The sequence below is a fragment of the Caballeronia novacaledonica genome, from assembly GCF_900258035.1.
GTDB classification, from domain to species: domain Bacteria; phylum Pseudomonadota; class Gammaproteobacteria; order Burkholderiales; family Burkholderiaceae; genus Caballeronia; species Caballeronia novacaledonica.
The window spans coordinates 170,185-285,527 of the sequence record NZ_OGTP01000004.1; the positions used below are offsets into that span (position 1 = coordinate 170,185).

The 115,343-nt window shown below is 63.6% G+C and carries 93 protein-coding genes, 4 pseudogenes and 1 other annotated feature (2 of these 98 only partly in view); of the genes and pseudogenes, 64 read left to right on the forward strand and 33 right to left on the reverse strand.

The window, feature by feature from the left end:
- The 7 genes from NOV72_RS08820 to NOV72_RS08850 form a co-directional block, all read left to right on the forward strand.
- A protein-coding gene (locus NOV72_RS08820; protein WP_106854206.1) for a polysaccharide deacetylase family protein crosses the window boundary here: on the forward strand, positions 1–816 show its 3' portion. 102 nt of this gene lie to the left of the window's left edge; only the last 816 of its 918 coding nucleotides appear in the window; its start codon lies beyond the left edge, outside the window; the stop codon is at positions 814–816.
- On the forward strand, positions 813–1,517 hold the full coding sequence (locus NOV72_RS08825) for a GntR family transcriptional regulator (RefSeq protein ID WP_106854207.1): 705 nt from the start codon (positions 813–815) through the stop codon (positions 1,515–1,517). Before NOV72_RS08820 ends, NOV72_RS08825 begins: the two co-directional genes overlap by 4 nt.
- Before the next feature lies 1 nt (position 1,518).
- Positions 1,519–2,106 (forward strand): flavin reductase family protein, encoded by a 588-nt coding sequence (locus tag NOV72_RS08830; protein ID WP_106854208.1) that lies wholly within the window; start codon positions 1,519–1,521, stop codon positions 2,104–2,106.
- 385 nt (positions 2,107–2,491) lie between these two features.
- Positions 2,492–2,749 carry a DUF1398 domain-containing protein gene (locus NOV72_RS32545; RefSeq protein WP_216858865.1) on the forward strand — a complete coding sequence of 86 codons (258 nt, stop codon included), beginning with the start codon at positions 2,492–2,494 and terminating at the stop codon, positions 2,747–2,749.
- Between the two features lie 20 nt (positions 2,750–2,769).
- A complete protein-coding gene (locus tag NOV72_RS08840) occupies positions 2,770–3,786 on the forward strand; it encodes a GlxA family transcriptional regulator (RefSeq protein WP_106854209.1) in 1,017 nt (338 codons plus the stop codon).
- 142 nt (positions 3,787–3,928) lie between these two features.
- Complete coding sequence (locus NOV72_RS08845; protein WP_106854210.1) at positions 3,929–5,140, forward strand: M24 family metallopeptidase; 1,212 nt, start codon at positions 3,929–3,931, stop codon at positions 5,138–5,140.
- Between the two features lie 80 nt (positions 5,141–5,220).
- A complete protein-coding gene (locus NOV72_RS08850; RefSeq protein ID WP_106854211.1) occupies positions 5,221–6,564 on the forward strand; it encodes an MFS transporter in 1,344 nt (447 codons plus the stop codon).
- A gap of 847 nt (positions 6,565–7,411) precedes the next feature.
- Here the strand turns inward: NOV72_RS08850 and NOV72_RS08860 are convergent.
- From NOV72_RS08860 to NOV72_RS08870, 3 genes are all read right to left on the reverse strand, one after another.
- Positions 7,412–9,502, reverse strand: a complete 2,091-nt coding sequence (locus NOV72_RS08860; RefSeq protein ID WP_106854213.1) for an alpha/beta hydrolase domain-containing protein — start codon at positions 9,500–9,502, stop codon at positions 7,412–7,414.
- A gap of 232 nt (positions 9,503–9,734) precedes the next feature.
- The gene (locus NOV72_RS08865) at positions 9,735–11,012 is read right to left on the reverse strand and encodes an MFS transporter (RefSeq protein WP_106854365.1); all 1,278 of its coding nucleotides are present in this window, start codon (positions 11,010–11,012) and stop codon (positions 9,735–9,737) included.
- A gap of 35 nt (positions 11,013–11,047) precedes the next feature.
- Entirely contained in the window at positions 11,048–12,472 is a 1,425-nt protein-coding gene (locus NOV72_RS08870) for a M20 family metallopeptidase (RefSeq protein WP_106854214.1), read from the reverse strand.
- Positions 12,473–12,562: 90 nt separating this feature from the next.
- Here NOV72_RS08870 and NOV72_RS08875 point away from each other — a divergent pair, with 90 nt between their 5' ends.
- Entirely contained in the window at positions 12,563–13,558 is a 996-nt protein-coding gene (locus tag NOV72_RS08875) for a LysR family transcriptional regulator (protein WP_181290929.1), read from the forward strand.
- Between the two features lie 436 nt (positions 13,559–13,994).
- On the opposite strand, the gene NOV72_RS08880 is transcribed toward NOV72_RS08875, so the two are convergent.
- Together NOV72_RS08880 and NOV72_RS08885 are read right to left on the reverse strand one after the other, a co-directional pair.
- Positions 13,995–15,506 (reverse strand): DUF1254 domain-containing protein, encoded by a 1,512-nt coding sequence (locus tag NOV72_RS08880; protein WP_106854215.1) that lies wholly within the window; start codon positions 15,504–15,506, stop codon positions 13,995–13,997.
- A gap of 47 nt (positions 15,507–15,553) precedes the next feature.
- A complete protein-coding gene (locus NOV72_RS08885; RefSeq protein ID WP_106854216.1) occupies positions 15,554–17,047 on the reverse strand; it encodes a DUF1254 domain-containing protein in 1,494 nt (497 codons plus the stop codon).
- Between the two features lie 453 nt (positions 17,048–17,500).
- Between NOV72_RS08885 and NOV72_RS08890 the strand changes: the two genes are divergently transcribed.
- The 3 genes from NOV72_RS08890 to NOV72_RS08900 all read left to right on the forward strand — a co-directional run bounded on the left by NOV72_RS08890 (position 17,501) and on the right by NOV72_RS08900 (position 21,339).
- Entirely contained in the window at positions 17,501–18,127 is a 627-nt protein-coding gene (locus NOV72_RS08890; protein ID WP_106854217.1) for a tyrosine-type recombinase/integrase, read from the forward strand.
- Positions 18,128–18,404: 277 nt separating this feature from the next.
- Positions 18,405–19,562 (forward strand): IS30 family transposase, encoded by a 1,158-nt coding sequence (locus NOV72_RS08895; protein WP_106854218.1) that lies wholly within the window; start codon positions 18,405–18,407, stop codon positions 19,560–19,562.
- 832 nt (positions 19,563–20,394) lie between these two features.
- Positions 20,395–21,339, forward strand: coding sequence for a hypothetical protein (locus NOV72_RS08900; RefSeq protein WP_146149965.1), 945 nt, complete (start codon positions 20,395–20,397; stop codon positions 21,337–21,339).
- A gap of 642 nt (positions 21,340–21,981) precedes the next feature.
- On the opposite strand, the gene NOV72_RS08910 is transcribed toward NOV72_RS08900, so the two are convergent.
- From NOV72_RS08910 to NOV72_RS08920, 3 genes are all read right to left on the reverse strand, one after another.
- Positions 21,982–22,758: a TetR/AcrR family transcriptional regulator gene (locus NOV72_RS08910; RefSeq protein WP_106854221.1), complete on the reverse strand. Its 777-nt coding sequence runs from the start codon at positions 22,756–22,758 to the stop codon at positions 21,982–21,984.
- A gap of 131 nt (positions 22,759–22,889) precedes the next feature.
- Complete coding sequence (locus NOV72_RS08915) at positions 22,890–23,801, reverse strand: SMP-30/gluconolactonase/LRE family protein (RefSeq protein ID WP_106854222.1); 912 nt, start codon at positions 23,799–23,801, stop codon at positions 22,890–22,892.
- A 52-nt stretch (positions 23,802–23,853) separates the two neighbouring features.
- A complete protein-coding gene (locus NOV72_RS08920) occupies positions 23,854–24,618 on the reverse strand; it encodes an enoyl-CoA hydratase/isomerase family protein (protein ID WP_106854223.1) in 765 nt (254 codons plus the stop codon).
- 361 nt (positions 24,619–24,979) lie between these two features.
- Here NOV72_RS08920 and NOV72_RS08925 point away from each other — a divergent pair, with 361 nt between their 5' ends.
- The 6 genes from NOV72_RS08925 to NOV72_RS08950 all read left to right on the forward strand — a co-directional run bounded on the left by NOV72_RS08925 (position 24,980) and on the right by NOV72_RS08950 (position 31,378).
- The gene (locus NOV72_RS08925; RefSeq protein ID WP_106854224.1) at positions 24,980–26,317 is read left to right on the forward strand and encodes an MFS transporter; all 1,338 of its coding nucleotides are present in this window, start codon (positions 24,980–24,982) and stop codon (positions 26,315–26,317) included.
- Positions 26,314–28,746, forward strand: coding sequence for a xanthine dehydrogenase family protein molybdopterin-binding subunit (locus tag NOV72_RS08930; RefSeq protein ID WP_106854225.1), 2,433 nt, complete (start codon positions 26,314–26,316; stop codon positions 28,744–28,746). Before NOV72_RS08925 ends, NOV72_RS08930 begins: the two co-directional genes overlap by 4 nt.
- The gene (locus tag NOV72_RS08935; protein WP_106854367.1) at positions 28,743–29,603 is read left to right on the forward strand and encodes an FAD binding domain-containing protein; all 861 of its coding nucleotides are present in this window, start codon (positions 28,743–28,745) and stop codon (positions 29,601–29,603) included. Before NOV72_RS08930 ends, NOV72_RS08935 begins: the two co-directional genes overlap by 4 nt.
- On the forward strand, positions 29,600–30,064 hold the full coding sequence (locus tag NOV72_RS08940) for a (2Fe-2S)-binding protein (RefSeq protein ID WP_106854226.1): 465 nt from the start codon (positions 29,600–29,602) through the stop codon (positions 30,062–30,064). Before NOV72_RS08935 ends, NOV72_RS08940 begins: the two co-directional genes overlap by 4 nt.
- A gap of 24 nt (positions 30,065–30,088) precedes the next feature.
- On the forward strand, positions 30,089–30,403 hold the full coding sequence (locus NOV72_RS08945) for an EthD family reductase (protein WP_106854227.1): 315 nt from the start codon (positions 30,089–30,091) through the stop codon (positions 30,401–30,403).
- A gap of 117 nt (positions 30,404–30,520) precedes the next feature.
- A complete protein-coding gene (locus NOV72_RS08950) occupies positions 30,521–31,378 on the forward strand; it encodes an NAD(P)-dependent oxidoreductase (RefSeq protein WP_106854228.1) in 858 nt (285 codons plus the stop codon).
- A gap of 502 nt (positions 31,379–31,880) precedes the next feature.
- Here NOV72_RS08950 and NOV72_RS08955 read toward each other — a convergent pair.
- The 7 genes from NOV72_RS08955 to NOV72_RS32210 all read right to left on the reverse strand — a co-directional run bounded on the left by NOV72_RS08955 (position 31,881) and on the right by NOV72_RS32210 (position 36,013).
- Positions 31,881–32,684 carry a lysozyme inhibitor LprI family protein gene (locus NOV72_RS08955; RefSeq protein WP_146149966.1) on the reverse strand — a complete coding sequence of 268 codons (804 nt, stop codon included), beginning with the start codon at positions 32,682–32,684 and terminating at the stop codon, positions 31,881–31,883.
- Between the two features lie 149 nt (positions 32,685–32,833).
- A complete protein-coding gene (locus NOV72_RS08960) occupies positions 32,834–33,358 on the reverse strand; it encodes a hypothetical protein (RefSeq protein ID WP_146149967.1) in 525 nt (174 codons plus the stop codon).
- 6 nt (positions 33,359–33,364) lie between these two features.
- Positions 33,365–33,664 carry a hypothetical protein gene (locus NOV72_RS08965; RefSeq protein ID WP_106854231.1) on the reverse strand — a complete coding sequence of 100 codons (300 nt, stop codon included), beginning with the start codon at positions 33,662–33,664 and terminating at the stop codon, positions 33,365–33,367.
- Complete coding sequence (locus NOV72_RS08970) at positions 33,621–34,184, reverse strand: hypothetical protein (RefSeq protein ID WP_106854232.1); 564 nt, start codon at positions 34,182–34,184, stop codon at positions 33,621–33,623. The genes NOV72_RS08965 and NOV72_RS08970 overlap by 44 nt, the downstream gene beginning before the upstream one ends.
- 161 nt (positions 34,185–34,345) lie before the next feature.
- Positions 34,346–34,903, reverse strand: a complete 558-nt coding sequence (locus tag NOV72_RS32660) for an AAA family ATPase (RefSeq protein WP_342753373.1) — start codon at positions 34,901–34,903, stop codon at positions 34,346–34,348.
- The gene (locus NOV72_RS08975) at positions 34,809–35,756 is read right to left on the reverse strand and encodes a P-loop NTPase family protein (RefSeq protein ID WP_245932953.1); all 948 of its coding nucleotides are present in this window, start codon (positions 35,754–35,756) and stop codon (positions 34,809–34,811) included. The genes NOV72_RS32660 and NOV72_RS08975 overlap by 95 nt, the downstream gene beginning before the upstream one ends.
- A 2-nt stretch (positions 35,757–35,758) precedes the next feature.
- Entirely contained in the window at positions 35,759–36,013 is a 255-nt protein-coding gene (locus NOV72_RS32210; RefSeq protein WP_106854233.1) for a hypothetical protein, read from the reverse strand.
- Between the two features lie 98 nt (positions 36,014–36,111).
- On the opposite strand from NOV72_RS32210, the pseudogene NOV72_RS32665 reads away from it, so the two are divergent.
- The 7 genes and pseudogenes from NOV72_RS32665 to NOV72_RS09015 all read left to right on the forward strand — a co-directional run bounded on the left by NOV72_RS32665 (position 36,112) and on the right by NOV72_RS09015 (position 46,458).
- Positions 36,112–36,850, forward strand: a pseudogene (locus tag NOV72_RS32665) (DUF1016 N-terminal domain-containing protein).
- A 680-nt stretch (positions 36,851–37,530) separates the two neighbouring features.
- Positions 37,531–38,478, forward strand: coding sequence for a hypothetical protein (locus NOV72_RS08990; protein WP_106854234.1), 948 nt, complete (start codon positions 37,531–37,533; stop codon positions 38,476–38,478).
- 279 nt (positions 38,479–38,757) lie between these two features.
- A complete protein-coding gene (locus NOV72_RS08995; protein WP_106854235.1) occupies positions 38,758–39,750 on the forward strand; it encodes a pentapeptide repeat-containing protein in 993 nt (330 codons plus the stop codon).
- A 53-nt stretch (positions 39,751–39,803) separates the two neighbouring features.
- Positions 39,804–40,472 carry a DUF3540 domain-containing protein gene (locus NOV72_RS09000; RefSeq protein ID WP_106854236.1) on the forward strand — a complete coding sequence of 223 codons (669 nt, stop codon included), beginning with the start codon at positions 39,804–39,806 and terminating at the stop codon, positions 40,470–40,472.
- 8 nt (positions 40,473–40,480) lie between these two features.
- Positions 40,481–40,876 carry a DUF4150 domain-containing protein gene (locus NOV72_RS09005; protein ID WP_106854237.1) on the forward strand — a complete coding sequence of 132 codons (396 nt, stop codon included), beginning with the start codon at positions 40,481–40,483 and terminating at the stop codon, positions 40,874–40,876.
- A 50-nt stretch (positions 40,877–40,926) separates the two neighbouring features.
- Positions 40,927–43,779 carry a type VI secretion system tip protein TssI/VgrG gene (tssI, locus tag NOV72_RS32670; protein ID WP_245932968.1) on the forward strand — a complete coding sequence of 951 codons (2,853 nt, stop codon included), beginning with the start codon at positions 40,927–40,929 and terminating at the stop codon, positions 43,777–43,779.
- Positions 43,780–43,782: 3 nt separating this feature from the next.
- Positions 43,783–46,458 carry a DUF2169 family type VI secretion system accessory protein gene (locus tag NOV72_RS09015; protein ID WP_106854238.1) on the forward strand — a complete coding sequence of 892 codons (2,676 nt, stop codon included), beginning with the start codon at positions 43,783–43,785 and terminating at the stop codon, positions 46,456–46,458.
- 123 nt (positions 46,459–46,581) lie between these two features.
- On the opposite strand, the gene NOV72_RS09020 is transcribed toward NOV72_RS09015, so the two are convergent.
- Positions 46,582–48,039 (reverse strand): beta-1,3-glucanase family protein, encoded by a 1,458-nt coding sequence (locus NOV72_RS09020; protein ID WP_106854239.1) that lies wholly within the window; start codon positions 48,037–48,039, stop codon positions 46,582–46,584.
- Positions 48,040–48,309: 270 nt separating this feature from the next.
- On the opposite strand from NOV72_RS09020, the gene NOV72_RS09025 reads away from it, so the two are divergent.
- The 3 genes from NOV72_RS09025 to NOV72_RS09035 are packed head-to-tail and all read left to right on the forward strand — an operon-like array spanning position 48,310 to position 51,104.
- Complete coding sequence (locus NOV72_RS09025) at positions 48,310–50,313, forward strand: SpoIIE family protein phosphatase (protein WP_106854240.1); 2,004 nt, start codon at positions 48,310–48,312, stop codon at positions 50,311–50,313.
- Positions 50,310–50,738 carry an ATP-binding protein gene (locus NOV72_RS09030; RefSeq protein ID WP_106854241.1) on the forward strand — a complete coding sequence of 143 codons (429 nt, stop codon included), beginning with the start codon at positions 50,310–50,312 and terminating at the stop codon, positions 50,736–50,738. The genes NOV72_RS09025 and NOV72_RS09030 overlap by 4 nt, the downstream gene beginning before the upstream one ends.
- A 30-nt stretch (positions 50,739–50,768) precedes the next feature.
- On the forward strand, positions 50,769–51,104 hold the full coding sequence (locus tag NOV72_RS09035) for an STAS domain-containing protein (protein WP_106854242.1): 336 nt from the start codon (positions 50,769–50,771) through the stop codon (positions 51,102–51,104).
- 87 nt (positions 51,105–51,191) lie between these two features.
- Here the strand turns inward: NOV72_RS09035 and NOV72_RS09040 are convergent, their stop codons facing one another.
- The 3 genes from NOV72_RS09040 to NOV72_RS09050 all read right to left on the reverse strand — a co-directional run bounded on the left by NOV72_RS09040 (position 51,192) and on the right by NOV72_RS09050 (position 52,853).
- Complete coding sequence (locus NOV72_RS09040) at positions 51,192–51,680, reverse strand: Hcp family type VI secretion system effector (RefSeq protein WP_106854243.1); 489 nt, start codon at positions 51,678–51,680, stop codon at positions 51,192–51,194.
- Positions 51,681–51,900: 220 nt separating this feature from the next.
- Positions 51,901–52,389, reverse strand: a complete 489-nt coding sequence (locus NOV72_RS09045) for an Hcp family type VI secretion system effector (RefSeq protein ID WP_106854368.1) — start codon at positions 52,387–52,389, stop codon at positions 51,901–51,903.
- 116 nt (positions 52,390–52,505) lie between these two features.
- Positions 52,506–52,853 carry an STAS domain-containing protein gene (locus NOV72_RS09050; RefSeq protein WP_181290931.1) on the reverse strand — a complete coding sequence of 116 codons (348 nt, stop codon included), beginning with the start codon at positions 52,851–52,853 and terminating at the stop codon, positions 52,506–52,508.
- A 498-nt stretch (positions 52,854–53,351) separates the two neighbouring features.
- Between NOV72_RS09050 and tssB the strand changes: the two genes are divergently transcribed.
- From tssB to NOV72_RS09135, 17 genes are all read left to right on the forward strand, one after another.
- Positions 53,352–53,846, forward strand: a complete 495-nt coding sequence (gene tssB, locus NOV72_RS09055) for a type VI secretion system contractile sheath small subunit (RefSeq protein ID WP_106854244.1) — start codon at positions 53,352–53,354, stop codon at positions 53,844–53,846.
- 1 nt (position 53,847) lies between these two features.
- Positions 53,848–55,335: a type VI secretion system contractile sheath large subunit gene (tssC, locus tag NOV72_RS09060; protein ID WP_106854245.1), complete on the forward strand. Its 1,488-nt coding sequence runs from the start codon at positions 53,848–53,850 to the stop codon at positions 55,333–55,335.
- Positions 55,336–55,572: 237 nt separating this feature from the next.
- Complete coding sequence (locus NOV72_RS09065) at positions 55,573–56,061, forward strand: Hcp family type VI secretion system effector (protein ID WP_014192977.1); 489 nt, start codon at positions 55,573–55,575, stop codon at positions 56,059–56,061.
- Between the two features lie 20 nt (positions 56,062–56,081).
- Positions 56,082–56,498: a type VI secretion system baseplate subunit TssE gene (tssE, locus tag NOV72_RS09070; RefSeq protein WP_106854246.1), complete on the forward strand. Its 417-nt coding sequence runs from the start codon at positions 56,082–56,084 to the stop codon at positions 56,496–56,498.
- Between the two features lie 26 nt (positions 56,499–56,524).
- Complete coding sequence (gene tssF, locus NOV72_RS09075) at positions 56,525–58,246, forward strand: type VI secretion system baseplate subunit TssF (RefSeq protein ID WP_106854247.1); 1,722 nt, start codon at positions 56,525–56,527, stop codon at positions 58,244–58,246.
- Positions 58,210–59,193: a type VI secretion system baseplate subunit TssG gene (gene tssG / locus NOV72_RS09080; RefSeq protein WP_106854248.1), complete on the forward strand. Its 984-nt coding sequence runs from the start codon at positions 58,210–58,212 to the stop codon at positions 59,191–59,193. The genes tssF and tssG overlap by 37 nt, the downstream gene beginning before the upstream one ends.
- 42 nt (positions 59,194–59,235) lie before the next feature.
- A complete protein-coding gene (gene tssH, locus NOV72_RS09085) occupies positions 59,236–61,875 on the forward strand; it encodes a type VI secretion system ATPase TssH (protein WP_106854249.1) in 2,640 nt (879 codons plus the stop codon).
- A gap of 124 nt (positions 61,876–61,999) precedes the next feature.
- Positions 62,000–62,992, forward strand: coding sequence for a pentapeptide repeat-containing protein (locus NOV72_RS09090; RefSeq protein WP_245932954.1), 993 nt, complete (start codon positions 62,000–62,002; stop codon positions 62,990–62,992).
- A gap of 52 nt (positions 62,993–63,044) precedes the next feature.
- Positions 63,045–63,719 carry a DUF3540 domain-containing protein gene (locus NOV72_RS09095; RefSeq protein ID WP_106854250.1) on the forward strand — a complete coding sequence of 225 codons (675 nt, stop codon included), beginning with the start codon at positions 63,045–63,047 and terminating at the stop codon, positions 63,717–63,719.
- Positions 63,720–63,763: 44 nt separating this feature from the next.
- Entirely contained in the window at positions 63,764–64,159 is a 396-nt protein-coding gene (locus tag NOV72_RS09100) for a DUF4150 domain-containing protein (RefSeq protein ID WP_106854251.1), read from the forward strand.
- Positions 64,160–64,190: 31 nt separating this feature from the next.
- Positions 64,191–66,968, forward strand: a complete 2,778-nt coding sequence (locus NOV72_RS09105) for a type VI secretion system Vgr family protein (protein ID WP_106854252.1) — start codon at positions 64,191–64,193, stop codon at positions 66,966–66,968.
- Positions 66,969–66,980: 12 nt separating this feature from the next.
- Positions 66,981–69,665: a DUF2169 family type VI secretion system accessory protein gene (locus tag NOV72_RS09110; RefSeq protein ID WP_106854253.1), complete on the forward strand. Its 2,685-nt coding sequence runs from the start codon at positions 66,981–66,983 to the stop codon at positions 69,663–69,665.
- 28 nt (positions 69,666–69,693) lie between these two features.
- Complete coding sequence (locus tag NOV72_RS09115; RefSeq protein WP_106854254.1) at positions 69,694–70,476, forward strand: hypothetical protein; 783 nt, start codon at positions 69,694–69,696, stop codon at positions 70,474–70,476.
- A 179-nt stretch (positions 70,477–70,655) separates the two neighbouring features.
- Positions 70,656–71,429 (forward strand): type VI secretion system lipoprotein TssJ, encoded by a 774-nt coding sequence (gene tssJ, locus NOV72_RS09120; protein ID WP_106854255.1) that lies wholly within the window; start codon positions 70,656–70,658, stop codon positions 71,427–71,429.
- 18 nt (positions 71,430–71,447) lie between these two features.
- Positions 71,448–72,836 (forward strand): type VI secretion system baseplate subunit TssK, encoded by a 1,389-nt coding sequence (tssK, locus tag NOV72_RS09125; protein WP_106854256.1) that lies wholly within the window; start codon positions 71,448–71,450, stop codon positions 72,834–72,836.
- A 1-nt stretch (position 72,837) separates the two neighbouring features.
- Positions 72,838–73,527: a DotU family type IV/VI secretion system protein gene (locus NOV72_RS09130; RefSeq protein WP_106854257.1), complete on the forward strand. Its 690-nt coding sequence runs from the start codon at positions 72,838–72,840 to the stop codon at positions 73,525–73,527.
- Positions 73,524–77,420 carry a type VI secretion protein IcmF/TssM N-terminal domain-containing protein gene (locus NOV72_RS09135; protein ID WP_106854258.1) on the forward strand — a complete coding sequence of 1,299 codons (3,897 nt, stop codon included), beginning with the start codon at positions 73,524–73,526 and terminating at the stop codon, positions 77,418–77,420. Before NOV72_RS09130 ends, NOV72_RS09135 begins: the two co-directional genes overlap by 4 nt.
- A 90-nt stretch (positions 77,421–77,510) precedes the next feature.
- Here the strand turns inward: NOV72_RS09135 and tssA are convergent, their stop codons facing one another.
- The 3 genes from tssA to NOV72_RS09150 are packed head-to-tail and all read right to left on the reverse strand — an operon-like array spanning position 77,511 to position 82,005.
- Entirely contained in the window at positions 77,511–79,142 is a 1,632-nt protein-coding gene (gene tssA, locus NOV72_RS09140) for a type VI secretion system protein TssA (protein WP_106854259.1), read from the reverse strand.
- Between the two features lie 41 nt (positions 79,143–79,183).
- Entirely contained in the window at positions 79,184–79,918 is a 735-nt protein-coding gene (locus tag NOV72_RS09145; RefSeq protein WP_106854260.1) for a response regulator transcription factor, read from the reverse strand.
- A complete protein-coding gene (locus NOV72_RS09150; RefSeq protein WP_106854261.1) occupies positions 79,915–82,005 on the reverse strand; it encodes an ATP-binding protein in 2,091 nt (696 codons plus the stop codon). The genes NOV72_RS09145 and NOV72_RS09150 overlap by 4 nt, the downstream gene beginning before the upstream one ends.
- 235 nt (positions 82,006–82,240) lie before the next feature.
- Between NOV72_RS09150 and NOV72_RS32215 the strand changes: the two genes are divergently transcribed.
- Positions 82,241–82,681: a methyl-accepting chemotaxis protein gene (locus NOV72_RS32215; RefSeq protein ID WP_181290933.1), complete on the forward strand. Its 441-nt coding sequence runs from the start codon at positions 82,241–82,243 to the stop codon at positions 82,679–82,681.
- A gap of 258 nt (positions 82,682–82,939) precedes the next feature.
- Positions 82,940–83,173 (forward strand): annotated as a pseudogene (locus tag NOV72_RS31855) (hypothetical protein); the annotation flags it as partial.
- Here the strand turns inward: NOV72_RS31855 and NOV72_RS09165 are convergent.
- Positions 83,141–84,380: pseudogene (locus NOV72_RS09165) on the reverse strand (IS3 family transposase). The pseudogenes NOV72_RS31855 and NOV72_RS09165 sit on opposite strands and share 33 nt — an antisense overlap.
- Positions 83,963–84,079 (reverse strand) — a sequence feature (AL1L pseudoknot). (Overlaps the previous pseudogene by 117 nt.)
- Positions 84,381–84,425: 45 nt before the next feature.
- A pseudogene (locus NOV72_RS09170) lies at positions 84,426–85,772 on the reverse strand (DUF4158 domain-containing protein); the annotation flags it as partial.
- A 284-nt stretch (positions 85,773–86,056) separates the two neighbouring features.
- Between NOV72_RS09170 and NOV72_RS09175 the strand changes: the two are divergent.
- From NOV72_RS09175 to NOV72_RS31860, 4 genes are all read left to right on the forward strand, one after another.
- Positions 86,057–86,761, forward strand: coding sequence for a glutathione S-transferase family protein (locus NOV72_RS09175; protein WP_106854263.1), 705 nt, complete (start codon positions 86,057–86,059; stop codon positions 86,759–86,761).
- 68 nt (positions 86,762–86,829) lie between these two features.
- Positions 86,830–87,255 carry a hypothetical protein gene (locus NOV72_RS09180; RefSeq protein ID WP_245932955.1) on the forward strand — a complete coding sequence of 142 codons (426 nt, stop codon included), beginning with the start codon at positions 86,830–86,832 and terminating at the stop codon, positions 87,253–87,255.
- Positions 87,256–87,976: 721 nt separating this feature from the next.
- The gene (locus NOV72_RS09190; protein WP_106854264.1) at positions 87,977–88,372 is read left to right on the forward strand and encodes a hypothetical protein; all 396 of its coding nucleotides are present in this window, start codon (positions 87,977–87,979) and stop codon (positions 88,370–88,372) included.
- A gap of 55 nt (positions 88,373–88,427) precedes the next feature.
- Positions 88,428–88,970 (forward strand): hypothetical protein, encoded by a 543-nt coding sequence (locus tag NOV72_RS31860; RefSeq protein WP_146149968.1) that lies wholly within the window; start codon positions 88,428–88,430, stop codon positions 88,968–88,970.
- Positions 88,971–89,080: 110 nt separating this feature from the next.
- On the opposite strand, the gene NOV72_RS09195 is transcribed toward NOV72_RS31860, so the two are convergent.
- Positions 89,081–89,347, reverse strand: a complete 267-nt coding sequence (locus NOV72_RS09195) for a hypothetical protein (RefSeq protein WP_181290935.1) — start codon at positions 89,345–89,347, stop codon at positions 89,081–89,083.
- 1,047 nt (positions 89,348–90,394) lie between these two features.
- Between NOV72_RS09195 and NOV72_RS09200 the strand changes: the two genes are divergently transcribed.
- Both NOV72_RS09200 and NOV72_RS09205 read left to right on the forward strand, forming a co-directional pair.
- Positions 90,395–91,144 (forward strand): electron transfer flavoprotein subunit beta/FixA family protein, encoded by a 750-nt coding sequence (locus tag NOV72_RS09200; RefSeq protein WP_342753377.1) that lies wholly within the window; start codon positions 90,395–90,397, stop codon positions 91,142–91,144.
- A 16-nt stretch (positions 91,145–91,160) separates the two neighbouring features.
- Positions 91,161–92,093 (forward strand): electron transfer flavoprotein subunit alpha/FixB family protein, encoded by a 933-nt coding sequence (locus NOV72_RS09205; RefSeq protein ID WP_106854267.1) that lies wholly within the window; start codon positions 91,161–91,163, stop codon positions 92,091–92,093.
- A gap of 304 nt (positions 92,094–92,397) precedes the next feature.
- Here the strand turns inward: NOV72_RS09205 and NOV72_RS09210 are convergent, their stop codons facing one another.
- Positions 92,398–92,838, reverse strand: a complete 441-nt coding sequence (locus tag NOV72_RS09210; protein ID WP_106854268.1) for a PaaI family thioesterase — start codon at positions 92,836–92,838, stop codon at positions 92,398–92,400.
- 600 nt (positions 92,839–93,438) lie between these two features.
- Here NOV72_RS09210 and NOV72_RS09220 point away from each other — a divergent pair.
- Together NOV72_RS09220 and NOV72_RS09225 are read left to right on the forward strand one after the other, a co-directional pair.
- Positions 93,439–94,053 (forward strand): DUF2889 domain-containing protein, encoded by a 615-nt coding sequence (locus NOV72_RS09220; protein WP_106854270.1) that lies wholly within the window; start codon positions 93,439–93,441, stop codon positions 94,051–94,053.
- Positions 94,054–94,198: 145 nt separating this feature from the next.
- Complete coding sequence (locus tag NOV72_RS09225) at positions 94,199–95,416, forward strand: CaiB/BaiF CoA transferase family protein (protein WP_106854371.1); 1,218 nt, start codon at positions 94,199–94,201, stop codon at positions 95,414–95,416.
- 40 nt (positions 95,417–95,456) lie between these two features.
- Here NOV72_RS09225 and NOV72_RS09230 read toward each other — a convergent pair whose 3' ends face one another.
- From NOV72_RS09230 to NOV72_RS09250, 5 genes are all read right to left on the reverse strand, one after another.
- Positions 95,457–97,022, reverse strand: coding sequence for an acyl-CoA synthetase (locus NOV72_RS09230; RefSeq protein ID WP_106854271.1), 1,566 nt, complete (start codon positions 97,020–97,022; stop codon positions 95,457–95,459).
- A 66-nt stretch (positions 97,023–97,088) separates the two neighbouring features.
- Positions 97,089–98,240, reverse strand: a complete 1,152-nt coding sequence (locus tag NOV72_RS09235; protein WP_106854272.1) for a thiolase C-terminal domain-containing protein — start codon at positions 98,238–98,240, stop codon at positions 97,089–97,091.
- Complete coding sequence (locus tag NOV72_RS09240) at positions 98,237–98,671, reverse strand: Zn-ribbon domain-containing OB-fold protein (protein ID WP_106854273.1); 435 nt, start codon at positions 98,669–98,671, stop codon at positions 98,237–98,239. Before NOV72_RS09240 ends, NOV72_RS09235 begins: the two co-directional genes overlap by 4 nt.
- A 69-nt stretch (positions 98,672–98,740) precedes the next feature.
- Positions 98,741–99,697 (reverse strand): SDR family oxidoreductase, encoded by a 957-nt coding sequence (locus NOV72_RS09245; RefSeq protein WP_106854274.1) that lies wholly within the window; start codon positions 99,695–99,697, stop codon positions 98,741–98,743.
- A gap of 66 nt (positions 99,698–99,763) precedes the next feature.
- Positions 99,764–100,885 (reverse strand): CaiB/BaiF CoA transferase family protein, encoded by a 1,122-nt coding sequence (locus NOV72_RS09250; RefSeq protein ID WP_106854275.1) that lies wholly within the window; start codon positions 100,883–100,885, stop codon positions 99,764–99,766.
- 728 nt (positions 100,886–101,613) lie between these two features.
- On the opposite strand from NOV72_RS09250, the gene NOV72_RS09255 reads away from it, so the two are divergent.
- Positions 101,614–102,807 carry a lipid-transfer protein gene (locus NOV72_RS09255; RefSeq protein WP_106854276.1) on the forward strand — a complete coding sequence of 398 codons (1,194 nt, stop codon included), beginning with the start codon at positions 101,614–101,616 and terminating at the stop codon, positions 102,805–102,807.
- Between the two features lie 148 nt (positions 102,808–102,955).
- Here the strand turns inward: NOV72_RS09255 and NOV72_RS09260 are convergent, their stop codons facing one another.
- The gene (locus NOV72_RS09260) at positions 102,956–104,629 is read right to left on the reverse strand and encodes a GMC family oxidoreductase (protein ID WP_106854277.1); all 1,674 of its coding nucleotides are present in this window, start codon (positions 104,627–104,629) and stop codon (positions 102,956–102,958) included.
- 134 nt (positions 104,630–104,763) lie between these two features.
- Positions 104,764–106,170, reverse strand: coding sequence for a coniferyl aldehyde dehydrogenase (locus NOV72_RS09265; protein WP_106854278.1), 1,407 nt, complete (start codon positions 106,168–106,170; stop codon positions 104,764–104,766).
- Positions 106,171–106,464: 294 nt separating this feature from the next.
- On the opposite strand from NOV72_RS09265, the gene NOV72_RS09270 reads away from it, so the two are divergent.
- From NOV72_RS09270 to NOV72_RS09310, 9 genes are all read left to right on the forward strand, one after another.
- Positions 106,465–107,604: an acyl-CoA dehydrogenase family protein gene (locus tag NOV72_RS09270; protein WP_106854279.1), complete on the forward strand. Its 1,140-nt coding sequence runs from the start codon at positions 106,465–106,467 to the stop codon at positions 107,602–107,604.
- Positions 107,605–107,631: 27 nt separating this feature from the next.
- Entirely contained in the window at positions 107,632–108,819 is a 1,188-nt protein-coding gene (locus NOV72_RS09275) for a lipid-transfer protein (protein ID WP_106854280.1), read from the forward strand.
- Positions 108,820–108,879: 60 nt separating this feature from the next.
- Entirely contained in the window at positions 108,880–109,710 is an 831-nt protein-coding gene (locus tag NOV72_RS09280; protein ID WP_106854281.1) for an SDR family NAD(P)-dependent oxidoreductase, read from the forward strand.
- 98 nt (positions 109,711–109,808) lie between these two features.
- Positions 109,809–111,377 (forward strand): long-chain-fatty-acid--CoA ligase, encoded by a 1,569-nt coding sequence (locus NOV72_RS09285; RefSeq protein ID WP_106854282.1) that lies wholly within the window; start codon positions 109,809–109,811, stop codon positions 111,375–111,377.
- A 99-nt stretch (positions 111,378–111,476) separates the two neighbouring features.
- Positions 111,477–112,409, forward strand: a complete 933-nt coding sequence (locus tag NOV72_RS09290; RefSeq protein ID WP_106854283.1) for a TauD/TfdA dioxygenase family protein — start codon at positions 111,477–111,479, stop codon at positions 112,407–112,409.
- Positions 112,410–112,507: 98 nt separating this feature from the next.
- Positions 112,508–112,984, forward strand: a complete 477-nt coding sequence (locus tag NOV72_RS09295) for an FAS1-like dehydratase domain-containing protein (protein WP_106854284.1) — start codon at positions 112,508–112,510, stop codon at positions 112,982–112,984.
- Positions 112,981–113,787: a crotonase/enoyl-CoA hydratase family protein gene (locus NOV72_RS09300; RefSeq protein ID WP_106854285.1), complete on the forward strand. Its 807-nt coding sequence runs from the start codon at positions 112,981–112,983 to the stop codon at positions 113,785–113,787. The genes NOV72_RS09295 and NOV72_RS09300 overlap by 4 nt, the downstream gene beginning before the upstream one ends.
- Before the next feature lie 25 nt (positions 113,788–113,812).
- Positions 113,813–114,976 carry an acyl-CoA dehydrogenase family protein gene (locus NOV72_RS09305; RefSeq protein ID WP_106854286.1) on the forward strand — a complete coding sequence of 388 codons (1,164 nt, stop codon included), beginning with the start codon at positions 113,813–113,815 and terminating at the stop codon, positions 114,974–114,976.
- Positions 114,977–114,987: 11 nt separating this feature from the next.
- Positions 114,988–115,343: the 5' portion of an acyl-CoA dehydrogenase family protein gene (locus tag NOV72_RS09310; protein WP_106854287.1), read on the forward strand. The gene runs 670 nt beyond the window's last position; 356 of the gene's 1,026 nt are visible here — the first part of the coding sequence; the start codon lies at positions 114,988–114,990; the stop codon falls past the right edge of the window.

Below are 115,343 nucleotides of genomic sequence, written 5' to 3' on the forward strand. Positions count from 1 at the left end.
TACCTCGGCTTCAACCTCGAACACTTCGCGTTCGGCGAGGGGCTGGGCGCGGCGCTCGGGCCGTTGTCGCCGCAGCCCGATGTGCTCAATTACAGCTGGCGCGAGTACGGCAACCGTGTGGGCGCGTGGCGCTGCATCGAACTGTTTGATGCGCTCGATTTGCCCGCGGGCACGCTCATCAATACGTCGCTCTATGATCACTGTCCCGCGCTCGTCGAAGCATGCGCCGCCCGTGGCGACGAACTCATCGCGCACGGTCACACGAACGCGCAGCGCCAGAGCGATCTCGACGAAGACGGCGAACGCGCGCTGCTCGCGCACTGCCGCGCACGCATGCTCGAATGTTCCGGCGCAATGCCCTCGGGATGGCTGTCGCCGTGGATCTCCGAATCGCATCGCACGCCGGACCTGCTCGCCGAGACGGGTTTCCGTTACACGCTCAACTGGTGTCACGACGACCGGCCCGTGCGCATGAACACGCGCGGCGGCCCGCTCTGGTCGATTCCGTATCCGCAGGAGTTGAACGACCTGCCGATGATCATGGCGCGTCACATGGACATGCGCGACTTCGCGGACATCATCATCGACCAGTTCGACGAGATGCTCGAACAGACGCTGCGCGCGCGCACGCCGCAGGCGCTCGTGATGGGCATCGCGCTGCATCCGTATATCGTCGGGCAGCCGTACCGGTTGCGGCATTTGCGGCGTGCGCTTGCGCATATCGCAGCGGCGCGCGAGGAGATCTGGCTCGCTACGCCCGGAGCGATAGCGCGTCATGTCGAAGAAGCCGTGCCCGTGCCGGCGCAGGCCGCATGACGAGCGGGAAGGAGAGCGCGGACGCGCGCGTCTATCGATCGATCTTCGAGGGTGTGCTGAATCGCAGGCTCGCGCCCGGCACGAAACTGCCCGAGCCCGAGCTATGCGCGCTTTTCGGCGTAGGACGTGCGGTGGTGCGGCGCGCACTGGAAAAGCTCGCGTACGACGGCATCGTCGTGCTGCGTCCGAACAAGGGCGCGGTGATCGCGCAGCCGACCCGCGAGGAGACGCGCGCGATCTTCGAGGCGCGGCGTTCGGTCGAGCGTGCGCTCGTCGAACTCGCGGCGGAGCGCGCGAGTGCCGCCGATATCGTCGCGTTGCGCGGACAACTCGACGAGGAACACAAGGCGATGCATCGCTTCGATCAGCCATCGTGGGCACGGCTTGCGAGCGCGTTCCATCTGCGTATTGCGGCGCTTGCGGGCAATGCGATCCTCGAACACTATCTCGGCGAACTGATCTCTCGCTGCTCGTTGATCGTCGGCGCTTACGAGCCGGTCGGCAACGCACCGTGCGAGCACGACGAGCACACTGCCATTCTCGATTGCCTCGAAGCGCGCGATGTTGCGGGCGCGATCGCCCACATGATGGCGCATCTGCGCAGCCTGGAGGCGCGCATCGAGACATCGCGCATGCCGCGCGCAAACGGGCTTGCGCATCTCCTCGGCCTCGATCCCGCGCAAAAAACCGCAGAGAAGTGACATGGAAATCGATTTTGAAGCGATTACCGAGTACCAGCGTTACAAGCTCATGGCGAGTCTGATCGTGCCGCGGCCCATCGCCCTCGTCACCACGCTCGGCGCGGACGGCACCGTGAACGCCGCGCCGTTCTCGATGTTCAATATGCTGGGCGAAGAGCCGCCCATCGTCATGATCAGCATCAACCGCCTGGCGGACGGCACGCTCAAGGACACCGCGGTAAATGTCCCGCGCGAGAAGGAGTTCGTCGTGCATCTCTCCGATGAAGCCATCGCGCAGCAGATGCATCGCTGCGGCGAACGCTTCGCCGCGGATGTCTCCGAGCTCGAACAGGTGGGTTTGAGCGCGCTTGCCTCGACGCGTGTCAAGCCGCCACGCATCGCCGAGGCGCCTGTCGCGTTCGAGTGCGCGTTGTGGGAGACGCTCGAAACGGCGAGCCGCCACATCTTCATCGGCCGCGTGCTGATGCTGCATGCGCGTGACGAACTCATCGATATCGATGCGTGGCGCGTCCGCCTGGAGCATTACTTTCCGGTAGGCCGCTTCGGCGCGAGCGACTACGTGACGACGCGTGACCGCTTCCAGTTGTGATGGCGCATGGCCATGCGCGGCTGACCAGACCTTTCACCATTAGATGCGATGCTTTTCATCGGTTTAACGATGAGGTTGGTCGTTGTCGATATCGAGGTAATGGCTCGCCGTGACGATCATCCTTTTCTGTACTCGACGAAGTCGAGCGGCACGCACTTCGCTCGCTGGTGCAAAAGCTCGCCGATCTTCATCAGATTCGACACATCCCGATCGAATAGCCCTTTGAGATACGGAGAGGCAATGAGCCAGGCAATCGAGAATTTTGCCACTGCCCGACAATGCAGGGCAGACTGAAGTCCGGCGCGTTTCCGTACTCGCCGAAGTACTTCGGCAAGCCGGCGTGACCAGCAATGTCTGTTATCTTCCCTTATGCCCGAGTCTGTACGTGACGACGCTCGGCGCCGTGATTCAGCAAGTCGCGCCACTACCGCAGGGCGCGCTCGACGTGCCGGCGTTCGATCGCAAGGCATTGGTCGAAGCGCTGCGGACGGATCAGGCTGGCCGAAGCACTTACTCCGAATTTCTGAGAAGCGCATGGCATGCCGGAGTGGTCCGTTACGACATCGATCTTATTCGATCCGTGATCTATTCCGGCTGCAACGTTGAGGAATACATTGAATACTATCCTGAAGTGATGGTTTGACGCGAACTGCCCGATCTTTTATGCCATCCGCAACCCATCCATCTGAAAAGACAAAACATCGGCATTCCGGCCTGCACGACTTGCGTGTATTGCGAATTGGCTTTCTGCTTCTGGAGAATTTTTCGCTGATCGCGCTTGGCACGGCTGTTGATCCGCTGCGGATTGCCAATATGCTCGTCGAACGCGTGGTCTACGAGTACACGCTGATCGGCGCGAATGGCGATGTCGTGCGCTCGAGCGATGGCATTCGCGTCATTCCTGATGTCTCGATGCCCGAGGCGAGCGGCTTCGACGCGGTATTCGTTGTCGGACCGAATCCGATTCCGCGCAGGGGCATCGGCGCCATCATGGACTGGCTACGCTTGCAGGCGCGTCGCGGCAGCGCTCTCGGCGGCCTCGACACCGGTAGCTATTTTCTCGCGCGCGCCGGCCTGCTCAATGGCTATCGCTGCACGATTCACTGGGAGGACCAGGACACGCTGCTGGAGCAGTTTCCGAAGCTCACTGTATCAAACCGGCTATATGAAGTCGATCGCGACCGCTACACGTGCAGTGGCGGCGTCGCGCCGCTCGACCTGATGGTGCATCTGCTCGCGCTCTCACCGGGCAGTCCCGCGCTCGCGGCGCGCGTGCTCGAATTGCTCGTCGCCGAGCGGCGCGGTCATGAAGAGCGACAGGTGACTTCGCTCAGGCAATACATCGGCGATGCGCACGCGAAACTCGACGAAGCATTGCAGGTCATGGAAAGCAATATCGAAGAGACGCTCACCATTGCGGAAATCGCGGCCTTCGTGAAAGTTTCTCAGCGTCAACTCGAGCGATGGTTTCAGGAGCGCCTCGACAAGACACCGGCGCAGGCTTACCTCGAAATACGTCTGCTGCGCGCGCGTCAATTGTTCTATAGAACCGGGCTCACGCTCGAGGACGTATGTGCGCGCACCGGCTTCACATCCCTCACTCACTTTTCCACTCGCTACAAGGCCCAGTTCAATATCTCGCCGATCGCCGATCGTCGGCGGTATCAAAAGACACTTTGAAAACGGCCTAAATAGGCGTCGTTCGTGGTTTACCCTCGACGTCGAAAATAGGAATTTTGGCGTCGAATTAAGAAATATTCTAAATTATCAAGCTCCTACCATTCACTCACACCGATGGACTTTCCACCCAGGAGCTGAGTGCATGAAAATGGAGAACCTCATCCGCATCGAGAACGGCGATAAAGCGAAGCACACGTTCTCCGAGGCCGAATATGCGAATCGCCACGGGAGGCTGCGTGAACTGATGGCCCGTGAAAACATTGATGTCGTCCTCTTCACGTCGTATCACAACATCAACTACTACGCGGACTTTCTGTATTGCTCGTTCGGCCGAAAATACGGGCTTGTCGTGACGCCGAACAAAGTCGTGTCAATCTCCGCGAACATCGATGGCGGCCAGCCGTGGCGGCGTACCGTGGGCGACTACAACGTCGTCTACACCGACTGGGAGCGCGATAACTTTTTCCGTGCCGTGCAAGCCGAAATCGAAAACAAGGGACGTGTGGGCGTCGAGTTCGATCAGCTTCCGGTCGAGATGTTATCGAAGCTCAAGGCTGCGCTGCCATCGGTCGAATTCGTCGATATCGGCGTGAAGACGATGCGCATGCGCATGATCAAGTCGGCCGAAGAAATCGATGTCATCAAGCATGGTGCGAACGTGTGCGATGTCGGCGGCGCGGCGCTCGCAAAGGCCGTTCACGAAGGCGTGCCCGAGCACGAAGTGGCACTCGCATCGACGCAGGCGATGGTGCGCGAGATCGCCCGCCGCTTTCCCGATTCGGAACTAATGGATACCTGGACCTGGTTCCAGTCCGGCATCAACACAGACGGCGCGCACAATCCCGTCACGACACGCAAGGTGGAAAAGGGCAACATCCTCAGCCTCAATTGTTTTTCGATGATCGCGGGATATTACACGGCGCTCGAGCGAACGATGTTCTTTGATCATTGCTCCGACGCGCATCTGCGCCTGTGGAAGATCAACGTCGAAGTCCATGAGGCGGGGCTCGCACTCATCAGGCCGGGCGCGCGATGCAGCGATATCGCGAGCGAACTCAACAAGATCTATGCAGAGTATGGCGTATTGCAATACCGCACTTTCGGCTATGGTCATTCGTTCGGTGTGCTTTCGCATTATTACGGACGCGAAGCGGGGCTCGAGTTGCGCGAAGACATCGACACGGTGCTCGAACCGAACATGGTCGTATCAATGGAGCCGATGATCATGCTGCCGCAGGGCCTGCCCGGTGCGGGCGGTTATCGCGAACACGACATCCTCGTCGTCGGCGAGAGAGGCACCACCAACATCACGGGCTTCCCATACGGACCGGAGCACAACATCATCGCGGCCTGAACACGCCATGCACGAACCGGCGACGGTGTCGTCGCCGGTCTGCGTGAAGGCTATCGAGTCATCATCTCCGGAGACAGTCGATGAACACGGAAAGAGCAGTAAGCGCGCAGGTCGCGATGCCCGAGGTGTCGCACAAGGAAAGCACGCAAATCGACCCAAAGCTATTGAAGCGTGCCGCGTGCGCGAGCTTCATCGGCAATTTCGTCGAGTGGTTCGACTATGCATCTTATGGCTATCTGGCGACGATCATCGCGGTCGTGTTCTTCCCGAAGACCGATGGCGCGACGGCTTTGCTCGCCACTTATGGCGTGTTCGCGATTTCGTTCATCGTGCGGCCGATCGGCGGCATCGTATGGGGCCATGTGGGCGACAGGATAGGTCGACGGACTTCCCTGTCTTTGTCGATTCTTATCATGTCGTGTTCTACGTTTTTGATCGCACTGTTGCCGACCTACGCGCAGGTCGGCGTGATCGCGCCGGTTCTGCTGCTTCTCGTGCGCGTGGTGCAGGGCTTCTCGGCATCGGGCGAATACGCAGGCGCGGCAGCGTTCCTCGCCGAATACGCGCCGGACAAGCGGCGCGGCATTTATACGAGCATCGTGCCCGCCAGCACCGCGGCGGGACTGCTGTTCGGCTCGATTCTCCTCGCGCTGATGCATGCCGCCCTCACGAGCGAACAATTGCAGTCCTTCGGCTGGCGGCTGCCGTTTCTGCTGGCCGCGCCATTCGGTCTGATCGGGCGATATATCCGCGTGAGGCTAGAAGACACGCCGCGTTTCAAGGCTATGGAACAGCATCACTATGCAGCGCAGGCGCCAATAGCCGAATTGCTGTCGAAGCATCGCGGGCGGATGCTGATCGCATTCGGCGTGACGTGCCTGAATGCAGTGGCGTTTTATCTGGTGCTGAGCTATATGCCGACGTATCTCTCCACCGAGATGGGCATGAGCGAGACGGCATCGTTCATTGCGGCGACCATTTCGCTTGCGGCGTATATCGGCCTGATCTTCGTGATGGGGGCACTTTCCGATCGCGTGGGACGCAAGTCGATGCTTATCGGCGCATCGATTCTGTTCGCGGTGTTGACGGTGCCGCTTTTCAAGGGGTTGGCAGGCGCGAGCTTCGCGATGATCGTTGCGATCCAGGTCGCTTTCGGCGCGCTGCTCACAATGAACGACGGCACGCTGCCGTGCTTTCTGTCGGAAATCTTCCCGACGCGTGTGCGCTACAGCGGATTCGCGTTCTGCTTCAATGCAGCGAATGCGCTCTTCGGCGGGACCGCGCCGCTCGTCGCCACATGGCTGATTGGCGTGACGGGCAACACGCTCGCACCCGCGTGGTATCTCGTTGCGGCAGCGGGCGTGGCGCTGATTGCGATGCTTGCTAGCCGCGAGACTTCCCATGCGCCGCTCGCGGATGAGTGAGGAGTCCCCCTTCATAATGTACGATTAAGGTGCAAACACGGGATCACTTCGTGTTTTTCTGCGGAAGCTATCAGTTCGATGGTTTGCCTGATTCTCGTAGGACATTCCCCGATACGGCGGGCGCGACAAGGCGCCCGTTTTTTTGTTTCTCCACACGTAGTGGACGCTAACCGGACAATTAAAAAGTTATTTGACCGCCCCGAACCTTTGACGATCTTGATCGGATGACCTTCGAATTCATGCGGATCGGGAGCAGCCCTTCGATTTGCTCGAGGGGCCATACGACTCTCGCGCACGAACGTCCGCGATCCGCGATACAGTTCGCCGGAACGGCAAGTCTCATTCAAGGTCCGTTGCGGCAGATGACCCGTCAGCGAGGGCTGGAACGAGTGACCGTTGCGCTTCATCAAGCGACGTCCGGTCTACCGCATGTCGACGGACCGAAAAGTGTCGGCATGCGTCGCATGTCCCGCAACTGCGCAAGACTGTCGATGCCGACATCGTACTGAACCAGTCGCCGACGCAAATATGATCCAATCCGAAAGAGCGCGAAGCCGCCAGTCCGAAGAAGGGTTCGGCATCAACCCGCTCAGTTGCATCTCCACATCAAGATCGAACCCCGAGGAGGTGGCTACAACAGCCGTACGATGGACACTAAGACGCAGGTCATGGGCAAAATGAATCTGGCCGAGACTGAACGCGAGCAACTGCTGTCGGCGGCGCGGAGCCGAACGGTGCGTGCGGAGAACGCACCGCTCGGCAAGGTTCATCCCCGTTGTTTTAGGATTGCGAATCGCGAGACGGCATCATATGCAAAGTTCGGACATCGGCCTAACCTATTCCGGGCTTAAGGCAGAACCGGCGCTGCCTGCGCTGCCGAGACGGCGACATCGGCGTCGGTCTGCAGCATGAAGCGCCGACTGACCAGATCGTTCGCAGCGGCACGCAGTGCTGCAATGTAGCCGGCCTGATTGCCGTAGCGCGCAATGACGGACAGGCGCGGATCTCCTGACGCCAGACGGTCCGCATCGGTCTTGGCGAACGGGAACATCGAGCCCGACAGACCGGCCTGATCGATTCGTCCTGGAAAGGCCGTCGTGTTCCATCCGGTGTTGGTGGCCACCGGCACGGCGACATCGAGACTGCGAATGCCTCCGAGATCATTGCCATCCGCATCGACCTGCGGCACTAGAATCCCGTAGTCACGTCCCGCGTAGCTCGGCGGCAATTGTGTCGCGACACCAGTTTCGTCCTGCGGCTCGTACTGGGGACCCCAGCTAAGCATCGGGAAGGTGTTCGCGAGGCCGGTAAATCGCATCCCCGGAATGGCTGGGAAGTTCACCTGGTTCGGCCGTACGAGCGTGCCGTTGTCGATTCGCGGCAACTGGTTGTCAGGCGGCTGCGTTCCATTGACCACCCATTGTTCCATGTCCTGGTACAACGCCCTGACGACCAGCGTGACCGAGGTGTTGCCGTTGGTTTTGTACATGCCGTTGTACATCGGTCCGAGAAGTGCAGCGATCTGGGTACCTGTCATCGAAGGCAGCCCGAGCAGGTGATGCGCGCTGGCAAAGAAGTAGATGCGCGCGTTGTCCGGCTGCCGCAGATCGCGCGTGCCCAAGGCGTCAGTCAGCAGCGGCGATACGGTCGAGGTCCAGAATTCATTGCCCGTCAGGCCGACAAAGAACTTGGGGCAAGTATCGGTCGCCGTACAGCGTGAGAATATGCCGCCGCTTTGCTGCGTGAGGTCGTCGAATGAGTCCGAAGCCAGGGCACGCGTGCCCGCTATGCCATATGCGGTGTGGTCGGAGCGTACGCCGGCGGCGCCCCCCGGAATTGCGAAGCGCATGTTGATATTGTTCTGATTCGCGCCTATCAGGTCGAACACACCATCAAATACTTTTGCGCCCGAGAGCGTTTTGTTGAAGCCGAGGTGCACGAAGGTCTTCAGAAACGCTCCACTTTGGGAAACACCTGATCCGATGGTGTATCGGATCGCGCCGGCCACGGGATTGGCGACGCCTTGCGAGTCCGCCGTCTTGCCGCGGAAGAAGTCGATCATGTCACGAAGCGTGGCGAGCCCTACGCCCATCACTTTTGGATCCTTCGCGACATAGACCAGCTCGTACATGTATGCGGGGTCCCAGCCGCCCTTGACGCAGACGTTGCCGCCATCCGGCGTACCCGGGAAGGGCTGGCCGGCGTCGCACTTCGCAAACCGCCAGTCGCTTGCAGGAACGAGCTGGCGCGGATCGCCCTCGTTGACTCGTCGGGTCAGAACATAGCCGGGCTGGGTATTGTCCAGGCTGGCTGGCGCGTAGGGCTGCATTGCATAGTTGTACGCGCCACCGGGCAGCGGTAGCGAATCCGTCGTGGCTACGCTAGGAAGGAGCTCGGAACGGTAAGGCCCGGTAATGCTGCTGCCGTCCGGATTCTTGGCCACCGGCACCTGAAGCGCGACCTTCCCGGAGACGGAAGGTACATCACCCTGCCAGGCTCCGCTCAGGAAGACATAGCCTCGCGAAGCGAAGTACGTATCGATGTCGACGGGCGTACCGCGATTCGGGGCATCATAGCGCAAGACGCCGTTCGCCTTGCTCATGTCCTTGGGCTTGAACAGAATGAAGTCCGAGCGGTATTCCACCATGCCGTTGGCGTTGCGCGGAGCAAGGGAAAGGTCCTGGATGATGCCATTGGCGACATCGCCGGGATCGACTTCGCCGGTGAGTGTGCCCGTGATCTTTTGGTACGCGCCAATGCTGCCGAACGTGCCGGGGACGTCCGTGGTGCTGGTTATGGCGAGCTTGAACTGCGGTGCAGCGCTCTTTGTGGACGCAGCAGACCTGTCCGTCCCGGACCCGCTATCGCCACTGCCGCACGCGCTGAGCACAGAGAACGCCATCGCGGTCGCGACAATTCGAAGGTGCTTCTGAATCATTGCCTCTCCTCTTGGTTGTAGAAACGAGCCGCCGGTTTGGTCGGACTCCCTGCGTGGCGTTATTCGTCGAGCTTTCCGCAGGCCGCGCTCTCGATAAATCTGGTCCCGGCGTTCTTGCAATCAGCACTTCAAGTCTGGGGGCGCGGCCATCCACCGGCACGTGAAGCATGCCGGTGCCGCGGTGGACGGGCCCATCTCACCGATGAAGCAGACTCAAATCCGAGAAACGGGTTCAGGCAATGGCGGTCGTCCGGCTACGCGATGGTTGTGTTTTGCTGATAGCCAGCAGCGTGGCGAGACTGAGGACAGCGGTGAACATCAGATAGAAGCTGGGCGCACTCTTGCTGCCCGTCGCGCTCAACAACCAGATGACAATGGCCGGCGTGAAGCCTCCGAATATCGTTACGCCAACGTTGTAACCGATGGACATCCCTGTCGCGCGTGTCGATACCGGGAAGATTTCCGACATCAAGGCAGGCAACGCACCGAAATAGATCGCTTTCAACAGGGCGAGCCACCCGACAAGTACGAACAGGGCCGACACTGAAACGTGGTTCACGACGTACGAGAATGCGGGATATCCGGTTACGAGAAAGAGCGCCGCCGTGACCGACATCTGCTTCAGGCGTCCGATGCGGTCGGACAGATATCCTGCGAACGGGGTGACGACCGTGAGAATCACGCCCGCGACGATGCTGGCGGCGAAGCCAGTCGATGCGTCCAGATGAAGCTCGCGGATAGCGAAGGTTGGAACATACTGGAGGAGATAGTTGACAGCGGTCGAAACTGTCAGGGCACCTATGGAAATCAGCAGCAGCACCTTTTGCGTTCCGAGCACGTCGCGAATTGGGGTAGCTGTGTGTTTCGCTTCGGTGAAGTCCGGCGCGTCTTCCAGATATCGACGCAGGTACAAACCTGCCGGCCCGATCAGCAAGCCGAAGAAGAACGGCAACCGCCAGCCCCAGGCCGCAAGCGCGTCCGCCGGCATCAATTTGGCGAGTGCGAAACCGAAGACCGATGCCATCAAGGTCGCAAGTCCCTGGGTCGCAAACTGCCAGCTCGCCAATAGTCCGCGGCGATGCGGTGCGTGTTCGATGAGCATGGCGGTCGACGCACCAAACTCACCACCCGCCGAGAAACCCTGTATCAGTCGTGCGACGAATACGCCGACAGGCGCGACCAGTCCGATTTTCGCGTAGGTCGGAATCAAGGCAATGATCGCGGTTCCCACCATCATCAAGCCGACAGTCAACAGCAGGGCCGCCTTGCGGCCACGCTTGTCGGCGTACGCCCCGAGCACCATTCCTCCAAGCGGCCGAACCAGGTAGGAAGCTCCAAACGAACCGAACGTGAGCAGCATCGAAGCCGTCTCGTTGACAGTCGGAAAGAAGTTCTTGGCAATATAGACCGCGAAGAACGCATAGATGGCGATGTCGAACCATTCGAGCGCGTTGCCGACCGACGTCGCAACAACTATCTGCATCAGACTGAGAGGCTTTTTCTGCATGATTCCGCCCATGGGAAGAAGGGGATCTGACTTTGGGGTTATTGGCTGTTCCGACGGTTTGCGACAATTGAACGTGCGTGCGCGCCGAGGTCCCACCAGATGCCGGCCATCACTGCGAGCGCTTCACGAACAACGGAGCCCAAAAGGTGCTCGTTGGGTGCATGCTGATTGCAGGCGGGGTATGAGTGCGGCACCCAGAGCGTTGGCAAACTGAGCGTTTCGGCGAATACGTCGTTCGGCACCGTTCCGCCCAGGTTCGGCAAGAGCGCAGGTTTCTTGTCGGTCGTCAGCCGCATCGAATCGAGCGCCCAATGAACCCACGGATCGTCAAGGTCGAGCCGCGTGGCCGGCGTTCCCGGCGACACCTTCACTTGAACCTCGCTGAATCCTCGTTCGGCGAAATGCGCCTCCAGATGCTCGCGCAGATGCTCCCAGTCCGTGCCGACGACAAACCGCAATTGGCAAACCGCCTTCGCGGCCGGCGGAATCGCGTTGACTGGCGCGTCGGCATTGCCGGATTTGAAGGCGAGGACTTCGAGCGCATTCCAGCCGATGACACGTTCGATCGGGGTCAGTCCGGGCTCGCCCCAGGTTGGATCGATTTTGGGGGAGCTTTCATCGCGTCCAAGTTCGATATCGGCGAGTGCGGTGCGCACCGCGTCGGTGATCGCCGGCGGGCGCAACCCGTCGACGGCGATGCGGCCGTCGCGATCGACCAAACTTGCGATGGCATGCGCGAGAACCACCGCCGGATTGCGGAGCACGCCGCCCCAGTTGCCCGAGTGGTGGCCGCCTTCCCGCAGATCGACAACGAGGTCGAAGAGCACTCCGCCCCGTGACCCCAGAAACAAGGTTGGCCGTTCGGCCGACACGCGCGGCCCGTCTGACGCGAGGAAGACATCGGAGGCGAGCGCTTCGCTTTCCGCCGCGCACACTTCTTTCAGGCCCGGCGAATTGATTTCCTCACCTGTTTCGAAGATGACCTTGACGTTGTAGCCCAGCTTTGCATCACGCGCGTCGAGCACGGCGGCGAGAGCGGCGAAATTGATCGAATGCTGCCCCTTGTTGTCCGCGGTGCCGCGCCCATACCACCGGTCACCGTCGACGACGATTTCCCAAGGCTTCAGGCCGCTCCGCCACTGTTCGTCGTAGCCGCGCACCACGTCGCCATGTCCATAGGTCAACACTGTCGGCAGTTCGGGCGCCTCAAGGCGTTCTGCGATGAGAAATGGCGCGGATTCGCGAACGGGATTTGGGACCATACGGCTCGTAAATCCCATCCTGGCCAGCACTGGACCGATTTCATCCGAGAGATAGGCATGCAGCGACTGCGACTGCGCCGGATTCTGGCTTTCGCTGCGAAACGCGACCCTTCGCCGAAGGTCAGCGAGGAACGCACCGGAATCGAACGTTCGAACGGCGTTCGAGATTGCGCCAGCGCGGGTGTTTGCGGTTTCTTTCACAGCGTCTCCTGAGGCTTTGGGATGTAGCCCAGACTCTAGAAACGCCAAAAATTCGTCACAATTTCAAAATTTGCGGATAGCATTGCCGAAATGGCAACGCTCGGAGAGGCTAGTTTGCTACACGGAATCGGGTTGAGATACTTCGTCGAAGTTGCGCGCAGCGGTTCGCTTGCAGCGGCGTCCGAGAATATGCACGTTGCGATCTCTGCTATCAGTCGGCAGATTGCCAAGCTCGAGCAGGAGGTGGGTACGCCCCTTTTCGAACGAATGGCACGCGGCATGGTTTTGACCGAGTCGGGCGAACTCCTGGCTCAGCATGCACGTCGCGCGTTGATGGACGCGGAGGCGGTCATCAACGAAATATCCGAGGCGCATGCGCTTGGGAAGGGAATCGTACGTGTTGGTTGCACGGAGGGATTCTCGCGCTACTTTCTCCCAAGTGTGCTGGCCACCTTCTACGCCGAGTATCCTCGAACGCGATTCGTTTTGAGATCTGGCACGCCTGCTCAGGTCGAGAACTGGGTCGCGATAGGCGAAGTCGACCTAGGGGTAGCCTTCTCCACGGCTACATCGACGGCGTTGAACGTCGAATACAGTGAAAACGCGCCCGTGTGCGCGCTGCTGCAAGTGTCGCACCCCCTGGCGAAGAAAGACGTCCTCTCGCTCGAGGATTTGCTCGCTTATCCCGTCGCCGTCCTCGAGCGCGGAACAACCGTACGGCAATTGATAGATTGGTGTTGCTCGCTTCGCGGAAAGCATCTTGAACCATTGCTCACGAGCAACAACTCGAGCGCAATGCACCATTTCGCTGCGTTGACAGGGACAATTACGCTCGGCAGTGCCATCTCACTCAGGGGCATGAAAAGGGATGCTTCGTGGCTCGCAAAGCGAATAGACGAACCCTTGTTGAATGAGCGGCATCTTCAGGTCACCGCCATGAAGGAACGTCGTTTGCCGACGCCGGTACAGCAGTTTCTGGCAGCGCTGAAGGATGCGTTTCGCGAGGGGTTGCCGGGAGAGCCAGCTATCGGCGCCCAAGTCAAGCAACGTCGCACCGGAGCGCGAACTGGCAGGCGAAACGGATAATGCCGCAAGCGCGCTTACCCTGCCGCTTCCGGTATTGAGTCCGACTAAGGTACCGCGCCTGTCTGGAGGGAACGTCGATTGGTTCCACAGCGAGCTACGGCGCGCGAGATCGGAAATCAAGATTAGTGTGCATTGAATACCTTCCAGCCTTTCTCGGCTGACATAACCTGATGGGCGTCGACAAGCGATCTTTCGCTAACGGTGGGGCACCGGCCATTGCTTGGCTGACGACCCAGACGAAGATGACAGGTGCTGGTCGGCAACTCGAGCTTACCCAACTCGAACTGACGCTTTGGCCATATCTCGGCCGTTCGACCACGCCCTCCGATCCGACGTTAGAAGGTCCGTTTCACTCATTGAGCGGTCATTGACGCCTCAAATGTCCAGTTCGTCGGAGGACGCTATCAAATTGCACTGCCCTGGGGTGGGGCGTTCCTCAGACGGGCTGAAAGTCCGGTAGCTTGAAGGTTTTGTTGTTGAGGGCTTCCGTCGGGCCGTACAAACGCATGGCAGGCAATGGACGTTTGCCGGACGTCGGAATCCAGTTGGCCTCAAATCCCTCTGGCGCTTTGGGTCCCACGTAAATCGTTACACCGCCGTCAGCGTTCTTTCTCATCTTGTCGAGATCGTAAGAAGAAAGCGTCGTGCGGTTGGACTCGCTGTAGATGAACGCATTAGTGGCCCGGTCATAGACGGTCAACGCCCAGAATTGTTTGACTGGCATTCGGGCAGGAACGTTAAGCTTATATAGCTTACCGGCCTCAAGCAGATTGCCGCCACTATCGGCTACCGCCATCAGATACTGCGTTGCAGGATCGTCGCTCAGTACCTTCGGCATGTAGGTGCACCAGAAGTACTCGGCGGCTCGGTTGACCAGGTCGATCCTGTCATCGTAGGTGAACGTGAAGGTCTTGTTCTCGTCGGCCTGGAGAAGCGATGCGTAATGCCGATCCGGCCAGAACAGTTTGTCTTGCGGGAAGTGGTCGAACCAGTACTGCATATAAAACCATGCATCGATCGCCGCCTGGCGCATTGCCTTCTTCGCATTTTCATCGGGTGTGAACGGCTTGCCTTTCTCGATCCCTAGTGACAAGAGCATCCCCATCATCACCTTGTCCTGAGTGTTGACTGGCTCGACGCTGATAATCTCGTGCATATCGTCGAAGTAGCGTTCGTCGTAAAACGGAAGCGTCGGATAACGCTTGTCAATCGGATCGATGAAACGCTGCTTTGGCGGATGCGCGGCTTCGGAGAGGTAGTACATTTTCAGTCGCTGGGCATATTGATACGCGTCCGCCGCGGTCTTGCCGGGTGCTCGGACAGAGCGGAATGCGAGCGCGATTCTGAAGTTCGGTGAGGCTACATGCAGGTACCCCTTGGGAATGGAGCCCTTATAGCCTGGTGCCGTAAAAAGAAATCTCGCTCCGTGGCCCTTGTCGAGCCCGGACGGTCCCACGTCCGCGATCGTGAATTGCCAGGCGTCAACAACCTGTCCGTAGACGCTTCCCTCCGAGCTTGCGGCGGGTACCTCCAAAACCACCGGGCCCTTTCGCAGATCGGTAAAGGCAGTGATGTAAGGCGTCGTACTATTGGCGGTAATCGCTTCGAGCTTTGGCGTAGCAGGTGCCGAGTAGGCAATGATATCGTTGTCTTTAACACCAAGATCGTCGAACGCTGCCCTTCGAAAAGTGTAAATCGCGTTTGCGGGCAAATTCCATAGAACCGCCTCGAACGCGCGTTGATACTTTATCTGGTAGTCGAAGTCCTTGACTGAGGCGGTCGATCCAGCCGGAGGTTGTCCACCTAGCGGCTCCATCGGACTACCCGCGCCCGAGGCCAAAGGCGTTGCGCCCTGTTGAGCGGAGACATCGAGGATTTTTCCTGCGGCTGCGATTCCCGCTATTGCCCGCATGCTCATGCGATGGAAGTCTCTACGCGAAAAGGTCATCGTCACGCTCTCCGGAGGTGCATTTAGCGGCGTCAAAAACCGTTCGATCAGTGGTAGTTCGAAGATTTTTCGTTGACCGGTTCAAAGTCCGGCAACTCAAAGGTCTTATTCATAAACTCGTCCTTCGGCCCATAAATGCGGATCGTAGGCGCGGGTCGCTTACCAGCAGTCGGAAGCCAGTTCGACTCTAGGCCCTTGGGTGCGCGAGGGCCGATATAGATGGTTACGCTGCCGTCAGCGTTTTTCTTCATCTTGTCCATGTCATATGACGACAGCGTTGAGCGGTTGCTGTTGCTGTAGATGTACGTCCACGTAGCATGGTCATACGCTGTAATCGCCCAGAACTGCTTGGCAGGCATGTTGACCGGCACAGTAATTTTGTAGGTCGTCCTGGCGTTGAGCAATTTACCGTTCTTGTCGGCCACGGCCACCATATACATGGTAGCGGGGGAATCGCTCAACTTCCTGGGCATGTAGATGCACCAGAAGAAGGCCGCCGCCCGACCCATGTAGTCGACGCGATCGTCGTAGATATAGTTGAATTCCTTATTCGCATCGGGCAGCAACAGCGATACGTAGTGTCGATTCGGCCAATACAGAATGTCTTTCGGAGGATGGTCGAAATATGATTGCAGATTGAACCATGCATCGGCTGCGCCTTGACGCAACGCACGTACAGTGGTGGCGTCGGGCTTGAACGGCTTGCCTTTCTCAATGCCGAGTGACGCCAGCATGCCCATCATCACCTTGTCTTCAGGCTTGACAGGCTCTACGTTGATGATGTCGGCGAGATCGTTAAAAAAGCGCTCATCATATCGGGGAAGCGTCGAGTAACGCTGGTCGATTGGGTCGAGGAAGCGTTGCTCGGGAGGATTCGCCGCTTCAGAGAGATAGTACATTCGGAGCCGATGCGAAAACTTAAAGGCATCCTCGGCCGTCTTGTCAGGCACCACGATTGATCGGAAACCCAAGATGATTCTGTAGCTTGGCGATTCGACGTGAATGTAGCCCTCAGGGATTGGCCCCGTATACCCGGGCGGTGTAAACAGGTATTTGCCCCCTTTGCCCTGATCCAGTCCCGAGGGGCCGACATCTGCGATCGTGAACTGCCACGCATCGACCACTTGCCCATAGAGACTGCCGTCGGGTCCTGAAGGTGGAATTTCCAGCACGACGGGCCCCTTTCGCAAATCCGTGAACGCGGAAATGTAGGGTGTCGAACTGTTGCCGGTGATTATTTCCAGTTTCGGTGTGGCCGGCTTGGAGTAAGCGAGGATATCGTTGTCTTTAAGGCCAAGGTCCGCGAGACCGGCGGCCCGAAAGCGGTAGATTTCCACCGCGGGCAACGCCCAGTTCACTGCCTCAAAGGCCCGCCGTAGCTTTATCTGATAGTCAAGGTCCTTGGCCGATGGCTTACTACCCGCCGGTGGCTGGCCTCCAAGCGGCTCTCGTCCGTCCTGAGCGATGGCAACGCTGGCCGTCACGAAAAGTGCCACCAGAATCGACAGATACGAAAAACGCGGATTCGTGGAAACCGACATGAGTTCGCCCTCTCAACTGGAATTACGTCGTTAGTTTCGTCTTGGCGCTCCGCATCGAAGTAACTGACCATCGAGGCTTCGCTCTCGAAGAGTATTACAGATTGGAAAAGAGCATCCACAACCAAGGCAAAGGGCAAGCGATACGGCCCTCTTGGGGCAACTTTAAGCCGTTGTTGAGGGTGCATGCGCCGCCGAAAGCTGGGGCGGCTTCATGTGCAATGCCTAGCTGCGGGCGGCCGTTGATCCGTCGAAAGCTGACGCTCGGTGCGCTTTAGCTGGAATGGTCGTAGAGGGTTGCTTTTTGCCCGATGCGGCACGATCGCTGGCGGCCACGTCGGCGGGTCAGCGTCGGACCGGGTGCGGCCCCAACTGAGGTAACCGACTGCTGCGGGTCGGAGATTGACCACTCGCCCAGCGCACAATCGATCTCCCTTCGTTGAAGAGGAGGTTGTCATGGAAACGCTTAATGCTTCTGGCGCACGTCGGGCGCCGTGGAATAAGGGGAGGCTAACCGGCCAGAAGCCTCCGCTGAAGCTCCGGGAAATCTGGGCGATTCGAACGAGGCTGCAGATGTCCTCCAACGCTCGCGAGTTGGCGATGTTCAACCTTGCGCTTGACAGTAAGCTTCGAGCGTGCGACTTGACGCGACTGCAGGTGCAGGACGTCTACATGGGAGGTCATGTCGTAGCTCGCGCGACTTTCATGCAGCAGAAAACGCATCGACCAGTGCAGTTCGAAATCACGGAGCAGACTCGTCAAAGTGTCTCCGCCTGGATTTCGGCGCGGGGATTGAAGCCTGCCGACTATTTGTTTCCAAGTCGACTGCATGCCTCAGCGCACGTCTCGACGCGCCAGTATGCGCGCATCGTTCATCGATGGGTCGCGTCGATCGGACTCGATGCCACCGCGTACGGTACGCACACCATGCGACGAACGAAAGCGTCGTTGATCTATCGACGCACAAAGAATTTGCGCGCGGTCCAATTGCTGTTAGGCCATACGAAAATTGAAAGCACCGTGCGATACCTCGGGATCGAGGTAGACGATGCACTCGAGATGGCTGAGCAGACCGAAGTATGATCGCCGGTGGCCGGCGAGCGCGCGCTTGTCGGCCACAACCCGCCGTTCACATGCATCGTCAATCGGACGTTCAGGAGTCCGCGTTTCCTCGTAACCGTCCGTCCGATTGTCAAAGACGAATGCTCCTTCATCGATAGCAGACGCTCGGATGTCGCCGCTCGTAGGGTCGCTCTTCAGCCATCCACTGCGGCGTGACCACGAATGTCAGCTCTCACTGGCGGATTCAACCGGTGGATGCAACACACTAGAAGCTGCGTGATCAGTGGGAGTGTTGCAAATGAAACAGCGACGCCGGATTTACTACACTGAAACTCAGAAAGCGTTGATGTGGGAGCGCTGGCAGAAGGGTGAATCGCTTCAGCATATCGCGCAGCTGTTTGAGCGGAACCACTCGTCTATCCAACGGATACTGGCTGAAAGCGGCGGCATCCGGCCGGCGCCGCGGCATCGCGCGCAGCTGACGCTAACATTGGCCGAACGCGAAGAGATATCCCGGGCGCTTGCTGTGGGCGACTCGATCCAGTCGATTGCCAAGCGACTTTCCAGGGCTCCCTCCACCATCTGCCGCGAGATCAAACGCAACAGTGGAAAGGAAGGTTACCGGGCAAGCCATGCCGATGCGCTTGCCTGGGATCGGGCAAAGCGTCCAAAGGTCTGCAAGCTGGTTGAGCACCGCGTGCTAGCGCAGATCGTGGCAGGCAAGCTCCGGTTGCAGTGGTCACCGCAGCAGATTGCAGGATGGCTCAGGCGCTCGTATTCAGACGAGGACTACCACGTGTCTCATGAGACGATCTATCGCAGCCTCTTTATACAGGCCCGTGGTGCCCTGAAGAAGGAGTTGCTGGAACACCTGCGTCGCACACGGGCGATGCGACGATCGCGCCATCACACACAAAAGACTGACGATCACGGCCGGATCCGCGAGACGGTGTCGATCAGCGAACGTCCGGCAACAGTTGAAGATCGCGCCGTACCGGGCCACTGGGAGGGCGATCTTCTGTGCGGCAGCGCGAACAGCCAGATAGCAACGCTCGTTGAACGCCAGACACGCTACGTGATGCTGGTCAGGATTCCCTGCAAGGATAGCGAAACGGTAATCAATGCCCTCATCAAACATGCCAGCAAGCTGCCGCAGGAACTCTATAAGTCGCTGACCTGGGATCGGGGAACAGAAATGGCCGGACACAAACGCTTCACCGTGGCCACTGATATCCAGGTCTACTTTTGCGACCCTCAGCATCCGTGGCAGCGCGGATCAAACGAGAATACAAACGGACTTCTAAGGCAGTACTTCCCCAAAGGCACCGATCTGTCAGTCTATTCTCAGGCTAAACTCAATGCAGTGGCGCGACGGCTGAACGAGCGCCCACGAAAGACGCTGGACTACGAAACGCCAGCCGAACGATTCCAGCAAACTATTGCATCCACCGGTTGAATCCGCCCTGCGATCGGGTGCATGCTCTAGACCCGCTTCTGCCGGTCGAGCCATGGCAGTCCAAGGGTAGAAAGCCTTGATGAGTCGAGTTGCAGGTACTCGGGTCTGCAGTAAGGCGACATACAATGATCGCTTCCCTGTTTCTCGCCAATTATCGTGACCGCTCTCCGCGCCGCAGACAAGAGAATCCTTGCCGAGCAAGGATGGCTGTTCCTTAACGATCCAGCTTGGGCTGGAGACATAAATGGCGTTGCGGAACTGCTCGGAACGCCGGTCTCAGGCCCGGGGACGCCGGTCGTCCAATCGCTGCGACCGAGAACCGAAGCAGCCGCGCGGCCGAATACTACAAGTTCTCTCTACGGACTGGGTGAATTCCCGTTGCATACCGATATGGCACACTGGCCGTTACCGCCGCGCTATCTGGTTATGCGGGCATCGGTGGTCGCGGGGTCGGTGCCCGCCTTGCTAATTGATAGTCAAAATCTGAACCTTGACGCAACTACGCGCAATGAGTGGGCACGTGCGTTGTGGCGGGTTTCTCGTGTACGTGAGCCTTATCTTTGCTCAATGTTCTTCCAGCACGGCCGCAAGTCCGGCATACGTTGGGACGTTTGTACCATGTCGCCGCGGGGCCAACTTGCCCTTAAGGTTGCTGCAGAGGCGGAAGCAAGTCTTGGCAGCTTGCTGGCGCAACAGCCTACTACGATAAACTGGCGTTCGACTGACGAAATATTGATCTTGGACAACTGGCGAGTGCTACACGCGCGGCCGGCAGTCAGTCCGTCAGCGAGCGACAGAACAATTGAACGAGTAATGGTGGGGGCATCGAACTATGGGTAATGCAAATCCGCAGTCGCTTTGGACTCACGATCTATTGTGGAGTAAAGCACGTGCCTATGTAGACAAGGCTCTTGAAGCGCCACGGGAAGACGACCTGTTTCCTTTCTGGGCATCGCTCGCCCTGGAGTTTTTGGGTCGATCGTCCCTTGCGTATGTCCATCCTGCACTTCTGGCTGAAGCCTCTGACCCGGACGGTCGGAACCTGCTTTACGCATTCGGTCTTGAACCCAAAGTGAAAAACTTTGTCCCGAAATCGATATCGACATCAGAAGTGCTGTTGCGGTGCGAACAGATCGTCCCGAACTTCACCAAAGACCTCGAATCGTTTTGCAAAGGCTTGGCCAATAAACGAAATGAGGAGTTGCATAGCGGCGGATTACCCTTTTCAAAACTTGCCAATCACACCTGGCTCCCGCGCTTCTATGAAGCGGCGAACGTGTTGTTAGCTTTCCAGAAAAAGAAACTCGAAGATTTTGTTGGTAAAGATGAAGCAAACGCAGCAGCGAAGATGCTCGCAGCGGTTGCCGACGAAGCGGCAAAGAATGTGCAAAAGCTGGTCAATGCACACATGGAAGTCTGGAAAAACAAAAACCAGAGCGAAAAAGATGAACTGGCAAAAGCCGCGAAGATTGCCGCTAATCCCGCTTTTGGCCACGTGATCGACTGCCCATCCTGCGGTTCAAAGGCGCTTCTGATGGGAGAGGAATTCCGACAGCAGCAGCCCGTGCTGGAAAACGATGAAATGGTAGTTAGGAGTTTGATGTTGCCAACTGAGCTCGTCTGTAAAGCGTGCGCGCTCACAGTCAAGGGCCACAACCAATTATATGCTGCGGGCTTTGGCAGCCAGTTTACAAAAACCCTCACTTACGACCCCGTCGATTACTACGCCGAAGAACCAGACGATGAAGACCGGTACGAGGAGTTCAATAACGAGTAGCCGAGCGTTGAGGGACGTACAGTAAGGCCAAGGCTACAAAAGCAAACTCGATGGCGAACGGAAACGTAGCCCTCGGCGAAGTAGCAGCACGCTGCGAGTCATATTGAAGTGCCCTGTTTCACTACGCTTCGCAACAAGGCAGCCCCAAAAAGAGAAGCAAACACGCCCATGGACGCGCCGACCGACACGACTGCGCGAACGGCCGTTTTACCTTGGAAGCCGCCGCTAAGGGTACGCGGAACCGAAGGGCGGCCGTGGGTCGGCATGACCGGTTCATCGTTCCTGGAAGCCGCAGTTCGACTGCGCCCCTTCGCAATTACAGCAAAGCTGCGAGCTACAGCCGTACGACGGATGAACGGCGAGCGTCCGCAAAGGCCGAAGTGTCCGCATTCGCAATCAGACACACCTGGCCCTATAGAGGCATCGCCTTGAAGATACGCAGCCCCTGTAAGGTCCGCGGTGAATCAGAGAAAGAGAGCGCCTTGCTGCGGTGCCAGTCGCGCGAGAAAAGCAAGTTCCTGGCGCGCATGCCCTTGCTAGCCCCGGATGCAGTGGCGAGAGCGCAAAGCAAAGTCACCCGGCTCCTCGTACAGAGCCTGCTTCTCCACCGGTGAGGAAGAGGATGGCCTTGGCGACATTTCACTATGGCTGCACGCTGGCTGCACGGCGGGGGCGTCTAGCCGTTGACGGCTTCGCTGTCGACTTCGCCGTTTTACCGCCTGGCGTCGGGCTGACCAGCGCCCGGATACCGGCTGCCGCAAATTTGACCAGCTGCTCATAATGCGCAGTGGACCCGGACGTACGAGCGGCCGCGCCGAGACGCTCGGCGCGGCCGTTGAGCGCGTGCGCTTGCTGCCGGGCGCCGACAGAAAAAAGATAGGCCCACGTCGCATGCTCCCGCAAAATGCCGGGAATGACCGTATGCAGAGCATCGATGATGCGCTCCGCTATCGGATCGTAGTAGGTCTCGCGGATGCGTCGGGACCGCTCGTCACTACCCAGGCTGACGGTGGCGACGAGCTGAACGTAAAGTGCGAGGTTCGCGGCGTCCTCACCGTGGAAAATCTCCGACAACGGTGTGAAGGCGATCGTCAGTACGTCTTCGACCGTTGCGGTACGCTCGCTCGCGAAAAGGGCGTCAAGAAGTTTGCCGCGGTGATCATTGATCGCCGATGAACGGCGCTCGAAGACCGCCTCGTAAAGTCTGTCCTTGTTCGCGTAGTGATAATGCACGAGTGCCTGCGCTACACCGGCTTCGTCGGCGATGTTGCGCATGCTCGCTCCTGCATAACCATGTTCGCCAAACACCCGCTCGGCCGCGTTCAGAATCGCAGAGAGCCGCGAACCGCGTGCACGGTCGGATTCCGGAGCGTGGTTGCTCGTGTTCCCGGATGCTTTCTTCTCACGCGATGTTTTCATGTTTAAATGCTCCGGCGCTATCCTATCCTATTCGATCGATCAGTCAGTATATCGCGACCCTATGCGGCGCGAGGTGCACGGTTCGGCCGGGAAGCAGCGGGCGACGCAGCCCGCCGATAGGGCAAACGCCGTTATCCGAGGAATTCCGGCTCGGCCAATCCTTTCACTCCGGGCCGCACTGCGAGCACGTTGCCCGCGAGCGGTTGTTGCGCGAGCTCCTTTTCGTTCATGCGGCGGCGCGCCGTCGTGATGAAAAGCGTATCGAGATCCGGGCCACCGAAGCACAGGCTGCTCACGCGCCGCACCGGCAGGTTGATGACCATGTCGATCCGTCCGCGCGGGTCGTAGCGCGTGACGCACCAGCCGTCCATGTTGGCGCTCCAGAAGCAGCCGTCGGCATCGACGGTCGAGCCATCGCAGATGCCGCGTCCGAGCGGCACCTCCGCGAATTTGCGGCGGTTGTATATGGTGCCGTCCACCGAGTCGTAATCGAATACATCGATCTGGCAACTGAACGAATCGGTCATGTACATGAGCCGGTTATCGGGACTGAAGCTGATGCCGTTGATGCACGTGATGCCTTCCATGATCAGCTTCGGCTGCAAATCGGGATCAAGACGGAACAGACGTCCGCGCGGCGTGTACGCGCCGGCTTCCACGGTGCCGGACCAATATCGGCCGTGGCGGTCGCATTTGCCGTCGTTGAAGCGGTTCCCAGGACGTTCGGCGTCCGGACGCGCGATTTCGCTCAGTTCGCCGGTCTCGGGCGAGAAGAAGTAAAAGCCCGAACGCATGCCCACGATCAGGCCGCCTCTGGCGCGCAGGCCGATGCTGCCGATCTCTTCCTGCATCGGCCAGGTCTTCTTGGCGCCGCTGGAAATGTCGAGGCGGTGGATCGCCTGACCGATGCCGTCCACCCACCAGAGCAATTGCGTCTTCTCGTCCCAGATGATCGATTCGCCGAGCACGTCGGGCGTGGAATCGACCACGTCGATGACCGAACCCACCATGTCGATGGGTCTCGTGATGCTGCTGACTGTCATGCTGCCTCCTTGTTTTCTCGATGTGTTTCGCGATGTGAATGGTCTCGATGGTTCAAACAGCCGGTTCCTTCATGCGAGCGATGCCTTCGAGCGCGAGTCCATAGCCGAGCACGTCATGCAGGCGTGCCTTCAACTCCTGATTCAGGCAAGTGCGCGTATAGCGTCGGACGAGGCGGGGCTGTTTGAGCATCAGCTTCGCGAGTTCGCGTGCGCGCGGCAGGAGGTCCGCTTGCGGAAGCACTTCGTTGACCAGGCCCATTTTCAGCGCTTCATCGGCGGAGATCTCCTGACCCGTCAGCAGAAAGTAGTGGCCGCGCGCGCGGCCCATCAGCAACGGCATGATCAGATGCATGCCGTCGCCCGGCACCATGCCGCCCTGGAAGTGCGCGGTGTCCTGAATGGTCGTGGTGTCGGACGCCAGCACGATGTCGCCGAGCAGCGGAATCTCCGCGTGCCGCACTGCCGGCCCGTTGATGACGCTGATCACCGGCGCCTCGATATTCAGCAGGTTGATGAGCAGATGCTTCGCTTCCCAGTAGATCGGATCGTAGACCGTCGGGGTCATCGAATTGCGGTTCTGGTGCATGCCGGGCGCGATGGCCGGCCCGCTGAACGCATCGCCCGTGCCGGTCATGATCACGACGTCGTTTTCCCGGTCGCGGCCGACGTCGAGAAACGCCTGCTCGAACTCGCGATGAGCCGTCAGGTTCCATACGAGCGGCTCGCCGTGCGTGTGGAAGTGCATCTCCAGCACGCCGTCGCTGCGTGTCATGCGGATGGTCTCGAACTTGTCTTCGTATTCGTCGAAATGGCTCACGGCACTGTCCTCTGCTGAACGTTGGATATTCGCGCGGACGACGGTCGCTTGGATGTGACGCGTCGCCGGGCAAGGGTTTCAGCCGCCGATACTATTCCTGACTGATCGATCAGTCAACAAGGGAAATTCCGCGCATGTTTCTGGTTGACCGCCTGTTCGCTCGTCCGCTACTGTGCTGACTGTTCGATCGATCAGTTTTTTGCTTCCCGCGATGCCACGGTATTCGACCGAATCCACACAACCCCGACACAAGCCCATGCCGCCGGCCCGACCACGCGCCGGAAGGCTCAAGGAGACAGTTACATGAAACGTTTTCCGTCGTTCACGCGCCGTTTTCCCAACCTTCACTGAGAGGGCAATCATGTCGCGCAAAATTGCTCTCGATGCCAACACGCCCGCGCCGGTAACGGCACCGGCGGACACGCAGCGCGCGCTGTATTTCAAGGTGGCCGTGCGGCTCGTGCCGCTTCTGATCGTGTGTTACGTGGTTGCGTATCTCGACCGTATCAACGTCGGGTTCGCCAAACTGCAGATGCAGGACGCGCTCGGTTTCAGCGACGCCGTGTACGGTCTGGGTGCGGGCATCTTTTTCATCGGCTACTTTCTGTTCGAAGTGCCGAGCAATCTGCTCTTGCAGCGTGTCGGCGCGCGCAAGACCATCACGCGCATCATGGTGCTGTGGGGCATCACCGGCTGCGCGATGGCGACGGTATCGAGTCCCGCCGCGTTCTATGTGCTGCGCTTTCTGCTCGGCGTTTTCGAGGCGGGTTTCTTTCCGGGCGTGGTCTATTTCCTGAGCCAGTGGTTCCCGCGCAGCCGGCGCGGGCAGATTCTCGGCCTCTTCATGACGGGCTTTCCGATCGCGGGAATGATCGGCGGCCCGGTATCGGGATGGGCGATGTCGCATCTCGCGGGCGTCGCGGGTCTCGCGGGCTGGCAGTGGCTGTATATCGTCGAAGCGGCGCCGGCGGTGCTGCTGGGCATCGTGACATGGTTCACGCTGTCGGACGACATCGAGCGCGCCCGATGGCTCACCGAGGCGGAGCGCGACACCTTGCGCCATGCGTTGCGCGAAGAAGGGCACGACGCGGGCGCGAGACATGCCGGCCAGTTGCGGCAGGTGATCGCCGATCCGAAGGTGTACCTCATGAGCTTCGCGTACTTCACGTTCATCTGCGGCACGTATGCGCTGAGTTTCTGGCTGCCGACGGTGCTGAAGGTCGCGGGCGCGACGAGCGTGGAGCGCATCGGCTGGCTGTCCGCGATTCCGTACGGCATTGCGGCCATCGGCATGGTGCTGATCTGCCGCAACTCGGACCGCTTGCTCGAGCGCCGCTGGCACGGTGCGTTGGCCGCCCTTGCCGGCGCGATCGCGCTTTCGCTGCTGCCGCTTCTGGCGCATGATCTGACTGCAACCATTGTGCTGCTGACGATCGCATCGATCACCGTGTTCGTCACCATTCCGCTGCTGTGGTCGCTCGCGTCGGATTATTTCGCGGGGTCGCCGGCCGCCGCGGCTGCCATCGCGTTCGTCAACAGCCTGGGTCTCCTGGGCGGCTTCGCCAGTCCGTTCGCGATGGGCTGGCTCAAAACGCTGAGCGGCACACTGAACAGCGGCCTTTATCTGATGACGGCGCTGCTCGCACTCGGCGCCTGCGGCATGCTGTGCATGCGCGCTGGAGCACGGGAAAACGGATGACGAACGAAGTGACGAATCAGACGCAAGCGCAGCCGGCACACGTGGAACAGACCTTCAAGGATGCCTCGCCGGGAAGCCTGCTGGGCGCGAGCGTCGCCCGGCTGGACGGCGAGCGCTTCGTGTCGGGGCGCGTGGATTACAGCGCCGATCTCATTCCGCAAGGCGCGCTCCATCTCGCGGTCCTGCGCAGCGCGCACGCCTGCGCGACCATCGTTTCGATCGACCTGTCCGATGCGCTCGCCATGCCCGGCGTCGTGGCCGGGCTGACGGGCGAGGATGCCGCGCGCCTCTCCGATGCCATGCCTCCCGCGATGGATCTGCCCGCCAGAGGGGCGCGCGGTCCGCTGCAAAGCCGCTGTCTCGCAGTGGGCCACGCAACGTATTTCGGGCAGCCGGTCGCGGCCCTCGTGGCGATTTCCGTTCAGGACGCCCAAGCCGCGCTCGACAAGATCCGTATCGAGTATGAAGTGCACGCGCCGGCTGCCACCGCGCGCGACGCGCTGCGCGAAGGTGCGCCGGTCGTGCAGCCCGGCTGGGACAGCAATCTGCTGGTGCGCGACCGCATCCGTTCGGGCGATGCCGACGCCGCCTTCGCGCGCGCGGCGCATGTCGCGCGGGGCGAACTGACGATCGGCGCATCGACCAGCGCGCCAATGGAAACGCTGTGCTATATCGCCCAATGGGATGCACGCGGTGAGCGTTACGCACTGACTGGCACCTTCCAGAATCCTCATACGAGCCGCTGGCTGATCGCGGCGGCGCTGCGCGTGAAGGAGTCGCAGGTGCGAGTGATCGCGCCGCGCATCGGTGGAACGTTCGGGCTCAAGATGGCCGGGCATCCCGAGGAAGTGCTGGTGGCGCTGTTCAGCCGCATAACAAAACGCCCGGTCGCATGGGTCGAGGAACGGCGCGAAACGCTGCTCGCGGGCGCTCGCTCGCAGCATCACAGCTTCGAGATCGCAGCGGACGAGCAGGGCAGGCTGATCGGCTGGCGCGACCGGATTCTGGTCGACGTGGGCATTATTGGCGCGGGTCATAGCTGGGCGATGGCGCTTGTCACGCCGGCTGTGTTTCCGACCGTCTATAGCATCGACCATTGCGATGTCGAATGCTCGCTCGCCATCACCAACAAGCCTCCGTGGCAGGCCATTCGCGGTTACGGCAAGGAGATCGGCAACCTCGTGCTGGAGCGGGCCGTCGATCTGCTCGCCCGGCAGACCAGCATCGATCCGGTCGAGCTTCGACGGCGCAATCTGGTTGCGCGTGAAGCTTTGCCGAGGCTGCTGCCATCGGGTCTCAACGTGGATAGCGGCGACTATCCAGGCGGCCTTGCGCAATTGCTGACCCTGTTCGATTACCCGCAATGGCAGGCGCGCGCGCGTGCCGCGCGTGACACGGAGCGACGCATCGGCATCGGCATTGCGTTCGAACTGACGCCCGAAGGCGGCGCGCGGCCCGGCAATTTTCCCAACGGCTACGAGACATCGACCGTCCGCATGATGCCCTCGGGCGACGTGCAGGTGCTCACGGGCGTGACATCGCCCGGCAGCGGCAGCGACACCGGCATCGCGCAGATGGTCGCGGGCGAGCTGGGATTGCGCGCGGATCAGGTGCGCGTGATCGAAGGCGATACCGATGTGACGCCGCTCGGCACCGGCAACGCCAGCAGCCGCGCGCTGATGTACGGCGGGACCGCCGCGTATCTCGCTGCGCAGGAGCTACGCGACAGGCTTCGGCAGTGCGCCGCCAACATGCTCGGCGGCACGCCCGGCGATATCGTGCTCCGGGACGGCCACGCGTGGCGCACGCCGGACGGTGCGAAGATCGCCGTGGCGGAACTCGCGCTCGGTGCGCATCTGCGGCCATTCACGGTGGCGGCGGGAGTGACACTGCCGCTCGAGGTGACGCGCAGCTTCGCGCCGAAAAACGTGCGCGTGGAACCGGACGCGCAGGGCCGCATCGCCACGTATCCGACGTTTTCATACTCTGTTCATGCCGTGGCGCTCGAGCTAGACATGCTCACCGGCAATAGCATGCTGCTCGACTATGCCGTCGTCCACGACTGCGGCGCGATGATCAACCCCGCGCTCGTCGAAGCGCAACTGCGCGGCGCGATCGTCATGGGGATCGGCGCCGCATTGTGGGAACTCATCCGGTTCGACGACAGGCATCGCGTGATCACTGACCGCTTCAAAAGCTATCTGTTGCCGCGTGCGAACGACCTGCCGCCGATACGCGTCGGGCATCGCGTCACGCCGAATCCGTTCCATCCGCTCGGCATGAAGGGCGCGGGGGAATCGGGACTCGGCGGGGCGCTCGCCGCCGTCAGCAATGCGGTGGCGAATGCGCTCGGCGACGACGCGCGGCTCGAACACGTACCGGCGACACCGGCGCGCGTCATGGCTTCTCTGAAGGAGCGATGCGCGTGATCGGCCAATACTTCGAGTTTCATCAGCCGGCGACGCTCGACGAAGCCTGCGGCCTGCTGGCCCGCTTTCGTGACGATGCATCCGTACTCGGCGGCGGCACGATGCTGGTGCCGTCGATGTCGGCGAATCTCGCGCGACCGGGGCATCTGATCGGTCTCGCGGCGCTTGGCCTGAATGACATCGCGCTGGACGACACGCATCTGCACATCGGCGCCATGACGACGTACGCGCGATTGCTTGCCTCGCCGCTCGTCGCAGCGCACGCGCCGCTGCTCGCCGCGATGACCGCGCAACTCACCGGCGGCGCTTCGATTCTGAATCAGGGCACGCTCGGCGGGGCCGCGAGCTTCGCGAATCCTTCTTCGGATGCGCCGGGTTGTCTCGCGGCGCTTGAGGCGATCTTCGAACTGCGTTCGTCGCGGGGCGTGCGCTGCGTCACGGCAGGCGATTTTTTCGTCGATGCCTTTCGCACCGCACTGCGCCCTGACGAATGCCTCACCGGCATTCGTGTGCCGCGCGATGCGACGAACGTCGCCTGCGAGTACCAGAAGTACAAGGCGAGCGCGAGCTCGTGGCCGATCGTGACGATCGCGTGTTCACTGCATCGGGGCGAACACGTGAGCGTGCGGCTCGCGGTCGGCGCGGCGGGGCGGCGGCCTGCGTACCGGCGATTCGTGATCGACGAACCCACGCTGCGCGCGCCCGATTCCTTCCTCGAACAGGCGGCGATGAGTGCGCTGGATCTCGTAGGCACTGGCTGGAGCGATGAACTCGCGGATGGCAATTACCGTCGCGCGATCGTGCCGGGCCTGGTGAAGCGGCACGTGCGCAGCATACTCACCGGAACGAAGCCATGAAAGGAAACATTGAGGTGCGGCTCACGCTCAACGGCGAGCCGCGTTGTGCCCAGGCGGATTCGCGCCAGTTGCTCGTCGAAGTGATTCGCGATGCGCTGGACGCGAAGGGCACGCGCATTGGTTGTCTGACCGGCGATTGCGGCGCGTGCACGGTGCTGATCGATGGCGAAGTGCGCAAGTCGTGTCTGGTGCTGGCGGCGTCGATAGACGGCATTGAGGTACGGACTATCGAAGGCCTGGAGGGCATCGAAGCGTTGCAGGAGGCATTCATCGCGGAGAACGGGTTTCAGTGCGGCTTTTGCACGAGCGGCATGATCGTCGCCGCGGCGGATTTGCTGAAGAACAATCCTTCGCCGAGTCCCGAAGAGATTCGGCGTGCCATCAGCGGCAATCTATGTCGATGCACGGGTTACGAGAGCATCGTCGAGGCGATTCATCGCGCGGCGCAGGGAAGCGTGTGAAGGCTTCATTGCCAGGAGGAAACAATGTCTCAGCAACCCGGCGTCACGATCTACGTGACTTATGAAGGCGGACCCGGCGCGCGTTTCGATCGCGCGTATTACGTCCATCATCATCTGCCGCTCGTGATGCGTCATTGGTCGCAATACGGTCTGGAAAGCGTCGCAGCGTTTTTCCCGGCGGTGGCGCAGGCGGGAACGCTTGCGATCTGCGAATGCTGCTTTCGCGACGAAGCATCGGTGGCTGCGTCGTTCGCTTCGCCCGAAGCCGCGGAAGTCATGGCCGATCTCCCGCATTTCACCGATCTCGCAGCGCATCGCTCCCGCGCGATGCCAATATGAAAAGGTGATTCCGATGGTTGATCGATTCAGGCCGTGGGACATCACAGAGGCTCGCGGATCACGGCGGTGATCGACTGGATTACGCGCATCATCTGATTCATTGCAAGGAGGAGAATCATGGAAATCGGCATCATCGGACTCGGCGCGATGGGACGCGCAATGGCGAACAATCTCGCGCAAGCGGGACATGTTGTAAAGGCGTGGAACCGCTCCGGCGGATCGGTGGACGGCGTGACGATGGTCGCATCCCCCGTGGAGGCGTTTCAGGGCGACGCGGTGTTCACCATGCTTTCCGACGATGACGCAATTCGTTCGACGCTGATCGCATCCGGTGTCCTCGCGCAAGCGAAGGCGGGTCTGGTGCATGTGGTCACATCGACGATCTCAGTCGCGTTCGCGCGCGAACTCGTCGCGGCGCATGGGTCGGCTGGCATAGGCTACGTGTCGGCGCCTGTGCTCGGACGGCCGGATGTCGCGGCAAAAGGCGAACTCAATGTGCTGGCGGGTGGACCGCCGGATGCAGTCACAAGGGTGCGACCGTTGCTCGACGTGATCGGCGGCCATATCTGGGACATGGGCGACGAAGCGCCGACCGCGAACGCCGCGAAGATCGCCTGCAACATGATGATCACAATGGCGATCGAAGCGATGGCAGAAGCCGTCGTGCTCACCGAAGCGAACGGTTTGCCGCGCGAGCGCTTCTTCGATGTAATTCTGAATACGCTGTTCGGCAGCCGGTCGTATCACGTGTATTCGGCGAACATCGCGCATGCGAACTACGAGCCGGGCTTCAAGGCGACGCTCGGGTTGAAGGATCTGCGGCTCGCGTCCGAAGCGGCCGCGGACGCGGGCCGCACGTTGCCAATGCTCACTGCGGTGCACGAGCGCATGAGCGAAACGGTCGCGGCAGGCTTGGGCGAAAGAGACTGGTCGGCGATGGCGAAATACACGATCGAGTTGGGTGGGGGGCGGTAGTCTGGTAAAGCGAGTGTTTGCCTGCACGGACCCCGATGTTCACGACTATTTGCGGTTTGCGCAATCGATGGTTCGGGATCGGGGCACGCCGGGTGACCCGCTGTTCTGCGACATTCCACTGATACGAAATGTGCGTCCAATGTAAATTTGTCTGGCGACTACCAGCGATCGTCCCGATGAGTGATCGGATCGGGGCCGAGTCCGGCAGTTGAGACCACGGTCACCGCGGGTTCACAACGGGTGAACTGTGATCTTCGGCAACCGGCCATCAAGCGTCACTCGCTGCGACGATCGTTTCGACATTTGTGGGACGGCTTCGCTCCGGAAGCGGTCACGGCTGCGCGAGGGGTCCAGACGGCATTTGGGTCGGAACGCGACACCCGCGCTGGTCGTCAACGATGAGGTGAAGCCGTTGCGACGGCTATACGAGCGGGGAGTTTGCGCGGTCGTCGTCGCAGTTCATAAAGGGATTGCCAAAAGTCCAGATACACGGGGATAGCTTTCAGCGCCTGGACGGTATCTCGATGGTCGTTGGGATGCGGACTTCCATGACCTTTCCGAGCAAATCATGCCCGTTCCCCTTTATGCACGTGGTCCGAGGTTCCACGCGCGTCGAACAATATCCGCTCCAGTTTTCGATAATGGTCCGATCGAACGAAATCTGTTCTTCACCGCTGTCGGGCCAATAGCTCACGATATATCCGCACTGCTTGCTGAGAAACAGCACGACCGGCTTGTACGGACCCGATCTCTGCGGTGTTTGTCGCAGGAGGATGGCATCGGGGCACGACGCGTGGACGGCGTCGAGGCGCCGCTTCGCGAGATCGTACGCGGCTTCCGCGTCGGCGTGCTGCTGTGCCAATGCCTGCGCCCAGTGGATCGCTGCATCGGCGGGTTTTGCGTCGGAGAGAACCTGGCCGCTCACCACCGCCGTCAGCCACGTCTTCTGCCGTTCGTACCAATGCACCAGGCAATCGCGATCGTGACAGTTTCGTTGACGATCGTTCCGTTGTTCGCGCATGTGCTGCTTGAACCCATCCTTGTCGGTGCTCGCCGCCTGCGCTTGCGCGAATAGGCTGGCGAGTTCGACATCCGACGCGGCCAGTTCTGCATCGCCGCAGATAATGTGCTCCGCATCCACCGAGGCTTTTGTGCAATCGAAGCTCGTGGTGAACGTCCGGGTTGGCGCTGCGACCGGGAAGCTCGTCGAATCGCTCAGGTTGGACGAATTGCCCGGGATGCTGGCGAAATCGACCGGCGCCGCGGGGAGCGTCGACGTCGTAAGGAGAATGGGCGGAACCGGCATGGACGGCGGCGCGGCGCTGACCCCGAAACGCTCCGCGCGCGATAGCGCTTCCTGCGTGAGCGCCGCGCGATTCGCTTCCACTTCGGCGCGGATCGTTTCGAGCGTGTTGCCGCGATAACGGAAGTCGGCACAGCGCGAGTTGTAGCCGTTCACCGCATCGTGAACGGTTGCAGCGAGGCCTCCGAAGTCGACTCGATCCGAGTACGCCACACCTGGATGCGCAACTTTTCGGATAAGCAATAGCGAATCTGGGACGCCGACAAGACCAGCTCCCTACCGACCGGCGGCATGCTCTCCGAAGGAACCTCGCTCGGCTGGACCTCCGGTGCTGACACGTTCTCGACGGGCACTGGCGTATAGGCGACCGGTGTCGAAGCCGACGACTCGAGCGTGCTGCCGGGATTCGATTGGTTCTTTGAAACGGTCCCGACCACGAAGATCGATAGCAAGATGAGTACAACGACCGGCACGACCAGCATCCAGAGCCCCGAACCCCGGTCCGGCTCCGCCGGCGTCGATGAAGACTGTTCGACGGCTGCCGCCGTCGGTGTCTCGACCGTCGCAGCCGTTGCCTCATCCATTTTGGAAGCGGGCCGCGCGGCCACCGTCGCTTCGATGTCCGACACCATCGAGTTAAGCGCTGCAAATCCTCTTTTTGTCTCGGATTGGCTCATGTTCCGTTAGCCCTTCAGATAATCGGTCAGCTTCGCAGCGCCCTTTTTGGAGGCGCCGCGAATCAGATGCTCGATCAGGTGCGTGTCCCAATCTTTGATATACGACGCCGAGCCGTGCACTTTCCTGTCGTCACGTTTGCCGACCACGAACCGGCCATCGGCAGACCATGCATGTACCTCGCTCCGGCGAACTCGCGGCAGCCCGTTGTTGCTCCAGAACTTGTGCTGCGGCAGCGTGATCGCGCCGTCCTCGACCGAGAAACTACCGAAATGAAGCGTCTCGCCTTTCTCCAGTCGGTTGAGCATGTTCGACCATCAGGCGGACACAGACCGCGCGCCATAGCGCCTGGGTGAAGCCTGTGTACGTCGATTCTTTTCTCAGGTTGATGTTCTGCTCGCCCGCGCCCTCAATCGACAAGGCGATGTGATAATCGGTCCCGGTCGGCACGCCGTTGACCGAACGGCGCACGCCACCCCAGCGGACGCGCCGGATCGAATCGAGCGGAAATTGTCGCCCCTTCCAGGTGATGCCCTTTTCAGCCACGGCCAGCCGATCCTTGAACATGACACCGACGTCCGCCTCGAACGCGATCTCCCGCTCCCATTCCGCATCTTGACGTTGCTTGTCGGTGGCGCTCTGACGCAGGCCTTTAATCGCCTTGGCGTCCTCGGCGAGCGTGTCGCCAAACTCGGGCAGATCGACGAACAGATTTCCGAGCAGACGTGTCATGCGGTCGGCGCAATCCAGCAGGCCGTGCTCATTGTTCAGGTCGACGCCCAGACTTCGCATCCGCGTCGCCACGTCCGTACTTGACTGATGCGACATGCCACGCGATCGGGCGGAAACCTGGATCGGCTTCGCCTCCGAGCAGGCAGAACGGATTCTTCTGCAGCGCCGTCTCAGTCATTTCACTGTTCATTTGCATTTCAACTGTATGCAGCATGTCAACGGTTGTTCGAGAGACAGTGTCTCGAGTACCCGCTTACTCAAACAAAGCCGATGCGTCGTGCCTCCGGCACTTCCTGGCGCGACGGCGTAGCCCGGAGCGCGGCCAGCAGATAGTCCTGAGCGAGTTCATCGGCACCCGAGCGCGCCGACAGCCGGGCACCCTCGCGAACGACGAACGCCAAATCGGACAACGGCCGCCCCGCGAGTGCTTTCGCGAGCGCGTCGGCATCGACACTCGCGTCCTTCGGCAGGCTGGCAAGCAGATGCCCCAGCAATGCACCGACTTCCTGCTCGTTCGGAAAGTCCACTGAAATCACATGATCGAAACGGCCGCGCCGCATGATGGCCGAGTCGATCATCCCGATCCGGTTCGTCATGCCGATAATCAGGACTTCGTTGCGCGTGGCTTCGGGAATGCGCCGCAGGAACTCGGCGACTTCCTCGACCCGGTGATGAATTCCGCCGCCGCCATGCTCGCGATCGGCCAGAAAAGCTTCCATTTCATCGATCACGAGGACCGACGGCGCGCTCTTGATCGCCAGTTCGAACATCTCCGACACCTTCCGGGTGGTTTCGTGGATGTAAGGGCTCGCCACCGTCGAGGCTTCGATGCGAAACGCGCCAGCCGAGATACTCGATCAGCCGCTCGAACGCGAAGGTCTTGCCGCAGCCGGGCGGTCCATGAAGGATCGTGGGCGAAGGAAATTCGATGCCCAACGCCTGATACCGCGCCCGGTTCTGCACGATGTCGATCACGTGCTCGTGAAAAAACGACTCCAGCCCGGTGCGTCCGAACAGGCGAAAGACGTCAGCAGTGGCGTCGCCGGCTGACAGGTTCGCGTGCGAGCCGGTGCTTGCCGACGCCGCGCCGCGCTGCTCGTTTTGTGTCATTTCATCGATTTCGATGCCCGCCGTGCGCGCCACATCGCGCAGCGGGACAGCATCGATCCACGTGAGCATGCGCTGCAGCCGGCCGATCGACCGCGCCGACACCAGAACGCCGCCGGTCAGCCAGGCGCCGAGCACCACGTCGTCGGTCACGGACGCTTGCGCGTCGCAGGTGGGAAGCAACCTGCCGAGCGTCTCGACATAGATCGCGTCCTGCAACGCACTCGCGGCGTCGATCGAACGCGTTTCGCGCAGCGCGCTCGCGAACGCCTCGCTCCTACCCGATGGCGAAGCAAAGTCAGACAAGGATTCGAGCCGCCTGCTCAGGCCCCACGAGATTTCATAGAAGGCCTGCGCGCCGAACTGGAAGCGCAACAGATCACCCGGTCGGGTCAGCCCGGCGGCGGCCCATTTGTCGTGCAACGCCTGCGTCACCAGCAAGGCACGGCCGGCACCGCGCGTCGCGATGATCTGCCACGCCTCGGCGCCGTAGAGCGGACGGCCGCACAAAGCGCCGTCCGGTAGTTCGCAGCCCACCGGCAACCAGCTTTCGATCGTCACGGTCAGCCTAAGAGAATGTTCGACGCGGCGATCATGTCGTCCTCGGCCGAAGAGTAGATCCTGATTGCGTCGAGATTGCTGACGACCGAGCGCAACTTGTCGATCTCGTTGTTCTGCATCGCCTGTTGTCCGGCACGGCACAATGCGAGATGCTCCTGTGCATCCGGGAACAGCGAGGCATCCTCGGAAAGCCATTTGAACCGGTCGATGACGAACCAGTCCTGCCGCCAGAGAATCACGAAGTTCTTCGAGCGCATTTCGCTCAGATGCGAATCGAAGTCGCCGCCGAGGCTTTCGATCGCGCGTTGCGCCGTCCTGGCCAGATTGTCGAATGAGGTGATCTCAGCCGGACGACGTGGCCTTGCGCAATGACGTGGTGGAGCAGTTGCAGCGTCGCAATACGGCGGCCGCACGACAGGCACTGATGCTGCTCGCCCGCGAATACGCGACCGACAGCGCGTTACCTGCGATGACCGTGCGTTTGCGAGAACTCGAGAACACATCAAGGCTTCCCGTGACCGACCACGCCGAGTTGGCCGCGCTCCGCCGTCGCTTGGAGAATGAGGTGACACTTGCTGCCCGGCAGGTACTGTCCGACCAAAACGCTCAGTCGTGGATGGCACCCTGCTGGCGTGAACTTGCTCAGCGCGCCGCAGCTTGGACGCGCTACGTGCGACTGATGCGACGAACGCGATCGCCCGTAGAGCGATCGTTCTTCGAAACCGAGGCGTTGCGCGGTGGCTGGAGCGTGCGGCAGCTCGAGCGCCAGATCGGCAGTCAGTTCTACACACGCACTTTGATGTCCACGGATAAGCGCGCAATGCTCGAAAGGGGCGCTGTCGCGCAACTTGGTGACATGATCAGACCCGAAGAAGCGATCAAGGATCCCTACGTCCTTGAGTTCCTTGACCTGAAGGATGAAGTGATCGCACGCTATGCCCTCGACGGCTTGCCCAACAAGGTGGGTTGCCTCGGAATATCGCACTGTACTTCCGGACGAAACGTTGCTTGCTGAGGAATTAGCGAGAACTCGTCGCGAATGGGAAGCTCAACATCTCATCCTGCCAAAGAAGAGCGATCGTTCGGGTGACTGAGGAAGCGGCAGGTAAGAGGTTGCCGTTCGCTTGCGATCCAGCATGTCGTCGGTTCCGTGATCGGCCTTTGCGGACGTTCATCGATCGGCGTGGAGACGGCTGTTGAACGAAGGGGACCGGTCATCCATGTCGCCGTCGCGTTGAAAGGCAGCCACCCTCCCTGTGACTGGACAACGTTCGACTCCTTGCCGCCGTCCGCCGACCGGACGCCTCGTTGAACGGGACTGTCGGCGGAGCCGAGGCTAGAAAACACGATGCACCGATGGCTTCGGTACAAGAGCCGCCCCAGTTTCGCATTCAAAGCAAATACAAAATCAGGGCCGACCAGATCGCTCGGCACGACGAGATTCGCGTCGTGCTCGAGCGCTTGTCCGGGCGAACTTCGACTCCCCCTGAATTGGCGCAACGAATCCGGATCTGCCCCCGGAGTTTCGATCGACGAATTTCACGAACGTCGTGATCGCAGACGTTCGGCTCGACGCACGTACCGCCTGGCGTACACGCAAGGCAGCGGCGGCGCGCTCGCGAGCTGCGTACGGCTGGGTATAGCGAAATAAGGCAGGCGGCGCGGCAAAGCCGCGAATAGTCGCCTCTTTGGCGCTCTGCTCGGGCTTTTGTCCGCGCCGCGCATCGCTACACTGCGACGTACTCGAACCGGCTCAACACAACAAGGAACGGCGATGGCCGACGCTGTGGATCATTATTTCGTGGGCCTGACACAGCAGGTCTCGGCCGGCGGACTCGCGCGCCTGCGCGGTCATGGCGCGTCCACGATTCCGGCATCGCTCGTGTATCCGGTCGGCGCGCGTTTCAGGAACTTCGTCGAGCCGCTCGTCACGCTGCTGAGGAGCGACGAGCGCGTGCGCGAAGTCGTTCTGCGTCCCGTGCTCGGGCGTTACGGATCCAGTCAGGAGCTGTCCGTTGGTCTCGAAGTGAAGGCCGAAACGGGATTTGACGCCGCCAGACTCGCCGCGAGCGTGTTCTCGCTGGCGATCGGCGCGGCCCAGACCGATGCCTTCGTGGGCCGCGTCCTGCCGCCCGGCGAATGGACCGACAACGCGCGTCCCGGCCTCACTGTCATGTTCAAGGCGCCCCACCGCATCGCGGATACGGTCGAACTGGTGCGGCAGATCGTGGACTTTCCTGGCGAAGGCTGGGCAATCGACGGCTTCACCATGATTCCCTCGGCCGACAGCCGCATCGGCATTGTGCAGGGACTGCGCTATATCTTCCTTCCCGAAATCAGCGTGCGATGGGACACCGGCCTGCGCGAGCGCCTCTGCGCGAACGAAAACGAGATCGACGTGATTCTGCTCGATCAGGCCACGCGCATCGGACGTCTGTGCAAGCTGCTCGTGCAGGACGAGACCATCGAGGCCGCGTGGCTGAGCTGGTTCGACATCATGGTGGCGGGCATCGAGGATTATCGCGAGGTCATCGACACGTTGAAGGCAGAGCAGGGCGCGCGCGCCGCGGATCCCAAGTCCATGGCGCGCAAGGCCTTTTCCGAAATCCTTGAGCTGACCAGCGCGAGCGTGCTGCAAAAGCGCCTCGGGTTTCTCGGCCACGAAGGCGCACGGCAGGAGCAGACGGAACGCCTGGACAGTTTGCCGGGCATCGCCGCGTGAAACCCATCCACGCTGGTTCAGCATGGATGTCCGGCGTGTGCCGATCACGCGGCGCATGTTGCCGGACCTGAGCGATGTGCGCGCGGGCACGGTTACATCCGTAACGTTGCGGCCGGGAATTGCAACACGCCGGTAGCACGGGCGAGTGAGACTGATGCAGAAGCAAGAACGAACGATGCGGAACAGGACGGGGCAAGGCATGAACGCGAATTGCGCGGAAGGCTGGACGAACGAAGGGACGATGCGTGAGGTCGCTCGCCGCGCGCGGAGGGACGCCGCATGACGCCGGAGCAGCTCAAAGATGCGCTGGCCCGTGACCGGCATGTCGCCGATATCGATTTGAGCGGCATGAATCTCACCGGTCAGGACCTGTCCGGAAGCCGCTTCACGAACGTGTCGCTGTCTGGCGCGAACTTGTCGGGCGCAAAGCTTGCCGGTGCGGATTTTCAGAACGTCCAGTTGTCCGGCGCGAACCTGACGCGCGCGCAGGCCGCGGGCGCGACGTTTACGCGGGTCGAACTGCGCGGAGCGAATGCGCAGGAAGCGGACTTTTCGGGCGCGCATTTCAACGCCTGCGACTGTACCGCGGGCTCGTTCGCCGGAGCGCAGTTCGTCCGCGCCGACGCCTACGAATGCGTGTTCGCCGGGACCGACTTCACACGGGCCATGCTGTTTCGCTGGACCGCGATGAACACCGATCTCGCCGGCGCGAAACTGGCCGGTGCGTCGTTGCGCAATGCTTATCTGAAGGGGGCGAACCTTCGGGGCCAGGATCTGCGGACCTGCGATCTGACCATGACGATACTCGATGCCGCGCAGTTGCAGGGCGTGAATCTCGGCGGGCTCGCGCTTGACCGTACGAGCTTCGTCGAAGCGCAACTGGATGGCGCCAGTCTGGCCGGCGTGCGCGGTCAGTACACGGCGCTGCTCGGCGCGCAGCTCGCGCAGGCCGACCTGCAGGGCGCGCGCTTCGACATGTCGGACGCTAGCGGCGCGACATTTGCGGCGGCGCGCGCCGATGGCGTTCACTGGGATCGCTCGGTACTGAGGAAAACGTCGTGGCAGCGCGCATCGCTCAAGGCCGCGCGGTTCGTCTACTGCGATCTGTCGCATGCGGACCTGTCCGGGGCGGACGGCTCACGCGCGGATCTGAGCGGCTCGAACGGGCATGCGCTCAAACAGGACGACACGCGCTGGGACGGCGCGAACCTGAGTGGAATGCGTCCCACGGACGCGCTGCTGCTGCAGGCCGAGCAGTGGCGTCCGCGGTGACACGCCCGGCACGAGCGGACGAAGTACACAGGACTCGACAGGCGGAGCGAACTATGAAGCACAACAATCTGGTCCCGATGATGCGGGCCGGCAACGACGAAGCGGTCGGTCTCGTTTGTGCGACCGTCACCGGGCGCGCGGGCCAGTGGTATTTCCTGAGCGCGGCCGACGGGTCGCTGGAGCGCGCGCTGCGCGCGGATAGCTGTCTCGTCGAGCCGGATTGCGGCGACTCCGTGCTGGTCTGCCGGGCCGGCGCCAACGTCGCGGCCTACGTGCTGGCGGTGCTGGCGCGCGCGGTTCCGGACAGCGCCGATCTGCTGCTGCCGGGCGGCGTGGCGCTGCACGCGGAGCAAGGCGGCCTGCGGATCGACGCCGCGCGCATCCGCATGAACGCCACTGCGGAAGTCGCCATCGGCGCGCCGCGCGTGGCCGTGGAGGGCGTGATCGGCGACCTGGCCTTCGACCGGATGAACGCATCGATTCGTGAAACGAACGCTCGCTTCGGCATCGTGCGAACGGTCGCGCAGCAGCTCACCTCGACCGTGGAGCGGCTGGTGCAGAAGGCGCGCACGAGCTTCCGCTGGACCGAAGACGTCGACGAAACCCGTGCGGGCAGGGTGCGGATGCAGGTCGAGGAGCGGATGCACATCACCGCGCAGCATGCGAGCCTGCTGGCCGAGGGTCATGTGCGTATCGACGGCGAAAAGATCGATCTGGGCTAGGAGGACACATGTTCGCAGTCACCAAACAGGCCGGGCAATGCATGGGTGCGCCCGACGTCTGCAAAACGCCGGCGCCGCCCGCTCCGCCCGTGCCGATTCCCTATCCGAACATCGGCATGCCGATGCTCGGCAATCCGGCCACCACCAAAGTGATGATCAGCGGCATGCCGGCCCTGACGACCGCATCGGAAATCTCGATGAGCGACGGCGATCAGGCCGGCGTGGCGGGCGGCGTCGTGTCGAGCCAGGTGATGGGGCCCGTCGCCTTTCCGCTCGGCAGCGTGTGCGTGATGCTGGAAGGCGCGCCGGCCGTACGGCTCGGCGACATGACGCAGCACAACGAAGGAAATATTGTCGGCTCGGTCGTCGCGCCCAGCCAGGCGGTCGTCATGGTCATGAGCTAGGACCTGTCCACACTGATCGCAGCCCTGGACCCCGTTTTGAGGAAAGCATTGTGAATGCACTGACCGACAAGGTACTCGCGAATCGGCGCTTCGATTTCCGATCCGCCGCGCACGATGCCGGCAAATTCGCCGTCGTCGAGATGGAAGGCTTCGAGGCGATTTCGCAGCCGTTCCGCTTCACGCTGACCCTCGTGTCGGAGGATCCGTCGATCGATTTCGACGCCATGCTCAGGCATCCGGCGACGTTCCTGATCTATCCGCCCGACGGCCGTGACAGCGTTCCGTACCACGGCGTGCTCGCCGAGTTCGACCAGTTGCATCGTGCGGACGGCTACGTGTTCTATCGCGCCGTGCTGGTGCCGCGTCTGTGGCGGCTGTCGCTGTACCGCATCTCCGAGGTTTATCTCGACGAACTGCCGATTCCGGCCACGCTCGAGCGCGTGCTGAAGAACAGCCAGCTCACGGAAACCGATTACGCGTTCCGGCTGAGCGGCGATTTCGAGCGCAACGGCGCTTACCGGCCGCGCAGCTTCGTCTGCCAGTTCGAGGAAACGCACCTGGATTTCGTGTCGCGCTGGCTCGAAAACGAGGGCATGTACTACTACTTCGATCACGCTGCCGGCGGCCAGCTGATCGTGGTCGACGACCGCGTCATGCACGACGCGAGCGCGCTGGAAGTCGACTACCGTCCTGACGACGAGATGGACACTGGTGTCTCCGGCCGCACCGTGCGCGATTTCGTGAGCCGCCAGAAGCCGCTGCCCAAGGAGGTGATCCTGCAGGAGTTCAATCACCGCAAGGCAGCGGTGCCGCTGAAGATCAGCGAAACCGTATCTGACGACGGCTTGGGCCAGGTCATGCTGTACGGCGAGAATTTCCGCGGCGAGCAGGAAGGCCGGCGCTATGCGAAGCTGCGCGCGCAGGCGCTCGTCTGCCAGGGCCGCGTGTTCTCGGGCGAGGCGACGGCGGTCGGCCTGCGCAGCGGCTACTTCGCGCGGCTCGCGGGTCATTATCGTCACGATTTCAACGACACATACCTGATCACCGAGATCCATCATCGGGGCACGCAGGCCGGCGCGCTGCTGGCCGGCGTCAGGAGCCCGATCAGCGACGGCGGCGCGAGTGGCGAGACGGCGTATCGCAACAGTTTCCGCGCGATCCCCGCGAGCGTGCAGTTTCGTCCGCCGCGCACGACGCAGAAGCCGCGCGTGGCCGGCACCATGACCGCATTCATCGACAGCGAAGGCTCGGGCCAGTACGCGGAGCTCGACGAATTCGGCCAGTACAAGGTGCAGTTGCCGTTCGACCTGACCGACAAGAATCCGAACAAGGGTTCCGCGCGCGTGCGCATGGCGACGCCCTATGCGGGCAGCGACCATGGAATGCACTTTCCGTTGCACAAGGGCGCCGAGGTGCTGCTGTCGTTCTCCGACGGCGATCCGGACCGGCCCGTCATCGTCGGTGCGGTGCCGAATTCGGAGAATCCGAGCGTGGTCGAGCAGGCGAGCGCGCATGAGAACCGCATCAGCACCGCGGGCGGCAACCTGCTGCACATGGGCGACAGCGAGGGCAAGGAAGTCATGTGGCTCCATTCGCCGTTCCACAACAGCACAATCGGCATAGGCTCGATCGATCCGAAGGGCGGCGGCAGCATCTGGAGCAGCACGGCGGGCAACAGCGAGACCGTCACGCTCGGCACCACCAACGCGACCAGCGTCGGCGGCAAGAACACGCTGACGGTCGGCACCGCGACCACGCTCTCGGCGGCCATCAACAACAACGCGACGCTCGGCGCGACGCTCGCGATGTCGGCAGGCATGAGCGTGACGTGGAACGGCGTGTTTGCCGGCCTTCCCAACGCCACGGCAGTGGGCGCCATAGCGGGGGCCGCGGCCGGCGGCGCCGCGCTCGGGACCCTCGGCGCGACGTCGAGCAGCGACGGCTCTCCTGTCGCGGACGGCATCATCGCCGGGGCAGGCGGCGCGGCAGCCGGCGGCTTGGCGGGGGCGGTCGCGGGCGCATCAGGCGCCGGCAGCTGGCTGTCCCCTTCGGTGCAGTCCCTGACGATCGACGACTCGACGGGCATCTCGCTGAACCAGAAGCAGAACCAGCGCGCGGTGGACAAGGTCACGCTGTCCGGCGGTCAGTTGCCGCTGATCACGGCGACGGTGAACACGGTCAAGACGGGCGTCAAGATCGCAGCGAGTACCGCGCTGGCCGCGCAGGCGGCGCTCGCGATCGCCTCGACCTACAAGGCGTATCAGAGCGATGGCGCGAAAGCCGGTGCCTGGACACCCGACACGACCGGGCTGCTGACCGCGCAGTACGCGCTCGGCGGCGCCGAGGCGCTCGGCGTGTATGGCTTCATGCAGTATGCGGCGCGCTCGCTCGCCACGACCCTGAACACGGAAGCCGCCTATGTGAGCAACGCAACGCTCAACGAGACCGGCATCAATCTCGGCATCGGCCTCGAAGGCGCAGGCGCGAAGCTCGCGATGACGACAGCCGATCTCGGCGTCACCGGCGGCGTCGACATGACCGTGGGTCCGGCGGGTTCGCTCGCCAAGCTCTCGATGGCGGCCACGGGCATCACGATGACCACGCCGGCGAAAATAGGCGCGACGGGCAGCGATGTCTCGGTCACCGGGGTGGCCACGGCAACGGTCAAGGCCCCGACCGTGACGGTGGAAGCGGCGACCGAACTGGCGCTCAACGGTCTCACGACGGCCAGTCTGAGCGGCGCCACCGTTTCGGTGCGCGGCACGGGCGACGTCGTGGTCAACGCCGCGGGCGAGGCGATTCTGCGGGGCCTGGGGGCCACCACCGTGAGCAGTAACACCTCGTTGCTCCTCTACTCCAACGGCTGGGTGGCCTGCACCGGCAAACTGATTCAGCTGGGCTAAAGCATGAAAGTCCTGAAACCGCTCGACATGACGCTGCTCTACCGTGCGTTCCGTTTCGCCCGGCGCGACTCGCTCGCGCTGAGCCTGATGGCGTGCTTCCGATTCGACGCACCCGGCGGCATCGACGGTCTCGTGCCCGAGAACGAGACCTGGGCGCTGGTCGATCAGGCGCTCGGCCAGGACGGGATTCTCGATCAGGGCTATCCGAAACCGGCCGGCGAATATCTCGTGTACGGCGCGGCCTGCGCGCCGCTCGGCACCGAGGTCGAACAGATGCGCGTCAGCGTGCGCGTGGGCCGGCTTGCGAAGTCCGTGGTCGTGAGCGGCGAGCGCCGCTTCGGCGTAAGCGGGATGCCGTCGAGGCCGGTGCCGTACGCGCGCATGCCGATCGTGCCGGCGACCGCGTTTGGCGGCGCGGAATGGGCCGCGAATCCGTCCGGCAAGGGCTGGATCGCGCCCGCGCAGGACGGCGGCGCGCAGCAGGCGCTGCCCAATGTCGAATATGAAGCGCAGCGCATGCTGGGCCGCAAGGATCGTCTGGACCCCGCGGGTTTCTGGGCCTTCGATCCGGTGTCGCCGCAGCGCCGGCAATACCTCGGCACCTGCGACGAGCGCTGGCTCGCGACCGACTGGCCCCATCTTCCCGCCGATACCCGTCAGCAGTACTTCATGAGCGCGCCGCCCGACCAGTGGCTCGCGTCCGGCTATTTTGCCGGCGACGAGACGGTCGAGATCCAGGGCATGGACGCGCGGCGTCATCTGTTGCAGGGCCGTCTGCCGGGGCTGCGCGCGCGTTGCTTCGTGTACGGACCGGTACCCGATGCGGCGGAGCCGGTGGTCCGCGAAATCGAAGCGCGCGCGGATACCGTCTGGCTGTTCCCCGAACTCGGCTGCGGGATCGTGCTGTACCGCGCGCTCGCCGCCGTCACCGATTCGGACGCGAGCGACGTCACGCACATGCTGGCCGCGTGGGAAACGCTGGCGGCGGCGCCGTTGCCGTTCGAGCATTACCGCGACCAGTTGCTCGACAGCCTGAAGCGGGCGGCCGATGCGGCACCCGTCGAGCCGGCCCCGCCCGCTGCCGTCCCGGCGGCAGCGGGTGCCGTGCCCGCAATGCCGGCTGTGCCTGCGGCCGCCACTATCGCGGAGGAAGCGGCGCAGGAACTGGCTCAGGTCGAGTCGATGACCGCGGACCTGAACCGCCAGACCGAGGCGTTCATGAGCCAGCACGGGCTGACGGCCAAGGATCTTCAGCCGTTCCTGAAGGTCGAGGAAGCGCCGGCCCCGGTGAGTCTGGCCGAGGTCGAACGCATGACTGCGGCGCAGAATGCGCGCACGCGGGCGTTCATGCAGACGCACGGCCTGAGCGACGCGGATCTGGCGCCGTTCCTGAAGGCCGCCGACCCGGGGCCTGAGCCCAGTCTCGCCGACTTGCCGGCGATGGCGGCGAAGATGCAGGACGCCACGCGCGCGATGCTGGAAAAAGTCGGCATGTCGGAAGCCGAGGTGTCCGGCTGGCTCGCCGCCAATCCGGCGACTGCCGCACTCGGGACCTTGCCGCAGCCCGGCACGCCGCTTCCGCCTGTCGATCCGGCCGCGCTCGCCGCGTTGGCGGCGCTGCCGAAGACACCCGGAATGCCGTCCGCGCCGGAATTGCCCGCGCTGCCGCTGCCGGAGCCGCACACGGCCCAGCTGACGCGCGAGCAGGTGATCGCGCGGCACGCGGCACGCGAGAGCCTCGCCGGCTACGACCTGTCCGGCGTCGATCTGTCCGGGCTAGATTTGTCCGAAGCGGATTTTTCGGCGGCGCTGCTCGAAAAGACTTCGTTCGCGAAGAGCACGCTGCGGGCCGTGAATTTCAGGCAGGCGCTGCTCAAGGAGACCGATTTCAGCGGCGCGGATCTGCAGCGTGCCGACCTGAGCGATACGAGCGGCGGCGGCGGCAAGTTCGCCGATGCCGACCTGCGGGCGGCAAAACTGATGGGCGGTGATTTCTCGAAGGCCGATTTCAGCGCCGCGCGCCTCGGCGGGGCACAGCTCGACCGCGCGCTGTTCAGCAAGGCGAAAATGGCCGGCGCCGACGCATCGGCATGTCATGCGCACGAGACCCAGTTCGATGCCGGCGATCTGACGGGCGCGAACTTCGGCGGCGCGTCATTGGACCGTGCGACGTTGCGCGAAAGCGTGCTGAGCGGCGGCAACTTCGAGGGCACCAGTTGCGAGCAGACGGTTTTCCACGGCGCACAGGCGCAGCAGGCGATGTTCGGCGGCGCGAACCTCGGCGCGTCGCGCGCGCAGGCGACGTGTTTCGACGGCGCGCAGTTTGCCGGTGCCAATCTCGGCCGCGCGAACTGGCAGGGCACGCAACTGCACGGTGCGAACTTCGCGGGTGCGTCGCTGGACCACGCCGACTTCAGCAATGTGCTGGCCGTGAAGGCAAACTTCCGGCTCGCTTCGGCACAGGGCGCGAAGTTCGCGAAGGCCGACCTGAGCGGCGCGGATCTGTCCGCGGTCAACCTGTTCAAGGGGTCGCTGCGCAAGGCCAGACTGGACGGCACGCTGCTCACGCATGCGAATCTGTATGGCGTCAATTTCGACGAGACACAACCGACTCTGGCCACGATCGAAGGCTCGAACATCGAGCGCACGATCCTCAAATACCGGCCACCGGTCGTCTGACAGGCAAAGGAAGTCAGGGAGCAGGACGGCGCTCGCGTCGGCCTGCTCCCGGCGCTTCTGAAACACCGCGAGCCGCCGGCGCGGGAACTTTTCCGGGTCGACGGCCTGAATAGACCCGGAGGTTCAGCTGAAGAACTTGCCGAGCGTGATCGTGACCGATTGCGTCGCCGCAAGCCCGATGGACGGATTCTGGTCGCAGACGTCGTCGTAGGGGAAGGCGTAGGCGAGCGAGTTGGTGCTCAGCCGATGGAACAACTGCGCCCACGGATTGAAGACGAGCGTGTTCGAGTGAGTGATCTGATAGAACGTGGCCGCGTCGTTCTTGCAGGTCGCATCGGCGAGCGTGTTCGCCATCACGCCGCGATTGAAGGCGGCCGCCAACATCTTCTGGACGTTCTTGGCGGCGTCGCTGCCGGTCGCGAGCGCGTTCGCGCATTGCCAGACGTCGAGGCTGGAGATGCCGGGCGTGCCCGCGCCGCCGACCGTGAACGCCGCCGTGCCGCTTGCCGTCGAACCGGCGTAGAAGGTCAGGCCGGCGCCGGGTTTCACGATGCCGGTATAGGTGCCCGTGGCGAGATCGGTGACCGACAGCGGCGTGGCGGCCCAGGTAAGGTACCAGTTCTCGATGGTCTGATCGAAATACGTCAGCAGCGAGCCGCTGTATTGGTTCTGCGCCGAAATGCTCTTCGGCGACAGCGCGCGCAAGGTGACGCTGCCGTTGACGGCGAGCCCCGCCGGAAAGGCAGATGGCGCGGACACGCTCTGCGGCACGTAGAATGCCGCGGGCAGCTTCGATACCGCCTCGATGATGGCCGGGCGCGACGTGTTGTACTGGCCTTGCTGTGATCCGCCTGGCGTGCCGTCGAGGAACAGCGGAAAGCCGAACTGATCGACTTGCGTGGTGTTACCGTTGAAATTGCCTTGGCTGTCGAAGGAGAACTCGATCCAGTCGAACAAGGTGAGTGCGCCCGGCCCGCCGACGGTCACCGGCGCCGTGTATGCGCTGCTGCTGAGCGGCGTGAACGGCAGTTTCGGCACGCCGACCGACAGGTAGATGCGCCCGCTGAAAGCCGCCGTGCCAGTGCCGAGACCCGGAATGGTCGTCGCGTTGAGCTTCGACAGATCGAGCGCGAAGCGCGAACCGACCGTGAGCGGAATGCTGTAATCGGCCCACGCGAGCGGATAGGTCTCGGCGAGCGCCGCGGCTTCGCTCGCCGGCAGTGCGGACGAGCCCGGAAAGGTCTTTGCGGCGATCGTGTTGTCGGCGGCGCTCATCACGTGCGGCGTGCCGGTCGAGTCGATCCAGTACTGCGTCACGCCGGACGCCAGACTCGTTTCTCCGATCACGTAGGCATAGACCGCCGTGCCGGCCGGCAGATCGGTCTGCGTGAGATCGAGCGTCAGCGGCGTCTTCGCCGTGGACTGCGTGCCGTCCGCCTGCGGAGCCGACGGGGACGCCGGACCGGCCGACGCCGAAGCCGGACCGGAACCCGATCCCGAACCGCCTCCGCAAGCGGCGAGCAGGCCCGATGCCCCCATGCCCAGAAGGAAAGTTCGTCTGCTGATGCTTTTGGTCGTCATCTTCGGGTCCTTGGTTGGCGCGTACGGTGGATGCAAGGGTTATCGGCAAGTGACGGCACCGGCTTGAGACCAGACCGGGTATCGCGAGGCAAGGGCGGATCCGGTGCAACGGCGCGTCAAAGCCGCGAATAATCGCCTCTTTGACGCTTATTTCGAGGCATCGGACGCGCCGTACCTCGCTACACTCTTGCTGGTATTTTTCAATCGGCTCGAAGCACAAGAACCACGGAACGGCGCTGGCCGAAGCCGACCCGATAACTCAAACAGCGTATGTCCGATCTGACGGCGGCCTTGTTCGCCCGCTATAACCGTGTCATGCGCATCGCGCTCGTCGGCGTTCTCGTCGTGGCGTGCGCGCTCGTCTATCTGCAATACCGGATGACGCTTCAGGCGCAGACTTCCAGCGTGAGCCAGCGCATGCAGGAGCAGGCGATCGCGCTCGACGCGCTCGTTCGCAGCAGCACCGATTCCGTCAACGCAATGCGCATTCAGGGCGAGACCTGGCTGCGGCTGCATCCGCAGGGCGCACCCGACACGCCATTGCTCCGCGCGTTGCAGCCCGGCAAGGAACCGGACAGCATTCAGCTCGATGCGCTGCCCGCGCCATGGACGCCGGCCGATGCCGGCAATCTGACGGGCCTCGTCGGTCCGCGCACGCCGGCGCTCGATCGTGAACTCGAAATGGCGCTGAGCCTGAACGGTCCGTTCAAGACGATCATGGCGAATCTGCCGGGCGCGACGTGGGTCTACTACACGTCGGCGCGGCGCTTCATCAATATCTATCCCTGGGTGGCGTCGAAAGACTTCTTCTACGCCGACAGCCTCAGGCAAAAAGACTTCTTCACGGAAGTGCAGAGCGCGGCGGGACCCGAGCGCTCCGTCTTCTGGACACCCGTTTATGCGGACGAGGCGGGCAAGGGTCTGATGGTCACCGCATCGGCGGGCGTGTTCGACGGCAGCCAGTTCCTCGGTTCGGTCTCGCTCGATCTGACGCTCGGCTGGCTCAACCAGTTCGTGCGGACCTGGCCGCCGGGACTCGGGCGGATGTTCATCGTCAACGACCGGGGGCAGTTGCTCGCAGACCCGGAACTGGTGCACGCGGGCGCGCAGGAAGTGCGCTCCGCCGCCGACGCCTTTCCGCCTGCGCTGCGGCGCGACGTGCAGAGCGCGCTGCGCGACGCGGACGGCCGTCTGACGATCTTCGACGACTACTACATCGAGGCTGTCGGCATCAACCATGCGCCGTTCCGTCTCGTGCTGCTGCTGCCGCGCTGGAACCTGCAGCGCGTCGCGCTCGAAACCGGCGTGCCGAGCGTGCTGGTGCTCGTGCTGAGTCTCACGCTCATGTTGATGATCGCGAGCCGCATGACGTACAACGACGCGATTCTCCCGGCGCAGAAACTGGTGCGCTACATCCAGGACGAAGACCGCGGCTCGGTCAAGGCGATCCCCGATATTCCGCAGGCCTGGCGGCCGTGGTTCCTGACGATCCAGAACGTCTTCAACGCACATACGAAGCTCGTGTCGATCCAGCAGGAACTGGATGTCGCGCGGCGCATGCAGCAGTCGATCGTGCCGACGCGCTTTCCGTCGCGGCCCGACCTGCAGATGTTCGCTCGCATGATCCCGGCGCGCGAGGTGGGCGGCGACTTTTACGATTACTTCTGGCTGTCGGACCAGAAGATCGGCATCGTGATCGCCGATGTATCGGGCAAGGGCGTGCCGGCCGCGCTGTTCATGGCGGTGTCGCGAACACTGCTGCGCGCGATCGCGCCGAGCGCCGCGAGCCCGGGCGCGTGTCTCGCGCTCGCCAACGATCTGCTCGCGCAGGACAATGAAGCGACCATGTTCGTCACGCTGTTCTACGGCATTCTCGATACGGCGACCGGTGAGCTGGAGTATGCAAATGGCGGGCATAATCCGCCTTACGTGATCAGTCCGGACGGCGGCGTGTCGCAGTTGCCGGGCACGGGCGGCATGGCGCTGGGCGTGATGGAAGGCACGCCTTTCGCGGAAGGGCGCGCGCGTCTCGAAGCGGGCACGACACTGCTGCTCTACACCGATGGCGTGACCGAAGCCTTCAATTCGGCCGACGAGGAATACGGCGAACTGCGGCTCGCGCAACATCTGGCCGACACGAAGGGCGCGCAAGTCGAAGTCCTGCTGAAGCGGCTGTTCGACAGCGTGCATCAGTTCGCCGACGGTGCGCCGCAATCCGACGACATCACCTGTCTCGCGGTTCACTACGGGGCTTCAGGGTCGACGACAGCATGAACGTGAACGACACTTTCGACACCCAACTGGATGCGCAGGCGCCGGACATCGGTGAGTTGGTGAATTGTTTGCAGACGCTTTTCGATGCGCACGGCCTGCCGCCGCTGTTGTTCCAGAGCTTTGCGATGGCCCTCGACGAAGTCATCTCGAACATTGCGGCTTATGGATCCGCGCATGATCCGATCCGGGTGCGCGTGGAGATCGTGGCGGACGAGGTGCGCGCCGAGGTCAGCGACGACGGCGTGGCCTTCGATCCGCTCCAGTTGCCGGACCCCGATGTAACGAGCGGCGTCGATGACCGCGCGATCGGCGGTCTGGGCGTCTTTCTGGTCGGGAAGGTCATGGACGCCGTGACGTACGAGCGCCGCGATGACCGCAACTGCCTGCACTTGCGCAAGCGCATTGTCGTGAAGCCGGATGCGTGACGGGCGCCTGACGAACTACCGAGGAACACGATGAATATCAATGAAACCCGTGAAGGGGATGTGCTGGTGGTCGCCGTGGATGGACGTATCGACAGCACGACATCGAAGCAGCTCGAAGATGTTTTGCCGGAGCGCGTGCAGGCGAGCCCGCGCGTGCTGCTCGACATGAGCGAGGTGCAATACGTGAGTTCCGCCGGATTGCGGGTCTTGCTGAAGGCCGCGAAGGCGGCGCGCAGTACCGGGCACGATCTGGTTCTGACGGGGTTGCTGCCGCAGGTGCATGAGGTGTTTCAGGTGATCGGTTTCGATTCGCTGTTCCGCATTCTTCCCGATCGCGCGGCCGCGCTGGAGGCGCTGTCTGCCTGACCGGTTTTAGCTGCGAACGAAAAAAAGGCCGCCTCGATGATGAGCCGGCCTTGCTTCGTGCGACTTGCCGTGTGACGTCTCGTCCAATCAGGCTTTTGGGGCAAGCCACGAGTCTTCGGCCTCGATGCCGTCCGGATCGAAGGTCCACGTGATCTTCTCGTACGTGAACGAGAGATCTTCCATGTGACCCATCTGCTTATTTTCCGGCGACAGGCAGTTCGGCGTCCACGACTTCATGTTCGTCAGGATCGCGTTCGACAGCTTCACGGTGTAGTACTTCTCTTCCGTGCCCTTCGGCGAGATGCGATAGAACTCGAGCGTCACGTCCTTCATCTGCTCGCCGGAGGTCAGCGCCTGGAACAGCTTGGGCGAGGATTTGTCGATTTCCTTGGTGAGCGTCATCGGCAGGTGCACGCGCTTGCCGGTGGGCAGGCCCGTTTGCGGGCTCTTCGGGATTTCGATGGTGTGATCGACGGCTTGCACGAGGATCTTTCCTTCGTGACCCTGAACCTTGGTCGAGCCTTCGATCTTGCCCTGGTTTTGACCTTCGAGGGTGAGGTAGCACGGCATCGGCATGATTTCTTCTCCAGTGGGTGGTTGTTTGTGCACCGTTCGTTCTGTGCATGGGATGAATTCTGCGCGTGAGCGGTTACGGCGAAGTTTCAGGAAAGCAAGTTCACGTTACGGATGAAACATTCGGCCGGCGCCGCGTAAGTCACTTCGCGAGCCGGAAATGAAAAAGGCCGCCTCGATAACGAGGCGGCCTTTTTCATTTCCGGCGATGGGTCGAGCCGGTTCAGGCCTTCGGCGCGAGCCAGGAGTCTTCGGCTTCGATGCCGTCCGGCTCATACGTCCAGGTGATCTTCTCATAGGTGAACGAGAGATCTTCCATGTGCCCGAGCTGACGGTTATCCGGCGACAGGCAGTTGGGCGTCCACGACTTCATGCTCGTCAGGATCGCGTTCGACAGTTTCACGGTGTAGTACTTCTCTTCCGTGCCCTTGGGCGAAATGCGGTAGAACTCGAGCGTCACGTTCTTCATCTGCTCGCCGGAGGTGAGCGCCTGGAACAGCTTGGGCGAGGACTTGTCGATTTCCTTGGTCAGCTGCATCGCGCCATGCACGCGCTTGCCGGTGGGCAGGCCCGTTTGCGGGCTCTTCGGGATTTCGATGGTGTGATCGACGGCCTGCACGAGGATCTTTCCTTCGTGACCTCGAACCTTGTTCGAGCCTTCGATCGTGCCTTGATTTTGACCTTCGAGGGTGAGGTAGCAGGGCATCGGCATGATTTTTCTCCAGTTGTCTTGCACAGTTCGTTCTGTGCATGGGATGAATTCTGGGCGCGCGCGGTTACGGCCGCGTTTCAGGAAAACGAGCTCAGGTTACGGATGAAACATGAGAATTACGCCACTTCGTCGAAGCGTTCGAGCGCGGATGCCCGCGTATCGGTGACGTTGAGAATGTTGAGAAATCCGCTGATCTCGAAGACTTCGCGTATCTGGTCGTGCATGCCGCACAGCACGAGCCGTCCGGCGGATTGCTTGAGACGCTTCGCAGCGATCAGCACGACGCGCAATCCCGCACTGGAGATATAGCCGAGGCCGCTCAGATCGAACAGCAACTGGTTGATGCCCTGATCGAGGCGGCGCTGGATTTCCGCTTCGACTTGCGCCGAGTTCGTGCTGTTCAGCGCGCCTTCGAGGCTCACGATGAGCACGTCGCCCTGCACTTCATACTGATTTGCCACCATGGTCTCTCACGCAAGGGCGATATAGCCGTCGGCCTGAATGCCAGGCACCTTGACCGAATGTCCGGCAAGCCGGACCGCCCGGCCAGCTTCCAAGCGTTAACGGCAGAAACAAAAATTCCTTAAGGATCAAGGCACCACGCGGTCGTCGAAGGCCTGTCCTCAAAACGCCTTCAAGAATCCCGAAACGCGGTCGTTAATGCCCTGAGCGACAGGGAAGTCAGCGTATCACGGGGGTCTTGTGCCGAAGGCGCGAATAGAACCCCTAACCCGGTTCTCTTTGCGGCAATGACCGGTGGTGCGTCATGAGATCGTTCCGTGTCGCCAGCAGCACGTGATGACGCAAATGTGACGGTTCTCGCGAACGATCGTGCCGGAGAACCGGATAACCCGCTGACAGATTCCCTGGCGAATGACATTCCTGCGCGGCCGTGCTGCGATGCTGATCAAAGCGGCCTGATTTTTTTATCAACACTTTAGGTATTGGGTTAGGGGGTAGGCATGGCATCTGACGGTTCAGTGGCTCCGAAGGAGCGGGTCAATATTGTGTATCGTCCGGCCACCGGAGATGCCAAGGCGGAAGTCGAGTTGCCGCTGAAATTGCTGGTACTCGGCGACTTCACCCTGCGCGACGACGAAACGCCGATCGAGGAAATGAAGCCGGTCAACGTCGACAAGGACAACTTCAACGAAGTGCTCAAGGGCCAGAAGCTCTCGCTCGATCTCGCGGTGCCGAACCGCCTCGAAGCGAATGCCGATCCGGAAGCACAGCTCGCAATGAACCTGAAGTTCGAGTCGATCGACGATTTCTCGCCGGACGCGATCGTCGAGAAAGTGCCCGAGCTGCGTCAGATGATCGCCCTGCGCGATGCACTGAAGGCACTGAAGGGACCGCTCGGCAACATTCCTGATTTCCGCAAGCGGGTTCAGGAACTGATTGAAGACGAAGGCGTGCGCGCGCGTCTGATGAGCGAACTCGGCATCGAGGAAAAGTGACATGAGCGACATGGAAAAAGAACAGGCAGCCACTGCCGCCCCGGAAGCGGATGCGAGCGTTTCGCTGCTCGACCAGCTGATCGAGTCGGCACGCATCAAACCGGGCGACGAAGCCTATTCGATCACCCGTCAGGGCATTCAGGCCTTCATCGGTCAGCTGCTCGAACCGCAGAACGCCGTCGAGCGCATCACGCAGGCAACGGTCGACAGCATGATCGCCGACCTCGACCAGAAGCTGTGCGCACAGGTCGACGCGATCTTGCATCACGACGATTTCCAGAAGATGGAATCGGCATGGCGCTCGCTCAAGTTCCTCGTGGACCGCACCAATTTTCGCGAGAACGTCAAGATTCAACTGCTGAGCGTGAGCAAGGGCAAGCTTCTCGAGGACTTCGAGGACGCCGCCGACATCACCAACGCAGGTCTCTACAAGAACCTCTACACGGCCGAATACGGCCAGTTCGGCGGCCAGCCGTTCGGCGCCATCGTGGCGAACTACGAGTTCGGCCCGGGCACGCAGGACGTGAAGCTGCTGCAGAACGTGGCGAGCGTGTCGGCCATGAGCCATGCGCCGTTCATCGCCGCGGCAGGTCCGCATTTCTTCGGCGTCGACAGCTATGACCAGTTGCCGAACCTGAAAGATCTTTCGTCGATCTTCGAAGGTCCGCAGTTCGTCAAGTGGAATGCGTTCCGCGAATCGGAAGATGCGCGTTACGTCGGCCTCACGCTGCCGCACTTCCTGCTTCGCGTGCCTTACGGCGCGGATACGGTGCCGGCCAAGAAGTTCAACTACAAGGAAGACGTCTCGGGCGGCAACAGCCAGTTCCTGTGGGGCAACGCAGCGTTCGCGTTCGCTTCGCGCCTGACCTCCAGCTTCGCCGATTACCGCTGGTGCGCCAACGTGATCGGACCGCAGGGCGGTGGCACGGTCGGCGATCTGCCGGTGTACACGTACGAGTCGATGGGCGAGCTGCAGAACAAGATCCCGACGGAAGTGCTCATCTCCGAGCGCCGCGAGTTCGAACTTGCCGAGCAGGGCTTCATCGCGCTGACGATGCGCAAGAACAGCGACAACGCCGCGTTCTTCTCGGCGAACTCGGCGCAGAAGCCGAAGTTCTTCGGCAACACCAAGGAAGGCAAGGACGCCGAGCTGAACTACAAGCTCAGCACGCAACTGCCGTACATGTTCGTGGTGAGCCGTCTCGCGCACTACATCAAGGTGATCCAGCGCGAGAACATCGGTACGTGGAAAGAGCGCGTCGATCTCGAAAGCGAACTCAACACGTGGATCCGCCAGTACGTCGCGGACATGGACAACCCCGCCGAAGGCGTGCGCAGCCGTCGTCCGCTGCGTCAGGCGGAGATCATCGTGGCCGATGTCGAAGGCGATCCGGGCTGGTATCGCGTGGATCTGAAGGTGCGTCCGCACTTCAAGTACATGGGCGCGTCGTTCACGCTGTCCCTGGTTGGCAAGCTGGAAAAGAAATAAGCACCGAGTTGTCGTGTCGCGGGCCGTGTTTCATCTGTAACGCAGCGCGGAAGAACTGAAACCGGGCGGTAACGGGCCTTCTGCAATATGTGAAACATGCGCAGCGCACACAAGAGCTGAGCGAGAAAGAAGCCGGGGCCGCAAGGCGCCGGCGACAAACCGGAAACGGCGCTTCTTCCAGAGTGATCGCGCCGCTTCCACATCCAAAACAGAGTGCTACCCAACAGGGGAAATATCATGCCGATGCCGTGCTACCTCACTCTCGAAGGCCAGAACCAGGGCAAGATCGAAGGCTCGACCAAGGTTCAGGGTCACGAAGGAAAGATTCTCGTCCAGGCTGTCGATCACACCATCGAAATTCCGAAGAGCCCGCAAACGGGTCTGCCCACCGGCAAGCGCGTGCATCTGCCGATGACGCTGACCAAGGAAATCGACAAGTCGTCGCCGAAGCTGTTCCAGGCGCTGACCTCGGGCGAGCAGATGAAGAACGTCACGCTCGAGTTCTATCGCATCTCGCCGAAGGGCACGGAAGAGAAGTACTACACCGTGAAGCTGTCGAACGCGATCCTGACGAACATGAAGTCGTGGACGCCGAACTGCCTGTCGCCGGAAAACAAGCAGATGGGTCACATGGAAGATATCTCGTTCACGTACGAGAAGATCACGTGGACCTTCGATCCGGACGGCATCGAAGCCGAAGATTCGTGGCTCGCGCCGAAGTCCTGATGCGCGTCTGAGCGGGAGCGATGGTGAGAGAGCGCCGGCTGCTGGAGAGAATCGCGAGTTGGGGCGCGGGTGAAGCGCGCACCAACGAAACCCAGGTGGATGTGCTCGTCGATTCCGTGATGAGCCATCTGAGCCGGCTGCTCAACACGCGGCAGGGCAGCGTGCAGATCGACCCGCAATTCGGCGTGCCCGATTTCACGAACCTTGCCGGCACCACCGCGATGGGCTCCACGCGCGAGATCGAAGAAGAGATCCGCCGCATGGTCTTGCGCTACGAGCCGCGCATCAAGTCGCCGCGCGTCACGCTCAATCGCGAGGAAACCGACGTGCTGTCGATCCGCTTCGCGCTCGAAGGCACGCTCGAAGTGGACGACCGCGAGATTCCGCTGCGCATATCGACGACCGTGGGCGCGAATGGCCGCGTCAGCGTCGACTGAATTCAAGCTGGCAACATCGCTCACGCATGTTCAATCGATACTATCAGGATGAGCTGAACAAGCTGAAAGGCCTGGCCGCCGAGTTCGCCCATGCGAATCCGGCGATCGCGCCGATGCTATCCGGCACGTCCGCCGACCCCGATGTCGAGCGTTTGCTCGAAGGCGTCGCGTTTCTCACGGGCCTCACGCGCCAGAAGCTCGACGACCAGTTCCCCGAGTTCGTTCAGGAACTCACGAATCTCCTTTTTCCGCATTATCTGCGGCCCGTGCCGGCTTCGACGCTGATCGGCTTTACCGCGAAAGGTCCGCGCACGCAGGCAGCGCGCGTGGCTGCGGGCACCGAGCTCGCATCGGTCCCGGTGGATGGCACGTCGTGCCGCTTTCGCACCGCGTGCGATCTCGACGTCGAACCGCTGCGCATCGCCGAAGTCAATCTGCTGAGTCACGCGGGCGCGGCGCCCGTGCTGATGATCGACTTCGAAATGGACGGCGGCGCGAGCATCGCGCAATGGAACGGCGATTCCATTCGCCTGTTCCTCAACGGCGGCCATGTCGATGCTTCCAAGCTGCTGCTGCTGTTGATGAATCACGTCGCCGACGTGCGCATCGCGAGCGGCGGCGAACGTGTTTCGCTCGGCGCGAAGAGCCTGCGCACGAGCGGCTTCGACGACGGCTTGCTGACTTATCCGGGCCACGCGTCGAGCGGCTATCGCACGATTCAGGAATTCTTCGCGCAGCCCGAGAAGTTTCTCTTCATCGACATCACGGGGCTGAAGCGCTGGACCGCGAACGCGAAAGGCACGAGCTTCAGCATCGTGATGACGCTCGATGCGTTGCACGACTGGATGCCGGAAATCGGCGCCGACAGCTTCATGCTCAACGTGGTCCCGGCGATCAACGTGTTCTCGCACGTCGCGGACCCGATCACGCACGATCATCGCGCGACGGAATATCGCGTGATTCCGGAAGGCCGCGACCGCCGTCACTATCAGGTCTATTCGGTCGATCAGGTGCTGGGTTATCAACAGGGCCGCGCGCAGGAGCGCGTGTATCAGCCCTTCAGCATGTTTCGCCACGACGGGCGCGGCGCGCAACTGAGCTATCGCACGACGCTGAAGAGCGCGAACGTCGAGCGCGGCAGCGATGTTTATCTGTCGCTCAACTATCCGCCGTCGGAGACGCCGCTGCCGGAGACGCTGTCGATCCGCGTCACCTGCACGAACCGCGCGCTGCCGGAAGGCCTCAAACCGGGTGACATCAATGTGCCGACCAGCTCGTCGCCCGATCAGATGAGCTTCACCAATATCCGCGCGATCACGCCCGCGCAGGACCCGCCCGCGGGCGAGGAACTGCTGTGGTGCCTGCTGTCGCACGTCTCGCTCAACCTGCTGTCGCTGGCGAGCGCGGAGCACCTGCGCAAGATGCTCGGGCTCTACGTGTTCAGCGGACGACAGGGGCAGGAGCAGTCGAACCGTCGCCGCATCGAGGGCATCGTCGATGTGACGGCCACGCGCGAGTCGCGTCTCGTGGGCCGCGGTGGCATGCAGCGCGGCCAGTTGATCCGCATCCGTTGCCGTGAGGACCATTACGCCGGAATCGGCGATCTGTATCTGTTCGGTTGCATGCTCGAGCGATTTCTCGGCGACTACGCCGGCATCAATTCCTATACACGCGTCGAGCTCGAAGACACGCTTTCAGGGAAAATTTTCAAATGGCCGCCGAGACTCGGACAACAACCGATGCTGTGAAGGCGCTGCTTCTCACCAACGGTGAGAAGTACTCGTACTTTCAGGCGATCCGGCTGCTGCGGCTGTACGACCGTCACACGGGTCTGAATCAGGAAAATCTGCGGGTGCGGCCGCGGCTCGGGCTCGGCTTTCCCGAGAACGACATCGACCGTATCGAGGCGACGCCCGAAGGCGGCTATCGCATCACGGCGAACTTCTTCGGCCTGTACGGCGTGGCCTCGCCGCTGCCGACGTATTACACCGAAGACCTCTTCGAAGAAGAGCGCGAAGGGCATCACGTCACGCGCGATTTCCTCGATATCGCGCATCACGCGCTGTATCCGCTGCTCTTCGACGCGTGGGCCAAGTATCGCGTCGAGCAGCGCATCGTCGAGGATCGCCACGAGGCGTCGCTCAATCAGCTGTATGCGTTCGTCGGCTTGCACGATCCGGATCTGCGCGTCGATCTGCTGCCGGGCAGCGCCGAACTGCTGCGTTACGCGGGCCTTTTCAACCAGCGGCCGCGTTCGGCGCTCGGCCTGAAAACCCTGCTCGCCGATGCCTTCGCGCCCGCCGCGGTGAAGGTGGTGTGCGGCGTGCTGCGCGCCGCGCCGATTCCCGCCGATCAGCGCTGGCAACTCGGCCGACAACAAAGCTGTCTGGGCGAAGACGCGTGGCTCGGCTCGGAAATCGACGACTACGAAAGCGCGATCCGCATCGAATTCGCCGACGTGCCGCAAGCGCTTTTCCATCAGATGCTGCCGGGCGGAAGCGCGCATGCGCGGCTCTCCTTTTTCACGCGCTTTTATTTGACCGATCCGCTCGGCGTCGAAGTGGAACTGCAACTGCGCCACGACGACGCGGGCGCGGCGCGCACGGGACGCGGCGCGTGGTCGCGCCTCGGTTTCGATACGTGGCTCAACCCCGGCGAGGCGAAGCTGCCGACGCGGGTTCAATACTCTCTTTAACCATTTGCTGGCCGTTGCTGGAAGACTAAGAGGAAAACAAACATGCTGCTGGTCGAACTCAAGCCCCTCGTGGGCCGCCTCAACGGCTTTTGCAAACAGGCGCTCGAAGATGGCGTCGGGCTGTGCGTATCGCGCGGTCATTACGAGATCACGGTCGAACATCTGCTCGTCAAGCTGTTCGACGATCAACAGGCCGACATCGCGCTGCTGCTGCGTCAACACGACGTCGAGCCGGCGCTGGTGCAACGCTCGATCAACCTGTCGCTCGAGCAGATGAAGACGGGCAACGCGGGCCGCCCGGCGTTTTCGCCGCTCCTGCTCGAATTGCTGCAGGACGCGTGGCTGATCGCGTCGGTGGACTTGCAGGAGCCGCGCATCCGCTCGGGCGCGGTGCTGCTCGCGTTCCTCGCGCGTCCGACCTATTACGCGACGGGCGACTACGCCGCGCCGCTGCGCGCGCTCAATCGCGAAACGCTGATTCGTTCGTTCGACGCGGTCTGCGGCGGTTCCATCGAAGCGGGCACGCGCGACGCGCTCGGCGACGGCGCAAGCGATGCGTCTGCCCCCGCCAGCGGCGACGGCAGCGCGATCGCGCGCTTCTGCGAGAACTTCACCGAGAAAGCACGCGCGGGCAAGCTCGATCCGGTGTTCGGCCGCGACGCGGAGATTCGCCAGATGGTCGACATCCTCGCGCGCCGCCGCAAGAACAACCCGATCTGCGTCGGCGATCCGGGTGTCGGCAAGACGGCGGTGGTCGAAGGCCTGGCGCTGCGCGTGGTCGAAGGCGACGTGCCCGATTCGCTGAAGGACGTCACGATCCTCGGGCTCGACATGGGTCTCCTGCAAGCGGGTGCGAGCGTGAAGGGCGAGTTCGAGAATCGCCTGAAGGGCGTCATCACGGAAGTGAAGGCGTCGGCGAAACCGATCATTCTGTTCATCGACGAAGCGCACACGCTGATCGGCGCGGGCGGTCAGGCGGGCACGTCCGACGCGGCCAACCTGCTGAAGCCGGCGCTCGCGCGCGGCGAACTGCGCACGATCGCCGCGACGACGTGGGCCGAATACAAGAAGTACTTCGAAAAGGACGCGGCGCTCGCGCGGCGCTTCCAGCTCGTCAAGCTCGACGAACCGGATCTCGATACCGCCGTGCTGATCCTGCGCGGCCTGAAGGAAAAGTACGAGGACGTGCACAAGGTCGTGCTGCGCGACGACGCGATCGTTGCGGCGGCCGAACTGTCGAGCCGCTACATCATGGGCCGCCAGTTGCCGGACAAGGCCGTCGATCTGCTCGACACCGCCTGCGCGCGCGTCAAGGTCCTGCAAAGCGCCAAGCCCGACGTGCTGGAAAACACCGAGCGCCGCATCCAGGCCTTGCAGCGCGAGAAGAACGGCCTCGAACGCGATGCCGACAATCAGCAGCCCGTCGACCTCGAACGGCTCGCCGAAATCGAGGCGGAGCTGCCGAAGCTCGACGCGCAAGCCGAAGCACTGCGCGCCGTCTGGGAACGGCAGCGCGACGCGGCCCGCGTGCTGCTCGACGCGCGCGCGGCGCGCCATGCGGCGAAAACCGAAGGCGCATCCGCCGACGTGCTCCAGTCGCTGTCCGACGCCATCACGGCCGCCGCCGAGGCGTTCCGGACCGCGCAGGGCAGCCAGCCGCTGGTGCATATCGACGTCGATCCGGACGTGGTCGCGCGCGTGATCTCGGACTGGACCGGCATTCCCGCCGGCAAGATGCTGCGCGATCAGGCGCAGAGCGTCATGCGCATGGCCGACACGCTGAAGGCGCGCATTCGCGGCCAGGACCACGCGATGGACCAGATCGCCGAAGTGCTCAAGACGGCGAAGTCGGGCCTGAAGGATCCGGAGCAGCCGATGGGCGTGTTCCTGCTCGCGGGGCCGTCGGGCGTCGGCAAGACGGAGACGGCGTTGTCGGTGGCGGACATTCTGTTCGGCGACGAGAAGTCGACCACGGTCATCAACATGAGCGAGTTCCAGGAGAAGCACAACGTGAGCCGGCTGATTGGCTCGCCGCCGGGATATGTCGGTTATGGCGAGGGCGGCGTGCTGACCGAAGCGGTGCGTCAGCGCCCGTATTCGGTCGTGCTGCTCGACGAAGTGGAAAAGGCGCATCTCGACGTGATGAACCTGTTCTATCAGGTGTTCGACAAAGGCATGCTGTCGGACGGCGAGGGCAAGGAGATCGACTTCTCGAACACGGTGATCTTCCTCACGTCGAACCTCGCGACCGACGTCATCACCGAAATGACCGCGGGCGAAGACAAGCCCGACGCGGCGACGCTGCTCTCCGCGGTGCGGCCGATCCTGTCGAATCACTTCAAGCCCGCGCTGCTCGCGCGCATGACGGTGATTCCGTACTTCGCGCTCGCCACCGACGCGCTCGCGGGCATCGTGCGCCTCAAGCTCGACAAGATCGTGAGGCGCGTGGCGCACAACAACAAGATGCGCTTCAGCTACACCGATGCCGTCGTCGCGCAGATCGCGGCGCGCTGCACGGAAGTGGAAACGGGCGCGCGCAACATCGACTGGATCCTGCGCGGCACGGTCCTGCCGCTGATGTCGCAGGAAATCCTGACGCGCATGGGTGAAGGCGCGGCCTTGCCCGAAGTGGCGTTGGACGTGAATGAGGCTGGCGATTTCGTCGTGAGTTTTCCCGGCTGAGCGTTACAACCGTAACGCACGGGCGGCCGGCTGAAACACGATCGAAGCCCACCGCCCGCACACTGGCCGGAAACGTCGAGATGAGAGACGAAGCGATGAAGCGCAACGACACGAGGGAGACGGCGTGAGCACGGAACAGCTGGCGGCCACACTGGCGGGCGAGCGGATGATCGCCGATGCGGATCTTTCCGGAATCGATCTGTCCGGACAGGATTTGTCGGCTTGCCGGTTCCGCAACGTGAAGCTCGCCGGCGCGAATCTCGCCGGGGCGAGTCTCGCCGATGCGGATTTCGAGCAGGCGGATCTGACGGGCGCGAATCTGTCGCGCGTGAACGCGGCGGGTGCGTCGTTCGCACGGGTGAATCTGGGCGGCGCGATCGCGCAGGCGGCGAACTTCACGACGGCCTATTTCGCGGCCTGCGATTTCACGAAGACCGCTTTCCCGCAGTCCCGCTTCGTGCGCGCGGACATGCACGAATGCAGCTTCGCGCAGACCGATTTCACGCGGGCGGATCTGACGCGCCTGACCGCGATGAACACCGATTTTTCCAGCGCGATCTTCGCCGGCGCGACGCTGCGCAACGTGTTCTTCGCGGGCAGCGTGCTAACGAAGCAGGACTTGCGGACCTGCGATCTGACCATGGCGATCCTCAACGAGGCGAACCTCGCGGGCGTCGATTTGAGCGGCGTGGCGCTCGACCGCACGAGCCTGATGAATGCTCAGCTCGAAGGCGCGACGCTGGCGGGCGTGCGCGGGACGTACGCCGCGATGATCGGCGCGCAGTTCGCAAACGCCGATTTGCAGTGCGCGAGCTTCGCGATGTGCGATGCGAGTGGCGCCGCTTTCGGCGCGGTGCGGGCCGACGCGAGTCAATGGACGCAGTCGGTGCTGCATTCGAGCCGCTGGCCGCGCGCGTCGCTGAGAGGGGCGCGGCTGATCGAATGCGATCTGTCGTACGCGGATCTGTCGGATGCCGATCTGTCGCGCGCAGATCTGAGCAACGCGAACCTGCATGCCGTCAAGCAGTTGAACACCCGCTGGGACGGCGCGGATCTGAAGACCGCGCGCAGGACCGACGAGGCGCTTGCGCGCGCCGAGCAGTGGCGCGCCGCCTGAACCGTCCTTTTTATCGATCGAATCGAGCCAAACGAGCCAAACGAGCAAGCAAATGAAGAACACCCTGGTGCCTCTCGCGCGTGCGGGACACGAGCATGCCGTCTGCCTCACCTATGCGACCGTCACGGGCCGCGCCGGCAAATGGTTTTTCGTCAGCGCCGCCGATGCGTCGGTGGACCGCGCGCTGCGCGCCGACAGTTGCCTGATCGAACCGGATTGCGGCGACGCGGTGCTCGTGTGCCGCGGCGGCGCGCTCGGTGCGAATGCCGCGGCGTACATCGTCGCGCTGCTGGCGCGTGCGTCGGCCGACGGCGCGCAATTGCTGCTGCCGGGCGGCGTCGCGCTGCATGCTTCGCAGGGCGACTTGCAGGTCGAGGCCGCCCGCATCGAACTGAAGGCGTCGGGCGAAGTGTCGCTGCAGGCGCCTGCGATCGGCATGGAAGGCGTGCACGGCGAGATGCGCTTTCATCGCATGGACGCGTCGATCAACGAGGTGCATGCGCGCCTGGGCATCGTCAGCACGATGGCGCAGCAGGTGACCTCGACGGTCGGCCGGCTGGTGCAGAAGGCGCGCGACAGTTTCCGCTGGATCGAAAAGATCGACGAGACGCGCGCCGGACGCGTGCGCATGAAGGTCAATGAGCGCCTGCATGTGACCGCGCGCGATGTCAGCGTTTTGGCACAAGGGCACGTGAAGATCGACGGCGACAAGATCGACCTCGGCTGAGCGGCACGCAACGAGAAGACGCAAGACGAAGCAAGGAGCCAGCGATGTTCGCCGTAACCAAGGAAAACGGGCAGTGCATGGGCATGCCCGACACCTGTCTGACACCCGCGCCGCCCGCGCCGCCGGTGCCGGTGCCGTACCCCAACATCGCGATGCCGATGATGGGCAACCCGGCCACGCTGAAAGTGATGGTGCACGGCATGCCCGCGCTGACCAAGGCGTCGAAGATCCCGATCTCGAACGGCGATCAGGCGGGCGCGAGCGGCGGCGTCGCCTCGGGTTCGATGATGGGCCAGGCGGAGTTCGTGATGAGCAGTCAGGTCGTCAAGTTCGAAGGCAATTTCGCGGTGCGCCTGGGCGACACCACCAAACAAAACGGCGGCAATGCCGTCGGGAGCGTGCTGGCGCCGAGCCAGCCCGTCGTGATGATCATGAGTTGAGCGCGCGGCTTCGCGCGACGAACAGGGGAAAATGATGGAGATGCTGTCCAGTCAGGTGCTCGCCAACCGGCGCTTCGATTTCAGCACGACCGCCAGCAAGAGCACCGGCGGCGGCTATGCCTTCCAGGTCGTGGAGATGGAAGGTTTCGAGGCGCTCTCGCAGCCGTTCCGCTTCACGCTGACGCTGGTATCGGACGATGCATCGGTCGACTTCGATGCGATGCTCGCGCACCCGGCCACCTTCACCATCTACGGTCCGGAAGGCGGCACGTCCACGCCGTATCACGGCATCCTGGCCGAATTCGAGCAGATGCATCACGCGGACAACTACGTGTTCTATCGCGCGGTGCTGGTGCCGCGCGTCTGGAGCCTGTCGCTATCGCGCATTTCCGAGGTGTATCTCGAAGAACAGTCGATCGGCGATACGCTCAAGACCGTGCTGAAGAACGGCGGCCTCACGACCAAGGACTTCGAGTTCAAGCTGACCGGCACCTACCGCACGCGCAGTTTCGTCTGCCAGTTCGAGGAAACTTATCTGGAGTTCCTGTCGCGCTGGATGGAGCACGAAGGCATGTACTTCTGCTTCGATCACGCGAGCGGGCAGGACAAGCTGATCGTCGTCGACAACACGCTGATGCTCGACAAGACCGGCACGGGCGAGACGGCCGAGGCGAAGCTGCTGCCGCTCGTCTATCGGCCGGACGACCGAATGAACACGGGTGTCGCGCACGACGCGGTGCGCAGCTTCATGTTGCGCGCCAGGCCGCTGCCCAAGGAAGTGCTGTTGCAGGACTTCAACCATCGCAAGGCGGCGGTGGCGCTGAAGGCGAAGGCAACCGTGTCGGAGCAGGGCCGCGGCCAGGTGATGATTTACGGCGAAAACTTCCGCGACGAAACCGAAGGCTCGCGCTACGCGACCCTGCGCGCACAGGAAATCTTCTGCGCCGGCCGCGTGTACTCGGGCGAGGGCACGGCGGTCGGGCTGCGCGCGGGCTCGTTCATGAAGCTCGCCGGGCACTATCGCGCGGACTTCAACGCCGAGTATCTGTTGACGGAGATTCATCATCGCGGCTCGCAGGCAGGCGCGCTGCTGTCGGGTGCGCGGACTTCCGCAGGCGATGGCGGCGCGGGCGGAGAAACCACCTATAGCAACAGCTTCCGCGCGATCGCCTCGGACGTGCAGTTCCGGGCGGAACGGGTGACGCCCAAGCCGCGCATTCCGGGCACCATGACGGCGACCATCGATGCCGAGAGCGACGACCCCACGTACGCCGATCTCGACGAGTTCGGCCAGTACAAGGTGCAACTGCCGTTCGATCTCACCGACAAGAGCGCGAACAAGGGCTCGGCGCGCGTGCGCATGGCCTCGCCCTATGCGGGCAGCGGCTACGGCATGGATTTTCCGCTGCTGAAGGGCGCGGAAGTGCTGCTGTCCTTTACCGACGGCGATCCCGATCAGCCCGTCATCACCAACGCGGTGCCGAACTCGGCGAACAAGAGCGTGGTCACGAGCGAAAACGCGGCGGAGAACCTGATTCACACGGCGGGCGACAACATTGTGAGCATCGACGACACTCGCGGAAAGCAGTCGATCACGCTGGAATCGCCGTATGAGGAAAGCAAGATGACGGTCGGCTACTCGGCGGCGTCGAGCGGCTTCTTCGTGAAGACGAAGGGCAGCTCGCAGTCGATGACGGCAGGCGTCGACAATTCGCTGACCGTGGGCGCGAAGAACGATATCTCGCTGTCGGTCAACAATTCGCTGGCAGCCGGCATTTCGAGCGACTACACGATCGGGCTCGCGACCAGCTTCGCGGCGAGCGCGGAAGTCAGCTGGAAGCTCAGCCAGAGCGTCGAACTGGACGACGGTCCCGAATCGGTGTGTCTCAATGAGAACGTCACCCAGAAGGCGAACGAAAAGGTCAAGCTGCAGGGCGGTCAGGGCGACACGATCACGGCGCTGATCGCGGGAACCAAGAAGCGCGTGCGCGCGGCGGTCATAGCGAGCCTGGCGGCGAACGGCGCGATTGCGGCGTCGGTCGCCACCGCGATGCTCAAGACCAACGGCGACGGCGAAACCGAGTATGGCGGCGACAGGAACCGCGACGCCGCACTGGTCGATTCGCTCGGCTCGGCGGCAGTGGGCGTGCTGGTGCAGGCGGTGGTGCAGAGCTATGCACGCGGCATTGCCGAGACGCTCGAAAAAACGACCAACACGCACGCCAGCACGATGGAGATGGATCGCAACGGCATCGTCATGAAGGTGAGCAAGCCGAGCGCGGCGACCACCACGCCGGTGGTGAACGTCATGGGATTCGCGGTGGAAGTCGATGCCGTCGCCAGCGACACCTCGGTTTCGCAGATCAAGCATACGTGGGCGGGCACCGCGAGCGGCGAGCTGGCGATGAAGGAGGCGTCGACCGCACTTTCGTTTGCGAAGACGGCCGGCGGCGAGGGCGGCATGGTGACGCTGTCGGCAACGGGCGCCAAGATCGAATCGAAGCAGGCGGTGGAGACCGTATCGGACAAGGCGAGCGTGAAGGTCGAGCCGGCGCAGGTCACGCTTTCGACCGATCCGGCGAAGAAAGTGTCGGTGACGGTCTCGGAAGACTCGATCAACGCGGTCGCGAAGGATGCGTCGCTGCTGGTTTCCAGCGACAAGATCCGTATGGCGATGTCCGACGGCACCAGTGGCCTGGGTTTCAAGTCGGATCAGGCGGTCTTCGTCTTCCAGAACCAGTCCGGCCTCAAGTGCACGCCGGCGGGCGTCAAGCTCTACGCCGGCGGCAAACCGGTGCAACTGGGCTGAAGGATCGATGCGATGAAGGTGTTCAAACCCGCCGAACTGGCGCTGCTGTATCGCGCGTACCGCTTCAACCGGCGCAATCTGCTGGCCGTCGCGATGATGGGCTATTTCGATTTCGCCCACAGCGACCTGGCGAGCCTGTTGCCCGAGGCCGACATGTGGCAGGCCGTGCCCGATGCACTCGGCGCCGATGCCCTGCTCGACGAAGGCAACGCCAAGCCGCGCGGCGAGTTCAAGGTGTACGGCGCGGCGCACGCGCCACAGGGCCGCGAGGTGACCGAGCAGCGCGTCACCGTGCGCATCGGCGGGCTGGCGAAGTCGCTGGTCGTGAGCGGCGAGCGGCAATTCGGCGCGCTCGGCATGCCGGGCGCGCCCAGGCCGTATGCGCGCATGCCGGTCGTGCCGGAAACCGCGTTCGGCGGGCCGGACTGCCCGGACAATCCGCGCGGCATCGGCAGCGCGGCTGTCGCCGGGCGCGATGGCCGCGAGACCTGGCGACTGCCGAATGTCGAGAGCGAAGGGCAACGGCTCGTGACGCGCGGCCAGCGCGTCGCGCCGGCGGGTTTCTGGGGCTCGAGCATCGATACGCCGCAGCGGCAGCGCTTTATCGGCAAATGCGATCAGCGCTGGCTCGCGACGGACTGGCCGCATCTGCCGGCCGACACGCGCCTCGAATTCTTCATGAGCGCGCCGAAGGATCAATGGTTCGACGCGTATTTCAAGGGCGACGAAGCGTTCGAGATTCAGGGCATGCACGCGCGCCAGCCGTTCTTGAAGGGCACTCTGCCGCGCCTGCGCGCGCGCTGTTTCGTTTACGACGGCAAGCCGGGGCAGGGCACGCTGCGCGAAATCGCGGCGCACGCGGAAACCGTGTGGCTGTTTCCGGAACTCGAACGCGGAATCGTGCTGTATCGCGCGCTCGCCGAGGTCGCCGATCCCGAAGCGCTCGACGTGTCGCATCTGATGGCCGAATGGGAAACGATGGACGCCGCGCCGCTCGCCTTCGAGCACTATCGCGCGCGCTTTCAGGCGCAGATCGAGGACGCGGGCGAACTGGCGGCAATGGAAGCCGAGGCTCCCGCCGCGCCTGCTGCGCCCGCTGCGCCGGCGTTCTCCACGCCGGCCGTCGCGCTGCCTGCGGCCGCAGCGGGGCCGGCCGCAGCGGCCGCGCCGTCTCCCGCGCTGGCCGAGGTCGATGCGATGGCCGCGCAACTCGAGCAGCAGACGCGCGCCTTGATGACGAAACACGGCATCGGCGAGCAGGACCTCGCGCGCTTCATGCCGCCCGCGCAGCCGGGCCCCGTGCCGACGCTGGCCGAGGTCGACAAGATGGCCGACGACCTCAACGCCGCGACCCGCGCGCTGATGCAGAAGCACAACCTGACGGACGCCGATGTCGCGCCGTTCGTCCGGCAGATGGAGACGCCGTCGCACGCCAGCGGCAACGGCGCCGCGCTGCCGGCGCTGCTGCGCGACCTCGACGCGCACACGCAGGCCGCGCTCCGGCGCGCCGGCCTCACCGGGAACGATGCGCGCGCGTGGGCCGCGAACCAGCCGGGCCTGGCCGCGATCGCGGCCGAGCCGGTGCCGTCCGGCGCGCTGCCCGGGCTCGACCCGGCCGCCTTCGCAACGCTCGCAGCGCCTGCGCCCGCCGTGCAGCCGCCGGCGACCCATCTGCCGGCTGCGGCGCCGGCACCCGTCGCGTATGCGCTCACGCGCGAGGATGTCGTCGCGATGCATGCGGCCCGTCTGAGCTTCGCCGGCTGCGATCTGTCGGGCATCGACCTTTCCGCGCTCGATCTGTGCGGCGCCGACTTCTCCGGCGCGCTGCTGCACAAGACTTCGTTCGCGAAGAGCCGTCTGGAAGGCGCGGACTTCTCGCAGGCGCTGCTGATGCAGACCGATTTCGCCGAAGCCGGCCTGCAGCGCGCGCGGCTCACGCAGACGAGCGGCGGCGAAAGCTGCTTCGCCAGAGCCGATATGCGCGGCGCTCAACTGGCCGAGGGCGACTTCTCGGGCGGCGACTTTTCCGGCGCGCGCCTCGAAAGCGCTGACCTGAGCGGCGCACAGTTCGACGGCGCGGCAATGGCCGGCGTGAACGCGGCGGGCTGCAAGGCGGACCGGGCGCAGTTCATCGGCTGCGCGCTCGACGGCGCGAACTTCGCGGCCGCGATGCTGACGCAGGCGAGCTTCGAACGCAGCACGATCGCGCGCGGCGACTTCACGAAAGCGCGCTGCAACGAAGCGGATTTTCAGGGCACGCAGGCACCGGAGGCGAGCTTTGCCGAGGCCGACCTGAGCGCCTCCCGCGCCGATGCGCTCACGAATTTCGAACGCGCCCGCCTGACGCGCGCGCGGCTCGTCGGCGCCAGCTGGGAAGGCGCGCAACTGACCGCCGCGGCGCTCGACGAAGCGGTCCTGGACGGCGCCGACCTGAGCCGCGCCGCCGCGCGTACCGCGACGTTCCGGCGCGCATCGGCAAAAGGCGCGACATTTTCGCGCGCCGATCTGTCGGGCGCGGATCTGAGCGGCATCGACCTGTTCAGGGGCTCGCTGCGGCTCGCCACGCTCCAGGGCACGTTCCTGACGCGTGCGAACCTCTATGGCGTCGATTTCGAGGAAGCCCGGCCGACGCTCGCGAGCGTCGAAGGCTCGAATATCGACCGCACCATTCTGAAGTTCAGGCCGCCGGCGGTCTGACGCAGTCATCGAAAAAGGAAATATCGGCATGAGCACGAAAACCGTCTGGATCACCGCGTTCGACAAGGAGAAGGCCGGCGCACGCGTCGCCGCGCTGTCGCAGGTGCTGAAGCGTTACGGCCTCGCGACGCAGGGCCATTTCTGGGTCGACGAACCCGAGAAACTCGCGTGGCGCGCCGGGCTGGACGCGTTGAACGCCGCGCGCGCCGACCTCTGGCTGATCCTCGCCGACGACGCCGCGCTCGCCTCGCCTTCCGTGCGCTACGGCTTGTCGGTGTTCGCGGCGAGTCTGCGCGAGTCGCGCGGTCTCGGCTTTCCGGTGGTGCTGTCGGGCATGACGGGCGTCGCAAGCATGCCGGCGATGCTCGGCAACGCGACCGTGCTGGTCGAGAGCAATGCGGCGTGGCCGGCGAAGATCGTCGCGCGCGCGAATATGGCGAAGGCGGTCGAGTCGCTGGACTACCGCGTCGAAGTGGTCGGCGAGGAGCAGCTCGGCCAGTGGTTCGCGCTCGGCCCGCGCGCGGGAGAATGGACCGGCGTGGTGTTCGGCGTGCATGGCGGCAACGCGAAGATCGACTTTCAGGCAGTCGGCCCGCGCGGCAAGCTGCCTGAGAAGACCGTGCTGGAGTATGCGCAGGAAGGCCTGACGCTGCAGGTCGGCGAGCGCGAATTCACCGCGTGGGCGGTGCGCAACCGGCTCGGCCCGGACGACGCCTATTACGCGCGCGTGAAGGGCACGCCGGAAGACATTCTCTTCATGCCGTACACCGAAGACAGCGAAGCCAGCGCGACGATCCTGCCGCTGGTCTGACGCCGCAACGGCCGCGGCGGCGGCGATCCCGGTTCTGATGCCGCCGCTTCCGTCAAGCATCTCGAAGCCGCCGAATAAGGCCGGAAAGTCGCCCTTTATCGCCGTATGAGCACGCAGCAATATCCGGAGAATGTGCAGCAGTAAGTCACGCTCGACGGCAAATGAATGGGGCACCGGCAATGGCTGTACCTGTAAAGAACAAGCATGCGGCGCGCAGCGGCAGGCAAAGCGGGCGCGCTGCGCGCCGCATGATGGCGCTGGCTGGCGTCGCGGGCGCGCTCGCCCTGAGCGGCTGCGGCAGTTCGCCGCCGAAGGACCCGCTCGCCGACGTGGTCTGGAGCTACGCCACCGACTCGGTGCTGTTCGAGATCGCGGCCGATCCCGGACTCAACCAGTTCGACGGCCAGTCGCACACGCTGCTGCTCGGCATCTACGAAACCGCCGACGCGCAGGCCTTCCGCAATCTCGCCGCCGACCCGAACGCGCTCGCCGAAACCATGGCGACCGGCAAGGTCCCGCCGACCTTCGCACAGTTCTCGCGCTACGTGGTCACGCCGGGCCAGCATTCCTATCTGATTCTGGATCGCGCGCAGAACACGCGTTCGATCGGTCTCGTCGCGGGGTATGCGCAGTTCGCCCCGGCCAACGCGGCGCGTCAGTTCGAGGTGCCGGTCGTCACGAAGACGACGGGCTTCATCTTTCGCACTCACACCAAGCTGCCGGGGCCGCTCGTCGTAAGGCTCAACCTCGGCGCGCAGGGCATTCTGAACGCCGAAGTCCAGCCCGGCAGCCTCGACGCCGCGACGCTCGCACGCGCGCAGCAGCTCGAAGGCGGCGGCAAGGAAGTCCGTCTGGGCGGCAGCCCCGCGGCGGCCTCGGACGCCGGTGCGACGACGGGCACCGTCGGCGCGGCCAGTACCCAGGACACGCCATTGCGCCGAGTCAGCAACTAGCACATCGATCCCCATCAAATGGACCATAACAAGGGCGTTTACTGGTATCAGGGCATGTTCATGCAGCCCCAGCATTTTCAGCTGGCGTCGCTGCACGAGCAGTTCCGCAACAAGCCTGTCGTCGAGACCGGTTTGCCGCATTTCTGGGGCGCCGGCGCGCTCGATATCGCGGCGGGCGCCATCGCCAGCCAGACCATCGAAGTACGCTCGGCGAAGCTGGTGTTCCCGGATCGCACGTATGTCGAGTTTCCCGGCAACGCGGTGCTCGCGCCGCGCTCCTTCGATGCCGCTTCCATCGGCGAAGGCCGCGCGCTAACCGTCTACCTCGGCGTGCGCAAGCTGGCCGCCGAAGGCAACAACGTGACGATGTGCGTCTCCGCCGACGCAGCCGCCGCCGCGCCGACGCGCTACGCCAGCCTCGAAAACCCGGCGGAAGTGCCCGACCTGCATTCGGACGGTCCTGCCGCGCCGGTGCATACGCTGCTGCACGTGCTGAAGGTGTTCTTCGAGGGCGAGACGGCCAATCTCGGCCAGTACGACCTTATTCCGATCGCGCAGCTCGCGCGTATCGGCGACACGGTGACGCTCTCGGAACGTTTCATTGCGCCGGGCTACGCGCTGTCCGGCTCCGATACCCTGCTGCGCATCGTGCGCGAGATCCGCGACGACGTCGTGGGCCGCGCGCATCATCTGCAGGAGTTCAAGAATCCGCGCGAGCTGCAGAAAGCCGAGTTCGATCCCGGTTACATGATGCTGCTGCTCGCCATGCGCACGCTGTCGCGCGCCGCGCCGAACCTCGTGCATCTGACGCAGACGCCGGGTGTGCATCCTTGGCATGTGTACGGCGAGCTGCGCAGTCTGGTCGGTGAACTGAGCGCGTTTTCCGAGCGCTTCGACATGCTCGGCGAAGCGGCGGACGGCACGCCCGGCCTGCCGGCCTACGAGCACACCGATCTATACAACTGCTTCGCGCGCGCGCAGGCGCTGATCGGCTTCCTGCTCGGCGAGATCGCCGTCGGACCGGAGCATCTCGCGGTGCTCGAATATCGCGACGGCATGTTCGCGGGCGAATTGCCGCGCGCGTTCTTCGACCGGCGCAACCGCTTCTATCTCGTGCTGCGCACCGACCAGCCGGCGGCGCAGGTCGCCGACGGCGCACTGCACGACGCGCGCCTCGCCAATGCCGCGGATGTCCGGCGTCTCGTCGCGCATGCGCTGCCGGGACTGGAGCTGATTCACTTGCCGAACGCGCCGCAGGGCATGCCGCGGCGCGCGTCGTCGAACTATTTCCGGATCGAACAGGTAAGCGATCTGTGGGACGCCGTCGAGCGCGACGAGAACATCGCGTTGCAATGGCCGGACGCGCCGCAGGATCTGCGCGCCGAAATCGTCGTGCTGCGGAGATAACGTGAGCCTCGCCGATACCCTCATCCCTCTTTTCGCGCAGGTGCGCGCGTTCGCACACGCGCCTTCGGGCGACGCGGCGAGTCTCACCGCGCAGCTCGACGGTGCGATCGCCGCCGCGCGGCTGCGCGCGCACGACGCGGGCTTCCCGCCCGCCGATATCGACGAAGCGCTGTTTGCCTTCAGCGCCTGGGCCGACGAACTGCTGCTCACGACGCAATGGGAAGGCGCCGGCCAGTGGCAACGTCATCTGCTGCAGCGGCGCTATTCCAACGTCAGCAATGCGGGCGTGGTGTTCTACGACCGGCTCGCCCAGCTTGCGCCGTCGCAACTGGCGGTGCGCGAAGTGTTCTATCTGTGTCTCGCGCTCGGCTTCGGCGGACGCTATGCGTATGACCGCAACCAGAAGACGCTCACCGACATCCGCCGCACCAATCTCGCGATGCTGCTGCCCGACGCCGACCAGTTCGGCGCGTCGGCGCGCGCGTTTCTGTTTCCGGATGGCTATCCCGTCGCCGGAGACGACCAACATGCGGGCGGCCCCACCGTGCGCACGCGTCTCGCGGCACGCCTGACGCGCGGCAAGCTGACCGCGATCCTGTTGCCGCTGTTCCTGCTGGCGGCGCTGTATGGCGTGTATCACACCGTCGTCGCGGAGTCCGTCGATACGCTTCTTGCGCAGATCCATCTATGAAAACGCTCGGCATCGTGTTGTTGTGGCTGTTGACGCTGATCGTGGTCGCCCTGATCAGCTGGGGCGTCGTGCTCTATTTCGGCTGGCCCCTGTGGGTCGCGCTGGCGATCTCCGCCGGCGTGTTCGCGCTGTACTTCTTGGTGACCTTCGCGCGCCGCATGGTCGTGATGATGCGCTCGCGCAGCCGGCTTGCCGCGCAGAGCAGGGCGCTCAATGCCGAGCCGCTGGCCGTGTCGCCGGAAACGATGCTCAGGCGCAAGTGGAAGGCCGCCGTCGGCACGTTGCGCCAGTCGAGTCTGCGCACCCGGGGCGATCCGCTCTACGCGCTGCCCTGGTTCATGGTGGTCGGGCAATCGGGCACCGGCAAGACCACGGCGCTTACGCGTGCGCGGCTGTCGTCGCCGATTCAGAAAATCAGTCAGCAGGCCAGCATCGGCCAGACGGTCAACTGCGACTGGTGGTATTTCGACCGCGCCGTGGTGATCGATTGCGCGGGCCGCTACGTGCAGGCCGAGGACATCGAGCAGGATCGGCGCGAGTGGGAAGTCGGGCTCGACCTGCTCGGCCGCTATCGTCCGCGCGAAGGCCTCGACGGACTCGTGCTCGCGGTTAGCGCGGACCGGCTGATGTCGCCCGACGCCGATACTTTCGCCGATGAAGGCCGCATCGTGCGCGCGCGCATCGAACAGTTGATCCGCATGTTCGGCAAGCGCTTCCCGGTGTATGTGCTGGTCACGAAGTGCGACCGTCTCTACGGTTTCGAAGAATGGGCGAAGTCGCTGCCCGCCGATGCGCTCGGTCAGGCGATGGGCTATCTCGCTGACGAAACCGAGTCGGCCGATTCGGGCGAAAGCGCGTTCGTCGCGCGCGCGTTCGATTCGATCGGCGCGCGCCTGCAGGCGCTGCGGCTGGCGATGCTCTCGCGCGACACGCAGCCGTCGCCCGAACTGCTGATGTTCCCGAACGAGCTGGCGCAGTTGCGCGGCGGGCTCTCAATGTTCCTCGGCACCTGTCTTGCCGACAGTCCCTATCTCGAACGGCCGCTGCTGCGCGGTATCTTCTTCAGCAGCGGGCAGCAGGAAGGCGGCGCGATGTCCGCGCTGATGGGCTCGCTGCTGCCGGCGTCGCCGTCACACGCGAGCGATACCGCGGGCGTGTTCCTGCATGACTTTTTCGGGCGCATCCTGCCGCAGGACCGTCTCGCCGCGAAGCCCGCGATGCTCGTGAACCACTGGCGGCGCGTCACGCAGAGCGTGGGCGTGGTCGCCTGGATTCTGCTGCTGGCGGTCTTCGCGATCCTGCTCTCGGTGTCTTTCGCGGGCAACAAGCAGACGCTCGAACTGGTGCGCAGCGCGCGCCCCGACAAGGCGGCGCTCAACGGCAACCTGTTCCACGATGCCGCCGCGCTTTCGTATTCCAATGAAGTGCTGATGCAGGTCGCGCAGAACGACCGCCGCTGGATGTCAGGACTGCTCGGCAACGGCGCGGGACTGGAAGCGCTGGAAGCGCGCCTGCACGATGTCTTCGTGCAGCAATACCGCCAGGCGATCCAGCCGGCGGCGGACCAGAGCCAGCAGACGGCGCTGGCAGCGTCGGCGGGGCTGGCGGGCGCGTTCGGTCAGCCGGGACAGCCGGTCGAACAGGCGCGCCAGCTTCTGAATCTGGCGCGCTCGATTGCGCTCCTGCGCGCACGCATGGGCGGCGCGGACCGCGAAGCGCTCGAGGCGATGCCGCAGCCGGTCGCGACGCCGCTCTATCCGGCGCAGCTCAACGAGCAGCTCAATCCGTTGACCATCTCGTATCTCGTCTGGTCGCCGAAAGACGCGGGCTACCTGCAGGAGCGTGCGAAGACCCAGCGCGCGTTGCTCGATCAGGCCGTCGCAGCCGATCCGCAGATGACCTGGCTCGTCGGCCTCGTGCCTGACGGCGGCGATGTTCCGGCCGCCCGCGCGGCGGACTTCTGGGGCGGCAATGCGCAGCGTTCGAATGTCGTCGCCGATGCGGGGCTGCGCACGGCGCGCGGCAGCGTGGTCGGCGCGAACGGCGTGAGCGTGACGAGCGTCGCCGGCACGGCGGACGCTTCGGTGCCGGCGGTCTATACGGTCGCGGGCCGGGAGGCGCTCGATGCGCTCGCGGCGCAGATCCGTGCGTCGGTCGGCGATCCGGCGCAGTTCGACAAGCAGCGCGCCACGTTCGACGAGTGGTATCGCACGCAGCGCATCGCGGCCTGGCAGGGCTTCGTGGAGGGCTTCACGAAAGGCCCGGCGCCGTATTCCGGCGAAGCCGGCTGGCGCTCGGCAATCGGCATCGTCAGCGGGCCGGCGAGTCCTTATTTCCGGCTGATCGCGCGCATCAACGAGGAGTTCGGCAGCGAGCCCGCCGATGCACCGCTGCCCGGCTGGATCACGCTGGCGCGGCAGTTCGAGCAGGTGCGCGCGCAGGCAACGCGCGTCGGGGCGGCGAACCAGGCGGTGCGCGTGGCGGGCGCGATCAATGCGGTCGGCGGCGCAGCCCTCAAGGACGTGCTGTCCGGCTCGCCGCAACTCGGCAGCCGGACCGTGACGAACAACCTCGGCGCCGTCGATGCGCTCACGCAATACCTCGGCGCGCTGAACAAGCTCGCGCTCGACAGCAGCACGGGCAGCGGCAAGGACTATCAGCTCGCGGCCGACTATCAGCAGTTCGCGACGAGCGCGCAGCCGCAGCCCTCGGAGATGATGAACGTGCTCCAGCCGCTCACGCAGCTGCGCACGCTGATCGGCACCGGCGAGCCTTCCGACGTGCTGACCTGGCGTCTGATTCGCGGGCCGTTCGAATTTCTCTCGGCCTATATCGAACAGCAGGCCTCGTGCGAATTGCAGCGCGGCTGGGAATCGAACGTGGTGTTTCCGTTGCAGGGCGCGACCGACAAGAGCGCGGCGATCGAGCAACTGTTCGGCGCGAAGGGCGCGGTCTGGGCTTTCGCGGACGGTCCCGCCAGGCCGTTCCTGACGCGCAACGCGAACCGCTATGACGTGGTCGAGACGCAGGGCTTCAAGGTGCCGTTCACGTCGGCGTTCGTGCCGACGCTCAATGGCGCGTACGGCCGGCAGCTTGCGCAGCAGCAGGCGAGCGCGCGCAGCGCCGCCGACAAGCAGGCGCAGCAGCTGGAAGCGCAGAAGGCCCAGCTCGACGCGCAACAGCAGCTCGACCAGCTCGACCGCGCGCTTGCCGCGGCGAAGACGCAGGCCGATGCCGCCCGCGCGGTGACCGTGCCGCTCACGCTCACCGCGCAGCCGACCAACGTCAATGCCGACGCGCAGGCGAAACCCTACGCGACGATCCTCACGGTGCAATGTGCAACCGGCGTGCAGACGCTGAACAACTACAACTTTCCGGTCAGCACGAGCTTTGCATGGCAGGCGGGACAGTGCGGCGACGTGCGTTTGCAGATCAAGATCGGCAATCTGACGCTGAACCGGAACTACGCGGGGCCGCTGGGCTTCGCGTCGTTCCTGAAGGATTTCGCCGATGGCCAGCATCAGTTCGGCCCCGCCGATTTTCCGGCGAGCGAAACCGCGCTCAGGACGCTCGACGTGACGTCGCTGACGGTGATGTTCTCGGTGACGAACGGCGAGCAGGTGACGGACGCTGCGCAGAAGATCCAGCAGTACGACGCGCTGCAGAAGACGACCGCGCAGCAGAAGCAGCAGATCCAGGACGCGCAGACGCAGAAGCAGCAGATGAGCCTCGCGGATCAGCTCGCGGTGATGTCGCCGGGCATGCCGCCGCTGCCGGCCATCGTGCCGACGGTGGCGGGCAATCCGGTGAGCCTCGGCGAGCTGGCCGTGCCGGCGACGATCGGCGCATGCTGGCGCGGCCAGACCTCGCCGATGATGATGACCGGGCTTTGAAGCTCGACTGGCGATAAAAAAACACCGGCCTTCGGGCCTCGGCCTAGGCCGGTGTTTTTCTTTGCGTCCGACGTGCGGGCCGACGGCCGGTCAGGTAATCAGCCGCACCGCGATGGAGACATCCAGCGGCGCGATGCGCGCCAGCAGCGCGGCAGTTTCCGCTTCGTTCTGGTCGTTGCGGCTCAGGATCGCGTAGGCGGCGCGCAGTGCGTCAGCGGTCAGGTCTGGATCCCACGAAGCCACGCCGTACCGGTCCACTTCCTCGACGAGCGCGCGCGCGAACGCGTCGAGCCGTGCGCCGGGACGGTTCTCCAGCAGCAGATCGCACATCGCGGTGCGCAGCCTGAGACGCGCGGCGACCGCCGTGCTTTTGTCGATTGCGTCCTGCAGACATTGCGCGGCGGCGCGCAGATCGTTGTCCGCGGCCAGCGCGCGGGCGCGCGACATGACCGTGACGAGCGGATCGGACGCAGCGGACGCCCCTGCGTTGCCGCCCGACGAGCCCAGCGATGCCAGCCATTGCGCCGTGTCGGCACTGGCGAACGGCACGCCGTTGGCGAACTTCAGCCGGTCGAGGCCGTCGATCCGGGCGAAGAACTTTGACGTTTCGCCGCAGACTTCGCGGCGCGCGGCGCTCCAGGAATCGCCGAGCAGGGCGAGCGAAGTCGCGGCGGCGTGGTTCAGATCGAGCCAGAACGGATAGACGATCACCTGTGTTTCCGCGAACCCGACGATGTCCGCGTGTGCCGCGCGCGCCTGCAGATTGCGCAAGGCGTCCTGCAACTGCGGGATCGGACCGGGAAGCTGCGTGTCCGTGCCGTTGGCGACCGGCGCGCGCTCGATGCCGGCCCATACGCCGATGCGGCGCAGCCGGAACCCGAGTGCGTTCGACGGCTCGTTCTGCGCATACCAGCCACCGATGGCGACGAGCCGTTCGAGCGCATCGTCGGTGGCCTGGGTGGCGCTGCCGGACGTATCGAGGAAAAGCGGAGCGAACGCGGCGGGCGCGAAGGCGGCGGCGGACGCGGTCTGTGCGGTCGGCGTTGCGGGGGCAGCGGCAGGCGCGGCGGCGGATGAGGCCGCGAGTGTGGTCACACCCGGTGCTTCGGCCTGGTCTGCCGGTGTCTGTGTGGCAGGAGACTCGGGCTCGGGTTCCGGCGCCGGAGGCGGCGGTTCGGCGACCTGCACCGTGCCGAGCAGCGCGCGCAGCGGCTGCATCGACGGCGCGTCGCTGTCCTTATCGGCGAGCACGCGATCGATGTTGCCGAGCGCGTCGCGCAGGCTTTCGACGAGCGCCGCGTCCTGCGGCGGCCAGTTCGACCAGTCGTGTTCGTCGGCGTGGGCGCGCACACGGTCGATCAGCCACTGGATTGCGTTGCGCCGCGCGCGCGGACGCGCGACCGGCGGATAAAGCTGTTCCCAGTGCGTCGCGAGCAGGCCTTCGAGCATCTGCACGCCGTCGTTCAGGCCGGGCAATCCGCGTGTGATCAGCAGGCCGCCCGCGAGATAGCTGGCGACGAGAATGTCCTTGCCCTTGTTCGTCAGCAGCGCCTGCGACAGCCCGACCACCTTCTCCCAGTCGGGCGAGCCGCTCGCGGCCGGATTGGTCAGCTTGGCGATCTCGTTCTGCAGCAGGTCGTAATCGGGATCGTCGCGCACGTCGGCGCCGCAGGGCTGCACGTCGCTGATGGGTTGCGTACCCAAACTCTTGAAATCGTTCACGGAAGCTCTTGTCTGGCAGTGGAGATGGGACGGCGGCGCGTTCAGGTCCACAGATGTTCGATATCGGTATCGAAGATATAGCCCGCGCCGCGCTCGGTGCGTAGCAGCGTCGGCCGCTTCGGGTCGGCCTCGATCTTGCGCCGCAGCCGCAGGATTTGCACATCGATGGCGCGATCATAAATGTCATCGAAGGCACGCGTGCTTTCGAGCAGCTTTTCGCGCGTGATGATACGTCCCGGCGAGCTCAGGAACGTGACCAGCAGATTGAACTCCGAATTGGTCAGCGTCACCGTGGTCTGATCGGCCGAATTCAGGCGGCGCGTGTTCAGATTGAGCGTCCAGCCGGCGAAGCGATACGCGTTCGGCAGCTTGCCGCGCGTGAGCGGCGCCTTCTGCGGCGCGCCCGCGCGGCGCAGCACGGCGCGCATGCGGGCCAGGACTTCGCGCAGCGAGAAGGGCTTGACGATGTAGTCGTCGGCGCCGAGTTCGAGTCCCATCACGAGATCGGCTTCGTCGTTGCGGCCGGTGATGTACATGATCGGCACCTGCGCTTCCTCGCGCCAGCGGCGTGCGAGGTCGGTGCCGTCGCCGTCGGGAAGGCCGAGATCGAGCAGCACGAGATCGTATCGTTTCGCGGCGAAGCCCTCGATGGCTTCCTGCGCGCTCGCGGCGCCGTCGGTCTTATAGCCGTGCTGGAAGAGATATTCCATCAACAGAGTGCGCATCGAATGGTCGTCGTCGACGACGAGGATGTTTGGCTGCGGCTGAGGCGTCATGACAGATCCTTCAGAGCGGATGCGGCGGCGCGGGTGAGAGCCTCGCGCTCGATTGGTTTGGGCAGGACGATGAGACGCGCGCCGGGCGCGCGTTCGCGCAGGCGGGCGGCGAAGCTCGCTTCGTCCGGCGGGAGGCTTTGCGGGTCGGTGACGATGAGCGGCGGTTCGTCGTGCGCGTCGTCGATGTCCTCGACGCGGACGGCTTCGTCGAGCGCCTCATGGGCGTCGGCATACCCGAGCGGCTCGAAGCCCATTTCCGCGAGCCAGTCTTCGCTGCGTTCGCGGGAAGCGGCGTCGGTGTCGATCAGGATGATGCGCTCGCCCCGTGCGACGGGCGCGCCCGCTCCGGCCGGCGGCGCAGTTTCGACGGGCATCGCGGGCCCGCTCGATACCAGCGGTAGGACGAGGCGAAAGCGTGTGCCGCAGGGGCCGGTCGCGATCGCGATGCCGCCCTGATGCTCGCAGGCGACGCCCGCGACGATCGCCAGCCCGAGCCCGTTGCCGCCGCCCTTCTTGCGTGCCGAGAAGAACGGCTCGAAGAGGTGCGGCAGATGCTCGGCGGAAATGCCGGGGCCGTCGTCGATCACGTCGATCCACGCGATCGCGCCGGGCGGGACGTCGCCGACGGCGAGCGCTTCGGACATCGCGGTATCGGTGCCGATGCGCACGGTCACGCGCGAGCTCGCCGCGAGGCTGGCGTTGCTCGACAGGTTGAGAACGGCGCGTACCAGCTGGCCGCCGTGGGCCGCGACGCATAGCCGGGCGGCGGCCGTTTCCAGTTCGATCACGACGCCGTTGCGGCACAGCGGCCGGGCGAGCGCGACGCTTTCGCGGACGATTCCGTTCAGATCGAGGGTTTCGCGGACGCGGTCGCCGCGTCGGGCGGCCAGAAGGATTTCTTCGGTGAGTTCGTAGCCGCGGGCGGAGGCTGTTTGGACCTCGCGCAAGGGTTGGCGGGCGGGGGAGTCGGCGGGGAGACGGCCGCGGGCGATTTCACTGTAGCCGTCGACGGCGGCGAGGATGTTCTTGAAGTCGTGCGCGACGCCGCCGGCCAGAAGGCCCAGCGCTTCCATGCGGCGGCCGCGTTCGAGGCGTTGTGCGAGCTGGCGGCGTTCGCGTACGGCGGTGGCGATGAAATACGTGAGGATCGCGAGACCGGCCATGTCGATTTGCAGGTGCCACGCGCTTTCGGCGTTTTCGGAGCGGTACGGGCCGAACTGCATCAAGGTCAGGCCGACGCCGAAGACCGCGGCGGTGCCGACTGTCGTCGCGGCGGCGGGCAGGCCGCCGTAGATCGCAGTGGCCGCTAGCAGAAGGGAGACGATCACGCGCTGGACTTGTTCGGATACATGCAGCGCGGCGCTGGCGAGCAGGATGGCCACGACGGCCAGACTGCAGGTCAGGGCGATGAGCGGTTCTGCTCGCGGTGTGATGAGTTTGCCTGCGGTGACGCCGGCGGTCGCGCCCGGGGTATCGACTGTGCCGCGCGAGCGCCAGGCCAGGACCGCCGGGACCAGCACCAGCACGGCCACACCGTTGCCGACCAGCAGCGTGCGCCATTCCTGCCACCAGCCGTCGTGGCCGTAATCGCTGGCGAGCGTCGCGCCGAGGATCGATGTGGTGCCGATCGCCGCCAGCGGGAGCAGAAGAAGGAAGCGCATCAGGCTCGTCGTCGTGGTGATCTCGCCGTTTTTGTCGACGTAGCGGCGGCCGAGCCACGCGCAGAGCGCGACTTCGAGAACGTTCAGGACGCAGAAGCCCAGGTCGCTGCGCCAGGTGACAGCGCTGAAATCGCCGGTGGCCGCGATTGCGAGGAATACGGCGAGAAGCAGGTTCGGCCAGCGGCGCGGGGGCAGCGGCCACAGGATCGCGATGGCGATGGCGGGAGCGGGCCAGGCGATCGCCGACAAGGTGCTGCTATCGAGGTGGACGAACGGCCGCGCCAGCAGGTAGCAAAGGAGGGCGAGGGCAACCGGTTCGGCGATGCGGGCGCGGATTCGGGAAGTCGTCGTCGGTTCGTTCGCGCCGGGACCGCTGCTGCCTCGGAACAGGTTCGTCAGGAAAGTCTGCCGGTGTGGAAGTGCCATGTGCAGTCGACGACGAACAAGGGCTCAGGGCCGAAGAAGTTTGGGGCGGGCGAGTGCGGCAGCGGTAGAGGGCGTCACGGGGTGACGAGCTCTCTGGGTATGTCGGCAGGTTTGCCAGGGACTTGAGGGTTTCGCGTGAATTTGGGAGGAAGGGCTGATCGGCAGAGAAACCGCGTGCAGGGGAAATTTTGGCGACCAGCTCTATCCGTCCCTGGCGCAGACGAGCCCTCGCGCCATGAACCGGGCAAGCGAACTCTGCAGGGAAGGATTTGCTGGGGGTTCGAGATTCAACGGCCTTTGCAGCGTCGTCGACGTCACGGGTGATGGCCGGGACGATCCGGAAGGGGCAACCGCGACTCAGGGCGGCGACACCGTCAACGATGTCATCGCAACCATGCGCAGCATTGCGCAGGCTTCATCGCACATGGCCGACATCATCGGCGTGATCGAAGCATCGCGTTTCAGACGAATATCCTCGCGCTCAACGCGGCCGTCGAGGCCGAGCGCGGGCCATCAGGGCCGCGGCTTCGCGGGCGTCGCCGGCGAGGTGCGCGCGCTCGCGCATCGCAGCGCCGTGGCCGCCAAGGAGATCAAGACGCTCATCGACGATTCGACCGCGCGCGTGTCAAACGGCCATCAAGTGTCGCTGCAAACACGGCCATTAATAGATTGGTAGTTATCTCAACAGCGGTGATTTTGCGCGCGCGAGAAACTACTCCACGATTGATTGATGCGCCTTCTGGCCGACGAGGAACGCCAGCGAGGCATTAACCGCATGCCTGATATTACGAATTATCAGGCATGAAAATGCTCAAGTCGCGTGTGCGCGTAGTAACTGGAAGACGGAAATACGACAGCCGGAGGCGAACAGCAAATCGACGCGCGCTCGAAGGGTTGAATCTCCCGAAGAGGCGGCCCATCTTGCAAGCAGTGAGCCAACACCGCGGTCGGCTTTAACAACTTCGACCTCGACGCGATGACGATTCGGGGCGTGCTTGGGACTAACGCGCCAGACGTCCTGACAGAAACGACTGCTGATTTCGGCTTCGCATTGCTGATGGCGACTGCTCGCCGAATCGGCGAGAGTGAGCAGTATGAAGCGCCCCGACTTTGTCGGAGACCGCCGAGTTTGGCGCTACGCCGCGCGAGCGGAGCGCACCAGATTCCGATTGTAGACTTCCTCTGCTTCCGCAGGCGATACGTATCCGAGCGGGCCGAGCAATCGATGGTGGTTATACCAGTGGACCCATTCGAGCGTGGCGAGCTCGACGTCTTGGAGCGTACGTCATGAACGCCGATGTACAACTTCGGCCTTATACAAGCCGTTGATCGTTTCGGCCAGCGCATTGTCGTAGGAGTCGCCGACACTTCCGACTGATGGTTCAACGCCAACGTCCACCAAACGTTGGGTATACCGAATGCTTAGGTGTTGCGACCCGTGATCGCTGTGATGGATGAGCCCGGGCGGTGGCTGGCGATCGTGTAACGCCTGGTTCAGCGCGTCCAGCACGAAGTCAGTCCTCATCGATGCCGACACGCGCCAACCGACGATACGGCGCGCAAACACATCGGTTACGAAGGCCACATGGACGAAGCCCGACCATGTCCAGCAATACGTAAAATCCGCGACCCACAGCGCGTTCGGCCGCTCGGCCCGGAACTGACGTTTGACCCGGTCCAGCGGGCACGGCACCGCGTCGTCGCGCTGCGTCGTCTTAATCCGGCGCCCACGCCGCACACCTTCGAGGCCCATCACCTTCATCAGGCGCGCAACCGTGCAGCGCGCGACCTCCACGCCATCTCGCAACAACTGGCGCCAGACCTTGCGCACACCATACACGCCAAAGTTCTCCTCTCAGACCGCCCGGATGAGGGCCTTCAGTTCAGCGTCGCGACGCGCTCGTGCTGGCCATTGCTCCGGATCGCTGCGCCGCCCGGCGTGCCGGTAATACGTCGACGGCGCGATCGGCAGCAGGCGGCAGATCGGCTCGATACCGTAGACGTCGCGATGCTCGTCGATGAACGCGATCATGGCTTCGATCGGCGGTCGAGCTCCGCCTGCGCGAAATATGCGGAGGCCTTACGCAGGATCTCGTCGGCCGTGCGCAGTTCACGATTCTCGCGCTCCAGTTCCTTTAGACGCGCCAGCTCTGAAGTTGTCGCGCCAACTCGTTGGCCACGGTCGCGCTCAGCCTAATGGTCCAGTTGCGCAGCGTCTTGCGCGACATCCCCATCTTCGAGGCGATCGAGCGGATCGCCGCCCCCTGCGTTTGATACTCGTGTTGGTGCTCAAACACCATCCGGATCGCTCGCTCACGGACCTCATCCGAATATCGCGTTTCGGTGGGCTTCCTTGTCTTGCCTTCGCTTTCCATGCTTCAAATCTCCCGTTACAGCCAAGATCCGAAGTCTCCTACATTTCCGGGGCGGTTCACCCTGATTGCCGACGCTTCCAACGCGCGCAGCGCACGTCCCCGATCGTCGCCCTTGACTAGATCACGCCATCTGACGCTGACCGGCCCGTCGCAGTCGGGCGGCAATTCGGTGGTGCCGCTATCATGTAGAGCGCCGATGAGATCGAGCTGCCGCAGGCTAGACTCCGCATCCCGTCCGGCGAATTGCAACTCTCGTAACGGACCCAGCAAGTTGCGCATGCGCAGATGATCGTCCGTAAGCGCTTTCCGTACGCTGGCTGCATGGCTCGTGGGTGGTTTGTCCGTGACGTCACCAAGTAGCCCGGCAATCTCGGCGATGCGCTCTTCCGCCGGCCGTTCGTGGTCCCGAACAAGCACCTTGATCGCGACCAACTTCTGCCTGTACTCGATTGCTGATCGTGCCTGTCGGACCGTGGTGCGATCGTAAGCCTGCCGCACAAGATCGGAGACTCGACGCGTGGTTTGATAGAGCAGGGCGTCCGTCAGATCGAGCAGTGTCACACGCAGGAAACAGATCAGCTCGATTGTGCGGGTCGACGCCTTGAGTTCGCGAACCTTTACAGGACGGCGGGCCTGAATGCGTTGTGCATACGCACGCTGCTTTTCGATTGGCACGGAATCGAGCGTCCACTCATGTGCACCGAGCTCCTTGAGGAAACGGACCTTCGCGAGGGTCTCGGTGAGGGTCGAAGGACTGTGACGAGCAGGGGGTGTTTTTAGCCATTCGTGAACGCTCATGCCGGAGGTTCCCTCTTGGGTAGCGAGGACGGCATCGGCACGTATCAGCTGCGTTTCCATGACAGTCGCCTCGATCCTGGCGAGCACGTCGCGCTCGATGTCCGACCAAATGGAACGGCCGAGATCTCGCAGGGTCCGCTCGGCGGGTATCAGGATTCGCCGCTCGTACAACCAGTAATGGGCATGCTGGAACAGTTCGTCGAGCATAATGGACTCGGTGGCATCTCGTCGCATCCATGCTTCGAGTTCCGCCCAATGGCCCGTCTCGATTGACCTCAGTCCGAGATATTCGCAAGCCCAGATCTGATGCTCGTACTGCGTCTTGTAGCGTTGGTAGAGCGTGCGAAGCGACGCAATCGTCGGGGTCGGTAGGTCGAGCCGCTCACCGACGTACCGCAGCAACTGGCGCGGCAAGGTGCCAACATGGTCAAGGATATGACCGCTCGCCCGCAGAAAGATCAACTGAATCGCGGCGCCCGCGTGTCGGTTGCGCCGGAAACGCGCGTTGATCGCGGCGACATCATTTTCGGTGAGCGCGAAGTGAAGTTCGACATCAAACTCCGTCAACCGGGTGGGCAGGCGATCCTGTCCCACATAGCGAAGTTACAGGCCTGGCATGTCCTGCCCCCAAGCGGCGCGACCCAAAATCACAGTCTGGTATGTTACCGCAGACGCGGTTTTGAGCTGACGACCAATGTCAGAATCGCCCCGAGAGCCTGATAAATAAAGGGGTTGGGGTGAAACCGCCAGATTTTGCACGAAAAGGACGATCACCCCTACGCCAGCATTGCTCTGGACTATTGGCCCTTCCGATCCGCTTTTAAAGATTGTTCGACCTAAAATGATCCGATATCGGCCACGACACGGAGACCATCCCCATGATCGAGTTCTACTTTCACCCGACGCCCAATCCCGCGAAGATCGCGCTCTTCCTCGAAGAATCCGGGCTGCCATATGAACTGAAGCCGGTGGACACCAGCAAGGGCGAGCAGCATTCGGCCGAGTTCCGCGTGATCAACCCGAACGGCAAGGTGCCCGCCATCGTGGACATGGAAGGGCCGGGCTGCGAGCCGGCTGTTGTGTTCGACTCCACCGCGATCCTTCTTTATCTTGCGGAGAAGACGGGTCAGTTCGCCGGCGCGCCGGAAGATCGCCCGCAGCTTCTTTCGTGGCTGATGTTCGTAGCGAGTGGGCTCGGACCGTATTCCGGGCAGGCGGTGCATTTTCAGTACGCGGCGCCGGAAGGGCTCGACTATGCGGTGAATCGTTATCGGCGGGAGGCTGATCGTCACTATCAGGTGTTGAACGACAGGCTCAAGGGCCGTGAATACATCGTGGCCGACACCTATACGATCGCGGACATGTCCGCCTGGGGGTGGCTTGATCGGGCATCGCGCGTGTTCAAGTCGAGCGAGGATCCGCTCGGGCCATATCCGGAACTCAAGCGCTGGTTCGGGAAGATCGACGCGCGGCCCGCCGTTGAACGCGCGCGCGCCATGAATAAGAAGCATGCTTTCAAGACGGTCAACGACGATGAGACGAAGCGTGCGTTGTTCCCGTCCAACTACCCGAAGACTGCGTGAGAAACGAGGATCTGCAGCATGCCGCGTCTGGGTGGTTCGATGAGTAGGCCTCGCTCGACGCAGCCACTGTGCAGATCTGGTCGCACGGTTATGAAGCGACCTCCATCCGCGATCTCGCCGCAACGATGGGCCTCACGGCCGCGACCCGATACAACGCTTTGACGACAAGCGCGCGGTCTAGGAACGCGCGCTCGAACGACACGTCGAGCGCGGCTATCGCGACCGCGTTGAGCGTATCGAACATCACATGCGGCCGCGCGGTGCGGTCGCCGCGTTCTTCGAAGAGATCTTCCAGCTTTCCGAGAACGATCCGCATCGCGAGGGATGCCTCATCGTCGATCCGACGAAAGAACTCGCGCCGCACCGGGACGCGGCCACTTTCTGCCGTTCGCCCGAGTCATCGAGCGGCCACTCGAGCGGCTGGTCTACTCAGAAATCCGCCTGACGGTCAACATGCGCACATCGGCCTTTGCGCCGACATTGAGGCCGGTTGATTAACGTCGACAGCCTGTCAGATTGCTGACCCCGGCGGCATCACACGGCAGGACTGCAACTGCCTGCGTCAGCGAACTCACACTCACGACCCGGAAGGGACAGCGGTCTATGCCCAAAGCGGCCACTCGGAAAGATTTTGTGCGGTTCGCTAGCGACGTGCTTGCCTGATTCCCAGGGCGACGATGACGCAGCCGCACACGCGGTCGATCCAGACTTTCGAGCGACGACATCCTCGCGGCCCCTAGATCTTGCTCTCAAGCTCGAGGAGATTTGTGTCGATAGAAGCCAATAGACCCATAATGTACGTTCACCGTCGATCAGGCGTCGCAAGCGAACAACATGAGAACACAACAGGTTACACACGCGGCGTTGTTGCTCGTCGTCAGCGCCCTCGCACTCGCTGCCCGCAGAACGCCCACGCTCAGCCCAGGCCGACGAAATTTGCGCCTTACGGCGCATCTGGCGACGATGCCATCGCTGGACGGCGTTGAAGGACTACCGGAATCGCAAAGTTGATACCGTGTTTGGTACCGTCAGCTTTCGTGCCCACGCATCGTATCGTGCGCTTGCGAGTCGCCATAGCTGCATCTCGAGAAGATCGTCTGGGGTCTACTGGCACGGTCCGAGACCGAGCAGTACACGAGCAAAGCGCTGTGCACCTACGTCAACTGACTACGTTGGTGCTTTTGACACGCCAACGCAGTAAAAGCGGGACAATCGATGCAACAGATTTTCCTGCTCTGTCGTACCGTCGTAACACAGGCGGCGCGATTCACGCGAAGTCTGGAGCAACTCGACTACCGCGTCGGCGAGTTGCTCGCGTACCTCGAGAACAATAACGGCTCGACGATCGCCCATGGGAAGTACTATCGCGAGCATAGACCTATTTCGACGGCGATGGCAGAGTCGGCGGTGAACCGGGCGATCAACGCTCGCATGTGCAAGCGCCAGCATATGGGCTGGACTTCACGCGGCGCTCATGTACTTGCCCAGGTGCGATGTGCGGTGATCAATGGCGATTTGCCGCCAAACTTGCGGCGTATAGGGCAAGCATGGACGAAATATCGGAGGACGTCGCCCGCTTTCTCGCCTGCATGCAGCAGGCGGAAGAAGTAGAACTACGCGTTTAACAGTCCCTTGCGGGGCCATAACGTTTCCAACGGATGCTTCGATGGTCAAATCGATCTCGCCTCGTCGGAGGGTAAGCAAGCGGCCGAAGCAGCACTTCGTCGATCTATGGGTCAAGCAAAGTGAGCTTTTTTGGCGAACCGTCTATAGCGTTCCGCTGATAGCTTCCGCCGTTTTTGCCGGCTGGTATGCACTCGAAGTCGCCGATCAGGAACGACTTGCCGGCTGGCTACTGACGGGCGGAGTCCTGGTAATGGCTATCCAGGTCGCTGTTCTGCATCGAATGGCTGTCTATCTCAACGTTTTCCGTCGCGCCGCTGACACGTTGATCCCAAGGGTGTCGGAGCCTCCATTCGGCCTAAGTGGATTCCGGATCGGCGTCGCAGTTCCGGTCCTAGTCATGCTGTTTTTTATTGCGCTGCGCGTTATTAACCCAGACCTAAACAAGCCTGAGACAGTGCCCGGTTCGAAGCAGCGCTTCGTTAGAGGTACCGCGTCAAGCGGCGCATCGACACCGGAGGGCGTTGCTTCCGCTTCTGGAGTTCCATCGGCGAGTGCTGCGACGGGTTGCCCAGGTAGTAAATAGGGGGTGCGGACAAAATCTTGGACTACCCCCAAGGTAGTCCAAGATTTTGTCCGCACCCCCTATTTATGCCACCGATAGGCTCGCATGCTGCTGAATCCCACCGCTCACGCTCACTCGCCAGCTAGCTCGCCCGAGGCGCTGCCTGCATGGTTGTCGATCGCGCGACACTCGATGCGCAGATAACGAACAGGCTCATTGCGCGTTCCGTTGGGGTATGCCACATGTTCGCCGAGCACGAAGTGCCGATCACGGACCCGCATCTTAGCGAGTTGGATGGAACGCTCGACATGCACTGGCCCCGCGAATGACGGTGGCAGTGCGATGTTCTCACCGACGTGCAGCCGCACGACCTGATGAGTGGAAGATTCGCCGTGCATCGCCTTTTGGATGAATGGATTTGAGGTAGTGGCGAATAATACGAACCAGGTCCGAGGTCTAGCGAATGCGCCGTACACGGGCGTCGCCGGTTGCATCATTCTGATGACTTGTCTTGAGACGAACTGGGACGCGCCGAACTTACGAAGTGGTGCGTCACTCTGTGCACCTCAGATTATCCGGCTCGAACGAACCGCGCGGGATTTGTAGGTCGCGTGCCGGTCGGTCGGTGGACATTCCAAAGGATTGGATTGTCGGACTCATCAAGGGCACGGCGGAGGCGCCGTTTCATGCTAGTCGACCCGAGCAACCGACTGGTCGCCGACACCCTCGAGCAAGAATGGAACGACAAAGCTGCGCAAATTTGTCCGACGCGAGAGAACAAAGGGAGCGTAGCCAGCAGCAGGGAGGTCTCATACTCGACGATGCGATCCATGACCGGCCCATCGCAACGACAGCGAACTTCAAAACACTCTGGCGTGACCCATCGCTGGCGAATCGAGAGCGAAAGCGGCTGTTAGCCTACATCATCCAGGACGTCACACTTGTCAAACTTTCAGGCGAAGGGACAACAAGGATTCGCGTTCGCTTCAAGGCCGGCAAGACTGAAAGCGCTCACGGCGCAGACTCCCAAAACATCTGCTCGATAGGTCCAAACTTACAGTGACTAGAGGTCCTCGATCTCATCGACAAGTTTCTCAAAAACATACATGCTCTCAGATTGCGCACTTCCTGAATGATCGGGATACCAGCGCGCGCATGCCGTGATCACATCGAGCGGATAGTGAAAATATTTTGGTCCTTGAGTTATAGCCGAACCCAAAGTATTCATCGAACGTCCGATCGTTCGCGTTGCCAGCGCATTTGATGGCTGACACTTACTGCGACAAAATCTTCGCATCGCTGTTCACGAGGGCAAGGCGCCCCCCCGAACCGGGTAGGCATGCGTCTTATTGTCTCCATGCAAGATGACGTTGCGGGCTCTTGCTGTCTGGGCAGGCAGCGGATCGGCGCGGGACACAGCCAAAGCGGACTAGGAGGAGATGACAGTGAAGGTTCTCATAGCAGTCAAAAGGGTGGTGGACGCGAACGTCAAGGTCGGCGTGAGGTCCGATAGCACAGGCGTCGATATCACCAACGTGAAGATGTCGATGAATCCATTCGACGAAATCGCCGTCGAGCAAGCAGTGCGGTTGAAGGAAGCGGGAGTGGCTAGCGAGGTCATTGTCGCTTCTTGCGGAAGTTCGCAGGCGCAGGAAACGCTGCGCACGGCGCTTGCGATTGGTGCGGATCGCGCGGTTCTCGTGGAAACGACAGTCGATTTGCAGCCTTTGGCCGTCGCGAAAGTCCTGAAAGCGTTGGTCGACAAAGAGCGGCCTTCGCTCGTGATCCTCGGCAAGCAGGCCATCGATGACGACTCGAATCAGACAGGGCAGATGCTTGCCGCGCTAGCGGGACTACCTCAGGGAACGTTCGCTTCGAAGATGGTCCTTGCCGACGGAAAGGTCACCGTCTCGCGCGAAGTCGATGGCGGAGCGGAGACACTGTCGTTGACGCTCCCCGCGATCGTGACGACCGACCTGCGCCTGAACGAGCCGCGCTATGTGACGCTGCCCAACATCATGAAGGCGAAGAAGAAACCATTGGAAACGATGAAGCCCGAAGACCTCGATGTGGACGTTACACCGCGTCTGAAGACGCTGAAGGTGACTGATCCACCGAAGCGCAGCGCGGGCGTGATGGTGCACGATGTGAAGACGTTGGTCGGAAAGCTGAAGACCGAAGCCAAGGTGTTGTAATAGGGAAAAAGACGAAATGACGAATCTGATTATTGCCGAACACGAGACCACCTGTTTGAAGGCGGCGACGTTGAACGCCGTCGCCGCCGCGCAAAAAATTGGCGGCGACACTCACGTGCTGATCGCGGGGCACAACGCACAAGGGGCAGCGGAGCAGGCCGCGAAGATTGCAGGCGTTTCGAAGGTACTGCTCGCCGACGCGCCGCAACTTGAAGCGGGCCTCGCTGAAAACGTCGAAGCGACGGTGATGAATATCGCGAAAAACTATTCGCACATCCTCGCGCCGGCAACCGCCTACGGCAAGAATATCGCGCCGCGTATCGCAGCAAAGCTCGATGTCGCACAGATCAGCGACATTACCGCAGTGAATGCTCCTGACACCTTTGAACGCCCGATCTACGCGGGCAACGCAATCGCGACCGTGCAATCGTCTGATCCGATCAAGGTCATCACCGTACGAACCACGGGTTTCGACGCAGTCGCAGCCGAAGGCGGAAGAGCAGCGGTCGAGAAGATCGAGGTACCAGCAGACAGCGGCATTTCGCAATTCGTCAGCCGCCAGTTGACGAAGCTGGACCGTCCAGAACTGATGTCTGCGTCGATCATTGTCTCGGGCGGCCGCGGCCTCGGAAGCGGTGAAAACTATACGAGAGTGTTGGAGCCGCTCGCCGACAAGCTGAACGCCGCACTCGGCGCCTCGCGCGCAGCGGTGGATGCAGGCTTCGTTCCGAACGATTATCAAGTGGGTCAGACCGGCAAGATCGTCGCGCCGCAGTTGTACATCGCGGTGGGCATCTCGGGCGCGATCCAGCATCTGGCGGGCATGAAGGACTCGAAAGTCATCGTCGCAATCAATAAGGATGCGGAAGCACCGATCTTCAGCGTGGCCGACTATGGCCTCGCCTGCGATCTGTTCACAGCAATTCCGGAAATCGTCGAGCTCGTCTAGCGGAGGCAACCGATGGCCTTGCTGCGGGAATGTCTGAAAGCGGTACGGATGAAGACCGGTACCTGGAACGCCGACGAACGCTACTGGCCGGCGTCAGCATCGACGGCGGGAGCGGTGCAGGGGACGTCAGGTTCGAGGCACTCCCTCGTCTGCTCCTGCAGCGATGCACCGGCAACCGGTGGCACGGTAGTGCCGGTTGCGCCGGACGCGTCATGTCTGCGCGTGCCAGCCGCCCCGGTGCGGCCACGCATCGCGGCCGGCGACGTCTGAGAATTGCCGCGGCTGCGAGCGCGCCACGGGATCGTCAGACCGTCTTTCGCCGCAGCGGCAGAACCGCGAACACGCCGCTTGCCTTCACCAGGCAGCGTCCGTCCACCATCAGGCGGCAACTGCCAAAGCGCAGGCGGGCGCCCATCTTGTCGAGGGTCACGTGCGCCTCGAGCCAGTCGCCGGCCCGACCCGAGTCGAGAAATTCCAGACTCAGGCTCGCAGTGACGCCTGGCGCCAGGTCGTCGCCGCTGCGCATCATGGTCACGCCTAGCGCGTGGTCGGCCACGGATGCGAGCACGCCGCCATGCGTGATGCCGAGTAGATTGAGGTGTCGCCATCCGACACGCAGTCCCATGATTCGGCGCGTCGCGTCGAAATAGAGCGGCCCGAAGGGCTGCATGAAATCGGGCACCACGGCCATCGGTTCGAAACCTGCGGGCACGGCGTCGCAAGCGAAATTGTCTGCTTTTGTCATGTCGATCGTGTGTCTATTGCGGTAGTAGAACGGTCTGACGGCAGATTAGCGGGTACCCGGGTTTCATCCCCCCTCCCCAAATCGGGTAGGGGGCGCTCCTTGGGGAATCGTTAGTGTCGAGGTAACAGCAACGTTCCTTCGTGTTTGCCGCCCCGCCGCGAATACGGTGACACTGTGACACGTGTCACGCGACACGCGCCGGGAGATTGGAGGGGCGTCGATGCGGGTGACTCATCGCCCGAGTAAGGCTCGCCGGAGCAGGAGACAGACGTGCGTCTCATTGGGAAAAGCGCAGTCGCCGCATCGATGATCGTGCCAAACGACCGCGCGATTGCGCAGTCGAGGTGATGCGTGACGGTACCGTCGACGCGTTCGTTCAGCACGCCGGCAGGAGCACCGCACATTCCCGGGACTCGCCCGGCGTGCAGATCGGCATCGACCACAATCAGTCGAGGCGTAAGGCCTCGACGCGTGCGTCAAGAACAACCGCGGCGGGCTGGCGGGGCATCGTGGTGCATGAGCCGGGCAGCGTCCGGACGTTCGCAGTGATCGGCATGACACATCGCTTCTGACCATACTTTTCCCGGAGACAACACCTTCATGTCCGGCACCAACACCATCGCAGCCGATTGCACGCTGATCCATACACGTCAGATCACCTGCGATGTCTATCAGCGCAGCGACGGCGCCTACGAAGTTGAATCGAGCATGTTCGACCGAAAGACGGCGCAAACTACGCTGCCTTTCCGCACTGTCGCGCCCAACGAGAAGTTCCACGACATGCGTCTCGCGCTAACGGTGAGTTCGGATCTCGTGATCGAGCGCATCGAGGCGCGTACCGAGGCTGGGCCCACGCCATTTTGCAAGGAGATCAACGCCGCCTACGCGGAACTGCGCGGCGTGCGGATCGGTCCGGGATTCAAGGCGCGGGTAAAGGAGGTCGTAGGCGGCGTAGGCGGATGCACGCATCTCACCGATCTGCTCGGTCCCATCGCGACGACGCTCATCCAGGCGAGCCTTGCGCGCATGCAGACGGCACAGCGGCTGCACGAGATCGCGAGGCTGGAGGTCATGCCGCGCCCGTGGGTGATCGACACGTGTCACGCCTACCGGGCGGACGGCGAGGCTGCGCGCCTCGTCTGGCCCATCGCGAAGCGCGCCGTAACGGAGGAATCGGGACGGCAGCCGGGTGGCGACACAAACGCTTCGGCGTGAAATGCGCCCACCCGCACGGAGATGAAGGCGCAGGACACGCCCGCGCCCAGCCAATTGACCAACATGAGGATCGACATCGGATGAATTTCGCATTCGGAGCATTCAATCCGGGCGCATGCGCCATCCCACGACCGGGAGCGCAGCCATGAGCGGCCCGCTGAACGGCGTGCGCATCGTCGACCTGACAACGGTGCTGATGGGACCGTACGCGACCCAGATTCTCGGCGATCTCGGCGCCGACATCATCAAGGTGGAACCGCCTGCTGGGGACAACGTGCGCGGACTCGGACCGAAGCGCAATGAGGGCATGTCCGGCATCTTCCTGCATGTCAATCGCAACAAGCGCAGCATCGTGCTTGACCTGAAGATCGAGGCGGGACGCGAAGCGCTGCTGCGCCTCGCCGCCGATGCGGATGTGCTGATCTACAACGTGCGTCCTCAAGCCATGGCACGCCTCCGACTCGATTACGAAACGCTCGCGCGGGTCAATCCGCGAATTGTCTACGTCGGCGTTTACGGCTACGGGCAGCGAGGTCCCTACGCGGCGAAGCCCGCCTATGACGACCTGATTCAGGGCGCCGTCGCGATTCCGACGCTCGGCATGCTGGCGGGCGCGGACGCGCCACGCTACGTGCCATGCGCGATGGCCGACCGCGTCGTCGGCATGAGCGCCGCGAACGCGGTCTCGGCGGCGCTCTACCATCGAGCGCTCACGGGCGAGGGTCAGCGTATCGACGTGCCGATGTTCGAGACGATGGCGCAATTCATCCTCGGCGACCATCTGTGCGGCGAAACGTTCGATCCGTCCGCCGGCCCTGTGGGCTACGCGCGGCTGCTCAACGATTACCGGCGGCCCTACGAAACGCGGGATGGCTACCTCTGCGTCATGCTATACAACGACAAGCAGTGGCGGGCTTTTTTCGACCTGATCGGCCAGCCCGAGGTGATGGCGCGCGACCCGCGCTTCTCGACCATCAGCAAGCGCACGGAGCACATCCGCGAGCTGTACCGCATGGTTGCAGAGCTGATGAAGACGCGCACGAGCGAAGCATGGCGCATCTTGCTCGAACAAGCCGACATTCCGGTCATGCCGATGCACACGATCGACTCGCTGATGCGCGATCCGCATCTGGATGCGGTCGGTTTCTTCGAGATGGTCGAACACCCGAGCGAAGGGCGCATGCGCACGATGGCAGTGCCGTCGACGTGGTCGGAGTCGGTGCCGACGTTCAGGCACCACGCGCCCCGCTTCGGGGAGCACAGCGTAGAGATCCTGCGCGAGGCCGGCTATACCGATGCGGAGATCGCCGCGCTCAAGGCGCAAGGCGTGACGGTGACGGCGGACTGCGCGCCGCCGCGCTAGCGCCGCAGTCCACAACGGGCGTGCATGCCCGCGCGATCCTTCAAGCGCCCGGCGCGCGCTTCACCGCGCCATACCGCTCGCGCAGCGCCTGCTTGTAGAGTTTGCCGGTCGGCAGCCGAGGCAGCGCATCGACGAAGTCGAACGAGCGCGGCACCATATAGCGCGCTACGCGCTCGCGCAGAAAGGCGCGCAACTCGTCGGCGAGCGTGTCGCAGGGCACGGCCTCGGCGACGAGTTCCACGACCGCCATGACTTCCTCGCCCATCTCCGGGTGCGGCACGCCGATCACGGCCGCGTCGAGCACATGCGGATGGCTCACCAGCGCGTCCTCGATCGCCTGCGGATAGATGTTCACGCCCCCCGAAATGATCATGAATGACTGGCGATCAGTGAGATACAGGTAGCCCTCGCCGTCCACATAACCGATGTCGCCGACCGCGGTCCACAAGGGATGCAGCGGATGCTGCGCGCGGCGTGTCTTTTCTTCGTCGCGATGATAGTGAAACGCCGGCGCGGCGCGCTCGAAGTAGATGAGACCGGGTGTGCCGTCCGGGCAGGGCGCGCCGGTGTCGTCGCAGATATGCAGCGTGCCGCACAGCGGTCGCCCCACCGAACCCGGATGGGCGAGCCAGTCCGCGCTGTCGATCTGCGTGATACCGTTGCCTTCGGTTGCACCGTAATACTCGTGCAGGATCGGCCCCCACCAGGCAATCATCTGCTGCTTGACCTCGATCGGGCACGGCGCCGCCGCATGAATCGCGACGCGCAGGCTCGACAGATCGTAGCCCTCGCGCACCATGCCCGGCAGCTTTAGGAGCCGCACGAACATCGTCGGCACCCACTGGCTGTGCGTGATGCGATAGCGCTCGATGAGGGCCAGCGCGGTCTGGGCGTCGAACCTCTCCATGAACACGAGGGTGGCGCCCCGGCACATCAGATGCAGCGCGTAGGCGATCGGCGCGGAGTGATAGAGCGGCGCCGTCGAGAGATACACGGTGTCCGAGTCGAAGCGGTAGGACTCGTACAACCGTTGTCGCACCGGGTCCACCAGGTCATGCAGGGCGGTGCTGGTCGGCGCACGCAGGATGCCCTTCGGGCGCCCGGTCGTGCCGGAGCTATACAGCATCAGCGTGCCGAGCCGCTCCTCCGGCTCGATTTCCTCAGGAGCGCTGCTCAATGCCTGTTCGTAGGATTGCCAGCCGTCGATGACGCCGTCGATCATGAAGTGCGCGACACAGTCGGGCGTGAGCGCAACGAGCCCCGAGGCCAGTTTGCGCATCGCATGGGAGCTGATGACGACTTTCGATCCGCCGTCCTTGACGATATAGGCCGCCTCGGCTGCGGTCAGATAGCGATTGACCGGCGTGACGACGAGGCCCGAGCGTACGGCCGCCCAGCAGACCTCGAAATAGCGCAGGTTGTTTTCCATCACGACAGCGATGTGATCGCCCGCGCGCAGGCCGAGTCCGGCGAGCAAACGGGCGAAGGCGAGCGAACGTGCGTCGAGCACGCGATAGGTGAGCGAGATGCCGGTTTCGCCGTGAATCACGGCCAGCTTCTCGGGTGTCCGGCGCGCGTGCGCGCCAAGCCAGGACCACTGTTCCATCGAGGGTTCTCCGGTTGTCTTCCTGAAAGCGTGAAGCGCACGGGCCGGCTACGGTGCCCCCGCCGTTCAATGCAGCTCGCTTGAGAGCACGAGCGAGGCCGACGCCGAGAACATGCCGCCCACGCCCTGCACGAAGCTGCGGCGAACGCCCTCGACCTGCCGGTACGCCTCGCCGCGCAGTTGGCGCACCGCTTCGAGAATGGCGAACATGCCGTACATGCCGGTGTGGGTGTAGAGGATGCCGCCGCCGTTGGTGTTCATCGGCAGCTTGCCGCCCGGACGCGTGTGCCCGGCCTCGATGAACGCGCCAGCCTCGCCGCGCCCGACAAAGCCGAGGTCTTCGAGCCCGAAGAGCGGCAGATGTGCGAACGCGTCGTAGATCATCAGGTGGTCGACATCCGCGTGCGTGATGCCGGCCTCGGTAAAGGCGGCCTGGCTCGAACGGCGGAAACCCCGGGAGCGTGTCATGTCGTCCATCATCGAGATCAACGGGCTGTCGCAGGACTCGCCGGCGCCGAGCAGATAGACGGGCTTGTCGGCGCGCCGCAGATCGCGCGCGCGCCCGGCCGAGGTGATGACGAGTGCGCCGCCGCCATCGGTGACGACGCAGCATTCCAGCTTGGTGAACGGATAGGCGATCATCGGCGCGTTCATCACTTCGTCCACGGTCAGCCGCTTCTTGCGGCTCGCGCGCGGGTTGCCCTCGGCCCAGTGGCTCTGCGCGACGACCACTTCGGCGAGTTGCTCGTGCGTGGTGCCGGTCTCTTGCATGAAGCGCAGCGCGGGCAGCGTGAATGTGCTGGGTGGCAGGCCGCTGCCGTAGCCGATTTCGAACTGACCGCGGATAGAGTCCGGATAGTACGCGCGCGGCGCACGGCCCACCTTCGAGCGGCCCGATTCGCCGTGCAGCACCAACACGGTCGAGCACTGGCCCGCGCGAATCGCGGCGGCCGCGTGGCGCACGTGCACGAGGAACGAGCAGCCTCCCACCGAGGTGCCGTCGTACCACGTCGGTTTGACGCCGAGATAGTGCGCGACGTCGATGGGCGATTCGACAGCGCTCGTGATGCCGTCCACGTCGGCGAACGTGAGGCCCGCGTCGGCGAGCGCGCGGCGCGCGGCGTCGGCGCGCAGGTCCATTTCGGAGAGGTCGGGCAGGGCGCCCAGGTCGGTTTCGGCGGCGCCGGCGATGGCGATGGCAGTCTGGTTTCGGGTCATGGCGTGCGCGGGCTAGCGGGTTTGAAGAGCGGCAAGGCGACTTCGCCGCGGGGTTCGAAGACGACTTCGAGCGGCATGTCGAGTTGCAGCCTTTCCGGCAGCGGCGGCACGCCCACGAGATTCGACATCATGCGTGGCCCTTCTTCGAGCTCGACCACGGCGATCACATACGGCGTGTCGCCGCCCGACCATGGCGAGGCGACGTGGCTGACGACATAGGAGTGCAGACGTCCCCGGCCGCTCGCGCGGACCCACGAGAGCGACTGCGCGCCGCATTCGGGGCAGTGCGGACGCGGATAGAGTACAAGCGCCCGGCAGTGCCCGCACACTTGAATCCGCAGCTCGCCGGCCTGGGTGCCCTCCCAGAACGGCCGGGTGCCGGGCGTCGGCACGGGCGTGAAGCGTGCCGGAGTGTCTTTGGCGTGGTTCATGAATTCCTTGTGGGTGCGTAGACGCGCCGCACGGGCGGCGGCGCGGGAAAGACGCGGGAAGGGGGTGGATCAGGACGCGACCGCTTCCCGGCTGGGCGCAATTTCGCCCGACAGCACCGCGTTGGGCGCCGCGCGCTCGACGAGACCGGGAATGTGGCTGCCCAGTTCCCCGGCGAGCCAGCGGCCGCCTTTTTCGATGTGCGGGCCGCCGTGCCAGCCTTCGGCCACGGTGATTACGCCGCCGCGCACGCCGAAGACACGGCCCGTCACGTCCGCCGACTCGACGCTGCCGAGCCACGCGACGAGCGGCGCGATATTGCTCGCGTGCAAAGGATCGAAGACGGCGCTCCGCGCTCCCGAAAGGGCTTCGGCGGTTTCACCCTTGCGCCTGAACAGATCCTCGGTGAGCCGGCTGAGCGCGGTCGGATAGATCGCGTTTACGGTTACGCCATAGCGCGCCAGCTCGCGCGACGCGACGATCGTCATGTTCACGATGCCGGCCTTGGCCGCGCCATAGTTGGTCTGGCCGACGATGCCGTAGAGCCCCGACGAAGACGTGGTGTTGATGACGCGTGCCTGGCGTGGGCGGCCCGCTTTGGCCTCATCGCGCCAGTAGGCGGCGGCGTGGCGCAGCGGTGCGAAGGTACCGCGCAAATGCACGCGGATCACTGCGTCGAATTCCTCCACGCTCATGTTGACGAGCGTGCGGTCGCGCAGGATGCCGGCGTTGTTCACCAGCACGTCCAGGCCGCCGAAGGTCTCGATGGCGGTGTCCACCAGACGCTGTGCGCCGTCCCAGTCGGAGACATCTTCGTAGTTTGCGACGGCCTCGCCGCCAAGCGCCCGGATCTCGTCGACGACCGCCTGAGCGGGCGCGACGTCCGAGCCCGCGCCGTCAGGCGCGGCGCCAAGATCATTGACGACGACTTTCGCGCCCTGGCGTGCGCATTCCAGCGCGTGTTCGCGGCCGATGCCGCGCCCCGCACCGGTGATGATGGCGATCCGTCCGTCACAGAGCCTGCTCATGATTTGTCTCCTCGATGAAATAAGCGACGCGAGATGCACCGCGATCGGCGAGGCCGCCGCGTTGCATTACGCGGCGTGCCAAGCCTTTGCCGTGTCGCCCTGGCGCAGCGCGGCGGCGATCGACTCGCCGTGCTCGCCGCGCGTCGGTGCCGGGCGCGGCCGCACCAGCTGCCCGTCGAAGCGCGGCGCGGGCGAGACCTGCAGCTCGCCGTCCGCTTCGAAGTACACGCCACGCCCGGCGACGTGCGGATGCCGCGCCGCCTCGGCCGGGCTCAGCACCGGCCCGAAGCACACATCCGTGCCTTCGAAAAGCTCGCACCATTGCGTACGCGTGCGGGTCGCGAAGATCGCAGTGAGGCGCGCGTGCGCCTCGGGCCAGGTCGTGCGGTCCCACTGACGAGCAAACGCGGGGTCGCCCGTGAGGCCGAGCTTGTCCAGCAGGAGTGCGTAGAACTGCGGTTCCATCGAGCCGAGCGTCACGTAATGGTCGTCGGCGCAGCGATAGGTGGCGAAGAAGTGCGAGCTGTCGTGCACGTTCTTGCCGCGTTCGCCGACCAAGAGCCCGCGCTTCTTCGTCGAGAGCATCAGTTGCATCATGTGCGCGGAGCCGTCCACGATCGACGCGTCCACCACGGTGCCCTTGCCCGTGCTGCGCGCGTTGAGGATGCCCGCGAGCAGGCCGACTGCGAGGTAGAGCGCGCCGCCACCGATGTCGCCGAGCTGGGTGATGCCGGTCGAGGGCGGCGTGCCTGCCGCACCGTTGTAGAAGAGCGCGCCGGACAGCGCGATGTAGTTGTTGTCGTGGCCGGCGGCCTGCGCCATCGGGCCTTGCTGGCCCCAGCCGGTCATGCGGCCATACACGAGTCGCGGATTGATCGCCTGCAAATCGGCGGGGCCGAGTCCGAGCCGCTCCATCACGCCGGGGCGCATGCCCTCAATCAGCGCGTCGGCGTGCTCGACGAGCTGGCGTACGGTCTCGCGGCCCGCCTCGGTCTTGAGGTCTGCGACGATCGAGCGCTTGCCGCGATTGAGCACGTTCCTGCCGCCGCTTGCCTGCGGCGTGCCGATCGGCACGGCCGCCTCGCGCTCGACGGCGATCACGTTCGCGCCGAGATCGGCCAGGTGCATTGCGCAGAAAGGTCCGGGGCCGATCCCGCAGATTTCGACGACCTTGATGCCAGATAGCATTTGCTGTTCTCCTCCTTGAGTTCCTGCCTCGTTGTGTTGAAGCAGGGTAGGCGCGTGCTTGCCTGGGCCCCCCTCCCCAATTCAGGGAGGGGTAGTGCCTCTGGCGCCGGACAGAAAAGGGATCAGCGCGAGCGAGCGGCCAGCCGGTCAGTTCGCGCACGCGCTGGATTGCGCCGCGGGTCCGCGCGGGTTGCATGCGGCGCGCTGGCCAAAATGCCGCGCCCTCCGCCCGCCGACACGGGCGCGATCCAACGGCACTGCCACTTGGCTCACGTCGGAGCAGACGACCGGATGGGTGATGCCGAATAGCGTGGTCAAGCGCTTGGGGAAGGATGCTTCCATGACGCTCGCTGACGGGGTCCGAGCGGGCCATCGCGTCTGCGGAGTGCTCAGGCTAGCTGGCACGGTGGCCCCTGCCCCCCGAAAGGGAGCCTCGGCGTTGGTGGCAACGGTCCATGAGTGAGGCGTCCACGTCGCATGGGCAGTGGCGCGCATCGGCGCCTCGCGGCGCGGCGGTCGCCGGAACGTCGACCGGTGGCTTCCATGCGCCTCCCCGTTTCGGGTAGGCGCCCATATCGCGTGCCCGCCTATCGTCGTAGCGCGGTGCATGCCAGCCGGAGAGGCACGATCGCGGCGCAGACCGGTCGCAGGCACATCCGGGCGGTGAGTCGCCGACTCAACAGCAGCATCGTTTCTTAATCCATTTGAACCTGCAGGGAGGCTCATTCATGTCCAGCAAGCTCGTAGTCGCCGGGGTCGGCATGATCCCGTTCAAGAAACCCGGCACCAGCGCCGGTTATGGCGAGATGGGCGCCGAAGCGATCCGCCTCGCGCTCGCCGATGCCGGCATGCCGTATGACCTGATCCAGCAGGCCTACGCCGGCTACGTTTACGGCGATTCGACCTGCGGACAGGCGGCGCTCTACCGCATCGGCGCAACTGGCATTCCGGTGCTCAACGTCAACAACAACTGTGCCTCAGGCTCCAGCGCACTCTTTCTCGCGCGCCAGGCCGTGGAGAGCGGAGCCGTAGAGTGCGCACTTGCGTTCGGCTTCGAGGAAATGCAGCCTGGCGCACTTGCCTCGCGGTGGAGCGATCGGGAAGGCGCGCTCGCTAAATTCTCGGCGATCGCCGAGCCGATGGTTTCCGACGCCGTCGAGGCCGGGGTGCCGCGCGCCCTGACGCTGTTCGGCGGCGCCGGCCGCGAGCACATGCAGAAATACGGCACAAAGTTTGAAACCTTTGCGAAGGTCCGCGCGAAGGCGAGCCGCCATGCCGAGCACAATGAGCTTGCGATCTTCCGCAAAGTGCTGACGACTCAGGACGTGGTGAACGACGTGCAGGTCTGGCCGAACGTTCTGACGCGTCTGATGGCCTGCCCGCCTACCTGCGGGGCGGCGGCTGCGATCATCTGCACCGAGGCGTTCGCGAAGAAGCACAACCTGCGCACCGACGTGCGCATCTTCGCCCAGGCCATGACCACCGACGTACCGTCCAGCTTCGAGCCGGCATCGATGATCCGTCTCGTCGGTTTCGACATGGCGCGCAAGGCCGCGCAGGCCGTGTATGAAGCGTCGGGTGTGTCGCCGGAGGATGTCGACGTTTGCGAGTTGCACGACTGTTTCGCGCAGAATGAGCTGCTGACGTACGAGTCGCTCGGCTTTTGCCCGGAGGGCGGCGGCGAGAAGTTCGTCGACGATGGCGACAACACCTACGGCGGTCAGGTCGTGACCAACCCGTCGGGCGGCCTGCTCTCGAAGGGCCATCCGCTCGGCGCAACGGGTCTCGCGCAGTGCTACGAACTGACCAACCAGTTGCGCGGCAGCACCGGCAAGCGCCAGGTCGAAGGCGCGCGCATCGCGCTGCAGCACAACCTGGGACTTGGCGGCGCTTGCGTGGTGACGATGTTCGGTCGCGGCTGATCGCTCGGTCATTGCTTGAGTGCAGAATGAGCCCGTGCGGTACGCCATGAGGCGTGCCGCACGGGTTTCGTTCGTGCTCAGCGACGCTTGTCACCGCCTTATGGCTGACGCGCGAGCGTCGCCTGCAGGCAGGCGGCGTGCCCCTCGATCAGCGCGCTGCGCTACGGATGAGATCGGCTGCCTTCTCACCGATCATGATCGAAGGCGCATTGGTGTTACCGGAGACCAGCATTGGCATGATCGAAGCGTCGGCGACGCGCAGCCCCTCGAGGCCGATCACGCGCAGCGAGGGCTCGACCACTGACATCGCATCCGTGCCCATCTTGCAGGTGCCCACTGGATGGAAGGCCGTATCGGTGTTGTCACGGATGAACGCGCGGGTGGCCGCTCCATCGGTGTCGTCGCCGAGCGGTTTCAGGTTCGTGAAGTTCCTGCCCCCTGCTTCAAGTAAGGCGGGCTGCGCCATCAGATGGCGCACGAAGCGCACGCCTTCCACCATCACCGCCATATCCGCTTCATCGTGCAGCAGGCGCGCGTCGATCAGCGGCGCGTCGCGCGTGTCGGCCGAGCGTAGACGCAGCCACCCGCGGCTCGTCGGCCGCAGTACGCAGGCGTGAACGCAGTAGCCGTGCGCGCTGCTGCCCTCGCCGGGGTGCTTTTCGATGCGCGGCAGCGCGGCGGCGAAGTGCAGCTGGATATCAGGGGCCACGAGATCGGAGCGCGTCTTGAAGAACGCGCCGGCCTCAGCCACGTTCGAGGCGATCATGCCGGTCCGGGTGCGGCGGTAGCGCAGCATCTCGCGCAAGAGGCGCAAGCCGCCGCGCACGCTCTTGCCGTACAGGTCAGTGGAGTTGAGATAGCGGCTGAGGATGACGTCGGGGTGATCTTGCAGATTCTCGCCGACTCCCGCCAGATCGTGCAGCACGGGAATGCCGAGCTCCGCCAGATGCGCAGCCGGACCCACGCCCGAGGCCATCAAGATCTGCGGCGATCCATAAGCGCCCGAACTCAGCACGACCTCGCGGCGCGCCCGGATCGTCTGCTCCACACCGTCGCGTACGATGCGCACGCCGCTCGCGCGCCGGCCTTCGAACAGCACGCGCAGCACCCGTGCGTCGGTGAGTACGGTGAGGTTCGGGCGTCCGCCGTTGAGCCCCCGGTCAGTGCGATCGCCGCGATGCAGGTAGGCGCGCGACGAATTCCAGCGCTCACCGCGATGCTGGGTGAGTTGGAAGAAGCCGGCGCCTTCGAGGTTCGCGCCGTTGAAATCGTCGTTGCGGGGCAATCCCGCCTGTATGGCGGCTTCAACGAAGCGGCTGGCGAACGGGTTGCGGCGCTTCACGTCGTCAACGTGCAGCGGCCCGTTCACGCCGTGGAACTCATCGTTGATGCGAGCGTTGCGTTCGCTGCGGCGGAAGTAGGGCAGCACGTCGTCGTAGCTCCAGCCCACGCAGCCGGCGCGTGCCCAGCTGTCGTAATCGTCGCGGTGGCCGCGGATGTAGACCATGCCATTGATCGACGAACTGCCGCCAAGGCCACGGCCACGCGGCTGGAACGAGTTGCGACCGTTCAGGTCGGCTTGCGGCTCGCTGAAGTAGTAGTAGTTGCGCGGATTGCGCTTCGTGACGAGGGGAACGAAGCCGAGCGGTGTGCGGACTGTGATGCTGTGGTCGTGCGGGCCGGCGTCGAGCAGGGCCACCGTGACGCGCCGGTCTTCGGCGAGTCGCGCGGCGAGCGCGCAGCCGGCCGAGCCGGCGCCCGCCACCACGTAGTCGAAGACGCCATGGTCCTGCGCGGTGCCTTGAGAGGTGCTGCCAGTCATGCCAAATCTCCTTCGTTTTTGGTCTAATATGAGGCGGTGTTTTTCGCTATGACAGCGGCGCAAAACTGCTTGGCCCCGGTGCCGCAGGACGCCGGGGCCTCGCCATGCGAGCGGCCACGCTGCCTCACGCCGGGTCAGCGCGCGATCATCGATTTGACGATCTGGCGCACCGGGTCGGAAAACGGCGGGCGCATCAGATCAGGCTTGTCCGCCGCGCGCAACACCGCGCGCGCGTGGCTGAATGTGCGGAAGCCATCACGGCCGTGATAGCAGCCCATGCCGCTGTTGCCGACGCCGCCGAACGGCAGGTTCTCGGCACCTGCATGGCGCAACACGTCGTTGAGCGTGACGCCGCCGCTGACCGTGCGCTCCAGCACGAGCGCCTCTTCCGCCGTGTCGGTGCCGAAGTAGTAGAGGCCGAGCGGGCGCGGGCGGGCGTTGATGAAGGCGATGACCTCGTCGATCTGGCGATACGGTTTGACCGGCAGCAGCGGTCCGAAGATTTCGTCCTGCATCACCGCGAGTGCATCGCCCGGATTGAGGAGCAGCGTCGGCGCGAGCTTGTGGTGCGGCTGGTTCGCGAAGTCCTCGCCGGCCGGGTTCAACTCCACCAGTTCCACGCCGGAGTCGCGCGCCTCGCTCAGATAGCCACGCAGGCGCGCGTAGTGGCGCGCGTTGACGATCGACGTGTAGTCTGGGTTGTCGCGCAGCGTCGGGTAGAGCGTCGCCACCGTCGAGCGGGCGAGCGCGACGAAATCCGCCATCGATTCCTCGGGCACGAACACGTAGTCGGGAGCGAGGCAGATCTGCCCGGCATTGCCGAGCTTGCCGGCGAAGATCTTGCCGACGGCCTTCGCGAGGTCGGTCGAGCGCGAGACGATGGTCGGCGACTTGCCGCCGAGCTCCAGTGTGACCGGCACGAGGTTCTCCGCCGCCGCTCGCATCACGTGTTTGCCGATGCTGCTGGCGCCAGTGAAGAGCAGGTGGTCGAACGGCTGGCTGCAAAACGACTGACCGACTTCGGGACCGCCCGTGACGATGGCCACTTCGTCCTCGCTGAACGCGAGCGGGAAGATCCGCGCGAGCAGCGCCGAGGTGTGCGGGTTGAATTCGGACACCTTGATCATCACCCGGTTGCCCGCCGCCAGCGCGCCGGCGAGTCCGCTGAAGGCGAGGAACACCGGGAAGTTCCAGGCGGCCACGATGCCGATCACGCCGAGCGGCTGATAGTGCACCCACGACTCACCGCGCGAGGTGGCGCGCGCCTCGGGCGTCATCCATCCGGCCAGATTCGCCTTGTTGAACTTTAGATCCACGAGCGACGCGAGGATGTCGATCATCCGCGAGAAATCGGGGCTGCGGTGGCCGAAGTCGGCGGAAAGCGCCTCGACGAGCGCCGCTTCGTGATCGACGAGCAGGCCGATCGCACGGTCGATCAGCGCGGTGCGCTCCTCGGCGCTCCACGGCGCGCGGGAGACGCTGGCGGCGCGCTGCCGGTCGAGGATGCAGCGGATCTGTGCAGCGTGGTCAATTGCGTTCACGGTTGATGTCTCCTTTCGTATTTGGATTGGACGCCTGGACAGCCAGCGTTGCGCCCCGCGCCTACACGCTATCGATGCCGCCCGGCGGAGATGCCTCCCCGGTTCGGGGGGGCCGCTTCGCGGTGGCGCGCCGTCGCCGGGGTTCGCGAGACGCGAGGCAAGGCAGGACAAATCCCCCCCGAACCGGGTAGGTGGGGCGCCTTCGGGACGCACGCATGATGACTTCACTCACTAGCCGCGTACCAATCCAAAACGCCGCCCGGTGGCCCGCCAACTACATAGGAGACCCCGTTCGTGCAAGTACACCGCACTGTTTTTCGTGAAGACCACGAAATGTTGCGTGAGACCGCGCGGCGCTTTTACGAGCGCGAGTGTGTCCCGCGCCAGCAGGCCTGGGATGAGGCCGGGCGTGTCGACCGGGAGGCCTGGCTGAAGGCCGGGCGCGAAGGCCTGCTGTGCGTGACGATGCCCACCAAATACGGCGGCGGCGGCGGCGACTTCGGCCACGCGGCGGTCGTCCTTGAGGAAATGCACCGCGCCGGCATCTCGGGTGCGGGGTTCTCGCTGCATTCGGACATCATCGCGCCGTACATCAACCGCCTCGGCACCGAAGAGCAGAAACGGCGCTGGCTGCCGCGCATCTGCGCGGGCGAGGCGATTCTCGCGATCGGCATTACGGAGCCCGGCGGGGGCTCGGACGTGAAAGCCTGCCGCACGACAGCCGTGCGCGACGGCGACGCGTTCGTCATTAACGGCAGTAAGACGTTCATCTCGAACGGCATGAGCGCGGACCTGATCGTGCTCGTGTGTAAGACCGATCCTGCCGCGGGCGCGCGGGGCGTGAGCCTCATCGTCGTCGAGATGGAGCGGCCCGGCGTGCGGCGCGGGCGCAGGCTGCACAAGGTCGGCCAGCCCGCCGCCGACACCGCCGAGCTCTTCTTCGACGACGTGCGCGTGCCCGTCGACAACCTGCTCGGCGAACTGAACCAGGGGTTCGGCTACCTGATGCGGGAGTTGGCACAGGAGCGGCTCATCATCGCGCTCTATGCGGCCGCGGCGCTGGAGCGGCTGCTCGGCCTTACGCTCGACTACGTAAAGGACCGCAAGGCCTTTGGCCAGACTGTGTGGGATTTCCAGAACACGAAGTTCAAGCTCGCCGACGTAAAGGCCCAGGCCGTGGCCCTGCGAACGATGGTTGACTACTACCTGGGCGAGCACCTGCGCCGCCGGCTCACGGTCCACGAAGCGGCGATCGCGAAGCTGCATGCGACCGAGACACTCTGGAAATGCATCGACGACATGGTCCAGCTCCACGGCGGCTACGGCTACATGCTCGAGTATCCCATCGCGCGCGCGTTCACCGATTACCGCGTCTCGCGTGTGACGGGCGGTGCGAGCGAAGTAATGCGCGAGCTGATCGCGCGCGAACTGTGACGACTTGACGAAATAACAGGAGAAGCCATGAGTGAAAAAGTAGTGGTATGCGGCGTCGGTATGATCCAGTTTTCGAAACCGGGCGCGAGCCCGAGCTACACCGATATGGGCGCAGAGGCCGTGCGTTTCGCGCTCGCCGATGCGGGAATCGGCTATGAGAAAGTGCAGCAGGCATTCGCGGGCTACGTGTATGGCGATTCGACCTGCGGCCAGACGGTCATCTACGAAGTGGGCATGACAGGGATTCCGGTCGTCAATGTCAACAACAACTGCTCGACCGGCTCCACGGCGCTGTATCTCGCACGCCAGGCGGTTGCATTGGGCGACGCGGACTGCGTGCTCGCGCTCGGCTTCGAGCAGATGCAGTCCGGCGCGCTGAAGTCGCACTGGGACGACCGTCCGCGCACACGCGCACGTTTCCAGCACGTCGTGGACAGTCTGACGGGTGACGTCGAGGGCCTGCCCGGCGCGCTGCGCAGCTTCGGCGGCGCGGGCCGCGAGCACATGCAGAAGTACGGTACGAAGATGGAGACCTTCGCGGCGATCCGCGCGAAGGCGAGCCGTCACGCGGCGAACAACCCGCTCGCGCTGTTCAAGAATGTCGTGACGACCGAAGACGTGATGAACGACAAGGTGATGTGGCCGGGCGTGATGACGCGCCTGATGGCCTGCCCGCCGACCTGCGGCGCGGCCGCCGCGATCATCTGCTCGGAAGCGTTCGCGAAGAAGCATGGCTTGCGCACCGACGTGCAGATCCTCGCCCAGTCGATGACCACCGATCCAGCCGAATCGTTCGATCCGCCTTCGATGATCGCCTATGTCGGCGGCTACATGGCGCGCGCGGCGGCGCAACAGGTCTACGAGAAGTCCGGCTTCGGCCCCGAGGACATTCAGGTTTGCGAACTGCACGACTGCTTCGCGCAGAACGAGCTCCTGACGTACGAGGCACTGGGCTTCTGCCGGACCGGCGGCGCGGAGAAGTTCGTGATGGACGGCGACAACACCTATGGCGGCCGCGTCGTGACGAACCCATCGGGCGGTCTGCTATCGAAGGGCCATCCGCTCGGCGCCACGGGTCTGGCGCAGTGCTACGAGCTTACGCATCAACTGCGCGGCACGGCTGACCGCCGCCAGGTCGATGGCGTGAAGCTGGCGTTGCAACACAACCTCGGCCTCGGCGGGGCGTGTGTGGTGACGTTGTACGGCAAGAACTAAGAGGGAAGAGCTGGCTGCGGCGCGCGCAGCGGCCAGCTCCGCCGTAAAGGAAAACATGTCATGAACGAGACACTACACAACAAAGTTGCGATCGTCACTGGCGCAGGCCGGGGCATCGGGCGCGAAATCGCTCTCAAATTTGCGTGCTCGGGCGTGCGTGTCGTCGTGAACGATCTCGATGCGCAGCCCGCGGGCGAAGTGGCTGCCGAGATCGAGCGCGAAGGCGGCCTGGCGCTCGCCTTCGCCTGCAACGTAACGGACCCCGACTTCGGCAGGCGTCTGGTCGAGGCCACGCTCGAGCGTTTCGGCGCGATCGACATCATCGTCAACAACGCTGGCTTCACGTGGGACAACGTGATCCAGAAGATGAGCGACGAGCAGTGGGACGCCGTCCTCGATTGCCACCTGAAGGCACCGTTCAACCTGTTGCGCGCGGTGCAGCCGTATTTCCGCGAAATCAGCAAGGCCGAGGCCGAGGCCGGTAAGGAAGTGTTCCGCAAGGTCGTCAACATCTCGTCGGTCTCTGGCACCGAAGGCAACGCAGGCCAGGTCAACTATTCGGTGGCCAAGGCGGGTGTCATAGGCATGACGAAGACGCTGGCGCGCGAGTGGTGCCGCATGAAGGTGAACGTGAACTGTGTTGCATTCGGCTTCATCGAAACGCGCCTCACCCAGGCCACCACCGAGGCCAAAACGGTCAGTATCGATGGCCGCGAGATCAAGGTGGGTCTGCATCCCGACCGCGTCGAGCAAGCCAGCAAGAGCATTCCGCTTGGGCGCCCGGGCAAGCCCGAAGAGGCCGCGGGTGCGGTCTACATGTTCTGTATTCCTGAGTCAAACCACGTTTCGGGCCAGACGATCATTTGCGGTGGCGGGATCGGCGGCTTCTGAGCGAGTCTGCCGGCACCCCTGTCGCGCAAAGCACCAGCGGTCCCGAGAAAGACCGCCTTGGCTCGCCACCGCGAGCCCGCCAATATGGAGACACAGGCATGTACATGACGCAGGGATTGCATCGTGGATTGCAGCAGCATCCCGACAAGGAAGCCGTTTGCTTCGAAGGCAAGAACCTGACCTACCGCGAGTTAGGCACGCGCGTGGCGCGCTTAGCCGGCGCGCTCCAGCAGTTGGGCGTCGAGCGCGGCGAGCGGGTGGCATTTCTGTCCTTCAATTCGGCCCGCTACATCGAGTACTACATGGCCGTGCCGTGGGCCGGAGCGGTACTCAATCCCGTGAACTATCGCTGGAGCGCGGGCGAGATTCTCTATTCGCTTGACGACTGCGCGACCACGGTGCTGATCGTGGATGATCCGTTCGTCGAGACCGCGCAGAAGATGGCCCGCAAGTGCGCAAGCCTGCGCCAGCTGATCTATGCGGGCGACGGTGAAACGCCGCCGGGCATGCTGAACTACGAAACGCTCATCGCGCAGACGGAGCCAGTCGAGGACGCCTATCGCCACGGCGACGACCTCGCGGGCATCTTCTACACGGGCGGCACGACGGGGGTGCCCAAGGGCGTGATGCTGAGCCATACGAACCTGATCTCGTCATCCTGCAATCAGGGCCTTCTGCGCACGGTCGACAGCGAGATGCGCACACTCCACGTCATGCCGATGTTTCATCTCGCGTGCTTTGCCTCCATCGTGGGGGTGTTCGTGAACGGGGCGACGCATGTAGCGCTGCGCTCGTACGATCCGCAGGCGATGCTCGAATGCGTCTCGCGGGATCGCGCGACGCACGTGCTGCTCGCACCCACGATGATTCAGATGGCGCTCGAATGGCTGGAGAGGAATCCGGAGCATGCGGCGGCGTTCGATCTGGGCCACATCCGTTCTCTGCGCTACGGGGCGTCGCCGATGACGCCGACCCTGCTCAATCGCACGCGCGCCGCCTTTCCGAACTGCGACTTCGGACAGGGCTACGGTATGACCGAGCTCGCGCCGGTTGCGACTCTCTTGACCGCCGAGGACCACAGCGAAGCGGCCATGAAGAGCGGCAAGATGTACTCGGTGGGCCGCCCGGTGCCGCTCGTCGAGCTGAAGATTGTTGACGCGGAGGATCGCGAGGTGCCGCGCGGCACGGTTGGCGAAATTGTCGTGCGCGGACCGAACGTGATGCTCGGCTACTGGAACAAGCCCGAGGCGACGACCGAGGCGCTGCGCGGTGGCTGGATGCACACGGGAGACGGCGGCTACATGGATGCGGACGGTTATCTGTTTCTCGTCGACCGCCTCAAGGACATGATCATCAGCGGTGGCGAGAACATCTACTCGGCCGAGGTCGAGAAAGCGCTCGCAGGCTGCCCGGTGGTCGGGCAATGTGCGGTGATCGGCGTGCCGCATGAGAAGTGGGGCGAATCGGTACATGCCGTCATCGTGCTCAAGCCCGGCGCGAGCGCCACGCTGGAGAGCATCCAGAGCCACTGCCGTGAGCTGATCGCGGGCTACAAGATCCCGCGCAGCGTGGACTTTGTCGATGCGCTGCCGATGACGAGCGTCGGCAAGATCGCGAAGAACGAACTGCGCGCACGCTATCGCAAGCCGACGCCGGTAACCGCCTGATCCGAAGGGGCGAACCTCGCCCTCTTCATTAACCCATCCGCGAGTGCGGCCTGCGTCATGCGGGCGTGGCCCCTCGTTCTCACCAGAAGGAGAGAGCAGATGCAACTCTATGGAAACATCGAGGTCGATGCCGTTTCGACCTGCAGGCACGCCGATTCGCTCAAGTCCACCGACAGCGAGTCCTGGCCGTTCAGCGTGCGGCGCGTGCAGCCCACGATCGGCGCCGAGATCGGCGGCATCGACCTGCGCGACCCTCTAACTGACGATCTTTATCTTGCGCTGCGTCGTGCGCTGGTGAAGTTCAAGGTGCTGTTCTTCCGCAACCAGAATATCACGCCCGCGCAGCACGTAGCGGTGGCGCGCCGCTTCGGCGAGCTGGAGATCCACCCGGTGATCCCGCATCATCCCGATCACCCGGAGCTTTGCGTTTTTGGGCGCAAGGACGGCAAGCCCGGCCGGGAGAATCTCTATCACTCGGACGTGTCGTGGCGCGAGATCCCGTCGATGGGCTCGATGCTGCGCTGCGTGACCTGCCCCGAGGTGGGTGGCGACACCATGTGGATCAATATGGTGGCCGCATACGAGAACCTGCCCGAAGACGTCAAGCAGCTGATCGGCAAGCTCCAGGCTGTGCATGACGGCCTGCCGGTCTTCAGCCAGGGTCTGAACGCCGAGCAGGTCGAGGGGTATCGCAAGAAGTATCCGCCGATGATTCACCGGGTCGTGCGCACACATCCGGAAAGTGGCGAGAAGATTCTGTATGTGAACGAGGGCTTCACGACCCACCTCGCGAACTTCACTACGGTGAAGCCGTACCGTTTCGGCTCGGACTTCAAGATGGCCGAGATGGACCTGCTGCAGTACCTATTCCGCCAGGCTGCCGCGCCGGAGTATCAGGTGCGCCTGCACTGGCAACCCGACACGATCGCGTTCTGGGACAACCGTTCGACGCAGCACTATGCGGTGCAGGACTACTACCCGGCCGAGCGCCAGATGATGCGCGCAACGATTGTTGGCGACAGGGTGTTCTGACGCGACGGCAGCCGCGGCGTGTCACGTGTTTGCGAGACGACACGCATGCGAGGCCGCCCGAGCCCTATCCCGACCCGATGCCCCCACGCACTGACACCATGACCACGCCCCACATTGTCCCGAATACGGGATTGTTCTGCGACGCACTTGTGCCCGGCACGCGTCTGCACTCCCGCGCGCGCACCATCACGGAGACAGACCTCGTAAGTTTTGTCAACCTGAGCTGGCTGAACGAAGAGCTTTTCACCAATGTCCACGATCGCGCGGAGACGGCGATTGCGGGCCGCGTCGTGCCTGCGGCGCTTGTCTACGCGATCGCCGAAGGATTGATGACGCCGTCGTTCCAAGGCACCGGTCTCGCGTTTCTCAACGCCCAACTCGACGTGAAGAAGCCGGTGCGGGTGGGCGATACGGTCCACGTCGAATGCGAGGTGATCGAGCAGCGCATGACCTCGAAGCCAGGGCGCGGCATCGTGCGCACGCACAACGCCGTGGTGAACCAGCACGGCGAGACGGTGCTCGTCTATACGCCGCTGCGCATGATGCGTGCTTCGACCACAGAGGTGCACGCATGAGCGAGCCCTTTTTCAAGCTGACACGCGAAGGCGCGATCCTGATCGCGACGATGAATCGCCCGCAGACGCGTAACGCGTTGACGGACCACGACGTCGTACCCGCTTTCACCGAACTCTGCGAGGAGGTCAACGTCGACGCCAGCGTGCGCGTGCTGGTGCTGACAGGCGCGGGACCGGCGTTTTCCTCGGGCGGCAATCTGAAGACGATCCGCGAGCGCTTCGGCAGCGGGCGCGGTGCGCCGCACGAAAGCCGCACCGCCTACCGCGATGGCATCCAGCGCATTCCGCTCGCGCTTTGCAACCTCGAAGTGCCAACGATCGCCGCCGTCAATGGACCCGCATACGGCGCCGGCAACGACCTCGCGTGCATGTGCGACATTCGCATCGCCTGCGAGAGCGCCGTGTTCGCCGAGAGCTTCGTCAAGCTCGGCCTGATTCCCGGCGACGGCGGCGCGTGGCTGCTGCCGCGCGTCGTGGGCATGTCGCGCGCGTGCGAGATGTCGTTCACGGGCGACCCGATCGACGCCACTACGGCGCTTGCCTGGGGTCTCGTTTCACGCGTCGTTCCGGCAGAACATCTGCTGCCGTCTGCGCTCGATCTGGCGCGCCGTATCGCGGCCAACTCGGGACCGGCGCTGCGCATGACCAAGCGTCTCCTGATCGAAGGGCGGCATGCGCGGCTCGACTCGCTGCTCGACCAGTCGGCGGCGTTGCAGGCGCTCGCGCACCAGACCACCGAACACGAAAGCGCACTCGACGCGGCGCTCGCACGCTTCGGGCAGCCGCGCGCCGCCACACCCTGACCTGTTCTGATATGAGGTACGAGCGTTGAATCCGACTCTCCCTTCTTTTCCTCTCGCGGCGATTCCGCCCGAGGATGAGGCGCTGCGCGCCTCCGTGCGTGCCTTCCTGCGCGAAGCGCTGGACGGCGTGCCGGCCAACGTGCGTGCTCACTCCTGGTTCGGCTTCGATCCCGAATTCAGCCGTGAGCTGGCGCGGCGCGGCTGGCTGGGCCTGACGCTGCCACGCGAATACGGCGGTGCGGGGCGCAGCGGCTATGCGCGTTTCGTGCTGCTCGAAGAACTGCTGAACGCCGGCGCGCCGGTCTCCGCCCACTGGGTCGGCGAGCGCCAGACGGCGCCCCTCATCCTGCGCTTCGGCACTGCGGCGCAGCGCGCCTTCTACGTGCCTAAGATCATCCGCGCCGAGGCGTTTTTCTGCATAGGCATGAGCGAGCCCGACACCGGCTCCGACCTCGCGAGCGTGCGCACGCGCGCCACGCGCACTGCCAGCGGCTGGCGCCTGAACGGCCGCAAGATCTGGACCACGAACGCGCACCATTCGCAATACATGTGCGCGCTGGTGCGCACCTCGGGCGCCACCGAGGACCGCCAGAAAGGGCTCTCCCAACTGATCGTCGATCTGTCGCTGCCGGGCGTCTCGATCCGGCCGATCCGCGACAACAGCGGTGACGAGCATTTCGCCGAGGTGCTGTTCGAGGACGTCGAGCTGGGCGAGGACGCGCTGATCGGCGAGGAGGGCGCGGGCTGGCAGCAGGTGAACGCGGAGCTCGCATTCGAGCGCAGCGGCCCCGAGCGCCTGTATTCGACGATTGCGCTGGCCAATCTGTGGCTCATGCAGCTGCGCCAGCACGGCGGCGCGGCGAACCCGGCGTTGCGCGCGCTGGCCGGGCGCATCGCGGCGCAACTCGCGGTGTTGCGTTCGATGTCGCTCTCGGTGGCGGGGATGCTGGATCGCCACGGGCGGCCCGATCTCGAAGCTGCCTTCGTGAAGGATCTCGGCACCGAATTCGAGCAGGCGATGCCCGAATGGATCGCCGACATGCTGGAATTCACGCCGGACCTGCCGGCCATGCCGGAACTGCTGCGCACACTCGCCTACATCCGGCAGTTTTCGCCGACCTGCTCGCTGCGCGGCGGCACGCGCCAGATCATGCGCGGCATCATCGCGCGCGGTCTTGGACTTCGTTGATAGAGGCGCACATGACAAACGCAATTGCAGATGAATTCGAGCGCGCGCTTGCGGCGCTCTGTACCGAAGAGCGTCAGCGAGCGATCGAGGGCGGCGCCTCCGGGGCCGCCGATGAACTGTGGGCGCAGATCGACGCGCTTGGCTTCAGCGATGCGCTGGTGGACGAAGCGCACGGCGGCGCGGGGCTCTCGCTCGACGAGGCCGCGCCGCTCCTGATTGCCGCGGGCGAGGCGGGGATGTGCCACCCGTTCGGCGAGACGATGATGGTGCGCGCGCTGCTGGCGCGCGCCGGGTGCCGCGTGGAGAGCGGCGCCCTCGCGCTGGCGCAGGGCGTGCTGGACAAGGACGGCGCGCTCGTGTGCGCCAA

What these genes read in the sequence shown, in the direction of transcription:
- NOV72_RS08825 (WP_106854207.1), top strand. Translation starts at nt 813, where the DNA reads ATGACGAGCGGGAAGGAGAGCGCGGACGCGCGCGTCTATCGATCGATC.
- NOV72_RS08830 (WP_106854208.1), top strand. Translation starts at nt 1,519, where the DNA reads ATGGAAATCGATTTTGAAGCGATTACCGAGTACCAGCGTTACAAGCTC.
- NOV72_RS08840 (WP_106854209.1), top strand. Translation starts at nt 2,770, where the DNA reads ATGCCATCCGCAACCCATCCATCTGAAAAGACAAAACATCGGCATTCC.
- NOV72_RS08845 (WP_106854210.1), top strand. Translation starts at nt 3,929, where the DNA reads ATGAAAATGGAGAACCTCATCCGCATCGAGAACGGCGATAAAGCGAAG.
- NOV72_RS08850 (WP_106854211.1), top strand. Translation starts at nt 5,221, where the DNA reads ATGAACACGGAAAGAGCAGTAAGCGCGCAGGTCGCGATGCCCGAGGTG.
- NOV72_RS08860 (WP_106854213.1), bottom strand. Translation starts at nt 9,502, where the DNA reads ATGATTCAGAAGCACCTTCGAATTGTCGCGACCGCGATGGCGTTCTCT.
- NOV72_RS08875 (WP_181290929.1), top strand. Translation starts at nt 12,563, where the DNA reads ATGGCAACGCTCGGAGAGGCTAGTTTGCTACACGGAATCGGGTTGAGA.
- NOV72_RS08880 (WP_106854215.1), bottom strand. Translation starts at nt 15,506, where the DNA reads ATGACCTTTTCGCGTAGAGACTTCCATCGCATGAGCATGCGGGCAATA.
- NOV72_RS08885 (WP_106854216.1), bottom strand. Translation starts at nt 17,047, where the DNA reads ATGTCGGTTTCCACGAATCCGCGTTTTTCGTATCTGTCGATTCTGGTG.
- NOV72_RS08890 (WP_106854217.1), top strand. Translation starts at nt 17,501, where the DNA reads ATGGAAACGCTTAATGCTTCTGGCGCACGTCGGGCGCCGTGGAATAAG.
- NOV72_RS08895 (WP_106854218.1), top strand. Translation starts at nt 18,405, where the DNA reads ATGAAACAGCGACGCCGGATTTACTACACTGAAACTCAGAAAGCGTTG.
- NOV72_RS08900 (WP_146149965.1), top strand. Translation starts at nt 20,395, where the DNA reads ATGGGTAATGCAAATCCGCAGTCGCTTTGGACTCACGATCTATTGTGG.
- NOV72_RS08910 (WP_106854221.1), bottom strand. Translation starts at nt 22,758, where the DNA reads ATGAAAACATCGCGTGAGAAGAAAGCATCCGGGAACACGAGCAACCAC.
- NOV72_RS08915 (WP_106854222.1), bottom strand. Translation starts at nt 23,801, where the DNA reads ATGACAGTCAGCAGCATCACGAGACCCATCGACATGGTGGGTTCGGTC.
- NOV72_RS08925 (WP_106854224.1), top strand. Translation starts at nt 24,980, where the DNA reads ATGTCGCGCAAAATTGCTCTCGATGCCAACACGCCCGCGCCGGTAACG.
- NOV72_RS08930 (WP_106854225.1), top strand. Translation starts at nt 26,314, where the DNA reads ATGACGAACGAAGTGACGAATCAGACGCAAGCGCAGCCGGCACACGTG.
- NOV72_RS08940 (WP_106854226.1), top strand. Translation starts at nt 29,600, where the DNA reads ATGAAAGGAAACATTGAGGTGCGGCTCACGCTCAACGGCGAGCCGCGT.
- NOV72_RS08945 (WP_106854227.1), top strand. Translation starts at nt 30,089, where the DNA reads ATGTCTCAGCAACCCGGCGTCACGATCTACGTGACTTATGAAGGCGGA.
- NOV72_RS08950 (WP_106854228.1), top strand. Translation starts at nt 30,521, where the DNA reads ATGGAAATCGGCATCATCGGACTCGGCGCGATGGGACGCGCAATGGCG.
- NOV72_RS08955 (WP_146149966.1), bottom strand. Translation starts at nt 32,684, where the DNA reads ATGCCGGTTCCGCCCATTCTCCTTACGACGTCGACGCTCCCCGCGGCG.
- NOV72_RS08960 (WP_146149967.1), bottom strand. Translation starts at nt 33,358, where the DNA reads ATGAGCCAATCCGAGACAAAAAGAGGATTTGCAGCGCTTAACTCGATG.
- NOV72_RS08965 (WP_106854231.1), bottom strand. Translation starts at nt 33,664, where the DNA reads ATGCTCAACCGACTGGAGAAAGGCGAGACGCTTCATTTCGGTAGTTTC.
- NOV72_RS08970 (WP_106854232.1), bottom strand. Translation starts at nt 34,184, where the DNA reads ATGTCGCATCAGTCAAGTACGGACGTGGCGACGCGGATGCGAAGTCTG.
- NOV72_RS32210 (WP_106854233.1), bottom strand. Translation starts at nt 36,013, where the DNA reads ATGCGCTCGAAGAACTTCGTGATTCTCTGGCGGCAGGACTGGTTCGTC.
- NOV72_RS08990 (WP_106854234.1), top strand. Translation starts at nt 37,531, where the DNA reads ATGGCCGACGCTGTGGATCATTATTTCGTGGGCCTGACACAGCAGGTC.
- NOV72_RS08995 (WP_106854235.1), top strand. Translation starts at nt 38,758, where the DNA reads ATGACGCCGGAGCAGCTCAAAGATGCGCTGGCCCGTGACCGGCATGTC.
- NOV72_RS09000 (WP_106854236.1), top strand. Translation starts at nt 39,804, where the DNA reads ATGAAGCACAACAATCTGGTCCCGATGATGCGGGCCGGCAACGACGAA.
- NOV72_RS09005 (WP_106854237.1), top strand. Translation starts at nt 40,481, where the DNA reads ATGTTCGCAGTCACCAAACAGGCCGGGCAATGCATGGGTGCGCCCGAC.
- NOV72_RS09015 (WP_106854238.1), top strand. Translation starts at nt 43,783, where the DNA reads ATGAAAGTCCTGAAACCGCTCGACATGACGCTGCTCTACCGTGCGTTC.
- NOV72_RS09020 (WP_106854239.1), bottom strand. Translation starts at nt 48,039, where the DNA reads ATGACGACCAAAAGCATCAGCAGACGAACTTTCCTTCTGGGCATGGGG.
- NOV72_RS09025 (WP_106854240.1), top strand. Translation starts at nt 48,310, where the DNA reads ATGTCCGATCTGACGGCGGCCTTGTTCGCCCGCTATAACCGTGTCATG.
- NOV72_RS09030 (WP_106854241.1), top strand. Translation starts at nt 50,310, where the DNA reads ATGAACGTGAACGACACTTTCGACACCCAACTGGATGCGCAGGCGCCG.
- NOV72_RS09035 (WP_106854242.1), top strand. Translation starts at nt 50,769, where the DNA reads ATGAATATCAATGAAACCCGTGAAGGGGATGTGCTGGTGGTCGCCGTG.
- NOV72_RS09040 (WP_106854243.1), bottom strand. Translation starts at nt 51,680, where the DNA reads ATGCCGATGCCGTGCTACCTCACCCTCGAAGGTCAAAACCAGGGCAAG.
- NOV72_RS09045 (WP_106854368.1), bottom strand. Translation starts at nt 52,389, where the DNA reads ATGCCGATGCCCTGCTACCTCACCCTCGAAGGTCAAAATCAAGGCACG.
- NOV72_RS09050 (WP_181290931.1), bottom strand. Translation starts at nt 52,853, where the DNA reads ATGGTGGCAAATCAGTATGAAGTGCAGGGCGACGTGCTCATCGTGAGC.
- tssB (WP_106854244.1), top strand. Translation starts at nt 53,352, where the DNA reads ATGGCATCTGACGGTTCAGTGGCTCCGAAGGAGCGGGTCAATATTGTG.
- tssC (WP_106854245.1), top strand. Translation starts at nt 53,848, where the DNA reads ATGAGCGACATGGAAAAAGAACAGGCAGCCACTGCCGCCCCGGAAGCG.
- NOV72_RS09065 (WP_014192977.1), top strand. Translation starts at nt 55,573, where the DNA reads ATGCCGATGCCGTGCTACCTCACTCTCGAAGGCCAGAACCAGGGCAAG.
- tssE (WP_106854246.1), top strand. Translation starts at nt 56,082, where the DNA reads ATGGTGAGAGAGCGCCGGCTGCTGGAGAGAATCGCGAGTTGGGGCGCG.
- tssF (WP_106854247.1), top strand. Translation starts at nt 56,525, where the DNA reads ATGTTCAATCGATACTATCAGGATGAGCTGAACAAGCTGAAAGGCCTG.
- tssG (WP_106854248.1), top strand. Translation starts at nt 58,210, where the DNA reads ATGGCCGCCGAGACTCGGACAACAACCGATGCTGTGAAGGCGCTGCTT.
- tssH (WP_106854249.1), top strand. Translation starts at nt 59,236, where the DNA reads ATGCTGCTGGTCGAACTCAAGCCCCTCGTGGGCCGCCTCAACGGCTTT.
- NOV72_RS09095 (WP_106854250.1), top strand. Translation starts at nt 63,045, where the DNA reads ATGAAGAACACCCTGGTGCCTCTCGCGCGTGCGGGACACGAGCATGCC.
- NOV72_RS09100 (WP_106854251.1), top strand. Translation starts at nt 63,764, where the DNA reads ATGTTCGCCGTAACCAAGGAAAACGGGCAGTGCATGGGCATGCCCGAC.
- NOV72_RS09105 (WP_106854252.1), top strand. Translation starts at nt 64,191, where the DNA reads ATGATGGAGATGCTGTCCAGTCAGGTGCTCGCCAACCGGCGCTTCGAT.
- NOV72_RS09110 (WP_106854253.1), top strand. Translation starts at nt 66,981, where the DNA reads ATGAAGGTGTTCAAACCCGCCGAACTGGCGCTGCTGTATCGCGCGTAC.
- NOV72_RS09115 (WP_106854254.1), top strand. Translation starts at nt 69,694, where the DNA reads ATGAGCACGAAAACCGTCTGGATCACCGCGTTCGACAAGGAGAAGGCC.
- tssJ (WP_106854255.1), top strand. Translation starts at nt 70,656, where the DNA reads ATGGCTGTACCTGTAAAGAACAAGCATGCGGCGCGCAGCGGCAGGCAA.
- tssK (WP_106854256.1), top strand. Translation starts at nt 71,448, where the DNA reads ATGGACCATAACAAGGGCGTTTACTGGTATCAGGGCATGTTCATGCAG.
- NOV72_RS09135 (WP_106854258.1), top strand. Translation starts at nt 73,524, where the DNA reads ATGAAAACGCTCGGCATCGTGTTGTTGTGGCTGTTGACGCTGATCGTG.
- NOV72_RS09145 (WP_106854260.1), bottom strand. Translation starts at nt 79,918, where the DNA reads ATGACGCCTCAGCCGCAGCCAAACATCCTCGTCGTCGACGACGACCAT.
- NOV72_RS09150 (WP_106854261.1), bottom strand. Translation starts at nt 82,005, where the DNA reads ATGGCACTTCCACACCGGCAGACTTTCCTGACGAACCTGTTCCGAGGC.
- NOV72_RS32215 (WP_181290933.1), top strand. Translation starts at nt 82,241, where the DNA reads ATGAACCGGGCAAGCGAACTCTGCAGGGAAGGATTTGCTGGGGGTTCG.
- NOV72_RS09175 (WP_106854263.1), top strand. Translation starts at nt 86,057, where the DNA reads ATGATCGAGTTCTACTTTCACCCGACGCCCAATCCCGCGAAGATCGCG.
- NOV72_RS09190 (WP_106854264.1), top strand. Translation starts at nt 87,977, where the DNA reads ATGCAACAGATTTTCCTGCTCTGTCGTACCGTCGTAACACAGGCGGCG.
- NOV72_RS31860 (WP_146149968.1), top strand. Translation starts at nt 88,428, where the DNA reads ATGGTCAAATCGATCTCGCCTCGTCGGAGGGTAAGCAAGCGGCCGAAG.
- NOV72_RS09195 (WP_181290935.1), bottom strand. Translation starts at nt 89,347, where the DNA reads ATGCACGGCGAATCTTCCACTCATCAGGTCGTGCGGCTGCACGTCGGT.
- NOV72_RS09205 (WP_106854267.1), top strand. Translation starts at nt 91,161, where the DNA reads ATGACGAATCTGATTATTGCCGAACACGAGACCACCTGTTTGAAGGCG.
- NOV72_RS09210 (WP_106854268.1), bottom strand. Translation starts at nt 92,838, where the DNA reads ATGACAAAAGCAGACAATTTCGCTTGCGACGCCGTGCCCGCAGGTTTC.
- NOV72_RS09220 (WP_106854270.1), top strand. Translation starts at nt 93,439, where the DNA reads ATGTCCGGCACCAACACCATCGCAGCCGATTGCACGCTGATCCATACA.
- NOV72_RS09225 (WP_106854371.1), top strand. Translation starts at nt 94,199, where the DNA reads ATGAGCGGCCCGCTGAACGGCGTGCGCATCGTCGACCTGACAACGGTG.
- NOV72_RS09230 (WP_106854271.1), bottom strand. Translation starts at nt 97,022, where the DNA reads ATGGAACAGTGGTCCTGGCTTGGCGCGCACGCGCGCCGGACACCCGAG.
- NOV72_RS09235 (WP_106854272.1), bottom strand. Translation starts at nt 98,240, where the DNA reads ATGACCCGAAACCAGACTGCCATCGCCATCGCCGGCGCCGCCGAAACC.
- NOV72_RS09240 (WP_106854273.1), bottom strand. Translation starts at nt 98,671, where the DNA reads ATGAACCACGCCAAAGACACTCCGGCACGCTTCACGCCCGTGCCGACG.
- NOV72_RS09245 (WP_106854274.1), bottom strand. Translation starts at nt 99,697, where the DNA reads ATGAGCAGGCTCTGTGACGGACGGATCGCCATCATCACCGGTGCGGGG.
- NOV72_RS09250 (WP_106854275.1), bottom strand. Translation starts at nt 100,885, where the DNA reads ATGCTATCTGGCATCAAGGTCGTCGAAATCTGCGGGATCGGCCCCGGA.
- NOV72_RS09255 (WP_106854276.1), top strand. Translation starts at nt 101,614, where the DNA reads ATGTCCAGCAAGCTCGTAGTCGCCGGGGTCGGCATGATCCCGTTCAAG.
- NOV72_RS09260 (WP_106854277.1), bottom strand. Translation starts at nt 104,629, where the DNA reads ATGACTGGCAGCACCTCTCAAGGCACCGCGCAGGACCATGGCGTCTTC.
- NOV72_RS09275 (WP_106854280.1), top strand. Translation starts at nt 107,632, where the DNA reads ATGAGTGAAAAAGTAGTGGTATGCGGCGTCGGTATGATCCAGTTTTCG.
- NOV72_RS09280 (WP_106854281.1), top strand. Translation starts at nt 108,880, where the DNA reads ATGAACGAGACACTACACAACAAAGTTGCGATCGTCACTGGCGCAGGC.
- NOV72_RS09285 (WP_106854282.1), top strand. Translation starts at nt 109,809, where the DNA reads ATGTACATGACGCAGGGATTGCATCGTGGATTGCAGCAGCATCCCGAC.
- NOV72_RS09290 (WP_106854283.1), top strand. Translation starts at nt 111,477, where the DNA reads ATGCAACTCTATGGAAACATCGAGGTCGATGCCGTTTCGACCTGCAGG.
- NOV72_RS09295 (WP_106854284.1), top strand. Translation starts at nt 112,508, where the DNA reads ATGACCACGCCCCACATTGTCCCGAATACGGGATTGTTCTGCGACGCA.
- NOV72_RS09300 (WP_106854285.1), top strand. Translation starts at nt 112,981, where the DNA reads ATGAGCGAGCCCTTTTTCAAGCTGACACGCGAAGGCGCGATCCTGATC.